The 91,835-nt window shown below is 45.8% G+C and carries 75 protein-coding genes, 3 tRNA genes, 1 other RNA gene, 2 pseudogenes and 1 riboswitch; of the genes and pseudogenes, 71 read left to right on the forward strand and 10 right to left on the reverse strand.

Annotated elements, in window-relative coordinates:
* Window positions 1-134: 134 nt before the first annotated feature.
* Window positions 135-4,103, reverse strand: a complete 3,969-nt coding sequence (locus GPK58_RS08795; RefSeq protein WP_215638521.1) for a fibronectin type III domain-containing protein — start codon at window positions 4,101-4,103, stop codon at window positions 135-137.
* A gap of 216 nt (window positions 4,104-4,319) precedes the next feature.
* Between GPK58_RS08795 and GPK58_RS08800 the strand changes: the two genes are divergently transcribed.
* The 11 genes from GPK58_RS08800 to rnpB all read left to right on the forward strand — a co-directional run bounded on the left by GPK58_RS08800 (window position 4,320) and on the right by rnpB (window position 15,816).
* Window positions 4,320-4,404: transfer RNA gene (locus GPK58_RS08800), tRNA-Leu, on the forward strand.
* A 27-nt stretch (window positions 4,405-4,431) separates the two neighbouring features.
* Window positions 4,432-4,516 (forward strand) — tRNA-Leu (locus tag GPK58_RS08805).
* A gap of 289 nt (window positions 4,517-4,805) precedes the next feature.
* Window positions 4,806-5,816, forward strand: coding sequence for a deoxyguanosinetriphosphate triphosphohydrolase (locus tag GPK58_RS08810; protein WP_015525757.1), 1,011 nt, complete (start codon window positions 4,806-4,808; stop codon window positions 5,814-5,816).
* 19 nt (window positions 5,817-5,835) lie between these two features.
* On the forward strand, window positions 5,836-7,629 hold the full coding sequence (gene dnaG / locus GPK58_RS08815) for a DNA primase (RefSeq protein WP_215638522.1): 1,794 nt from the start codon (window positions 5,836-5,838) through the stop codon (window positions 7,627-7,629).
* 39 nt (window positions 7,630-7,668) lie between these two features.
* Window positions 7,669-8,796: an RNA polymerase sigma factor RpoD gene (gene rpoD / locus GPK58_RS08820; RefSeq protein ID WP_021651146.1), complete on the forward strand. Its 1,128-nt coding sequence runs from the start codon at window positions 7,669-7,671 to the stop codon at window positions 8,794-8,796.
* Window positions 8,789-9,517 (forward strand): tRNA (adenine(22)-N(1))-methyltransferase, encoded by a 729-nt coding sequence (locus tag GPK58_RS08825; protein WP_330604059.1) that lies wholly within the window; start codon window positions 8,789-8,791, stop codon window positions 9,515-9,517. The genes rpoD and GPK58_RS08825 overlap by 8 nt, the downstream gene beginning before the upstream one ends.
* Window positions 9,504-10,286, forward strand: a complete 783-nt coding sequence (locus GPK58_RS08830) for a Nif3-like dinuclear metal center hexameric protein (protein WP_215638523.1) — start codon at window positions 9,504-9,506, stop codon at window positions 10,284-10,286. The genes GPK58_RS08825 and GPK58_RS08830 overlap by 14 nt, the downstream gene beginning before the upstream one ends.
* A 147-nt stretch (window positions 10,287-10,433) precedes the next feature.
* Window positions 10,434-12,101 (forward strand): nucleoside kinase, encoded by a 1,668-nt coding sequence (locus tag GPK58_RS08835; protein ID WP_215638524.1) that lies wholly within the window; start codon window positions 10,434-10,436, stop codon window positions 12,099-12,101.
* Window positions 12,102-12,316: 215 nt separating this feature from the next.
* Window positions 12,317-13,351 carry a selenide, water dikinase SelD gene (gene selD, locus GPK58_RS08840; protein ID WP_330627234.1) on the forward strand — a complete coding sequence of 345 codons (1,035 nt, stop codon included), beginning with the start codon at window positions 12,317-12,319 and terminating at the stop codon, window positions 13,349-13,351.
* 672 nt (window positions 13,352-14,023) lie between these two features.
* Window positions 14,024-15,397 carry a sodium-dependent transporter gene (locus tag GPK58_RS08845; protein WP_215638526.1) on the forward strand — a complete coding sequence of 458 codons (1,374 nt, stop codon included), beginning with the start codon at window positions 14,024-14,026 and terminating at the stop codon, window positions 15,395-15,397.
* A 68-nt stretch (window positions 15,398-15,465) separates the two neighbouring features.
* Window positions 15,466-15,816, forward strand: an RNA gene (gene rnpB / locus GPK58_RS08850) — RNase P RNA component class A.
* 174 nt (window positions 15,817-15,990) lie between these two features.
* On the opposite strand, the gene GPK58_RS08855 is transcribed toward rnpB, so the two are convergent.
* The 3 genes from GPK58_RS08855 to GPK58_RS08865 all read right to left on the reverse strand — a co-directional run bounded on the left by GPK58_RS08855 (window position 15,991) and on the right by GPK58_RS08865 (window position 17,816).
* A complete protein-coding gene (locus GPK58_RS08855) occupies window positions 15,991-16,428 on the reverse strand; it encodes an aspartate carbamoyltransferase regulatory subunit (protein ID WP_015525765.1) in 438 nt (145 codons plus the stop codon).
* Window positions 16,422-17,345, reverse strand: a complete 924-nt coding sequence (pyrB, locus tag GPK58_RS08860) for an aspartate carbamoyltransferase (RefSeq protein WP_215638527.1) — start codon at window positions 17,343-17,345, stop codon at window positions 16,422-16,424. The genes GPK58_RS08855 and pyrB overlap by 7 nt, the downstream gene beginning before the upstream one ends.
* Before the next feature lie 69 nt (window positions 17,346-17,414).
* Window positions 17,415-17,816: a putative ABC transporter permease gene (locus GPK58_RS08865; protein WP_044960605.1), complete on the reverse strand. Its 402-nt coding sequence runs from the start codon at window positions 17,814-17,816 to the stop codon at window positions 17,415-17,417.
* 253 nt (window positions 17,817-18,069) lie between these two features.
* Between GPK58_RS08865 and GPK58_RS08870 the strand changes: the two genes are divergently transcribed.
* From GPK58_RS08870 to GPK58_RS08890, 5 genes are read left to right on the forward strand one after another with little or no spacing between them, the layout of a single operon-like run.
* Entirely contained in the window at window positions 18,070-19,368 is a 1,299-nt protein-coding gene (locus GPK58_RS08870) for a bifunctional folylpolyglutamate synthase/dihydrofolate synthase (RefSeq protein WP_215638528.1), read from the forward strand.
* Window positions 19,365-20,495, forward strand: coding sequence for a prephenate dehydratase (pheA, locus tag GPK58_RS08875; RefSeq protein WP_021650329.1), 1,131 nt, complete (start codon window positions 19,365-19,367; stop codon window positions 20,493-20,495). The genes GPK58_RS08870 and pheA overlap by 4 nt, the downstream gene beginning before the upstream one ends.
* 25 nt (window positions 20,496-20,520) lie before the next feature.
* Complete coding sequence (locus GPK58_RS08880) at window positions 20,521-21,837, forward strand: ATP-binding protein (RefSeq protein WP_044960616.1); 1,317 nt, start codon at window positions 20,521-20,523, stop codon at window positions 21,835-21,837.
* 34 nt (window positions 21,838-21,871) lie between these two features.
* Complete coding sequence (locus tag GPK58_RS08885) at window positions 21,872-23,407, forward strand: Ppx/GppA phosphatase family protein (protein WP_215638529.1); 1,536 nt, start codon at window positions 21,872-21,874, stop codon at window positions 23,405-23,407.
* 16 nt (window positions 23,408-23,423) lie between these two features.
* Window positions 23,424-25,577: an RNA degradosome polyphosphate kinase gene (locus tag GPK58_RS08890; RefSeq protein WP_021650326.1), complete on the forward strand. Its 2,154-nt coding sequence runs from the start codon at window positions 23,424-23,426 to the stop codon at window positions 25,575-25,577.
* Between the two features lie 127 nt (window positions 25,578-25,704).
* Here GPK58_RS08890 and GPK58_RS08895 read toward each other — a convergent pair whose 3' ends face one another.
* Together GPK58_RS08895 and GPK58_RS08900 are read right to left on the reverse strand one after the other, a co-directional pair.
* Entirely contained in the window at window positions 25,705-26,868 is a 1,164-nt protein-coding gene (locus tag GPK58_RS08895) for a ComEC/Rec2 family competence protein (RefSeq protein ID WP_215638530.1), read from the reverse strand.
* 215 nt (window positions 26,869-27,083) lie between these two features.
* Window positions 27,084-27,155, reverse strand: a tRNA-Glu gene (locus GPK58_RS08900).
* A gap of 213 nt (window positions 27,156-27,368) precedes the next feature.
* Here GPK58_RS08900 and GPK58_RS08905 point away from each other — a divergent pair.
* The 23 genes and pseudogenes from GPK58_RS08905 (at window position 27,369) to GPK58_RS09010 (ending at window position 50,425) form a co-directional block, all read left to right on the forward strand.
* On the forward strand, window positions 27,369-29,048 hold the full coding sequence (locus tag GPK58_RS08905) for a GGDEF domain-containing protein (protein WP_215638531.1): 1,680 nt from the start codon (window positions 27,369-27,371) through the stop codon (window positions 29,046-29,048).
* Window positions 29,035-30,939 (forward strand): GGDEF domain-containing phosphodiesterase, encoded by a 1,905-nt coding sequence (locus GPK58_RS08910; protein WP_215638532.1) that lies wholly within the window; start codon window positions 29,035-29,037, stop codon window positions 30,937-30,939. Before GPK58_RS08905 ends, GPK58_RS08910 begins: the two co-directional genes overlap by 14 nt.
* Before the next feature lie 287 nt (window positions 30,940-31,226).
* Window positions 31,227-33,152 carry a DNA gyrase/topoisomerase IV subunit B gene (locus tag GPK58_RS08915; RefSeq protein WP_022426613.1) on the forward strand — a complete coding sequence of 642 codons (1,926 nt, stop codon included), beginning with the start codon at window positions 31,227-31,229 and terminating at the stop codon, window positions 33,150-33,152.
* Between the two features lie 15 nt (window positions 33,153-33,167).
* Window positions 33,168-35,414, forward strand: a complete 2,247-nt coding sequence (locus tag GPK58_RS08920; RefSeq protein WP_215638533.1) for a DNA gyrase/topoisomerase IV subunit A — start codon at window positions 33,168-33,170, stop codon at window positions 35,412-35,414.
* A 74-nt stretch (window positions 35,415-35,488) separates the two neighbouring features.
* Window positions 35,489-35,779 carry a nucleotidyltransferase family protein gene (locus GPK58_RS08925; protein ID WP_021650318.1) on the forward strand — a complete coding sequence of 97 codons (291 nt, stop codon included), beginning with the start codon at window positions 35,489-35,491 and terminating at the stop codon, window positions 35,777-35,779.
* Entirely contained in the window at window positions 35,766-36,176 is a 411-nt protein-coding gene (locus GPK58_RS08930) for an HI0074 family nucleotidyltransferase substrate-binding subunit (protein ID WP_022426615.1), read from the forward strand. The genes GPK58_RS08925 and GPK58_RS08930 overlap by 14 nt, the downstream gene beginning before the upstream one ends.
* A gap of 168 nt (window positions 36,177-36,344) precedes the next feature.
* Window positions 36,345-37,061, forward strand: a complete 717-nt coding sequence (locus GPK58_RS08935) for a metal-dependent transcriptional regulator (protein WP_173775694.1) — start codon at window positions 36,345-36,347, stop codon at window positions 37,059-37,061.
* Window positions 37,062-37,112: 51 nt separating this feature from the next.
* Window positions 37,113-37,283, forward strand: a pseudogene (locus GPK58_RS13350) (ABC transporter ATP-binding protein); the annotation flags it as partial.
* A gap of 106 nt (window positions 37,284-37,389) precedes the next feature.
* Window positions 37,390-37,857: a DUF3990 domain-containing protein gene (locus GPK58_RS08940; protein WP_021650314.1), complete on the forward strand. Its 468-nt coding sequence runs from the start codon at window positions 37,390-37,392 to the stop codon at window positions 37,855-37,857.
* The gene (locus GPK58_RS08945; protein ID WP_021650313.1) at window positions 37,841-38,281 is read left to right on the forward strand and encodes a hypothetical protein; all 441 of its coding nucleotides are present in this window, start codon (window positions 37,841-37,843) and stop codon (window positions 38,279-38,281) included. Before GPK58_RS08940 ends, GPK58_RS08945 begins: the two co-directional genes overlap by 17 nt.
* A 171-nt stretch (window positions 38,282-38,452) precedes the next feature.
* Complete coding sequence (rimP, locus tag GPK58_RS08950; RefSeq protein ID WP_021650312.1) at window positions 38,453-38,917, forward strand: ribosome maturation factor RimP; 465 nt, start codon at window positions 38,453-38,455, stop codon at window positions 38,915-38,917.
* Between the two features lie 41 nt (window positions 38,918-38,958).
* On the forward strand, window positions 38,959-40,152 hold the full coding sequence (gene nusA / locus GPK58_RS08955; RefSeq protein ID WP_015525794.1) for a transcription termination factor NusA: 1,194 nt from the start codon (window positions 38,959-38,961) through the stop codon (window positions 40,150-40,152).
* Complete coding sequence (rnpM, locus tag GPK58_RS08960) at window positions 40,152-40,430, forward strand: RNase P modulator RnpM (RefSeq protein ID WP_015525795.1); 279 nt, start codon at window positions 40,152-40,154, stop codon at window positions 40,428-40,430. The genes nusA and rnpM overlap by 1 nt, the downstream gene beginning before the upstream one ends.
* Complete coding sequence (locus GPK58_RS08965) at window positions 40,417-40,734, forward strand: L7Ae/L30e/S12e/Gadd45 family ribosomal protein (protein ID WP_021650310.1); 318 nt, start codon at window positions 40,417-40,419, stop codon at window positions 40,732-40,734. The genes rnpM and GPK58_RS08965 overlap by 14 nt, the downstream gene beginning before the upstream one ends.
* A gap of 42 nt (window positions 40,735-40,776) precedes the next feature.
* The gene (gene infB / locus GPK58_RS08970) at window positions 40,777-43,470 is read left to right on the forward strand and encodes a translation initiation factor IF-2 (protein WP_092069354.1); all 2,694 of its coding nucleotides are present in this window, start codon (window positions 40,777-40,779) and stop codon (window positions 43,468-43,470) included.
* A gap of 12 nt (window positions 43,471-43,482) precedes the next feature.
* Window positions 43,483-43,851, forward strand: coding sequence for a 30S ribosome-binding factor RbfA (rbfA, locus tag GPK58_RS08975; protein ID WP_015525797.1), 369 nt, complete (start codon window positions 43,483-43,485; stop codon window positions 43,849-43,851).
* A gap of 9 nt (window positions 43,852-43,860) precedes the next feature.
* Entirely contained in the window at window positions 43,861-44,817 is a 957-nt protein-coding gene (locus GPK58_RS08980; RefSeq protein ID WP_044961226.1) for a DHH family phosphoesterase, read from the forward strand.
* A gap of 7 nt (window positions 44,818-44,824) precedes the next feature.
* Window positions 44,825-45,715: a tRNA pseudouridine(55) synthase TruB gene (gene truB / locus GPK58_RS08985; protein WP_059085251.1), complete on the forward strand. Its 891-nt coding sequence runs from the start codon at window positions 44,825-44,827 to the stop codon at window positions 45,713-45,715.
* Window positions 45,716-45,749: 34 nt separating this feature from the next.
* A complete protein-coding gene (locus GPK58_RS08990) occupies window positions 45,750-46,649 on the forward strand; it encodes a bifunctional riboflavin kinase/FAD synthetase (protein WP_015525800.1) in 900 nt (299 codons plus the stop codon).
* Between the two features lie 155 nt (window positions 46,650-46,804).
* Window positions 46,805-47,071, forward strand: a complete 267-nt coding sequence (rpsO, locus tag GPK58_RS08995) for a 30S ribosomal protein S15 (RefSeq protein WP_015525801.1) — start codon at window positions 46,805-46,807, stop codon at window positions 47,069-47,071.
* A gap of 197 nt (window positions 47,072-47,268) precedes the next feature.
* A complete protein-coding gene (locus tag GPK58_RS09000; RefSeq protein WP_015525802.1) occupies window positions 47,269-49,362 on the forward strand; it encodes a polyribonucleotide nucleotidyltransferase in 2,094 nt (697 codons plus the stop codon).
* Between the two features lie 3 nt (window positions 49,363-49,365).
* Complete coding sequence (gene nrdG / locus GPK58_RS09005) at window positions 49,366-49,857, forward strand: anaerobic ribonucleoside-triphosphate reductase activating protein (RefSeq protein WP_044961222.1); 492 nt, start codon at window positions 49,366-49,368, stop codon at window positions 49,855-49,857.
* A gap of 43 nt (window positions 49,858-49,900) precedes the next feature.
* Window positions 49,901-50,425 (forward strand): deoxyuridine 5'-triphosphate nucleotidohydrolase, encoded by a 525-nt coding sequence (locus tag GPK58_RS09010; protein ID WP_215638534.1) that lies wholly within the window; start codon window positions 49,901-49,903, stop codon window positions 50,423-50,425.
* Between the two features lie 94 nt (window positions 50,426-50,519).
* Here GPK58_RS09010 and GPK58_RS09015 read toward each other — a convergent pair whose 3' ends face one another.
* On the reverse strand, window positions 50,520-50,894 hold the full coding sequence (locus GPK58_RS09015) for a DUF1292 domain-containing protein (protein WP_215638535.1): 375 nt from the start codon (window positions 50,892-50,894) through the stop codon (window positions 50,520-50,522).
* A gap of 200 nt (window positions 50,895-51,094) precedes the next feature.
* Here GPK58_RS09015 and GPK58_RS09020 point away from each other — a divergent pair, with 200 nt between their 5' ends.
* The 8 genes from GPK58_RS09020 to GPK58_RS09055 all read left to right on the forward strand — a co-directional run bounded on the left by GPK58_RS09020 (window position 51,095) and on the right by GPK58_RS09055 (window position 61,407).
* Window positions 51,095-51,850 (forward strand): exodeoxyribonuclease III, encoded by a 756-nt coding sequence (locus GPK58_RS09020; RefSeq protein ID WP_015525806.1) that lies wholly within the window; start codon window positions 51,095-51,097, stop codon window positions 51,848-51,850.
* A gap of 62 nt (window positions 51,851-51,912) precedes the next feature.
* Window positions 51,913-53,838 carry a Type II secretory pathway, pullulanase PulA and related glycosidase gene (locus GPK58_RS09025; protein ID WP_252195786.1) on the forward strand — a complete coding sequence of 642 codons (1,926 nt, stop codon included), beginning with the start codon at window positions 51,913-51,915 and terminating at the stop codon, window positions 53,836-53,838.
* Window positions 53,789-54,382 (forward strand): DUF5662 family protein, encoded by a 594-nt coding sequence (locus tag GPK58_RS09030; RefSeq protein WP_021977109.1) that lies wholly within the window; start codon window positions 53,789-53,791, stop codon window positions 54,380-54,382. The genes GPK58_RS09025 and GPK58_RS09030 overlap by 50 nt, the downstream gene beginning before the upstream one ends.
* 57 nt (window positions 54,383-54,439) lie before the next feature.
* Window positions 54,440-55,018 (forward strand): DUF6553 family protein, encoded by a 579-nt coding sequence (locus GPK58_RS09035; RefSeq protein ID WP_215638536.1) that lies wholly within the window; start codon window positions 54,440-54,442, stop codon window positions 55,016-55,018.
* Window positions 55,019-55,159: 141 nt separating this feature from the next.
* Entirely contained in the window at window positions 55,160-58,081 is a 2,922-nt protein-coding gene (locus GPK58_RS09040) for an insulinase family protein (RefSeq protein WP_215638537.1), read from the forward strand.
* A 68-nt stretch (window positions 58,082-58,149) separates the two neighbouring features.
* The gene (gene era, locus GPK58_RS09045; protein ID WP_015525809.1) at window positions 58,150-59,058 is read left to right on the forward strand and encodes a GTPase Era; all 909 of its coding nucleotides are present in this window, start codon (window positions 58,150-58,152) and stop codon (window positions 59,056-59,058) included.
* Window positions 59,059-59,060: 2 nt separating this feature from the next.
* Window positions 59,061-59,819: a DNA repair protein RecO gene (gene recO, locus GPK58_RS09050; protein ID WP_092069364.1), complete on the forward strand. Its 759-nt coding sequence runs from the start codon at window positions 59,061-59,063 to the stop codon at window positions 59,817-59,819.
* A gap of 193 nt (window positions 59,820-60,012) precedes the next feature.
* Complete coding sequence (locus GPK58_RS09055) at window positions 60,013-61,407, forward strand: glycine--tRNA ligase (RefSeq protein WP_092069375.1); 1,395 nt, start codon at window positions 60,013-60,015, stop codon at window positions 61,405-61,407.
* A gap of 31 nt (window positions 61,408-61,438) precedes the next feature.
* On the opposite strand, the gene GPK58_RS09060 is transcribed toward GPK58_RS09055, so the two are convergent.
* Window positions 61,439-62,311 (reverse strand): AraC family transcriptional regulator, encoded by an 873-nt coding sequence (locus GPK58_RS09060; protein WP_022426301.1) that lies wholly within the window; start codon window positions 62,309-62,311, stop codon window positions 61,439-61,441.
* A 461-nt stretch (window positions 62,312-62,772) separates the two neighbouring features.
* Between GPK58_RS09060 and GPK58_RS09065 the strand changes: the two genes are divergently transcribed.
* Genes GPK58_RS09065 through GPK58_RS09080 form a run of 4 tightly spaced genes read left to right on the forward strand, consistent with a single transcriptional unit; the run spans window position 62,773 to window position 67,999 of the window.
* Window positions 62,773-64,068 (forward strand): ABC transporter substrate-binding protein, encoded by a 1,296-nt coding sequence (locus GPK58_RS09065; RefSeq protein ID WP_215638538.1) that lies wholly within the window; start codon window positions 62,773-62,775, stop codon window positions 64,066-64,068.
* 2 nt (window positions 64,069-64,070) lie between these two features.
* Window positions 64,071-64,949: a carbohydrate ABC transporter permease gene (locus tag GPK58_RS09070; protein WP_015525815.1), complete on the forward strand. Its 879-nt coding sequence runs from the start codon at window positions 64,071-64,073 to the stop codon at window positions 64,947-64,949.
* Window positions 64,949-65,791 carry a carbohydrate ABC transporter permease gene (locus GPK58_RS09075; RefSeq protein WP_015525816.1) on the forward strand — a complete coding sequence of 281 codons (843 nt, stop codon included), beginning with the start codon at window positions 64,949-64,951 and terminating at the stop codon, window positions 65,789-65,791. Before GPK58_RS09070 ends, GPK58_RS09075 begins: the two co-directional genes overlap by 1 nt.
* A gap of 27 nt (window positions 65,792-65,818) precedes the next feature.
* Window positions 65,819-67,999 (forward strand): alpha-galactosidase, encoded by a 2,181-nt coding sequence (locus GPK58_RS09080; RefSeq protein WP_215638539.1) that lies wholly within the window; start codon window positions 65,819-65,821, stop codon window positions 67,997-67,999.
* Window positions 68,000-68,088: 89 nt separating this feature from the next.
* On the opposite strand, the gene GPK58_RS09085 is transcribed toward GPK58_RS09080, so the two are convergent.
* Entirely contained in the window at window positions 68,089-68,967 is an 879-nt protein-coding gene (locus GPK58_RS09085) for an aldose 1-epimerase family protein (RefSeq protein WP_215638540.1), read from the reverse strand.
* A gap of 271 nt (window positions 68,968-69,238) precedes the next feature.
* Here GPK58_RS09085 and ppdK point away from each other — a divergent pair, with 271 nt between their 5' ends.
* The 12 genes and pseudogenes from ppdK (at window position 69,239) to GPK58_RS09145 (ending at window position 82,203) form a co-directional block, all read left to right on the forward strand.
* Window positions 69,239-71,869 carry a pyruvate, phosphate dikinase gene (gene ppdK, locus GPK58_RS09090; protein ID WP_015525819.1) on the forward strand — a complete coding sequence of 877 codons (2,631 nt, stop codon included), beginning with the start codon at window positions 69,239-69,241 and terminating at the stop codon, window positions 71,867-71,869.
* 195 nt (window positions 71,870-72,064) lie between these two features.
* On the forward strand, window positions 72,065-73,117 hold the full coding sequence (gene rsmH, locus GPK58_RS09095; RefSeq protein WP_092069475.1) for a 16S rRNA (cytosine(1402)-N(4))-methyltransferase RsmH: 1,053 nt from the start codon (window positions 72,065-72,067) through the stop codon (window positions 73,115-73,117).
* A 141-nt stretch (window positions 73,118-73,258) separates the two neighbouring features.
* On the forward strand, window positions 73,259-73,723 hold the full coding sequence (locus GPK58_RS09100) for a GtrA family protein (RefSeq protein ID WP_015525821.1): 465 nt from the start codon (window positions 73,259-73,261) through the stop codon (window positions 73,721-73,723).
* A 62-nt stretch (window positions 73,724-73,785) separates the two neighbouring features.
* Window positions 73,786-75,123, forward strand: a complete 1,338-nt coding sequence (locus tag GPK58_RS09105; RefSeq protein ID WP_173733058.1) for an MATE family efflux transporter — start codon at window positions 73,786-73,788, stop codon at window positions 75,121-75,123.
* Between the two features lie 144 nt (window positions 75,124-75,267).
* Window positions 75,268-75,477: a DUF1858 domain-containing protein gene (locus tag GPK58_RS09110; protein WP_021650997.1), complete on the forward strand. Its 210-nt coding sequence runs from the start codon at window positions 75,268-75,270 to the stop codon at window positions 75,475-75,477.
* 153 nt (window positions 75,478-75,630) lie between these two features.
* A complete protein-coding gene (locus tag GPK58_RS09115) occupies window positions 75,631-76,218 on the forward strand; it encodes an anthranilate synthase component II (RefSeq protein WP_092069392.1) in 588 nt (195 codons plus the stop codon).
* A gap of 4 nt (window positions 76,219-76,222) precedes the next feature.
* Window positions 76,223-77,644, forward strand: coding sequence for an aminodeoxychorismate synthase component I (pabB, locus tag GPK58_RS09120; protein WP_215638541.1), 1,422 nt, complete (start codon window positions 76,223-76,225; stop codon window positions 77,642-77,644).
* An 86-nt stretch (window positions 77,645-77,730) separates the two neighbouring features.
* Window positions 77,731-78,525, forward strand: coding sequence for an aminotransferase class IV (locus GPK58_RS09125; RefSeq protein ID WP_092069397.1), 795 nt, complete (start codon window positions 77,731-77,733; stop codon window positions 78,523-78,525).
* 352 nt (window positions 78,526-78,877) lie between these two features.
* Entirely contained in the window at window positions 78,878-79,789 is a 912-nt protein-coding gene (pfkB, locus tag GPK58_RS09130) for a 1-phosphofructokinase (protein WP_022426093.1), read from the forward strand.
* 13 nt (window positions 79,790-79,802) lie between these two features.
* Window positions 79,803-81,091 (forward strand): annotated as a pseudogene (locus tag GPK58_RS13355) (fructose-specific PTS transporter subunit EIIC); the annotation flags it as partial.
* Window positions 81,092-81,130: 39 nt separating this feature from the next.
* The gene (locus GPK58_RS09140) at window positions 81,131-81,388 is read left to right on the forward strand and encodes an HPr family phosphocarrier protein (RefSeq protein WP_015525831.1); all 258 of its coding nucleotides are present in this window, start codon (window positions 81,131-81,133) and stop codon (window positions 81,386-81,388) included.
* Between the two features lie 71 nt (window positions 81,389-81,459).
* Window positions 81,460-82,203 (forward strand): DeoR/GlpR family DNA-binding transcription regulator, encoded by a 744-nt coding sequence (locus GPK58_RS09145; protein ID WP_044961183.1) that lies wholly within the window; start codon window positions 81,460-81,462, stop codon window positions 82,201-82,203.
* A 73-nt stretch (window positions 82,204-82,276) separates the two neighbouring features.
* Here GPK58_RS09145 and GPK58_RS09150 read toward each other — a convergent pair whose 3' ends face one another.
* Window positions 82,277-82,531, reverse strand: coding sequence for a hypothetical protein (locus GPK58_RS09150; protein ID WP_092069400.1), 255 nt, complete (start codon window positions 82,529-82,531; stop codon window positions 82,277-82,279).
* Between the two features lie 135 nt (window positions 82,532-82,666).
* Between GPK58_RS09150 and GPK58_RS09155 the strand changes: the two genes are divergently transcribed.
* The 8 genes from GPK58_RS09155 (at window position 82,667) to GPK58_RS09190 (ending at window position 91,426) form a co-directional block, all read left to right on the forward strand.
* Entirely contained in the window at window positions 82,667-83,533 is an 867-nt protein-coding gene (locus GPK58_RS09155) for a GGDEF domain-containing protein (protein WP_175442944.1), read from the forward strand.
* Window positions 83,534-83,620: 87 nt separating this feature from the next.
* Window positions 83,621-84,310, forward strand: a complete 690-nt coding sequence (gene tsaA, locus GPK58_RS09160; protein WP_059085197.1) for a tRNA (N6-threonylcarbamoyladenosine(37)-N6)-methyltransferase TrmO — start codon at window positions 83,621-83,623, stop codon at window positions 84,308-84,310.
* A 143-nt stretch (window positions 84,311-84,453) separates the two neighbouring features.
* Window positions 84,454-84,735 carry a DUF2325 domain-containing protein gene (locus GPK58_RS09165; RefSeq protein ID WP_015525835.1) on the forward strand — a complete coding sequence of 94 codons (282 nt, stop codon included), beginning with the start codon at window positions 84,454-84,456 and terminating at the stop codon, window positions 84,733-84,735.
* A 182-nt stretch (window positions 84,736-84,917) separates the two neighbouring features.
* Window positions 84,918-86,237, forward strand: a complete 1,320-nt coding sequence (locus GPK58_RS09170; RefSeq protein WP_015525836.1) for an aspartate kinase — start codon at window positions 84,918-84,920, stop codon at window positions 86,235-86,237.
* A 363-nt stretch (window positions 86,238-86,600) separates the two neighbouring features.
* Window positions 86,601-86,822: an HPr family phosphocarrier protein gene (locus GPK58_RS09175; protein WP_092069405.1), complete on the forward strand. Its 222-nt coding sequence runs from the start codon at window positions 86,601-86,603 to the stop codon at window positions 86,820-86,822.
* 178 nt (window positions 86,823-87,000) lie between these two features.
* Window positions 87,001-89,367 (forward strand): ATP-dependent DNA helicase, encoded by a 2,367-nt coding sequence (locus GPK58_RS09180; protein WP_215638542.1) that lies wholly within the window; start codon window positions 87,001-87,003, stop codon window positions 89,365-89,367.
* 123 nt (window positions 89,368-89,490) lie between these two features.
* On the forward strand, window positions 89,491-90,957 hold the full coding sequence (locus tag GPK58_RS09185; RefSeq protein ID WP_244093171.1) for a serine hydrolase: 1,467 nt from the start codon (window positions 89,491-89,493) through the stop codon (window positions 90,955-90,957).
* Between the two features lie 94 nt (window positions 90,958-91,051).
* On the forward strand, window positions 91,052-91,426 hold the full coding sequence (locus GPK58_RS09190; protein WP_252195787.1) for a RidA family protein: 375 nt from the start codon (window positions 91,052-91,054) through the stop codon (window positions 91,424-91,426).
* A 200-nt stretch (window positions 91,427-91,626) separates the two neighbouring features.
* A riboswitch (cyclic di-GMP riboswitch) is annotated at window positions 91,627-91,702 on the forward strand.
* Window positions 91,703-91,835 lie beyond the last annotated feature (133 nt).

The following is a 91,835-nucleotide window of genomic DNA, read 5'->3' on the forward strand; positions in this document are numbered from 1 at the left end:
TTTTATTTTGTGAGGACTGTGAGAGATCATGGTTCTTTTTTTGTAAATAAAAGCAAGTGTAAAAAAGCTGAATCACAAAACCGGAAGATAAAGGAACCGGTTTGTGATTCAGCTTTTTTGTTAATGGATATTGTTTATTTTACTTTGACAGAAGAAGTTTTGCTCCAGGTGGAGTAGTAATTCTTTTTGCTGACCGTTTTGTATGTGCGGATACGGATGTAGTATTTTTTGCCACCGGACAATTTCTTCAGCACGGTAGATTTGGAACTGCTTTTGGCGGTAATTGTTTTGGCGCTTTTGAAGCTGCTTGAAGTGCTGTACTGAATCTGATAAGCGGTAACAGATTTTACCGGTTTCCAGGATATATTTGCCTGGCCTTTTGCAGTGGACTTCAGAGAAACACTGCTGACAGTCAGTGGACGTACTGTGATCAGGATCTTTGCAGATGCAGCTTTATAATTTACGCCCTGTGCAGCCTGAATGGTAACAGTGGCCTGTCCGGGGCTTACCGGAATGATACTGGTACCGGAAATTTTTACGATCTTGCTGTTGGAAGACTTGCAGGTGATCTTCCCGTCCGTCTTCTTGCTCTTGATGACCGCGGTTTTGCTGCTGCTCTGAGTCAGGGTAAGTGCTGTGGCTTTTGCTGTGAGTACGGCTTTTGCGCGGGCAATCTGGAAACTGGCAGTTTTTGTTCCTGTGTAACTGCCTTTTCCAGTGATCACGACGGAAGCAGTACCGGCATTTATGTTATTACGGTAGGAAACTGTGTAATCTGTGCCGGGAACCAGTTCTTTTCCGGAAGAAGTTACTGTGATCTTCGGCTTTTTTTCTGTACCGCTGTAGGTAAAGGATGAACTGGAAAGCTGAATCTCACATTTACTGAGATCTCTGGCAGTGATCTGGAAAGATTTTGTTACAGTACCGGAATAATTACCTTTTCCTGTGATGGTGACGGAAGCAGTACTGATGTTGGTGTTGTTATCATAAGAAACGGTGTAGTCAGTTCCTTTTTTTAACTGCTTTTTATTGACAGTTACTGTGACGTCCGGTTTCTTTTCGGTTCCATCGTAAGTAAATGAGGAAGCGGAAAGAGCAAGTTCGGCTTTCTCCAGGCTGGCGGCACTGATAGTGAAATTTTTCGTAACAGAACCGGAATAGTTACCTTTTCCTGTGACGGTAACCGTGGCAGAACCTGCGTTGGTATTGTTTACGAAGGAAACCGTATAATCGCTGTTGGCAGTCAGCTGTCTGTTTCCGGTTTTTACAGTAACGGATGGCTTTTTCTCAGTGCCGTCATAGGTGAAGGAATCGGCAGAAAGATCTACGCTGGATCTGCTCAGGTCAGCAGGCTGGATCTGGAAAGCTTTTTCAACAGAACCGGAGAATCTACCTTTTCCTGTGATGGTAACTGTAGCGGAACCTGCGTTGGTGTTGGCATGATAATACAAGGTGTAATCCTGCCCCTGTGTTAAAGTATTGCCGTTACATGTTACAGTGACGGCCGGTTTTTTCTCAGTGCCGTCAAAAACCAGCGATTCATTGGAAACGGTAATATCGCAGTTGCTGATCCGGCCATAGGTGATAGAAAAGGATGTTGTAAAATATCCGTAATAATTTCCGATGCCGCTGATACCGGCACGTGCATTTCCCAGAGTTGTATTATTTTGATATTCTACAGTGAAATCCCTGCCTTCAACCAAATCAACACCATTTTTAGAGATGGTTACTTTCGGTTCCTGAGGCTTACCGTCGTAGATACAGGAAGGAGGAGTAAGGGTACAGGTGGTGCCGTTTGAGTAGATAGGGGCTTTGTCAATGGTGTATTCCTTTGTTACACTGCCGGCGTATTTTCCGATTCCTGTGAAGGTCATGGTAAAAGTACCGGCGTTAACAGTATCTCCGCTGGTTGTAATGGTATAGTCAACGTCTTTTTGGAGAGTAAGGCCGGAACGGTATATGGTTATAGTCGGTGTTTTGTCTGTTCCGTTATAAGATCCGATATAGCCGCGGGAGATGGTGAATACATCCTCGCTTAACAGGTCTACATATAATTCAGAGGTAAATACAGCATCCGGATTATATTTGGACTGAACGGTAAGTGTGATCTTGCCTGACTTTTTGGGGGTGAGGACTGCAGTTTGATTGGAAGTCTGGTTTACAGAAATAACACTTTCATCTGAGCTGGAAATAATGCAGTCATACAGAAAGTCAGAATCACTGCCGAAATCATTAGGAAACCAGCTGGAAGCGGTGATCCTATAACTAAGTTCCTTAGTCAGAAATTCGCTCTTTTTCATAGCGGAGAAACTGGAATTGGAAGGAGCAATGCTTGCAGTGACCTGTGAGGGAACAACAGCTTTGGAAGAAGTACCGCAGACACGGCAGGTCTTGTCAACCTGATAGTTCTCAATGGTTGTGCCGTAAACATATTTATGTCCGTTTTCCACTCGCGTTGCATGGTTGGAAGAGAGATCCGACAGATTGATCTCATAAAAAGTATTATGGCTGTCTTTCCATGCGTACCAGATCAGTTTTCCGTTTATAACAGAAGGTGCACAGTCGGAAAGATTTCCGGCCATTTTGTATGTAGAGCCAGCCTGCTGGCCGGTTCCGTCAATGGCAGTATAATAAACATAACCCTGACTGGACCAGAGAAGCACGAAGCTGTTGCTGCCGGTTTTTACAAGATGCGGTGTAGCGGCGCTGTCAGAAGTGCCTGCATAGTCGGAAAAATACCGCACAACAGGTGTTCCTCCGGATTTTGAAACAGAGGAGACAAATACATTTCTGGAATGATTGTCAGCATCATAATTGCCTGCGACCAGATAGGAACTGTCGGAATATTCAAAACCGCCAAGGGATGCGCCGGTATAGTTGTTGCCGGATGATCCGGGGAAAGTCATAAGGTCAAATTCCTTGCAGGCATAGGAACTGGAACTCCAGGAATATTGCGGGACAAAAGATCCGCTGCTGATATCCGTGGGATACTGAAGAACCGTAATAGCACGGGGATAAGCATCACCGTGATCACAGCCCAGAAGAGTTCCGTTATCGATCTGGATGAACTGGTTAAAGGAATGGCTGACATATCCGAACTCAGAATTCTGGATTCCTGTAAGCTGATCCACAACAGACATGGTGGAGGTATCTACAGAAAAAGTTACGTTAGCCTGATGCCCTCCGTACATTTCATGGCAGGTGCGGATAAAAAGATAATTTCCGTAAGAAGCCATACGTGCGGAACCTGCGTCAAAGGGATAGGTGGTATTTGCACCGAAAAGGCTGCAGGAACCTTGGGATTTCCAGTCTTTGGAGTATTTGCTCACCCGGTAAACTTCTTTCGTATTATCTTTTTCGGTGTTGTTTGCGCCGGTAAGGATATAATAGTTGTCGTTGGTTTCGTAGAAAGCGCCGAATACAGGCAGTGGAAGATCGAGAGTCATCGTTTTCTTAAAGTTGTATCCGGAATCATAGTATTCAATCAGAAGCTTACCGTCAAGGGCACCACTTTGAACCCGCATGAGAGATCCGTCTGGGCTTGTTGTAAGATAGGATTCGACAGGAGAAGACCAGACACTGTAGTTCTGGTTTTCAAGGTTGCTTCCTTTATAAATGGTGCAGGTTGTATTTAATGAGTTCGATACCGGAATATCTGCTTCGATGACGGAACTGCTTTTTGCCATCTGGGCTTCTACGGAACCGTCCAGAATACCGGCTTGTACCCCACCTTCTTCTCCGGATGAAAAATCGTCTGTTCCATCGGAATCGGAAAAAGTCTCTTCTTCATTTCCGGCATTAAATTCCTCTTCCAAAGAAGAAGCATCGGAAGCGTCTGATGTGCTGCCGCTATTAGAATCTTTCGGTGATTGCAAAAGATCCTCAGAGGATTCCTCCTGTGTATCGATGCCGGTGGAATCGGCAGGATCAGAGTTTTCTTCGGAAGAGAGATCTTCGGAGATCTCAGAAGAAGGTTCTGCTTCCACGTTGTCATCCGCAGAAAAAGCGTCTGAATAAAAATCAGCTGCATTTACCGGAGCAGAAGTGCCCAGTATACATGCAGAAAGAAAAATGGATAGTAGTTGTGCTTTTTTGTTTTTCATAGGTACCTCCTTTTTATATGGTTTTACATATAAACCTGGCAATATTTTACTACAAAAAAAGAAAAAATGGTCAATTATTGTTGAAAAAAGAAGAAAAAGAGACAGAATCATAAGTTGAGAAAAAAATAAAAAAAGTGTTGACATATAGGAACCACTTTGTTATACTATCACTTGTCGCGAGGGAGAAAATAAAAAATCCCAAGGAAATGCGGTCATGCGGAAGTGTCGGAACTGGCAGACGAGCAAGACTAAGGATCTTGTGAGCATTGCGCTCGTGTGGGTTCAAGTCCCATCTTCCGCATTGGAAATTTCCAATGAAATGCGATATGCGGAAGTGTCGGAACTGGCAGACGAGCAAGACTAAGGATCTTGTAAGCATTGCGCTTGTGTGGGTTCAAGTCCCATCTTCCGCATGACTTTAAAACAGAGCTGTGAATTGCAGCTCTGTTTTTGGCTATATGAAAGTAAATTATTGCATGCCTGCACTGGTGAGAAGCTGAAATGGGAAGATCTGCGTGATATATTTGTATTCGTTTCATATACAATAGGATAATTTTGGACATCTTAAGGGCTGATCAGACCGTAACTCCAATATTTTTTGAATTATTTTTTCAGAAAAGAGGAATTTGTGGTTTTGTGTAGAATATAATTAACAGAGGGTATTTTGTCGCCGCTGTTTGTCAGACTGTGGAGGAAATGCTTATGAACATCAGAGAGAGCATGGAACAGAGAGAACGGGAGCTTTTGAGCCCTTATGCTTCTCACAGCGCAGATACCAGAGGCCGGGAGCACCCGGAAGAGGAATGCGATGTGCGGACAACGTATCAGAGAGACAGAGACAGGATCCTTCATTGTAAGGCTTTTCGCCGTATGAAGGATAAAACACAGGTGTTTCTGGCACCACAGGGAGATCATTACCGTACCAGGCTGACACATACACTGGAGGTATCGCAGATCGCCCGGACTATTGCCAAGGCACTTCGCTTAAATGAAGATCTGGTGGAAGCGATCGCTCTGGGACATGATCTGGGGCATACGCCTTTTGGACATGCAGGAGAGAGAGCGCTGGATCAGGTACATCCGGGTGGCTTTGCACACTATAGGCAGAGCGTCCGGGTTGTGGAAGTACTGGAGAAGAACGGAAACGGGCTGAACCTTACCTGGGAAGTCCGCAATGGGATCATGAATCACCGCACCAGCGGAAATCCTTTCACACTGGAAGGACAGGTGGTACGTTTTTCTGACAAGATCGCCTATATCCACCATGATATGGACGATGCCCAGCGGGCTGGGATCATCACAGAAGATGATATTCCTGTCACAATGAGAACTTTTCTGGGCTATACCACGAGAGAACGGCTGAATACTTTCGTACATAATATTATAGAGAACAGTATGGGGAAAGACAGCATCTCCATGTCGCCGGATGTTTTTGAGGCGATGATGGAGCTTCGGGCGCTGATGTTCCGGAATGTCTATGAGAATCCGGTTGCCAGGAAGGAAGAGGATAAAGTGATCCAGATGCTGAGTGAACTGTACGGATATTATACTGACCATCCGGAGGCAATGTCCCGGGAATACAGGGAATTGGTGGAATACCGGGGAGTACCTAAGGAACAGGCAGTATGTGATTATATTTCGGGAATGACGGATCAGTATTCCATGGAGAAATTCAGGGAGATCTATATACCGAGAGCCTGGGAGGTCTATTAAATGGAAAAGAGGGATAAGCATGCGTTATTCAGATGACATCATAGAAGAAGTCCGAATGAAAAATGACATTGTAGACGTGATATCCCAGTATGTGAAACTGACACGGAGGGGGAGTTCCTATTTTGGGCTGTGTCCCTTCCATAATGAGAAAACCCCTTCCTTTTCCGTAACACCATCCAAGCAGATGTATTACTGCTTTGGTTGCGGGGCAGGAGGAAACGTATACAATTTTATCATGGAATATGAGAATTACTCGTTTGGTGAGGCGCTGTCACATCTGGCTGACCGGGCAGGGGTAGAGCTTCCGAAGATCGAGTATTCCAGAGAAGCCAGAGAAAAAGCAGAACAGAGAGCAAATCTTCTGGAGATCAACAAGCTGGCAGCACAGTACTTTTATTATCAGCTCCGGAGAGAAGGCGGAAAGACGGCTTACGGATATCTGACAGGAAGAGGTCTTTCCGAGGAAACCATCCGTAAATTCGGTCTTGGATATTCGGATAAGTATAGTGATGATCTGTACAAATATCTTAAGGGTAAGGGCTACAGTGATGAACTTCTCCGGGAATCCGGCCTGTTCAATGTAGATGAGCGGCGAGGCATGTATGATAAGTTCTGGAACCGTGTGATCTTCCCGATCATGGATGTAAACAACCGGGTCATTGGTTTCGGAGGTCGTGTCATGGGAGATGGCAAGCCCAAGTACCTGAATTCACCGGAGACGAAGATATTTGATAAGAGCCGGAATCTTTACGGGCTGAATGTGGCCAGGACCACCAGGAAGAATTATCTGATCCTCTGTGAGGGATATATGGATGTGATCGCCATGCATCAGGCAGGCTTTACCAATGCAGTGGCGTCGCTTGGAACTGCACTGACCTCCGGACATGCAAGTCTTGTGAAACGTTACACCAAGGAAGTCCTGCTTCTTTATGACAGTGACGGTGCAGGGATCCGGGCGGCCCTTCGTGCGATCCCGATCCTGCGGGAGGCGGGAGTCACGTCCAGGGTAGTAAGCCTGAAGCCCTGGAAGGATCCGGACGAGTTCATCAAGAATGAAGGAGCGGAGGCCTTTGAGGAACGTCTGGACCGGGCCATGGACAGCTTTATGTTCCGTGTACATATTGCGGAACAGGAATTTGCCATGGATGCACCCCAGGGACAGAATCAGTTTTTTGAGCGGTGTGCCGGGATGCTTCTGGAGCTTTCCGATGAACTGGAGAGGAATCTTTATATAGAAGCCATTGTAAAGGAATACGGCCGCTATGGAGTGGGCACGGAGGATATCCGGAAAAGGGTCAACACGCTGGCTCTGAAGGGAACGCCTGCAGAGAAACGGATCCAGCCAAAGTCCGGGACTCCGGAAACAAAGAAAAAGGAATCCGCCGCAGACAAAGCACAGAAGCTGATGCTGACCTGGCTTGTAAATTATCCGGGTATTTTTGAACAGGTGGAAAAATACATTTCCCCTTCCGATTTTGTGGTACCGCTGTATAAAGAGGTAGCCCAAATGCTGTTTGAACAGCATAAGGAGGGAGAGACCAATCCGGGGAAGCTTCTCAACGCCTTTACAGACAGTGAGGAGCAGCGGGAGGTGGCATCTCTTTTTAACGCCACCATCCATCTGGAAAACGAAGGAGAACAGCAGAGGGCTTTTTCCGATGCGCTGCTGCGGATCAAGGAAGAAAGCCTCAAAGAAAAAAACCGTACCTGGAACCCGTCAGACATGGCCGGGCTTCAGGAACTGATAAAAGCAAAAAAAGAACTGGAAGACCTTGGAAGAAAGAGGCAGCAGCTGCATATTTCTTTCAATTAAGGATAAAATATAAACACTATATGGAGGTATAGAGCACCTATGGAAATGAATATGGCAAAATTCAGCGAGAAACTTGTAGAGCTTCTTGAACTTGCAAAAAAGAAAAAGAATGTGCTGGAATATCAGGAGATCAGTGACTTTTTCAAGGACTCTCCACTGGAAGTGGATCAGATGGAGAAGGTTTTTGACTTCCTGGAGGCCAGCGGTGTGGACGTTCTCCGTATCACAGAAAACAGCGGTGACGAACTCCTCCTTGATAACGATATGGATATGGATGGGATGGAAGATGAAGAAGAGGTAGAGCTTGATAAGATTGACCTCTCTGTACCGGAAGGTGTCAGCATCGAGGATCCGGTCCGTATGTACCTGAAAGAGATCGGTAAAGTCAGTCTGTTAAGTGCAGATGAGGAGATCGAGCTTGCCAAGAGAATGGAAAAGGGGGATGAAGCTGCCAAGAAACGTCTGGCAGAGGCCAATCTCCGTCTTGTTGTCAGCATTGCAAAGCGTTATGTTGGACGTGGAATGCTGTTCCTCGACCTGATCCAGGAGGGAAATCTTGGCCTTATCAAAGCTGTTGAAAAATTTGATTACAGAAAAGGCTACAAGTTCAGTACCTATGCAACCTGGTGGATCCGTCAGGCTATCACAAGAGCCATTGCAGATCAGGCACGTACCATCCGTATCCCTGTGCATATGGTTGAGACCATCAACAAGCTGATCCGTGTTTCCCGTCAGCTGCTCCAGGAGCTTGGACGTGAACCTACGCCGGAGGAAATCGCTGAGGAGATGGACATGCCGGTAGACCGTGTACGTGAGATTCTTAAGATCTCTCAGGAGCCGGTATCTCTGGAAACTCCTATCGGTGAGGAGGAAGACAGTCATCTTGGCGATTTCATTCAGGATGATAATGTTCCGGTACCTGCAGATGCAGCTGCATTTACACTTCTGAAGGAGCAGCTGGTAGAAGTCTTAAGTACGCTTACTGACCGTGAACAGAAGGTTCTCCGCCTCCGTTTCGGACTGGACGACGGACGTGCCAGAACTCTGGAGGAAGTTGGTAAAGAGTTCAATGTCACAAGAGAGCGTATCCGTCAGATCGAGGCAAAAGCTCTGCGCAAGCTGCGTCATCCCAGCCGTAGCCGCAAGCTGAAGGATTATCTTGACTGATAAAAATATATCCGTACAGCTTTCCATGCGTCTTCGTGCCATTGCCGGTATGGTAACAAAAGGAAACCGGCTGGCAGACGTAGGATGTGACCATGGCTATCTGTCGATCTGGCTTGTCAGTGAAAAAACAGTTCCGTCAGCCATTGCCATGGATGTACGTCCGGGACCGCTTTCAAGAGCCAGGGAGAATATTACCCGTTATGGCCTTGAAGATTACATAGAGACCCGTTTGAGCGACGGGCTTGCGAAGCTTGAGCCGGGGGAAGGTGATACCCTGGTGATCGCGGGAATGGGTGGTCCTCTGATGGAAAGGATATTAAAGGATGGAGCGAAGGTCCGGGAGGGGTTTCAGGAACTGATCCTGCAGCCTCAGTCGGACCTTCCTCATTTCCGGCATTTTCTTTCTGAGATCGGCTGGGAGATCGTAAGGGAAGAAATGATAAAAGAAGACGGAAAATTTTATCCTATGATGAAAGCGGTACGTAACAATTCGGGAGAAAAGACTGTTTACACAGAGGAAGAGGCTTGGTTTGGACCTCTCCTTCTGAAAAAATGTCACCCGGTCCTTAAAGAGTATCTTCTACGGGAGGAAATGATCCGTAAGAAAATACTTGCTGGTCTTTCCGGGGCAGAGTCTGTTTCCGCAAAAACTCGTCTGGAAGAAGTAAAGGAGGAAATGGAGCTGATCCATACAGCTCTGAAACGATATGAAAGCATATGAACTGATCGAATGGCTGAATGAGCACCATCCGCAAAAATTTGCGGAGGACTGGGATAATGTGGGACTGCTGGTGGGAGATGACCAGAAAGAGATTTCCCATGTATTTCTCGCGCTGGATCTTACGGAACCGGTGTTGGATGAGGCGGTGGCTGCTGGTGCGGATATGATCCTTACCCATCACCCAATGATCTTTTCCGGGATCAAAAAGATCAACAATCATACCTTTACCGGAAGAAAGATCCTCCGTCTGATAAAGGAGGATATCCCGTATTTTGCCATGCATACCAATTATGATGTGATCGGAATGGCAGATTTAAGCGCAGATCATCTGAAGCTTCAGGATACAAGGGTGCTTACAGTTACCGATGAATCCGGGGAGCAGCCGGAGGGGTTCGGAAGAGTAGGAAAGCTTCCCCATGTTATGACTCTTGGTGAGTTTGGAAAATATGTAAAAGAATGCAATCATCTTCCGGATGTGCGGGTTTACGGTGATCTGGATCGGAAGATCGAGACTGTGGCGATCTGTACAGGAAGCGGAAAGAGTATGATCGGTGATGTAATGGCCGCCGGTGCGGATGTATATGTGACCGGAGATATTGATTATCATACTGCCATCGATACTATGGCAGATGGTCTGGCGATCGTAGATGCCGGACATTACGGTACGGAGTATATTTTTGCGGAAGCTATGGAGAAGGAACTGAATGAGACATTCTCTGCGCTTAAGACAACCTGCGCCAGTGTGAAAAATCCATATACTGTTTTGTAAAAGCGGATTGCAAAAAGTGCTTGTATTCATGAATATGTAGTGGGACGGAATACGATTATCCGTTTCGGAAAAATGAATTGTGCAACACATGGCTGTCCGAAAAATCGGGCAGCTGTATAAATATGTAAGCCTGTGGAGGGGATCGTTATGGAACAGACAATGATTAAAGTGACCATAAACGGAGAAACAAGGGAATACCCCAAAATGACACCGTATTCTGAGATCATAAGGGATTATGAGGGCAAAACAGAGTATCCGGTGATCCTTGTGACTGAGAACGGAAAGCTCCGTGAGCTTCACAAGAAGCTTCAGCATGACTGTACACTGGGATTTATAACCGCAAAGGACAGTGCCGGTCGAAAAACCTATCGGAGAAGTGCGATCTTTATTCTTTTGAAGGCAATTTTTGATGTAGCTGGAAAAGAGAATGTGGATCATGTTGTGATCCATTATTCTATTGGAAATGCTCTTTATTTTACCATGAAAGGCAGTGCTACCCTGGATCAGGAGCTTCTTGACCGGGTAAAAGTGCGGATGCGGGAACTGGTAGAACGGAAGCTTCCGATTTGCAAACGCAGTGTCAGCACGGATGATGCCGTTTCCATGTTCCACAGGCATCATATGTATGATAAAGAAAAGCTGTTCCGTTATCGACGGGTTTCCAGAGTGAATATTTACAGCCTGGAAAATTTTGAGGATTATTTTTACGGATTTATGGCACCGGATACCGGCTATGTGAAGTATTTTGATCTGCAGCTTTATGATGAAGGCTTTGTGCTGATCCTTCCGAGGCAGAAAAACCCGGATGTGCTGGAGCCTTTTGAACCCCAGGATAAGATCTTCCATGTGCAGAAGGAATCGGAAGAGTGGGGCGATAAGCTGGATGTTGCCACTGTAGGAGATCTCAATGACCGGATCACAAGAGAAGGTGTGCAGAGCCTGATGCTGATCCAGGAGGCACTCCATGAGGCCAAGATTTCTTCGATTGCCGAGGAGATCCGGAGAAGGGGCAATGTAAAGTTCGTAATGATCGCAGGCCCGTCTTCTTCCGGAAAGACCAGTTTTTCTCATAGATTATCTATTCAGCTTTCTGCTCATGGTCTGAAGCCGCATCCCATTGCTGTGGATAACTATTTTGTGGATCGTGAACATACGCCGTTGGATGAATTCGGAGAAAAGAATTATGAGTGTCTGGAAGCCATTGACACGAAGCAGTTTAATGAAGATATGCTGAATCTTCTTTCGGGAAAAACCGTGGATCTTCCTACATTTAATTTCAAGACCGGATGCAGGGAATACCGGGGAGACCAGCTTCAGCTTGGAAAAGATGATATCCTGGTCATCGAAGGCATTCACGGGCTTAATGACAAGCTGAGTTATGCCCTTCCAAAAGAGAGTAAGTTTAAGATCTATATCAGTGCGCTGACACAGCTGAATATTGATGAGCATAACCGGATCCCCACAACGGATGGAAGACTGATACGCCGAATTGTCCGTGATGCACGTACACGTGGAACTTCCGCAAAGGATACCATTGCAAGGTGGCCTTCTGTACGGAGAGGCGAGGAGCAGAATATTTTTCCGTTCCAGGAGGAAGCAGATGTGATGTTTAATTCTGCTCTTGTGTATGAGCTTGCCTGCCTGAAGGTTTATGCGGAACCGCTGCTTTTTGGAATTGACAAGAGTGAACCGGAGTATCAGGAGGCGAAGCGGCTTTTGAAGTTCCTGGATTATTTTGTGCCGGTGCCCAGTGAAGGCGTTCCGTTTAATTCGCTTCTGAGGGAGTTTATTGGCGGTAGTTGTTTTAATGTATAAATTAATTGTATGAATAAAAAAAGCTATGTGTAGATATAAGGCTCTATGCAGTGCAGATATCGGTTGGCGCAAAGATGAGAAGATTAGGATTTCTCTGTGCATAGGATCTGTGGTGTGTGGAGTCTTTTGAGTGTGAATTGGAAAAGTTAAAGTCTTCTGTGGTGCTGCGGATGGATAACGGGATTTACAGGGCTTAAAGGAAAGGGAAAATGATCATGAAAGAAAAAGTACAACTGACAAAACTGGCTCCAAACTGTGGCTGTGCAGCTAAGGTAGGACCGGGGACTCTGGCGGGAGTTCTTGGAGGGCTGCCAAAGTTCTGTGATCCGGATCTTCTGGTTGGAACGGACACTTCGGATGATGCTGCAGTTTACCGGGTGAGTGATGATCTGGCGCTGATCCAGACACTGGATTTTTTTACGCCTGTGGCAGATGATCCTTATGATTTCGGGCAGATCGCGGCGGCCAATGCGTTGAGTGATGTATATGCTATGGGTGGAACTCCAAAGACGGCTTTGAATATTGTGGCGTTTCCGAAGGATATGGATGTGGAGATTCTCGGGGAGATCCTGCGTGGTGGTGCAGATAAGGTGATGGAGGCTGGTGCGGTTCTTGCCGGTGGCCATACGATCCAGGATGATACACCAAAGTATGGGCTCAGTGTGACGGGTTTTGTAGATCCGAGGAAGTTCTGGAAGAATTTTGGAGCGCAGACCGGAGATAAGCTGATCCTGACGAAGGCGCTGGGTGCGGGGATCGTGAATACGGCGATCAAGGCGGATCTGGTGACGGAAGGTGCACGTAAGGCGATTTTGGCTTCCATGAAGAAACTGAACCGGGATGCCTGTGAGGTTTTTAAAGAGTTTGAGGTTCATGCCTGTACGGATGTGACGGGGTTTGGTCTTGGGGGACATGCTACGGAGATGGCTGTGGCCAGTGACCGGACGGTTGTGATCGATACGGAGAAGCTGCCGGTGCTTCCGGATGTGGAGGAGTTTGCTTCTATGGGATTGATTCCGGGTGGGGCTTACAGGAACCGGGAGTTTGCTGAGAAAACCGGAGTGAAAAGTGTGGCAGAGCTCTGGCGGGAGGATCTGGTGTTTGATCCGCAGACTTCTGGGGGATTGCTGGCGGCGGTTCCGGAGAGGGATGTGCCGGAGATCATGAAGCGGCTGGATGCGGCTGGTCTGCAGGCTGGGGTGATCGGTGAGGTTGTGGATCGGCGGGAGTGGACGTTGGTGCTCCGGTAGGAAATTAATTTACGAACGAATGTTTGGATGATGACGTCAGAGTGGATGGTTGCGTAGGGGGGATACTGCTGGGGAAAGTGGTGGAAGCAGAATGCCGGATGGCGGACGACGGACGCCTGGGGGAGAGGATATCGGTCCGGGCAGGGACTCCGTCGGGGGATACTACTAGGACTCCGTGAGTCGGCTAAAAGCATTGCGGCAGGGCCAGAACTCGCCGTTGGCTCAGACAGCTGACCCTGCCGCAATAACGCCGACTCCCGCAGCCCAAGTAGTTATCACCCCTCCTCCGCAGCAGCCCAAACCGATATCCTCTCCCCCAGGCTGGTGCATCTAGCTGGCAGGAAAAATATAAAATGTGCGGAGAGTATGGTTGTGGGATGCAGAACAGGAAAATTACTGTTTACTGGTAATATTCTGCGAGGTGTTTTTTGTGAGCGAAAGTCACAGAAAACCCGAGACATACTGCACGAATTTATGTGATTAGCATAAATTCTGAGCATCGCGAAGCGTGTTATTGAGAATGGAGTGAACAGTAATTCAGGAAATATAGGCTCTGCATTTTTTTAATATATTGTTTGCCTGAGGGATAAAAGCATGGTATTATCATATGAGCGGAAATTGAGAAGACATAAAGAATATGAAAAACAAATATGTGACGGGAAAGGAAGAATTATGGAGAAACATAAACATGAGAGGAGTACATTTTCCGGGAAGATTGGATTTGTACTGTCTGCAGCTGGTGCTTCGGTAGGGCTTGGGAATATATGGAGATTCCCTTATTTGGCGGCAAAGTACGGCGGTGGAATTTTTTTACTGATCTATATCATTCTGGCATTGACCTTTGGATATTCTATGATCGTGGCAGAGACAGCTCTGGGACGTATGACAAGGAAAAGTCCGGTAGGTGCGTTTGGAACTTTTGGTAAATCAAAGTGGCTGTCTTTGGGCGGTTGGATCAACGCAATCATACCGGTTCTGATCGTGCCGTATTATTCCGTGATCGGTGGCTGGGTAATTAAATACCTGGTGGAATATGTAAAGGGAGGCAGTCAGACTCTTGCTGAAGACGGATATTTTTCTGCCTTTATAGCGGATGGGTTTTCTACAGAAACCTGTTTCCTGTTTTTTACACTGCTTACGTTGGTGATCATTTATGCAGGTGTGCAGAATGGCGTGGAACGAGTTTCCAAATTAATGATGCCGATACTGGTATTCTTGTCTGTGGTCATTGTCATTTATTCGGTAACGAGGCCAGGAGCACTGGAAGGTGTGAAATATTTTCTGATACCAAATATCAAAAACTTTTCCTGGATGACAGTGGTTGCGGCAATGGGACAGATGTTTTATTCTCTGTCGATCGCGATGGGTATTCTGGTAACTTTTGGTTCCTATATGAAAAAGGATGTATCTATTGAAGGTTCTACACAAAATGTAGAAATTTTTGACACAGCGATCGCAATGATGGCAGGTCTGATGATCATTCCGGCAGTGTTTGCATTTTCCGGTGGAGATCCGGATACGTTACAGGCGGGACCGGCACTGATGTTTATTACGATTCCGAAGGTATTCGCAAGCATGGGATTTGGAACTCTGGTTGGAATCCTGTTTTTTGTACTGGTTCTCTGTGCAGCTCTGACCAGTTCTATTGCACTGACTGAGAGTGCAGTATCTACTTTTCAGGATGAACTGAAATGGGGGCGCAAGAAGGCGACAGTATTTGTCGGAATTATCATGGTTGTTCTCGGAAGTCTTTCTTCTCTTGGCTATGGTCCTCTGGCGTGTGTTAAGATCATTGGAATGCAGTTCCTTGATTTCTTTGATTTCCTGACGAACTCTGTCATGATGCCGATTGCAGCGATTGCTACCTGTCTTCTGATATCCAGAGTAGTTGGTACAAAGAAGATTGAAGAGGAAGTACTGCAGGAAGGTGGTACTTTCCGCAGAAAAAGAATCTTTAATTTTATGATCCAGTATCTTTGCCCAATCTTTGCGACGATCATTCTTTTCAGTTCTGTGGCAAATGCATTTGGATGGATTTCCATGTAAAAGACATAGGAGATCAAGAAAATTCCAACTTTACAAGTCTATACACCTGTGTTAAAATAGCAGGTGCGCAGCCAGGCCAGGTGATCGCGGCTGGACAGACGAAAGGGTCCAGACGAGGAAAGTCCGGGCTTCACAGGGCAGGATGCCGGATAACGTCCGGTGGAGGTAACTCCCAGACCAGTGCAACAGAAATAAACCGCCCCGTTTTACGGGGTAAGGGTGGAAAGGCAGTGTAAGAGACTACCGCCGCTGTGGTAACAGAGCGGGCACATGTAAACTCCATTCGAAGCAAGACCGAGAAGAAAGCCATACGGCGGCCCGTCGTGCTTTCAGGTAGGTCGCTGGAGCCTTCTGGCAACGGAAGGCCTAGATAGATGATCACCCAACGACATAACCCGGCTTATCGGTCTGACTGTGTATGATAATAAGCACATAATAAAAGCAACTGTATTTTGCAGATATGTTCTGTAAAATATCAGTTGCTTTTTTGTAAAAAACTTTTCTATGAAAACACAGCGCCCGGTTCCCGCTTCGATATTCAGGCCTTCGCAGGAGCCGGACGCGTCCGTTTGTTAATCATGCTCATATGAACTCTATTTATTCCGTTTACCTCTATATTTCTCCTCGCAATACTTACACCGGTAAACCTCATTCTCTTCGTCTGCAAGAACAAAAATCTGATCCAGTCCCTGCTCGATGGAAGTAATGCAGCGAGGATTCTTGCATTTGATCACGTTCACAACCTGCTTCGGCAGCTTCAGCTCTTTCTTTGCAACGATCTTTTCGTCCTTGATGATATTTACGGTAATATTATGATCGATAAAACCAAGGATATCCAGATCCAGATCCTCGATGGGGCATTCAACCTTGATGATATCCTTTTTTCCCATTTTCTGGCTGCGGGCATTTTTGATGATAGCAACCGTACAGTCCAGCTTATCCAGCTTCAGGTCATGATAGATCGTCATTGCCTTGCCGGCTTTGATATGATCCAGAACATAACCCTCACGAAGAGCACCTACGTTTAACATGGCAGTTCCACCTCCAGTAATGTAAGAATCAGGGCCATACGGACATACACACCATACTGGACCTGTTTGAAATAAGCGGCACGTGGATCAGAATCCACTTCAACAGAAATCTCGTTAACACGTGGGAGTGGGTGGAGGACATACATATCCTTCGGTGCAAGCTCCATTTTCTGTTTGTCCAGAACATAGAAATCTTTCATGCGGACATAATCCTCTTCGTTGAAGAAACGTTCCTTCTGAACACGGGTCATGTACAGGATATCCAGATCCGGAAGTGCATCCTCCAGACGTTCCTCCTCGACAAACTCGACATTGTTGCGTTTCAGAACATCCTCACGGATATAGCTTGGAATACGAAGCTCCTCCGGAGAAATCAGAACAAATTTCACATTTTCATAACGGACCAGAGCCTCGATCAGAGAGTGAACGGTACGGCCGAATTTCAGGTCACCGCAGAGGCCGATGGTAATATTGTCAAGTCTGCCCTTCAGGGAGCGGATAGTTAAAAGATCGGTTAATGTCTGGGTAGGATGCTGGTGGCCGCCATCACCGGCATTGATCACCGGAATATTGGATGACGTAGAAGCTACAAGCGGAGCACCCTCTTTCGGATGACGCATAGCACAGATATCTGCATAACAGGAAACAACGCGAATAGTATCGGCAACGCTTTCGCCTTTGGATGCGGAGCTGGAATCAGCAGAAGAAAAACCGAGAACCTTTCCTCCAAGATTCATCATGGCTGCTTCGAAACTTAAACGTGTACGTGTACTTGGTTCGTAAAACAATGTCGCAAGCCTTTTATCATCACAGGTATGCGCATACTTTTTTGGATTTTTCCCGATGTCGTCGGCGAGATTCAGAAGCTTATCAAGCTCTTCAACCGAGAAATCCAATGGACTCATTAAATGTCTCATGTTGTACCTCCAATTATTTACTGGAAATAAGATTCCTTCCAGTTATCATATAATATAACTGTGAGATTTTCAAGAGACTTTCCGAGGATTTTGTCGAAGAAGCCATTCGAAAAAGAGACCGGTAAAAAACCACAGAGGAGCATAGTCCAGCCGGATCACTCCTTTATACTGAAGCGGAACATGAGAATAATCCCAGGGACAGATGTGAAGCTTCTGAAAAAAAGATCCGCTTAAAAATTCCACGAAAAAAATCCCGCAGCTGTAAATGATCCCCCGTACCATAACCGGAAAGCGGGCAAGCTTGTAGTAAGCCGGACGGATCAGTGCTGCAAGTCCGTAAATAGGGAACATCAGAAGAGAGGTTTTGCCCATCATAGTAAAATGTCCGGTGACAAGAGAGTGCAGTCCTGTCCATAAGATCTCCAGACACCAGCCTGTAAAACCGCACAGAAAAAAATCCTTCTTTTGCATTTTAAAGCTCCTTCTCATCAGCAGAAATCCTGCGCTTTCCGGAAAAATGTCAGTTTAACTGAATTAAGAAAGTCCCCTGCGGGGCTGCGAATATCCGCCTGGACTTTAAATATATTTAACGTGGAAAAGCGTCTTTAATAGCCTTCCCTGCCTTGAAAAAAATATACACGTGGGTTATAATGAACAAAATTATTACTGCAAAGTGAAAAAGCAGTAATGGATCATCAACACATGCGGAAGGAGAAAACAGACGATGAATTATGAAGAAAGTCGTGCCTACATCAGAGCTGCGGAATTGAAAAAGGGAATTGTTCTGGGACTGGAAAATATGAGAGAACTGATGAGGCGGCTTGGAGATCCCCAGGATGAACTGAAGTATGTTCATGTAGCGGGAACTAACGGAAAGGGTTCTGTGATCGCATATCTGTATTCCGCTTTATCAGGTGCAGGTTACCGGGTCGGAAGATATATTTCCCCGGCGGTCTATTCCTACAGAGAGAGGATGGAGGTTAACGGAGAACCTGTCAGCAGAGAGAAATTTGCAGCATATGTGACAAGGATCGCGGAGGTGATCGATGAGATCGTAAAAGAGGGAAAACCGCATCCGTCAGTATTTGAAATTGAAACTGCAGCCGCATTTCTTTATTTTCGGGATGAGAAATGCGATCTGGTATTAATGGAAGTTGGTATGGGCGGTGATCTGGATGCCACCAACATTATAAGTACTACAGTTCTTTCCATTCTGGTATCCATCAGTATGGATCATACGGCATTTCTTGGAAATACCCTGGGCGAGATAGCAGAAAAAAAGGCCGGCATCATTAAACCGAACAGTCATATGGTAACTGTAAAGCAGCAGCCGGAGGCAGAGGCGGTCATACGAAGAATATGCACAGAACAGAATGTGCCATACGAGGCAGCAGACCAGGACAGCGCAGAGGTACTGGAAGCATCCATAACTGGCCAGACCTTTCTTTATAAAGGAGAAAAATATACAATATCCCTGGCAGGTGCCTATCAGAAGGAAAATGCGGTGGCAGCGCTCCGAGCACTGGAAATCCTGAATGAACAGGGATATCCCACAACACTGGTCCAGAGACAGGATGGATTGAAACGTACCACCTGGCCGGGAAGATTTGCACTTCTCGGGACAGAACCGGATTTTGTGGTTGATGGAGCTCATAACCCTGCAGCGGCAGACATGCTGGCTGCATCCATTGAACGGTATTTTAAGGGAAAAAGGATCATCTACATCATGGGAATGTTCCGTGACAAGGATTACCGCAAGGTTATCCGGAAAACAGAAAAATACGCAGATACCATCCTGACGATTGCAGCACCGGATAACCCCAGGGCTCTGACCCCGCAGGAGCTGGCAGATGCGGTGCGGGAATTTCATTCTGATGTAAGGCCCTTTGACAACATCGAAGCCGCAGTGGCAGAGGCCTATCAGCTGGCAGGAAAAGAGGATGTGATCATTGCTTTTGGTTCCCTGGCGTTCCTGGGGGATCTTACAGAAATTATCAGGAGACATAACGGAGGAAACCAATGACGGATTTGGAAAGATACAGAGACGAGATCGATGAGATCGACAGTGAGATCGTACGTCTCTTTGAAAAACGAATGAAGGTGAGTGAGGAAGTCGCTGAATATAAAATAAAAACCGGTAAGCAGGTACTGGATCCGGCACGTGAGAGCCAGAAGATCCATACGCTGAAAAACAAGGCCCACGGGGACTTTAACAGCCTCGGTGTGCAGGAGCTTTTCCGTCAGATCATGGCCATCAGCCGTAAGAGACAGTACCAGCTGTTGACAGAGCATGGGATTTACGGAGAGCGCAATTTCACAACTGTGAAGCATGTTCCCCTTGAAAACGCAACGGTTGTGTTCCAGGGTGTAGAGGGAGCCTACAGCTATGCGGCTATGCGGCAGTACTTTGGGAAAAATATCGAAAGCTACCATGTAAAAACATGGAGGACAGCTATGGAGGATGTAACCCATGGCAAGGCCGATTATGCGGTACTTCCTATTGAGAATTCTACTGCAGGTATCGTGGCTGATATCTATGACCTTCTTATGGAGTACAAGCTGTATATCGTAGGCGAGCAGATCATCCGTGTGGATCATGTGCTTCTGGGCATGCCGGATGCACAGATAGGGGATATCAGGGAAGTCTGCTCTCATCCTCAGGGGCTTGCCCAGTGCAAGGCATTTCTGGAGGAAAACCCTTCCTGGAAAAAGAAGGAAGTGGAAAACACCGCAGGCGCGGCTAAAAAGGTCAGTGAGGTGGGGGACAAAGGCGTGGCAGCTATCGCAAGCCGTGAGGCTGGTGAGGTATTCGGTCTGAAGGTCCTTGCAGAAAATATCTGCAGAGAAAAAGCAAACTCTACACGTTTTATTATTGTAAGCAGGAAACCGGAATACGAGGAAAAGGCCGGGAAGATCAGCATCTGTTTTGAGCTGCCTCATGAAAGCGGAACTCTTTACAACATGCTTTCCCATATTATCTACAACGGACTGAACATGACCAAAATTGAATCCCGTCCGATTCCGGGAAAATCCTGGGAATACCGTTTTTTCGTGGATTTCACAGGGAAACTTGGCGAAAGCGCTGTGGAGAATGCGTTAAGAGGAATCGAGGCGGAGGCGAATGTTCTCCGTGTTCTTGGAAATTATTAAGAGACAGAGGAGCTAAATTATTATGTTGGCAAGAATTCAGGAATGTATCCTTTACCGTGGATTTTCAAACGGTGAGATACTGGACGATATGACAGAACTTATTAATCTTTATGAAGCAGATGAAGAAGCACTCAAGGCAAGAGAAGACCAGTTTTTCAAAAGTGTCAACGGGCTGGTGGAGCTGGCAGGAATGTACGGTTTTTCCGGAAATATCTGGCATACATATCTTACCTTCCTTCTGGTAAATCATGAGAACGCTTTCAGTATGGCAAGCGAGATACGAGGAGCGATCAAGGGCAGCATTAACGACCTGGCAAAAAATGATTTCCAGATTTTCAAGGAATTGTATGATTTTGACATCACGGTCTTTGATAAAGTGTTCGGAACTGTATGCTGCAGGGTGATCTGTGATTACCAGACACCGGATGAGAACAGCAAGCTCTTTAATACCAGGATCCGTGACCGTATCTGCCAGATGAGCAAAACCCTGGCAGCAGCCACCACAACCGAAGAATTTATGGATGATATGGTATCCTTCTATAAAGATTTCGGTGTTGGCAAGCTTGGTCTCCATAAGGCATTCCGTATCGGCCACGATGAGGAGGGAAAGGTGGAGATCCAGCCTATCACAAGGATCGCACATGTGAAGATCGATGATCTGGTAGGATATGAGATCGCCAAGAAAAAGCTCATTGATAATACAGAGGCATTTGTACAGGGGAGAAAGGCGAACAACTGTCTGCTCTTTGGTGATGCGGGAACCGGTAAATCTTCCAGTATCAAGGGAATCTTGAACCAGTATTATGATCAGGGACTTCGTATCATTGAGGCCTATAAGCATCAGTTCCAGGATCTTAATGAAGTCATCGCCCAGATCAAAAACCGTAACTATCGTTTTATCATTTATATGGATGATCTTTCCTTTGAGGAATTTGAGATTGAATATAAATACCTGAAAGCCGTGATCGAGGGCGGTCTTGAGAAAAAACCGGACAATGTCCTGATCTATGCCACAAGTAACCGGCGTAATCTTGTCCGTGAGCGTGCCACAGACAAGCTGGAGATCGCAGATGACAATGATCTGCATTCCTCCGATACCGTGCAGGAGAAGCTTTCCCTGGTATATCGCTTTGGTGTCCGTATCTACTTTGGCAAACCGGACAAAAAACAGTTCCAGGAGATCGTCCGCACACTGGCAGCCCGTTATGGAGTTACCATGCCGGAGGAGGAGCTTCTTCTGAAAGCCAACCAGTGGGAGATCTCTCACGGCGGACTGACCGGACGTGCAGCGCAGCAGTTTATTGATTACATTGTGGGAACAGAGGAAGAAAAAAAGAAATAGTTTACCTGTGTATTGGGGGAAAGGATGAAAAACTATGGCGGTGACAACCTTTGCAGCAATTGATATAGGCTCCTATGAAGTCAGTATGAAGATCTTTGAAATGTCAAAGCGGATCGGCTTCCGGGAGATCAATGATGTCCGTTACCAGCTGGAGCTGGGCCGTGGAACTTATGCTGCAGGACGGCTAGAGATGGAGACTGTGGATGAGCTCTGCGAGACCCTTAATGATTTTAAACGCATGATGGCTGAATTTGGGGTAGAAAGCTGGCGTGCGTGTGCAACAAGCTCTCTCCGTGAGCTGAAAAATCCGGTGATCATCCTGGAGCAGATCTATCAGAGAACTGGTATCCGGGTAGAGATCCTGAGTAATGCGGAACAGCATTTTCTGGGATATAAATCCATTGCTGCCATTGAATCCGGCTTCAAAAAGGCTATTCAGAAGGGTACGGCGATCCTGGATATCGGAGGAGGAAATCTGCAGATCTCTCTCTTTGATAAAGATGCTCTGGTGCTGACCCAGAGTATCCGTATGGGAAGTCTTCGTATCCGCGAACGTCTGAAAGAACTGGAGAAAACAACTCCACATTATGACCGGCTGATAGAGGAATTTATCCGAAATGATCTGATAAGCTTTCAACGTCTTTATCTTAAGGACAAGGAAATCTCCAATCTGATCCTGATGGGAGATTTTCTCACAGATACGATTTTTCAGGACAGATCCGGAGAGAATATCATCACAAAGGAGGAATTCCTGAAGAAATACGAGACCATTGTAAACATGTCTGATCATGACCTTGCCGAATCCATGGAGTTGGAACCGGAATATGCGTCTCTGATCGTGCCGAACATGGTTATCATCCGAAATTTTATAGAAATCTTTCAGGCAGAAGCACTCTGGATCCCGGGTGTTTCTCTTCTGGACGGGATTGCCTATGACTATGCGGAAAAAAACAAATATCTGAAAAGTGTACACAATTTTGAAAATGATATCCTGGTGGCATCCAGGAACATTGCCAAAAGGTATTCCAGCGGAAAGAACCACATTGCAGGAACTACTGATGTGGCACTGGATATTTTTGACAGCACAAGGAAGATCCACGGCATGGGAAAACGTGAACGGCTTCTTCTGCAGATCGCAGTTCTTCTTCATGACTGCGGAAAATATATCAGTATGAGTGAGGTGGCAGAATGCTCTTACCGGATCATCATGGCTACGGAGATCATAGGTCTTTCCACAGAGGAGCGGCAGGTGATCGCCAGTGCGGTAAGGTACAATACCAGAGAATTCGGCTGCTACGAAGAGATCAACCGTGAAACATCCATGAGCAGGGAAAATTATCTCCTGACTGCGAAGCTGACCGCAATTCTCCGTCTGGCCAATGCTATGGACAGAAGCCATTACCAGAAGGTAAAAGCGCTTAATGTAACCTTAAAAGACAGGATTCTTTACCTGGTGGTGGATTCCGCAAGGGATGTTTCTCTGGAGCTGGGGCTTCTGAAAGATAAAAAAGAATTTTTTGAAGAGGTGTTTGGAATCCGGCTTGTAATGAGACGGAAGGGAAGAAGATAACGGAGGAGGTTTTTGTATGAAATTTAAGGAATTTGACAAACCGGAATATTTTGTAAACAGAGAACTGAGCTGGATCAAATTTGATGATCGTGTGCTCAGTGAAGCCAGAGACAAAAATCTACCTCTGTTTGAGAGACTGAAATTTTTGAGTATCACCTCATCCAATCTGGATGAATTTTATATGGTCCGTGTTGCATCCCTGAAGGATCAGGTTCATGCAGGGTACAAAAAAACAGATATTGCAGGAATGACAGCCAAGGAACAGCTGAAAGCCATCAGCCGGCAGACACATGATCTTGTTCACGTACAGTACAGTACATTAAACCGGTCTCTGGTCCCTGCACTTGAAAAAGCAGGACTTCATGTGATCTTTGAGCACGAGGCATTTTCCGAGAAGCAGAAAGAATTTGTGGATCAGTATTTTGAAGATAATGTATATCCGGTCCTGACACCAATGGCAATGGATTCTTCCAGACCGTTTCCTCTGATCCGTAATAAAACGTTGAATATCGGAGCACTTCTTTCCAAAAAAGATACCAAAAAAGGAAAAGAAGAGATTGATTTTGCCACTGTACAGGTGCCTTCTGTACTTCCGAGAGTAGTGATCATTCCATCTGAGAAAAAAGGCCATACAACCGTAACACTTCTGGAACAGATCATTGAGCGCAACATCGACAAGCTGTTCTTAAGCTATGATGTGATCTGTGCCCATCCGTACAGGATCATGCGTAATGCGGATCTTCCTATTGACGAGGATGAGGCAGAGGATCTTCTGGTTGAGATCCAGAAACAGCTGAAAAAGCGCCAGTGGGGCGAGGTGATCCGCCTGGAAGTGGAAGATAAGATGGATCCGCGGCTTCTGGATATTCTGAAAATGGAGTTTCAGGTTCATGGAGATGATATCTTTTTTATCAACGGACCGCTGGATCTGACCATGCTGATGAAGGTTTATGGTATTGACGGATACGATCAGTTCAAGGAACCGAAATACAAACCGGCAGCAGTGCCTGCATTTCAGAATGATAAAGATATTTTTCAGGTGATCAGGGAGGGTGATGTGTTCCTGCATCATCCGTATATGAGCTTTGATCCGGTGGTGGATTTCGTGCGTCAGGCGGCAAAGGACCCGGATGTACTGGCAATCAAGCAGACCCTGTATCGCGTCAGCGGCAATTCACCCATCATTGCGGCACTTGCTCAAGCCGCAGAAAACGGCAAGCAGGTTTCTGTTCTTGTAGAGCTGAAAGCGCGTTTTGATGAGGAAAACAATATCGTCTGGGCAAAAATGCTGGAAAAGGCAGGCTGTCATGTGATCTATGGTCTGGTGGGCCTGAAAACACACAGTAAGATCACTCTTGTTGTGAGAAGAGAAGAAAACGGGATCCGCAGATATGTGCATCTGGCAACCGGAAACTATAACGATTCCACAGCCAAGCTTTATACAGACTGTGGTATATTTACCTGTGACGAACGGTTTGGAGAGGATGCAACTGCTGTGTTCAACATGCTTTCCGGATATTCCGAGCCGAAGCGCTGGAATCGCCTGATCGTTGCACCAATCTGGATGAAGGACCGTTTTGTAAAAATGATCGAAAGAGAAGCGGAGCATGCGAAAAAGGGAGAAGAGGCTCACATTGCGGCAAAGATGAATTCTCTGTGTGACCCTGAGATCATTGCAGCGCTGTATTATGCTTCTTCCTGTGGTGTCAGGATCGATCTTCTGATCCGCGGCATCTGCTGCCTGAGGGTGGGCATTCCGGGTATCAGCGAAAATATCCACGTGCGTTCGATCGTCGGTAATTTCCTGGAGCACAGCCGTATTTTCTATTTCCGCAATGGCGGTTCCGATGAAATCTATATGGGAAGTGCGGACTGGATGCCACGTAACCTTGACCGTCGTGTGGAGATTGTTTTCCCTGTGGAAGATGAGCGGATCAAGGAAGAGATCATGCATGTGCTGGATCTGGAATTCCGTGACAATGTAAAAGCACATATCCTGCAGCCCTCCGGTTTGTATGAAAAGCAGGACAAACGTGGCAAAACGCTGATAAATTCCCAGATGGAATTCTGCAGGGAGGCTACCGAGCGGGCCAAGGCAGCAAAAAAGGAGAAAAAAGAAAAGAAGAGAGTTTTCGTACCGGCTGAACCGGCGGAGGATATTATAAAATAGTAAAAGAAAAGGACAGCCTGTCATATCAATTTATGATACAGCTGTCCTTAAATAATGTTCTCAAAGATTATCCATATTATGTCAATACTGCATGATATTCAGAAAACCTGACAGCATGCGGGCGTTTCTAATAACACTTCTTGCAGGCTTTATACCCTGCAGCTTCGGCCTGGGAGCGTGTCATTTCTGTGGCATTATCCGGATTCATATTTCCGCAGTTAGGGATCCGGTGGTACTTGCTTCCGGTAGCGGAGATCCAGACCATATCACCCACTGGCTCCGGATCGGCCTGCACTCCGGTCTGAGGATCTGCAGCAGCCGAATCAGAAGATCCATAGCCGGACGCACCGGAATCCTTATAAGCGGAGGAAGGCTGTGTGCCGGTATCCGATTCATCTCCAGCAGAATAATCATTACAGGGACTCTGGTTCCACTGGATATTGCTTCCGTCGCTGACTGCGATCACCGTACCCTGCTCATCAGTACGAAATACCTGTATTCCCATATCCGCAAGCTTATCCATGGTATCCTTATGAGGATGTCCGTAGGAATTACCGGCGCCGCAGCTGATCACTGCATATTCCGGAACAGTCTGCTGGAGCAGATCCCAGGTGGTGGCAGTGGCAGAACCGTGATGTCCCGGAACGATCACATCGCAGGAAAGATCAAGTCCCAGATCACAGATCGCTTCCTCCCCGGCAGATTCTGCATCCCCGGTAAAAAGAAAATGGTTATTTCCGTTTTCCAGCCGGATCGCAACAGAATTGTCGTTATCGTTGCTGCTGATCGATTGAGGAGAAAGCACCGTAAATTTCCCGCCTCCGAAAGTAAAATCCGTTCCGGGCTCCGGATGCTGCACAGTTAATCCCTGAGCGGCAACACTGTTTTCAAAAGATTGATAGATCTTTGTATCCTGTACATAATCTGCACCGATCACATTTTTTACGGAAAAGCTGTCTAGGCATCCTACAAGACCAGCCACATGGTCCTCGTCATAATGGGAGGAGATCATATAGTCAATGATGGAAATATTCTGTTTCTGCAGATAGGAAACCACGAAACTGGAATGTCCTCGGTCACCGCCGTCATACAGGAGATTCTGCCCCTGTGACTGGACCAGGATCGAAAGCCCCTGCCCTACATCCAGAAAGTGTACAGCCATTGTTGTGTCAGCAGAAGCAGCCTCGGCTGTGTAAGCAGCAGAGGGAACTCCTGCGACTGTTAGCAGAACAAGCAGCAGAGAAAGAAAAAATGTCTGCAGCTTTCTGCGAAAAGAACGTTTGTGATGCATGAGAAGTCGCCCCTTATCTTAAGTATTTTCAGGGAAATTATAAAACAGAAGAGAAAGAAATGCAAAATAATATATGTGAAAATACAGAAAACAGGAAGAACGAAATTTTTATATGCAATGTTCAGAGCAACGTTTGATAGCGATAACAGGAAAAAGTGAAGTATAACAATGACAAAAAAGCAGTCAGAATAAAAATCCTAACTGCTTTCAGTTGATAGCCAGTACGGGAATCGAACCCGTGTTTCCGCCGTGAGAGGGCGGCGTCTTAACCCCTTGACCAACTGGCCATATTCATTTGTGTCGTTTGCTCTTGAATTCTGTTGTTTCCCGCAACCGACTTCGTTAGTATATAATACTTTCTTACAAAATGCAAGCACTTTTTTGCTTTTTTTGAAAAAAATTTTCACCCTGTTTTTTGACAATTTTTTTGACGGAAAAATCGATTGATGATATGATAGATACAAAACGAAATGGAATAAAAAAATATAAAGAGGAAGAGTATGGATTACAGAAAAAAGAAAAATTTGATATGGAAGGGAGAATCCTTTCTTTTTGTTGTGGTACTGCTGGTTTTTGGCGCGATCTTTGCGGCAATCCACACAGGGGGGCTGATCCAGAAGCAGGACAGTGTACAGCTTCTTAACAAAGGATGGTACTACATTAAAGACGGAAAAAAACAGGAGATCACCCTGCCCGCGGAAATTCCGGCAAAAACAGGTGAAAAGCTGATCCTGTACAATGAAAGTCTGGGAGCGGAAAGCAGAGGAATGACCGTGGTTTCTACAGGAGCCCAGTACGATCTGGTGATACGCCTGAATGGAAAGATACTGTATGAATATAAGGAGGCCATGTTTTCCAAAAATGTGCAGATGCGTTCCAAGGTGCAGTGCATCGCCGCTCTGGGTAATGACACAGAGGGAAAAGTCCTGACGTTCAGCTATTCTGCGCCTCAGAGAGGAAAATATGTTATAGAGCCGGTATGCATAGGAACCGGAAGTGCAATAGCCTGGTATCAGATCAGAAAAGCAGCCATTCCTTTAGGGGCGGCAACGATCATGATCGTATTAAGTATGATCGCCCTGTGCATCTGCATCTATATGAGAATAAGGCAGATGCCGGACAGACGGTTCCGGGATGTGGCACTGTTCCTTATGATGTGCAGTATCTGGCTGGTGACGGACTCATCACTGGCACAAAGCTACAGCAGATGCCCCGAAGTATTATGTCTCATTTCTTTTTATATGTTCATGCTGCTGGCAGTTCCGATGCTGCGTTTTTTGCAGAATATCGGAAACATGAAAAAATACAGGCTCCTGGATCTTGGAATCTTTACATTTTATCTGAATGCTGTTTTACAGGGAGTTCTGGTGATCCTGGGAGCCTTTGAATTTAAGGATATGCTGTTTGTAACACATATCCTGCTGTTTGTGTGGGTCCTGATATCAGCGGTACTTCTGATCCGGGAGTACCGGAAGCATAAACAGCGTGAGATACATTTGCTTCTCATTGCATATATCATCGTGGGAGCAAGCGGTATCATAGCGCTGATCCTGTACTGGCTGTTCGAGATTTCCTACTATGGATCCATTTTTGAATTGGGAAATCTTGTGTTTCTTGTGCTGGTCATTGCAGACGCAGTCATGATGATGGCAGACAACGTCCGTTACCGTCTGGAATCCCAGGCTTACGAACGACTGTCCAGAGAGGATGGGATGACAGGACTTGAGACGAGAGCCAATTTTGAGAAAAAACTGGAAAGTATTTCCGCAGATATGGGCAGATACCGGGATATCCTTCTTATGTATATCGATATCGATCAGCTTCGCGTGATCAACGAAGAATACGGACGGGCTGCAGGAGACGAGATGGTGGTGATCTCGGCCAGATGTGTGGAGAACGTTTTCCGGGAAAAAGGAACCTGCTACCGCATCGGCGGGGATGAATTTGCGGTTCTGGTCTATGATCCGGAAGTACCGGACGAATTCTGGCCGGAACGCCTGAAAGAAGAACTCCGGAATATCGGGAGAGGATGCAGACATCGTTTTTCGTTGTCCCTGGGATGCAGCCATCTGCGAAATAAGGATGGCTCTCTGAAATCCATGGGAGAATGGAAATATGAGGCAGACAGGAAGCTTTATGAGAACAAAAAGAAGGGGGATTTGAAAAATGGAGTATATTAACTGTTTTCAGATCACATCCCTTGTTTTGGTGACGATGATCGCGATACATTATTTTTCTCATAAAAGACTGAACAATGCGGAAAACAGGAATTTTGTATGTTTTCTGGCTTTCAGCGGCGTTTACGTGCTGCTGGATATGCTGAGTGCGGTGATCGCGGGAGGCGGCAGCAGCGAAGGCTGCAGAATGTCAGCGCTGGTCCTGACGCTCTATTATTTCTGTGATGTCATACTTACCTATGGGCTTTTCTGCTACATTCGGATCATCACCGGAAGACAGAAGGAGAAGTATAAATGGCTGAAAACCGGCTGGATGGTCCTGCCGGCTGCAATGCTGCTGGCAGTTACAGCAAACTTACGGACGGGATGGCTTTTTTATTTTGACCAGGAAGGTAGATTTATCCGGGGAAGTTTTCATTTTCTGCTCTATGGATATGTATTCTTTTTTATGCTGGTAATCGTTGCATTTATGTTACTTTATGGAAAAACAGCAGAAAAAGAAATACGGCGCACCATATGGAGATTTTGGTTTATCGAAGCAGCCTGCCTGTTTCTCCAGATTGCCGCGGAAAGAATACTGCTTACCGGCTTCGGACTTTCTGTAGGACTTTGGCTGATCTATCTTACTATGAACAATCCAGGTGAATATACGGACAGTATGACAGGTTTATTTGACAAACAGTATTTTGACAAATGGATCGGAGAAAAGCTCTATCGAAAAGAAAGCTTTCATCTGCTTGCTGTGGATGCCCGCAATATGAAGCAGATCAACCGGATCTACGGTACCAGAGTGGGAGATCAGCTGCTGATCCGGGCGGCGAAGGGATTTCGGGAGATCACGGATTCAGTGCAGATCTTTCGTATCACAGGCAATTGCTTTCTGGCAGTGCTGGACTCGCTGACAGATTATGAAAAAGCCAGAGACGGCATAGAAGAATTTCTGAAAAAGCCGTTTTTTATCGAAAACGAAAAGGTGTCGTTCCATGCTGCGATCTGCGGGATCATGAATGCGGAAAAACTGGAAAAAGAGGATAGTATTCTTTCTTATATTGAATATATGATCTCTCTGATACAGAACCGTCAGGATACGGTCCTGATCCAGTCGGACAGCAAGATCCTGGAGGGCTTCCGCTATGAGCAGGAAGTGGAGCATTTTCTTCAGAAGGCTGTGAAAGAGGATCTGTTTGAAGTATATTATCAGCCGGTATATTCTATAAAAAACCAGGATTTTATTACTCTGGAGGCACTGAGCCGGCTGAAACATCCTGTTCTGGGAATGATCCCGCCGGATGTGTTTATCGGGATCGCGGAAAAACAGGGAATGATCTCTGCAGTGGGTTGTCTTCAGCTTCACAAGGTCTGCCGTTTTATAAAAGAACATGAATATATCATGAAGAAGATCCGGAATGTGAAATTCAATCTTTCTCCTTCCGAATTGATGAAACCCGGATACAGCCATGTGCTTATCGGGATCATACAGGGGTATGGATTAGATCCGGGATATTTTCAGTTTGAGATCACGGAAAACGTGGCAACCGAATACAGCGAAAGCTTCTGCACAGCCATTGATGATTTTGCAGAAGTGGGGATCCACATGTGCCTGGATGATTTCGGTTCCGGTTATGCAAATCTGAACGCAGTTCTTCGCATCCCGTTTTCAGCAGTAAAAATGGACCGTTCTCTTTTGTCCGGGGTCAGCAGCGATCCTCAGACGGCTACCTTTTATCGCAGCATTGTCATGATCCTGCAGCATATGGGATATAAGGTGATCGCAGAAGGCGCTGAGACCGAAAAGGAGGTAAAGCTTCTGGAAAAATGGGGTGTGGATATGATACAGGGATATTATTTTTCCAGGCCCCTGTGCGAGGAGAAGCTTCTGGAAAAAATTTCCTGAAATGATCAGAAACAGGCGGAAAACATGCTTTCATAAAAAGCAGGGTTTTCCGCCTGTTGTATTCAGACAGACACAAATTGCTTGAAGTTTACAGATACTTTTGATAGAATAGATAGGCTGTGGCGGCTGAAGAAAGCGATTTTTCAGAAGATCGGTTCCTTGAACTGCCACGCGTATCTTTTGGAAAAATTGCAGAAAAAAGATGATCATGTGGACTTTACAAGTACATATATTTTGAGTATAATACAAACAAATGTTCGAATATAAAAAAGAAAGGAATCAGTGGAATGGCAAAAAAAGACACTTATGATGCGGGCAGTATCTCTGTCCTGGAGGGCCTCGAGGCCGTGCGAAAGCGCCCCGGTATGTATATCGGAAGCGTATCCAGAAAGGGACTGAACCATCTGATATATGAGATCGTAGACAATGCGGTGGATGAGCACCTTGCAGGGTACTGCAGCCGTATCCATGTAGTTCTTGAGAAGGACGGTTCCTGTACAGTAGAGGATAATGGACGAGGGATCCCGGTGGATATGCATGCCAAGGGAATATCTGCGGAGCGTCTTGTTTTTACAACCCTTCATGCAGGCGGTAAGTTTGACAATTCCGCATATAAGACAAGCGGCGGACTTCATGGTGTAGGTTCTTCCGTAGTGAACGCATTATCTACGTATCTGGATATTAAGATCAGCCGTGATGGCTATATACATCATGACCACTATGAGAGAGGAATCCCTACCATTGAACTGGAAGCAGGACTTCTCCCCAAATTAGGGAAGACCAGAGGTACCGGAACCTGTGTGAATTTCCTTCCGGATCCGGAGATTTTTGAGAAAACAAGATTTGGAGCAGCGGATGTAAAGAGCCGTCTTCATGAGACTGCCTATCTGAATCCGGAGCTTACCATCCATTTTGAGGATCGAAGAGGGGACACTCCTGAGGATATCGAGTATCATGAGCCGGAGGGAATCGTAGGCTTTATCCGTGACCTTAACAAGAATGCACAGCCTCTCCATGATCCGGTTTATTTTAAAGGAGAGGCAGACGGGATCCAGGTGGAGGTTGCTTTTCAGTTTACCAATGAGTTCCGTGAGAACGTTCTCGGATTCTGCAATAATATCTACAATGCAGAGGGAGGAACTCATCTGACCGGATTTAAGACTACATTCACAACGGTAATGAACACCTACGCACGTGAGATCGGTGTACTGAAGGATAAAGACCCCAATTTTACAGGTGCAGATATCCGAAACGGAATGACTGCTGTAGTCTCCATCAAACATCCGGCACCCCGCTTTGAGGGACAGACCAAGACCAAGCTGGATAACCAGGACGCATCCAGAGCCACCGGCAAGGTAGCAGGAGAACAGCTGGTACTGTTTTTTGACCGAAATCTGGAAACACTGAAGATCGTCCTTTCCTGTGCGGAAAAGGCGGCCAAGATCCGTAAGACCGAGGAGCGTGCCAAGACAAACCTTCTCACCAAACAGAAATACTCTTTTGATTCCAACGGCAAGCTGGCCAACTGTGAGAAAAAGGATCCGTCACTGTGTGAGATCTTTATCGTAGAGGGAGATTCCGCCGGCGGTTCGGCCAAGACAGCCAGAGATCGTAACTATCAGGCGATCCTTCCAATCCGCGGTAAGATCCTCAACGTAGAGAAGGCTACCATCGACAAGGTGCTGGCCAACGCAGAGATCAAGACTATGATCAATGCCTTTGGCTGCGGCTTTTCCGAAGGCTACGGAAATGATTTTGATATCACGAAGCTTCGTTATGACAAGATCGTGATCATGGCCGATGCGGATGTGGATGGTGCTCATATCTCTACTCTGCTTCTGACCTTGTTTTACCGTTTTATGCCGGAGCTTATCTATGAGGGACATGTGTATATTGCCATGCCACCTCTTTATAAGGTAATGCCGAAGAAGGGGCAGGAGGAATATCTCTACGATGACAAGGCTCTTGAGAAATACCGTAAGAGCCATAAACCGGGAAGCTTCACGCTCCAGAGATACAAAGGTCTCGGTGAGATGGACGCCCAGCAGCTCTGGGAGACTACCCTGAACCCTGAGACAAGAATGATGAAGCGTGTGGAGATCGAAGATGCCCGCATGGCCTCCGATGTGACAGAGATCCTGATGGGAAGCGATGTTCCGCCACGTAAGGCCTTTATCTATGAGCATGCAACAGATGCAGAGCTGGATATTTGATTGGGAGAATAAACTATGAATACGAAACAGGACAATATCATCCGCACCGATTATGCGGAGATCATGCAGAAATCATATATCGATTACGCCATGAGCGTTATCATTTCCAGAGCACTGCCGGATGTACGTGACGGACTGAAGCCGGTACAGCGCCGTACCCTTTACGATATGTATGAGCTTGGCATCCGTTACGACCGCCCGTACCGTAAATGTGCCCGTATCGTAGGAGATACTATGGGTAAATATCATCCCCACGGTGACAGCTCCATTTATGATGCGCTTGTAGTCATGGCGCAGGAATTTAAAAAGGGTCGTACACTGGTGGACGGACATGGAAACTTTGGTTCCATTGAAGGCGACGGAGCCGCAGCCATGCGATACACAGAGGCCCGCCTGGAGAAGCTGACCCAGGAGGTTTTTCTGGAAGACCTTGATAAGAACGTTGTGGACTTCATGCCGAACTTTGATGAAACAGAGAAGGAGCCGGTAGTACTTCCGGTGCGTATCCCAAATCTCCTTGTAAACGGAGCAGACGGAATCGCCGTTGGTATGGCTACCAGTATCCCGCCGCATAACCTGGGCGAAGTGGTGGATGCTGTGAAGGCATACATGAAGAATAATGATATCAGCACCCGTGGGCTGATGCGTTATCTCAAGGGCCCGGATTTTCCGACAGGTGGTATCGTAGTAAATAAGGACGACCTTGTAAAGATCTATGAATCTGGAACAGGTAAGCTCCGTATCCGTGGACGGGTGGAAATAGAGAAGCTGAAGGGCGGTCGCCAGCAGCTGGTGATCACAGAGATTCCTTACACCATGATCGGTGCAAACATCGGAAAATTCCTTAATGATATCGCAACCCTGGTAGAGACCAAGAAGACCACAGATATCGTGGATATTTCCAACCAGTCCTCCAAAGAGGGGATCCGTATCGTTCTGGAACTGAAGCGCGATGCAGACGTGGAGAACCTTACCAACATGCTCTATAAGAAGACCCGACTGGAGGATACCTTCGGTGTCAACATGCTGGCAGTTGCAGACGGAAGACCGGAAACACTGGGACTGAAGCAGATCATTGCTCACCATGTGGACTTTGTATTTGAAGTAAATTCCAGAAAATATACAACCCTTCTTGCCAAGGAACAGGAGAAACGGGAGATCCAGGAAGGCCTTATCAAAGCCTGCGATGTCATTGATCTGATCATCGAGATCCTCCGTGGCAGCAAGAGCCGTGACCAGGTAAAGAAATGCCTGACCGATGGTATCACAGAAGGGATTAAATTCAAGACCAAGACCTCCGAAAAAGCGGCAAAAACCCTGAAATTCACAGAAAAACAGGCCGCAGCTATTCTGGACATGCGTCTTTACAAGCTGATCGGTCTGGAGATCGATGCTCTGATGAAGGAGCATGAGGAAACCATGAAGAACATTGCTGCTTATGAGGATATCCTGAATAATTATGACTCCATGGCAGCAGTGATCATGGGTGAACTGGATCAGATCAAGAAGGAATACGGCAGTAAGCGTAAGACTTCCATTGAAAACGCAGAGGAAGCTGTTTATGAGGAGAAGAAGATGGAAGAGACCGAAGTCTGCTTCCTGATGGATCGTTTCGGATATATGCGTCTCATTGACAAGAATGCCTACGAGCGTAATAAGGATGCCGCTCATGCAGAGAGCCGTTATGTCTTTACCTGCATGAATACGGACAAGATCTGTATCTTTACAGATACCGGCAAGCTCCACACCGTGAAGGCAGAGGATATCCCGCTGGTACGTTTCCGTGATAAAGGTGTTCCGGCAGATAATCTGGGTAATTATGACAGTACTTCCGAGCAGATTCTTTATGTGGCACCGCTGAGTCAGGTAGTAGCCTCCACAGTGCTCTTTGTTACAGAGAACGGCATGTGCAAGCTGGTAAAAGGAGAAGAGTTCCGTGCTTCCAAGCGTACCATTGTTTCCACCAAGCTTGCAGAGGATGACCGCCTGGTATTCGTAGGAGCAGCCGATGAGATGGATCAGGTTGTGTTCCAGTCTGAAAAGGGTTACTTTCTCCGTATCATGAAAACCGAGATCTCCGTCACTAAGAAAAACGCTATGGGTGTCCGCGGCATGAAGCTTACCGGTGAAGACCGGATCCACCACGCTTATCTCCTGGAAAGCCGCCAGGAATATGCCATTGAATATCATGATAAGCCGTATGTGCTGAATAAAGTTAAGCTGGCTAAGAGAGATACGAAGGGTGTGAAGCCGAGGGTATAAAAGACGCGAAGAGGATTGCGGATAACTGGCAGATAGGATATGATAGGGTTATATGAAAATGGGAGGCGTTAAAAATGCGATATGATCTTCCGGAAAGAGTTATAAGAGAACTATTTTCATTTGCCACAAAACATTCTGTCAGAAAGATCATCCTCTTTGGGTCCCGTGCAAGAGGAAACAATACAGAAAGAAGTGATGTAGATATTGCTGTATATGGAGGAGATTTTGATTCCTTTTACTGGGATATCAAAGAAAATATCCATTCACTTCTGATGTTTGATGTAATTAATGCAGATGCTTCAATTTCCGAAGAACTCAAAAAAGAAATTAAAAAGGATGGAGTTGTGATCTATGAAAAAGCTTGATAATTTTTCTAATTGTCTTACTATATTAAGAAATGCAGATTTCAAACTTGCGGATAACAACGATATTTACAGAACCGGCGTGATCGGACAGTTCAACCTGACTTTCGAGCTTGCCTGGAAAGCTCTTCAGGAGATCCTGCGACTCCACGGGGCAGAAGGAGCAGACACCGGTTCACCGAGAGAAATCCTGCAGCTTGGCTATAAGCTGGGCTTCGTAAACGATTCAGCAGTGTGGCTGCTCATGCTGAAAAAGCGTAACACATCTGTCCATATATATAATGAGCAGGAAGTAGATGAGATGATCCTGCTCATCCGCGACAGCTTTATTCCGGCTTTTGTGGCTCTTGAGAAAACATTGAGGGAGAAGCTGGCAGAAGCGGAGAGCGACTGGACGTAAATAAAGAGAATACAATTTTACAGAATATATACTTCCCACCGATCAGGTACAATTAACCCGACCGGTGGGGATTTTTTTGCCCTCTTGACAGAAATATGAGCCATCTTTTATAATGAGTTAGACTGAACTAACACAGCCGCAAATATAAAACAGGTTCAGAAAAAAACAATGACAAAAATAACATATGAATCCACAGAAGAGCTGGGCCACAGCATACCCTTATCCAAAAGAGAAATCGAGGAAGACATACTGGAGGAGCTTTGCTCTCTTGCAAAAAAGGACGCCCTGATCGGAATCTCCGAGATTTGCGGGCGGATGAAGATGAGCAGACGGGAGGTTCTGGCCTGTCTGAAACAGTTGACCGCCCAGGGCTACGTAAAAATCGAAGAAAAAAACATCTGCGTCTGCCCCACAGAGCTGGGACGGATCCGGGGCGAGGAATGCCGCCACCGCCATGAAACCTTCACCCAGCTTCTGGAATATGTAGGAGTAGAAAGCCGCATTGCAGAAGAAGATGCCTGCCGCATGGAGCACGTGGTAAGCGATGAGACCGTGCAGCAGATCTGCAATTTTGTAAATTACGGAAGCACCTTTGAGCATGCTCTTCGGAACACAGACCTCAGATACCGCTATGAGCCGGGGGAATACTCCTTTCTCATGAGAATCTACTACATGGAAATAACCTGTCCAAGAAGACTGGCCGGTGAATTTAAGAATTATAAAGAACAGATCCGCCTTCATGTAAAAAAAGAGGACAGCTATTTTGAACTGTTCTGCACAGCACCGGAGGAAAAAAACTGTTCTCTGGTATGTGGACCCAGAAACCGGCTGGGTAAAAGCCGAAGAAGAAAACGGAAATCCCCGGATCCCAACCGGCGTTTTTGAATACTTTATCCGGCATCAGGACCCCGTAGTGGAAGGAACCGCGCTGGTAGCCTTCTTCTGGACGAGCCAACCTCCAATCTGGATTCCCTGAACGAAGGCATCATCCTGAAATCCCTGAAGGAAGATAAAGCCAACCGTACCGTCGTGCTGGTGTCACACAGAACTTCTACGATGAAAGTAGCGGATGTGGTGTATGAGATGGAGAATGGGAGAGTGTCGTGATATAGATGCTCTTGTGAGAGTAAAATATATTGCGATTTTCGATACACATTTGTTATAATAGCTCCAGGAAACTATTGTGTTAAGTCCAATCTGAAAAGGAGTGCATATGACTTTATATCATGGAAGTAAAGATATAGTAGAGTATCCGGAAATCAGAAAAGCTCGATTTAACAAAGATTTCTACTTTGGCTTCTATTGTACGAACATCGAAAAACAGGCAGAACGGTGGGCGACAAGGTATGGAGAAAAGGGATACATTAACAGGTACGAGTATATAGAAAATACAGAATTAAAAATTCTTAGATTTGAGAAAATGACAGAAGAATGGCTGGACTTTATTATTTCCTGTCGAAGTGGACAAGCACATCAGTATGATATTGTGGAAGGACCGATGGCAGATGATACGATCTACAATTACCTGCAAAACTATCTGGATGGTAAGATCTCAAGATCTGCTTTCTGGGAACTGGTAAAATTTAAGTACCCCACACATCAGATCAGTTTTCATACAGTTTCGGCATTGGATACTTTGGAATTTGCAGGAAGTGAGGTCGTATATGGCGAAAAAAAATAATAACAATTTATTTTTTACCTGTAGCCTGATTGAGTATATAGGACGAAACAGAAAACAACATCGGCGGGAAATCACAGATTATCTTGGCAGAGAAAACATAAAGAGAATATACGATTATGCGGATGTATTTCACTGTGAGCCAATACAAAAAGTTGCAGCAGAGTTTATGGAGCAATGCAATATTCCAGAAGGAAAATTTGACAATGTATCCATGTGCAGATATACGGTTCCGGATTACTGGGATATTGGAGAAGTATATGAGCGATTAATAGAAGACATATATGATGATGCGGAAATCGAAAAAGGAATATGGGATATTTATCATTCCTGGATTGATGCACATATTTCGGACTATAATACAGATTTTTATTATCAGCCGAGAGATTATATAGCAGCATGCTATAAAGCGGGAGAAATCCTGTAAAAGATAAACAAAAATTCAAATCGCAATTAATACTTGCATTTAAAAGACATTGGTGTTACAATGAACGAAACTAAGAACTTGTTGGCATAGGAGTGGGCGAGAGCCCGCTCCTATTTGCTGAGAAGGAATTTGTTCAGAAATAGGCAGAAATAGGAAAGGCAGGTGGGAAGCATGAGCAGACGGGAAGAATATGAACAGAAGACAGAGGCGATCCTTACACCAATCGTGGAGTCCAGGGGCTTTGAGCTGGTAGACGTGGAGTATGTCAAGGAAGCCGGAACCTGGTATCTCAGAGGCTATATCGACAAGCCGGGCGGAATCACAGTCAATGACTGCGAGGACGTAAGCCGTGCATTCAGCGATATACTGGATGAGCAGGATTTCATCGAGGACAGCTACATTATGGAGATCAGTTCTCCGGGACTTGACCGGCCTCTTAAAAAAGAAAAAGACTTTAAGAGAAGCCTTGGCAAGCTGGTGGAGATCCGTACCTACCGGCCCATCGAGAAACAGAAAGAATTCTGCGGTATTTTAAATGCATATGATAGTAACAGTGTGACAATCGATGAAGACGGCACAGAACGTACCTTTGATAAAAAAGATATTGCCCTGATTCGTCTCGCGATCGAATTCTAAAAGAGAATCGAATCTGTAAAATTCAGGAGGAAAAAAGAAAAATGAGCAGAGATTTAAGAGATGCGCTGGACGTTCTCGAAAAAGAGAAAAACATCAGTAAGGATACACTGCTGGAGGCAATTGAGCAGTCACTGATCCAGGCATGTAAGAACCATTTCGGAAAGGCAGATAACGTTCACGTTATGATCGATCCGGAGACCTGTGACTTCAGTGTTTACGCTGACAGAACTGTTGTAGAGCATGTGGAGGATCCGGCGCTGGAGATTTCTCTGGTGGATGCACAGAAAACAAACACGAACGCAGAGATCGGTGATGTTATGAAGGTTGAGATCCAGTCCAAGGAATTCGGACGTATCGCAACCCAGAATGCAAAGAATGTCATTCTTCAGAAAATCCGTGAGGAAGAGCGTAAAGTTCTTTACGATCAGTACTATGGAATCGAAAAAGAAGTGGTAACCGGTATTGTTCAGAGAGTAATGGGCAAAAATGTCAGCATCAACCTTGGTAAGGCAGACGCAGTACTTACAGAGAACGAACAGGTAAAGGGTGAGACCTTCCAGCCAACTGAGCGAGTAAAAGTTTACATTCTTGAAGTTAAGGATACACCGAAGGGACCGCGTATCCTGGTTTCCAGAACACATCCCGGTCTTGTAAAGAGACTTTTCGAGTCCGAGGTTGCAGAGGTAAGAGACGGTACCGTTGAGATCAAGAGCATTGCCCGTGAGGCAGGCTCCCGTACCAAGATCGCTGTATGGAGCAACGATCCGGATGTAGATGCTGTGGGAGCATGCGTTGGTATGAACGGTGCACGTGTAGGGGCAGTTGTTAACGAGCTTCACGGTGAGAAGATCGATATCATCAACTGGGATGAGAACCCGGCGATCCTTATTGAGAATGCATTAAGCCCTGCAAAGGTTATCGCAGTTATGGCTGACCCGGATGAGAAGACCGCACTGGTCGTAGTTCCGGATTACCAGCTTTCCCTTGCTATCGGTAAGGAAGGACAGAACGCACGTCTTGCTGCAAGACTTACAGGCTTCAAGATCGACATCAAGAGCGAGACACAGGCAAGAGAGTCCGGTGACTTCTACGATGATTACGATGAGGAACACGAGGAAGCAGAGGAAGAAATGACAGAAGAGGCTGTTTCCGAAGAGCTTGAAGAAGTAGAGGAAGATACAGAAGAGACAGAAACAGAAGCTGAAGAAACAGCAGATGGAGATGCCGAAGAATAATGAAAACGAGAACCAAGATTCCCATGCGTCAGTGTACCGGCTGCAGGGAAATGAAAAGCAAAAAGGAAATGATACGAGTTCTCAGGACATCAGAGAATGAGATCATCCTGGACGCTACAGGTAAGAAAAACGGACGCGGCGCATACCTTTGTTTCTCAGAGGAATGCCTGGAAAAGGCTATCAAAAACCATGGCCTGGAGCGTTCCTTGAAAATGGCAGTTCCGGATGAAGTGTATCAGAACCTCAAAAAGGAGTTTGGATCAATTGAAAAACAATAAGGTTTTATCACTCATCGGACTTGCGACAAAAGCAGGAAAAACAGTGAGCGGAGAATTTTCCACAGAGAAATCCGTAAAAACAGGAAAAGGTTTCCTGGCACTGGTGGCAGATGATGCCTCCGAAAATACAAAAAAGAAATTTCGGAATATGTGTACCTATTATGAAGTTCCGTTATATTTCCTTTCAGACAAAGAGAGCCTGGGCAGAGCAATGGGCAAAGAATTCCGTGCCAGCCTTGCCGTGCAGGACGAAAATTTTGCAAAGGCGATCATGAAGGCGCTGGAAAAAGAATCCGGCAGATAACCTGCATGATACAGGCGTCTGTAAGGAGGTTTGACGATAGAAATGATAAAAGATAAATTCAACAGATCGGGAAAGGAGCAATATAGACAATTGGATACTCCAAAAACAGAAGAAAAGACAACAACGGTGAATACAGAGGGTAACAAATCTGAAGCACCGAAAAAGAAAAAAAATATCATCCGTGTATTTCATGCACAGAATGCCAGCGATGGCGGTAAAGGAAGAAGAAAACCGGCAGCAGGCGAGAGAAAGGGACCGGCACGTCCACAGAACGGCGGTCAGAGAAGCGCAGGAGCAAACACAAGAAATGGTGAGTCCGGTGAGCAGAGAAACGGTCAGAGTGGTCAGAATCGTACTCAGGGCGGAAGACCGCAGGGCAACCGTCCGGAAGGAAGAAGAGACGGAAATCGTGACGGAAGAACCTTCGAGGGAAGAAGAGACGGCGGAAATCGTTTTGGCGGAAACCGTTCCCAGAATGGTGAGGGACGTCCGGCAAGACAGGGCGAGGGAAACAGAGGCCCACGTCAGAATGACGGAAGAGGCGGAAGCCGTTTCGGCGGTGGAGCAAACCGTGGCCAGGGAGGTCAGGGCGGAAGCTTTGAAGGAAGAAGAGACGGAGGAAATCGTTTCGGCGGTGGAGCAAACCGTGGCCAGGGAGGCCAGGGCGGACGTTCCGAAGGCGGAAGAAGCGGAGACAACCGTTTCAGCGGAGCAAACCGTGGTGGCCAGGGCGGCGGACAGCGTCCGGGACAGAGAAGAAGCGGTGGCTCTTCAGATGCTGTATTCACTCCGGAGCTGACCAAGACATCCAAGGACAGCAAGCGTGAGCGTGACAGAGAGAATAAGAACAAGAAGAAAGAATTCGAGAAAGGTACCCAGGGCGGACGCAGACCAAATCAGGGCGGACGCAGACCGAATTCCAGAATCCCGAAAGCACTTCAGAAACCGAATCCACAGCCGAAGCAGGAAGAGAAGAAACCGGAGATCAAGGAGATCACCATTCCGGAGAAGCTTACTATCCGTGAGCTTGCGGACGCGATGAAGATGCAGCCGTCAGTGATCGTTAAGAAGCTTTTCATGGAAGGTGTCATGGTAACCGTAAACCAGGAGATCGATTTTGAAAAGGCAGAGGAGATCGCACTTGGCTTTGATATCATTGCTGAGAAGGAAGAAAAGGTGGATGTGATCGCAGAGCTCCTCAAAGAGGACGAAGAGGATGAGGATGATATGGTTCCGAGACCTCCGGTAGTCTGTGTTATGGGTCACGTTGACCATGGTAAAACATCTCTTCTGGATGCCATCCGTAATACAAACGTAACCAGAGGCGAGGCCGGCGGAATCACACAGCACATCGGTGCTTACGTGGTAAATATCAAAGGCCAGAAGATCACATTCCTGGATACACCGGGACATGAGGCGTTCACAGCTATGCGTATGCGTGGTGCCAACGCAACAGATATCGCAGTTCTGGTCGTTGCCGCAGACGATGGTGTAATGCCGCAGACAGTAGAGGCGATCAGCCATGCAAAGGCAGCCGGTGTTGAGATCATCGTTGCCATCAATAAGATCGATAAACCAAGTGCAAATGTAGAGCGTGTAAAACAGGAGCTTTCCGAGTATGAACTGATTCCTGAGGACTGGGGCGGAAGCACCATCTTTGTTCCGGTATCCGCACATACAGGAGAAGGAATTGAGAATCTTCTTGAGATGATCCTTCTTACTGCTGAGGTTTCCGAGCTCAAAGCCAATCCGAACCGTGAGGCAAGAGGTCTTGTTATTGAGGCTCAGCTTGATAAAGGTAAAGGACCGGTTGCTACCATCCTTGTTCAGAAGGGTACTCTTCATGTGGGAGACTTTATTGCCGCAGGTGCATGCAATGGTAAGGTACGTGCAATGATGGATGATAAGGGACGTCGTGTAAAAGAGGCAGGTCCGTCTACTCCGGTTGAGATCCTCGGACTTGGTGATGTTCCTAATGCAGGTGAGATCCTGATGTCCTTTGAGAGCGATAAAGAAGCCAAGAACTTTGCAGGCGCATTCGTTACAGAGAACAAGAGCCGTCTTCTCGAGGAGACCAAAGGCAAGCTTTCTCTGGATAACCTGTTTGACCAGATCCAGGCCAGCGATCTTAAGGAGCTTCCGATCATCGTCAAGGCCGATGTACAGGGATCTGTTGAGGCTGTTAAACAGAGCCTTACCAAGCTTTCCAACGAGGAAGTTATCGTTAAGGTGATCCATGGTGGTGTAGGTGCCATCAATGAGTCTGATGTCAGCCTTGCTGCAACATCCAATGCGATCATCATCGGCTTTAACGTACGTCCGGATACTACAGCAAAACAGCTTGCTGAGCAGGAGGGCGTTGACCTTCGACTTTATAAAGTCATTTATCAGGCGATCGAGGATGTAGAGGCAGCTATGAAGGGTATGCTGGATCCTGTATTCGAGGAGAAGGTTATCGGTCACGCAGAAGTTCGTCAGCTGTTCAAGGCATCCGGTGTCGGAACCATCGCAGGAAGCTATGTGCTGGATGGTACATTCCAGCGTAACTGTAAGGTTCGTATCACACGAGGTGAGGACCAGATCTTCGAGGGTGAGCTTGCATCCCTGAAGAGATTTAAGGATGATGTCAAGGAAGTTCGTGCCGGATATGAGTGTGGTCTTGTATTTAATGACTTTAATGATGTCAAAGAAGAAGATAAAGTCGAAGCATATATCATGGTAGAGGTACCAAGATAGGAGTGATTCGTAATGAGAAAAAACAGCATTAAAAATACACGTGTGAATGGTGCAGTTCAAAAAGAACTCAGCACCATCATACACAGCGAGATCAAGGACCCCAGAATTCATCCGATGACTTCTGTGACAGCTGTTGAGGTGGCACCGGATCTTAAGACCTGCAAAGCTTACATCAGTGTGCTGGGCGAGAAACAGGCCAAGGATTCCACCCTCCGGGGCTTAAAGAATGCAGAGGGCTATGTTCGGAGAGAACTGGCCAGAAGACTGAATCTCCGCAATACACCGGAGATCCGTTTTGTTCTGGATGAGTCTATTGAATATGGTGTAAATATGTCAAAGAAGATCAATGACGTAATGAGTGGGATGGAAACAGAGGAATAGGTGGAAAAAATGAAAAACATTTCAGAAATACTGGAAAATGTAAAAACCGTTGGCATTGGCGGTCACATCCGTCCGGATGGGGACTGCATTGGTTCCTGTATGGCTCTGTATCTCTATATCCGGAAATATTTTCCTGATATAAAAGCAGATGTTTATCTGGAAGACCGGAAACCTGTATTTGATTACATTGACAGAATGGATGAGGTTAAGACAGAAGCAGAAGAAGATAAGGTGTATGATCTTTTTATCACCTGTGATGTCAGCGCACTGGACAGGCTTGCTGTTGCCCGGAAATATTTCGATGCAGCAAAAAAAACAGCCTGCATTGATCATCATGTGAGCAATAACGGATTTGCGGATGTCAATCATGTAAGAGGCGAGATCAGCTCTGCCAGCGAAGTTCTTTACGGACTTCTGGATTCAGACAAGATCGATCGTTCCATTGCGGTTCCTATTTATACCGGAATGGCACATGATACCGGCGTGTTCCAGTATTCTTCCACAACACCGGAAACCATGAGGATCGCCGGAGAACTGATGAAAACAGGATTTGATTTCAGCAGGATCATCGATGAGTCCTTTTACCAGAAAACATATCTTCAGAATCAGGTCATGGGACGTGTCCTGGCAGAGAGTATTCTCCTTCAGGGCGGTAAGTGTGTGGTCGGATATCTGAAAAAACGGGAGATGGATTTCTACAGTGTGGAAGGAAAGGATCTGGAGGGAATCGTGAGCCAGCTCCGTCTGACTGCTGGTGTGGAGGTTGCGATCTTTATCTATGAGATGCAGACGCAACTCTTTAAAGTATCTCTCCGTTCCAATGGTAAGGTGGATGTAAGCAAGATTGCCGTATTTTTCGGAGGCGGCGGACATGTGCGTGCAGCCGGCTGTGATATGCAGGGCTCCATGTACGATGTGATCAACAACCTTACCGCTGAAATTGAAAAACAGCTTGCAGAGGAGTAAAGATAAGATCATGGACGGAATACTTGTGATCCGAAAGGAAAAAGGTTATACCTCTCATGATGTTGTTGCAAAGCTGCGTGGGATTCTCCACATGAAAAAGATCGGCCATACCGGGACTCTGGATCCGGCAGCAGAGGGAGTACTTCCTGTTGCACTGGGCAAGGGGACCCGGCTGGTGGAGCTTCTTACAGAAAAAGAAAAAACATATGAGGCGGTTTTAAGGCTGGGAGTTTCCACAGATACCCAGGACATGACCGGAGCTGTTCTTTCTGAGAAACCTGTGACCGTCACGGAAGAGGAAGTCCGTGAGGCAGTGGGATCCTTTGTGGGAGAACAGCTGCAGATCCCTCCTATGTATTCGGCTCTGAAGGTAAACGGAAAGAAGCTTTACGAACTGGCCAGAGAAGGAAAAACCATAGAGCGTAAGCCGCGCCCTGTGGTTTTTTATGAGATAAGGATACTGGATATGGAGCTTCCGCTGGTACGCATAAGCGTTACCTGTAGCAAGGGCACCTATATCCGTACACTTTGCAATGACATCGGAGAAAAATTAGGCTGCGGCGGAGCCATGGAAGAGCTGCTTCGGACCAGGTCCGGAAATTTCACTCTGGAAGAGAGCATGACACTTTCCCAGGTGGAGGAGGCGGTTGCCGATGGGACCATCGGGGAAAAGCTTGTTTCCATCGAGGATGTACTTTCCATGTATCCGGTCCTTACCTGTACACCGGAGGGAGACAGACTTCTCAATAACGGAAACCCGCTTCCGGAAGAACTGGTACAGGGAGGCAGCAGGGAAGAAAAAGTCCGGATGTATAAAAGCAGCGGAAATTTCACAGGAATATACGGCTGGGATGAAAGAAAACAGAAATACGTACCCATCCGCATGTTTTTTGTATGACATTTTATAAAAACTTGCAGGAGCAGCAGAAGATATGGAATACTTGAAGATCGACGGAGAATTTCCGCGCCTTTCAAAGAGTGCGGTGACACTTGGAAAATTTGACGGCATACACCGTGGACACCAGAAACTGGTGGAGAAGATCCTGGAACAGAAAGAAAAAGGTCTGCAGACAGTCCTTTTTTCTCTTGGCATCGGCAGTCAGATGATCTTTACAAAAGAGGAACGATGTCAGCTTCTTGAGAAAGCAGGCGTGGATGTGCTGATCGAATGTCCGCTGGATAACCGGATCCGTCATATGAAGGCAGAAACCTTTGTTAAAGAGATCCTGGTGGGAGATCTTCAGGCGGAGCATGTTGCAGTGGGAGAAGATTTCAGGTTCGGGTATGAACGCAAGGGAACACCACAGCTTCTGGAGACTATGGGAAGGAAGCTTGGCTTTACTGTGGATGTTGTTCCGAAAGAAATGGAAGGCCGCAGAAAGATCAGCAGTACATTTATCCGTGAGGAACTGAAAAAGGGAAATATGGAAAAGGTTAATGATCTGCTGGGAATCCCCTTTTTTGTGGACGGTGTGATCGAACATGGAAGAGGAATGGGACATAAGGTCCTTCTTCCCACTACTAATATCGTTCCTGCAAAAGAAAAGCTGATGCCGCCAAATGGCGTTTATGATACAGTGTCCCATTTTAAGGACAGAACCCTTTGCGGGATCACAAACGTAGGATATAAACCAACCATAGGAGAGAAATTCCTGGGTGTTGAGACCTATCTTTTTGACTGTGAAGAGGATCTGTACGGAGAGCCCTGCAGAGTGGAATTCTTTCATTATTCCAGACCGGAGAAGCGCTTTTCGTCCATAGAAGCACTGAAGCAGCAGCTCCTGAAGGATGCAGAAAAGGGAAAGGCTTATTTCCGCAGCCTCGAAAAATAAAAACTTTCGGGAAAAACTTTTCGAAAAAACAGTTTACAGGTCAGAAACCGTGTGCTATACTGTTCGAGGTGAAAAAAGCCAGTATTCAGAAGCCGGAGACTCCGACCACTTCTTAATACCCGGCGTTTAATTAAAATTTCAAGGAGGAAACAATAATGATTTCTAAAGAAAAGAAAACAGCGATCATGAAAGAGTATGCAAGAACAGAGGGTGACACAGGTTCACCGGAGGTTCAGGTTGCAGTTCTTACAGCAAGAATCCAGGAGCTCACAGAGCATCTTAAAACACACCACAAAGATCATCATTCCAGAAGAGGTCTTCTGAAAATGGTAGGTCAGAGACGTGGCCTTCTTGCTTATCTTAAGAAAACAGACATCGAAAGATACCGTGCACTGATTGAGAAATTAGGTTTAAGAAAATAATTGCTACGGGAGGGGCGGATGATTCCATCCGCCCCATTTTAACATGTGTGATAAACACAGACGGAATTACCGCAGGAGTGATTTCCGAGACTACTGAAAAGCCCATTTCCGGTCGAGATCTTTTTCAAAGGAAGTGGTCTTTTCAGTTGTTTCGGGCTCCTGTCAGATATTAATATAATAAGAAAAGGAGAACGAATATGTACAAAAGTTATTCCATGGAACTTGCAGGAAGAACACTGACTGTAGATATCGGACGTGTAGCGAAACAGGCCAATGGTGCTGCTCTTATGCACTATGGTGATACTACAGTCCTTGCTACTGCTACCGCATCCAAAGAGCCAAGAGAAGGAATCGATTTCTTCCCGTTAAGTGTTGAGTATGAGGAGAAGATGTATGCAGTAGGAAAGATCCCGGGAGGATTCAACAAGAGAGAGGGTAAGGCAAGCGAGCATGCAATCCTTACATCCCGTGTTATCGACCGTCCGATGCGTCCGCTGTTTCCAAAGGATTACAGAAATGACGTAACTCTGGTAGATATGGTTATGTCTGTTGATCCGGAATGCAATCCGGAGATCCCGGCTATGCTTGGTTCTTCCATTGCAACCTGTATTTCTGATATCCCATTTGACGGTCCATGCGCAACCACACAGGTTGGTATGATCGACGGCGAGTTTATCATCAACCCGACACTTGCACAGAAGGCAGTTTCTGATCTTCAGCTTACGGTTGCTTCTACAAGAGAGAAGGTTATCATGATTGAGGCCGGAGCTAATGAGATCCCGGAAGATAAGATGATCGAGGCTATCTACAAGGCTCATGAAGTGAACCAGGAGATCATCAAATTCATCGACCAGATCGTAGCAGAGTGCGGAAAAGAGAAACATTCCTACGAGTCCTGTGCAGTACCTCAGGAGCTTTTTGATGAGATCAAGAAGATCGTTCCTCCGGAAGAGATGGAGGTTGCCGTATTCTCTGATGACAAGCAGACACGTGAGAATAACATCAGCGAGATCACTGATAAGCTGAAAGAAGCTTTTGCAGACAATGAGGAATGGCTTGCCGTTCTCGGTGAGGCTGTATATCAGTACCAGAAGAAGACTGTCCGCAAGATGATCCTCAAAGATCATAAACGTCCGGATGGACGTGAGATCAGACAGATCCGTCCGCTGGCTGCAGAGACAGATATCATCCCGAGAGTTCATGGTTCTGCCATGTTCACAAGAGGACAGACTCAGATCTGTACCGTTACTACACTTGCTCCTCTTACAGAGGCACAGCGTCTTGACGGACTGGATGAGTTTGAGACATCCAAGAGATATATGCACCACTACAACTTCCCGTCCTACTCTGTAGGTGAGACCAAGCCTTCCAGAGGACCGGGACGTCGTGAGATCGGTCACGGAGCACTTGCTGAGAGAGCACTGGTACCGGTACTTCCTACAGAGGAAGAATTCCCATATGCAATCCGTACCGTATCTGAGACATTTGAGTCCAACGGCTCCACATCCCAGGCAAGTATCTGTGCATCTACCATGTCACTGATGGCTGCCGGTGTACCGATCAGAAAACCGGTTGCAGGTATTTCCTGCGGACTTGTTACAGGTGAAACAGACGATGATTACATCGTTCTTACAGATATCCAGGGCCTTGAGGACTTCTTCGGAGATATGGACTTCAAGGTAGCCGGAACACATGACGGAATCACAGCGATCCAGATGGATATTAAGATCCATGGTCTTACAAGACCGATCGTTGAGGAAGCGATCCGCAGAACAAAAGAGGCAAGAGAATATATCCTGACAGAAGTTATGGAGAAATGTATCGACAAGCCTCGTACAACTGTTGGGGAGTTTGCTCCGAAGATCATCCAGATCCAGATCGACCCGCAGAAGATCGGTGATGTAGTCGGACAGAGAGGAAAGACTATCAACACGATCATCGAGCGTACAGGTGTGAAGATCGACATCACAGACGACGGCGCAGTTTCTATTTGCGGAACAGACCAGAAGGGTATGGATGAAGCAAAACGTATGATCGAGATCATCACTACCGAGTTTGAGGCAGGACAGATCTTTACAGGACGCGTAGTCAGCATCAAAGAGTTTGGCGCATTCCTTGAGTTTGCACCGGGCAAGGAGGGAATGGTACACATTTCCAAGATCTCCAAACAGAGGATCAACCGTGTTGAGGATGTTCTCACACTTGGCGACAAAGTTAAGGTTATCTGCCTTGGCAAGGACAAGATGGGAAGAATCAGCTTCAGCATGAAGGATGTACCGGAAGAAGCATAAATGATGAGATACCACAATATTACCAAGGACGATATGTTAAACGGAGACGGACTTCGTGTAGTGCTCTGGGTAGCCGGCTGTTCACACGGCTGCCGGGAGTGCCAGAATCCCATTACTTGGGATCCGAATGGAGGCCTGCCCTTTACGGACAGCGAGCGAGCTGAGATATTTGCAGAGCTGGACAAGGATTATATCAGCGGGATCACCTTCTCGGGAGGCGATCCTCTGCATCCTTCCAATATCGCTGAGGTAACAGCTCTTGCAAGAGAGATCAGAGAGAAGTATCCGGATAAGACGATCTGGCTGTATACGGGTTCTCTCTGGGAAGAAATCCAGCAGTACGAGATCATCCATTATCTGGATGTATGCGTGGACGGGGAATTTCAGGTGGACAAGAAAGAGGTTCGTCTGAAATGGAAAGGCTCCTCAAATCAGAGGGTGATCGATGTACAGGCGTCACTTCGTGAGAACCGTGTGGTTCTGTACACGGAGTGATCAGAGGTTTTTTTGAAATTACCTATTGGGAGTGGAACGAAAAATGAAAAGAATTGCGAAATTTCACAAGGTAAGTTTTGAACAGTTTGCAAAGGACTGGAAGGATACCTTTGATAATTCATTTGAAGAAGTTTCAAAAGAGGAAATCAAGAATATCTACGACAGTCTGAAGCTTCCGAAGAGAGCTACGACCGGAAGTGCAGGATATGATTTTTATGCACCTGTGGATGTGACCATGAAGCCGGGTGAGATCGTAAAGATACCAACCGGTATCCGCGTAGAGATGGAAGAGGGCTGGGTTCTGAAATGTTATCCGAGAAGCGGACTGGGATTTAAATTCCGGCTGCAGTTGAATAACACAGTGGGAATCATTGACAGCGATTATTTCTTTTCCGACAACGAAGGGCATATCTTTGCCAAGCTGACTAACGATACAAGAGAAGATAAAACGATCCAGATCCCGGCAGGAACCGGTTTTATGCAGGGGATCTTTGTGGAATACGGAATCACTGTGGATGACGATGCAGATGCAGTAAGAAACGGTGGCTTCGGAAGTACCACAAAATAAAACAAAAGCCCGGAAGGCGGAGGTGTGAAGACCACATACATCCGATTTTCCGGGCTTGTTTTGTGTAGTTACTGTTTTCCGATAAATGCACTGTTTAGCTGAGAGGTGCGTCTGCCTCCTCGTCTGCACGTGCTTTTTCCACGACTGCGTTAAAGGCATTTGCGGCAGCGTCGTACTCTTCATCATCTTCAATGTTTGCCAGCATCGGATCGCCGTCTGCTGTGCGGGAGAAGCTGTAGAGATAAACCTCACCGGTCTCATTCTGGCCGTTCTCATCCAGTGGGAGAAGTGCGATATATTCTTTGTTCTCTACAGGGAAAATAGTAAGGATGGCACATTCTACCTCAGTATCATCATCCATAGTCAGGGTGATGGTATGATGTGCTTCATCTACCTTGCTTTCGCAGTTAGCTGTGCAGGAAGCGCAGTCGCTTGGTGTACATCCGCTTTTGTTAAATTCATCACTCATAAAAAAATCCTCCGTTCTGCTGCTGCCTGTAAATAAGAGGGCAGCTCTGCATGATATAGAGAACATTTTAACAGATATGACGTAGAACAGCAACAAAATATTTGAGAGCCTGAGAAAACTTTCAAAATATTTTTTGCTTAATCCGACAATGTGAGATATAATAAAAATATGACGAAAAAATGAGGAGAAAATATAAAAATATGAAATTTATTTCCTGGAATGTAAATGGGATCCGGGCCTGTATCACCAAGGGCTTTGAGGAACGCTTTCATGAGCTGGATGCGGATATTTTCTGTCTGCAGGAGACGAAATGCCAGCAGGGACAGGTGAAGCTGGAACTTCCCGGATATCATCAGTACTGGAACTACGCAAACCGCAGAGGCTATTCAGGTACAGCCATTTTTACAAAGAGGGAGCCATTGTCTGCGGCTTACGGGATCGGGATAGAGGAGCATGATAAAGAAGGACGTGTCATCACACTGGAATTCGATGAGTATTATTTTGTGACTGTATATACTCCCAACTCCCAGAGTGAGCTCCGCCGTCTGGAATACCGTATGAAATGGGAAGAGGATTTTCTGGCTTATCTTCTGAAACTGCAGGAGAAGAAACCGGTGATCTGCTGTGGCGACCTTAATGTGGCACATCAGGAGATTGATCTCAAGAACCCGAAGACCAACCGCAAAAATGCAGGCTTTACGGATGAAGAGAGAGCCTGCTTTACCAGAGCCCTCGAGAGCGGCTTTATTGATACATTTCGCTATTTTTATCCGGATAAAGAGGGTGTTTACTCCTGGTGGTCCTACCGTTTCCGTGCACGAGAGAAGAATGCCGGCTGGCGTATTGACTATTTCCTTGTTTCCCCTTCCCTGAAAGAAAAGCTTCAGGATGCGAAGATCCACGGAGAGATCATGGGATCCGATCATTGCCCGGTTGAACTGGATATTGATCTGTGACGGATCCGGCGAAAAGGATTTCCATGGATTTGAATAATAAAAAGAGAAAAGGAGGAGTTGCCTTGGCAAGCCGCAGATTAGGTCGAGTGGAGAAAGGTCAGCCGCTGATACTTGGAGCCAACAAAATGGAGGGCGGTTATAATTTTGCAGTGGAGGCATCGGAAGATTCCGAAGTGTCCCTGCTTTTATATAAAAAAAGAGGAGCTGCCTCACCGGTGGAGATCGTTTTTCCAAAGGATTTCCATACAGGACGTGTGTGGGCGCTGAAGCTGTGCAGTGCTTCTCTGAAGGAGTTTGAATATAATTATAAAATAGACGGTGAGATCGTGCAGGATCCGTATGCATATGGACTTCACGGGAGAGAGCATTTCGGAGTACCTTACGATCCGGAAAAGGAGGTCCGCTGTCGCTTCCTTAATGAGAATGTTTCCGGCTGGGAAAATGAAACTGCACCGGCAGTAGAATATGAAAATATGATCCTGTACAAGCTTCATGTCCGTGGTTATACGAAGCTTGCCAGAAAGATGGTTTCCCATAAGGGGACTTTTCTTGGCCTGACAGAGATGATCCCTTACTGGAAAGAACTTGGGATCAATGCCATTGAACTGATGCCTGCCTATGAATTCTGTGAGGTTCCGATCAATAAACCGAAGGAAGGCAGTGAACACATCAAGACCCGTCGAAAGGAAAATGTAGTGAATTACTGGGGCTATGCATCCGGCTTTTATTTCAGCCCGAAGAGTGCTTACTGCAGCACCAGAGAACCGGAGCAGGAATTTCGGTATCTGATCCGGGAACTGCACAAGAACGGCATTGCCTGTATCATGGAATTCTATTTTCCGGAGGAAACAGACAGCCTGATGGCTCTTCGAGCTTTGCAGTTCTGGAGAGATTTTTACCATGTAGATGGATTTCATGTGCTGGGAGAGGGCTTTAACCGGGAGATGCTTCTTCGGGATGGAATCCTTTCCGGAGCAAAACTGATCTTCCAGGGCTTTGATTTTGATCATTTTTACAGAGGAAAGCTCCCGGCCAGACGTTGCGGAGCGGAGAGCAATATGAATTTTCTCCAGGATATGCGCCGTTTCCTGAAAAGCGATGAAGGTATGGTGGAGGCTGCAGCATGGCATATCCGTCATAACAGCGAGAATCATGGAGTGATCAATTACATGGTCTGCCAGGACGGGTTTACCATGAATGACCTGGTGAGCTACAATTATAAACATAACGAGGCCAATGGCGAAGGCAATCAGGACGGAAGCAGCTATAATTATTCCTGGAACTGCGGTGTGGAAGGCCCTACCCGTAAGGTTTCCGTCCGTCAGATGAGGGAACGCCAGATCAAAAATGCCTTTCTGATGATGCTGCTGAGTCAGGGTGTTCCCATGATCTATCACGGCGATGAATTCGGCAATTCCCAGAGCGGAAACAATAATGCATACTGTCAGGATAATGCTACCGGCTGGACAGACTGGAAAGGTTTTTCCAGAAACCAGGGGCTGCTGGAATTTGTAAAAGACGCCATTGCTTTCCGAAAAGCCCATTCTGTTCTTCATATGCCAGTGGAACTGAAAGGCGTGGATTATCTTACCAAGGGGTTCCCGGATGTATCTCTTCACGGAGAACGTGCTTGGTACTTAAGTTATGAGAATACCAGCCGTCTTCTGGGGATGATGTACTATGGCGCCTATGCCAGGGAAGAAGAGGACGTGGAGGCAGCTGAGGACGATTTTATCTATATCGGTTATAATTTCCACTGGGAAAACCGGAGCCTTGCTCTGCCCAATCTCCCGGAAGGCATGTGCTGGAAAAAAATCGCAGATACATCTCTTCACGGAACAGGATTCTGTCTGGAGGAGGAAGAAGAATATAAAAAATCAATCGAAATAGGCCCCCGCGCCATTGTGGTATTGCTGGGCAGACAGGAGGCGGAGAAAGATGCGATCATGGCACCCGTGGCTGCACTTCAGGACCATCACGAGGCATAAGCTTCTGGTGATGAAATATTGTTTTCGTATCGGGTTATATAAGCAGGGGTTGCTTCATGACCTGTCCAAATATTCCCCGACGGAATTTCTGGTAGGCTGTAAATATTATCAGGGGACAAGAAGCCCCAACAACGCAGAACGTGAGGCAACCGGCGTATCTATGTCCTGGCTGCACCATAAGGGAAGAAACAGACACCATTTTGAACATTGGGTAGACTATTCCCTTGACGGTGAGCATGTGATCATGGGAGCCAGAATGCCCAGAAAATATGTGGCGGAAATGGTCATGGACCGGATCAGTGCATCCAGAAACTATCTGGGAGAGGAATATACCTATCATGAACCATTGCAGTATTTTCTGAAAAGCAAGGAGAAGCTGTGGTTTATCCACCCACAGACAAAGAAAGAGCTGGAGGGACTTCTCCGGATCCTGGATAAATACGGAGAGGATAAGACCCTGTGGTATATCCGCAATGTATATCTATGTGATAACCGCGGAAAAAAAGTGAAAAGCCCCGGGAAAAAGCTTCGAAATCACAGATAGGGGTGTATTTTTGGCAGGTTGTCTGATATAATATTCAGATATCAGGAGGAAGAATGAATGGATACACCAACAATTGCGAAATACTATAGAGAGAAAGATCCCATGGAGCGTCTGAAGCTTCTGGAGCAGTCCATTGCAGCAGGAGAAGAACCGGAAGAAAACAGGATCCGCAAGGAACTCTGGGAGATCCGTTACAGCGATAAAGCTGAGACTGGTGATACCAGGGCAGACGGTTATCTCGGTCTCTGGATGACCATGGAGTTTAACCGGAATTCCGCTTCCAGATTCTTTGGTACAAGAAGTGCGAAGAAAGAGATAGGCAAGTATCTTAAGAAGCTGAAATTTCAGGAGCTCCAGGAAAGGGGCGGCCTTTATGAGGAGCTTCTTTACCGGGAATGCTGTCATCTGGTTCTGGTCTACATGGATCTCTGTCAGACAGATAAATCCTATAACACAACGATTTTCGGCCTGATCCACATCAAGGAGGACAGTGCGAAGGCCAAGGTCCAGAGAGACATCAGGGAAACAGCTGTGGAGCTTCCGGTTAATCTTGGAATGGAAGCTGAGCTTGGAATCATCACAAGAGCTGCCAGAGAGATCTACAGGCAGTATTATCCCAACGAAGGAAACATTTAGGAGGCCGGAGCGCTTCCGTTTCAGGCTGTCTGACTACTCAGGCAGCCTTTTGTTGCCATGCATCCGGCAAAAGATCCCGGGATTTTTTGAAAAGGGATTTTTACCGGGTGTGAAGAGAAACATTCAGGAGGTTACTATTTTATGAATCCCAATCATCTGAACGCATATGAAGTCCTGAAGGAAGAGGAGCTTCAGGATATTCATTCAAAAGGATGGCTTCTGAGACACAAAAAAACAGGAGCCAGAGTGATGCTCATCGAGAATAGTGATGAGAATAAGGTTTTTAACATTGCATTCCGTACACCGCCGAAAAACAGCACAGGTGTTGCTCATATATTGGAACACAGCGTACTGTGCGGCTCCAGGGAATTTCCGCTTAAGGATCCTTTTGTGGAGCTGGTAAAAGGTTCTCTTAATACCTTCCTTAATGCCATGACCTATCCGGATAAGACTTGCTACCCGGTAGCAAGCTGTAATGACCGAGATTTCCAGAATCTGATGCATGTATATCTGGATGCGGTATTTTATCCGAATATTTATAAAAAAGAAGAGATCTTCCGTCAGGAAGGCTGGAACTACCATCTGGAGAAAAAAGAAGGCCCGCTGAAATACAACGGTGTCGTTTACAATGAAATGAAGGGTGCTTTTTCCTCACCGGATGATGTTCTGGAGAGAGAGATCATGAATTCGCTGTTCCCGGATACAACCTATGGCTGTGAGTCCGGCGGAGATCCTGTAAATATTCCGGATCTCAGCTATGAGGAATTTCTGGATTTCCACAGACAGTACTATCATCCGTCCAACAGCTTTATCTATCTCTACGGAAACATGGATATGGAGGAGAAGCTGGAATTTCTTGACAGCCATTATCTGTCTGCCTTTGATTCTCTTGTCATTGATTCCGAGATCCGGGATCAGGAAGCCTTTGCTCATGTAAAGGACATCCAGAAGTCTTATCCGGTATCAGAGGATGAGGGAGAAGAGGATAACACCTATCTTTCCTACAATATGGTTGTGGGTGAAGCGGCAGATATCAACTTGAGTCTTGCTTTCGAGGTTTTGGATTATGCTCTCTTAAGCGCACCGGGTGCACCGCTGAAACAGGCACTTCTGGATGCAAAGATTGGCAAGGATATCTATGGCTCCTTTGAGGATGGAATCAAACAGACCTATTTCTCCATCGTGGCAAAGGGAGCCAACTTAAGCCAGAAAGAGGAATTTGTCAAAGTGATCCGTGACACCCTCACAAAGATCATGGAGGAAGGTATCGACAAGAAGGCAGTAACAGCCGGAATCAACTACTACGAATTCCGTTTCCGTGAGGCAGATTTCTCTTCCTATCCGAAGGGACTGATGTATGGCCTGGATATTTTAAGCAGCTGGCTTTATGACGATACAAAGCCGTTCTGTGAAGTACAGCTTCTTGAGGGATTTGAGTTCCTCAAAAAAGCTCTGGAAGAGGGATATTTTGAGGATCTGATCCGTAAATATCTTCTGGATAATACCCATGGCGCGATCCTTTCCCTGGTACCGGAGAAAGGCCTTGCAGCAAAGAGGGATAAGGAACTGGAAGAAAAGCTGGAGAATTACAGAAAGAGCCTTTCTGATGAAGAGCTTACCCGGATGGTAGAGAATACCAAAGCGCTGGAGGCTTATCAGGAAGCGGAGGAAACTCCGGAAGCGCTGACCTGCATCCCCATGCTCTCCAGAGAAGACATCAAAAAAGAGATCACAGGACTGACAAACGAGGAGCACCATGTGGAGGACAGCTTGTTTCTGTATCATGATGTGTGCACCAATGGTATCGGTTATGCGGATCTTCTTTTTGAGATCCATGACTTTGATGTTGATACAGTCCATTATCTGGGACTTCTGAAATCCGCGCTTGGTGCAGTGGATACGGAGAATTACACTTATGGCGAGCTGTTTAATGAAGTGAATGCGAGAACCGGCGGTATTGCCTATGGGATAGAGGTTTTTGATGATGCCCAGGATACCGATGCGTTCCGTGCCATGTTTGCCGTAAGAGGAAAAGCGTTATATCCGGAGATGGATTTCATGTTTTCCATGATCCGGGAGGTTCTTACAACTTCGAAGCTGGATGACACCAAACGTCTCTACGAGATCATTGCCAGAGTGAGATCCAGAGCCCAGGCCAGCCTTGCAAGTGCAGGCCATTCCACCGCCGTTCTCCGTGGTGCCTCCTACGCATCTCCGATGGCGGCATTCCAGGATGAGATGGCAGGAATCGGATATTATCAGTTTATCGAAAAACTGGAAAAAGATTTTGACAGCTGCAAGGACGAGATCGTAAAAAATCTCCGCAAAGTGATGGAGGAGGTTCTTCGTCCGGAGAATTTCTGTGTAAGCTACACCGGAGAGAGAGAGTCCCTGGATGTAGTAAAAGCACAGGCTGCCGGGATCAAAAAAGTCTTGTTTAACGGACAGAAGCCGGAGTCTGTGAAGCAGGCCCCCTGCATAAAGAAAAACGAAGCCTTCAAGACCTCCGGCCAGGTCCAGTATGTGGCACAGAACGGAAACTTCCGCAAAAAAGGCCTGGAGTATACCGGTGCACTGGAGATCCTGAAAGTGATCTTAAGCTACGATTATCTCTGGATCAACCTTCGTGTAAAGGGTGGAGCGTATGGCTGCATGAGCGGCTTTAAGAGAAACGGAGAGAGCTTCCTGGTATCCTACCGTGATCCCCATCTAAAGAGAACCCTGGAAGTATACCAGGGAGTGCCGGATTATATCCGTGCCTTTGAGGCAGACGAGCGTGAGATGACAAAATATATCATCGGAACGATCAGCAACAAGGATGTGCCGAGAACTCCGCAGATGCAGGGAAGTATCTCAAAAACCGCATATTTCTCCAATGTTACAGAGGATATGCTCCAGAAGGAAAGAAATCAGATCCTCGGAGCGCAGAAGGAGGATATCCAGAAACTGGCAGCTCTTGTAGAAGCAGTACTTTCCGATGATCAGATCTGCGTAGTAGGAAGTGAGACTGCAATAGAGAAGGCGGAAGATGTATTCATGGAAGTGAAGCCACTGATCGGCTGAGGAGAAACAAAGCCTGCTGTCCGTTAAATGGGATAGCAGGCTGTGAAAGGATTATGAGAGGATAAAGAATGGATAACAATTTTAGATCAGGCTTTGTTGCGATCATCGGAAGACCGAATGTTGGAAAATCCACGCTGATGAACCATCTTATCGGACAGAAGATCGCCATCACATCAAACAAGCCACAGACAACCAGAAACAAGATACAGACCGTGTATACCTGTGATGAGGGACAGATTGTATTTTTGGACACACCGGGTATCCACAAGGCAAAAAACAAGCTTGGAGAATACATGGTACAGGTTGCGGAGAGAACCCTGAAGGAAGTAGATGCCATTATGTGGCTGGTGGAGCCATCCACATTCGTAGGTGCGGGAGAGCGCCACATTGCCGAGCAGCTGCAGAAGGTTGGAGTTCCTGTGATTCTCATCATCAACAAGATCGATACGGTAAAAAAAGAAGAGCTTCTTCCTGCGATCGATACCTACCGTAAGATCTGTGATTTTGCAGAGATCATTCCTTGCTCTGCCCTCCGCGGAAAAAACACACAGGATATCATTCCAAGTATTTTCAAATATCTTCCGTACGGACCGATGTTCTATGATGAGGATACAGTTACCGACCAGCCTCAGCGCCAGATCGCCGCAGAGATTATCCGTGAGAAGGCTCTGCATGCACTGGATGAGGAGATCCCTCACGGAATCGCCGTTGCCATCGACCGGATGAAGAAACGTCCGGGAAGAAGCAACATCATAGATATTGATGCGACCATCATCTGCGAGCGTAATTCCCACAAAGGCATCATCATCGGAAAACAGGGTGCCATGCTGAAAAAGATCGGAAGCAATGCCCGCTATGAGCTGGAGCGTATGCTGGAAGCAAAGGTAAACCTAAAGCTCTGGGTCAAGGTGACTAAGAACTGGAGAGACAGTGATTTCTTGATCAAGAACTTTGGATATGATAAGAAAGAAATCTGAAAATGAGTGATCTGATTACCGTACAGGGAGTGGTACTTTCTGCCATGCCGGTAGGGGATTATGACAAGCGGATCGTCCTTCTCACAAGAGAGAGGGGGAAGATCTCCGCTTTTGCCAAGGGAGCGAGACGGCAGAACAGTCCGTTCATGGCAGCAGCTAACCCGTTTGTATTCGGAAGCTTTACTCTTTATGAGGGAAGGACAAGCTATAATCTGAACCAGGTCAGCGTGCAGCATCATTTTGTGGAGCTGGCCACCCGGCAGCCGGGGGTTTACTATGGATATTATTTTCTGGAGCTGGCAGATTATTTTGGCAAAGAGGGAACGGATGAGAAGGAGATGATGAATCTTCTCTATGTGACCATCAAAGCCATTTTGAATCCTCATATAGAAGACCGGCTGGTGCGCTGTATCTATGAACTGCGGACTATGGTGATCCAGGGCGTGATGCCGCAGCTGTTCCAGTGTGCGGGCTGCGGGAGAGAGCTTATGGAGGAAGAAACCGGAGAACTTTTTTTCTCCCAGGACGAGCATGGGATCCTGTGTGCGGACTGCAGCAGGATGGCCATGGACAGGAAACGGATCTCAGCGGCTGCCCTGTATGCCATGCGCTACATAGCCGTGTCCCCCCTGGCAAAGCTGTATACGTTTACAGTACGGGATGATGTGCTGCGGGAACTGGAACGCCACATTTACCGGTATACGGAGCTGAATACAGACAAGCGGTTTAAAAGTCTGGAGATCCTGGAATTGATGAGATAGATCACTGCCGGCTGCGGAATAACCGTAACGATTTATTTTTCAAAAGCAGGACAGGAAGCAATGCAAATGGAAATATCCTTGAAAAATCATGAGGATACTAGTATAATAAGACCAAAAATGTAAAAAAGCAGCTTTTTCCGGAGCTTTCCGGACGCATTTGGCGGAACAGCTGCAAGTCAAGAGGAGAGAAATCATGGAAAAGACAATGGAAAAGATCGTAGCTCTTGCAAAAGCCAGAGGATTTGTTTACCCGGGTTCCGAGATCTACGGCGGCCTGGCAAACACGTGGGATTATGGAAATCTCGGTGTAGAGCTTAAAAATAACGTAAAACGTGCATGGTGGCAGAAATTCATTCAGGAGTCTCCGTACAATGTAGGTGTTGACTGTGCGATCCTTATGAACCCGCAGACATGGATCGCTTCCGGACATCTTGGCGGATTTTCTGATCCTCTTATGGACTGTAAAGAGTGCCACGAGCGTTTCCGTGCAGATAAACTCATTGAGGACTTTTGTGCAGAGCATGACATTGCCATTGAGGGAAGCGTAGATGCATGGTCCCAGGAGAAGATGATGGACTTCATCAAAGAACACGAGGTAGGATGTCCGAGCTGTGGTAAACACAACTTCACAGATATCCGTCAGTTCAACCTGATGTTCAAGACATTCCAGGGTGTTACCGAAGATGCCAAGAATACTGTATATTTAAGACCGGAGACTGCACAGGGTATTTTCGTAAACTTCAAGAACGTACAGAGAACATCCCGTAAAAAGATCCCGTTTGGTATCGGCCAGATCGGTAAATCCTTCCGTAACGAGATCACACCGGGTAACTTCACATTCCGTACCCGTGAGTTCGAGCAGATGGAGCTTGAGTTCTTCTGCGAGCCGGATACAGATCTTGAGTGGTTTGCATACTGGAAGAAGTTCTGCCTTGACTGGCTGAGTGCTCTCGGACTTAAGGATGATGAGGTTCGTTACCGTGACCATGATAAGGAAGAGCTGAGCTTCTACAGCAAGGCTACCACAGATGTGGAATTCCTTTTCCCATTCGGATGGGGTGAGCTCTGGGGAATCGCTGACAGAACAGATTATGACCTGACACAGCATCAGAATGTATCCGGCCAGGATCTCACATACTTTGATGATGAGAAGAAACAGAAATATATCCCATACGTTATCGAGCCATCACTTGGAGCAGACCGTATGGTACTTGCTTTCCTCTGCAGCGCTTACGATGAGGAAGTTCTGGATGAAGAGAAGAACGATGTTCGTACAGTCCTTCATTTCCATCCGGTACTTGCACCGGTTAAGATCGGTGTGCTTCCGCTTTCCAAGAAGCTTAACGAGGGTGCTGAGAAGATCTACCAGCAGCTTTCCAAGAAGTACAACTGTGAGTACGATGACCGTGGAAATATCGGTAAACGTTACCGCAGACAGGATGAGATCGGTACTCCGTTCTGTATCACTTATGACTTCGAGTCTGAGAATGACGGTGCAGTTACAGTCCGTGACCGTGACACTATGGAGCAGGTACGTGTGAAGATCGATGAGCTTGATGCATACTTTGCTGATAAATTTACATTTTAAGTAAATACATTTTTTAATAAAAAACCTCCGGCTATTTTCTGGCCGGAGGCTTTTTTTCAATAAGTCTGTTTTTCATCCGCCAGTTTCTTGGCGACATTCCGTATACATTTTTGAAAGCCCGGGAAAAATGCAGCTGATTGGGATATCCGACTGCATTTCCGATATCTGCGATAGACAGGGCTGTGATCTTAAGAAGTTCTGCAGCTTTGGTCATGCGATAGCTGATCAGGAATTCCTGGGGAGAACGTCCGATGGTGTCGTGGAAGATCTTACCGAAGTAGCTTCGGTTCAGGCCGCAGCAGGCTGCGATATCCTCAATGGAAATATCATTCTGGAAATTCTGTTCAATAAAAGAGAGCGCCTCCTTGATATAAAAATCACGGATACTTCCATCCTGTTTCATGCGGACAGTTTCCGTAGAGCGCATAAAGTAATCCAGAAAAAGCCAGGTATGTCCGATAAGATGAAAGGGTGATTCCTGGGAATTATGGCTGATATAAAGCATTTCCTCCATCATTTTCTGGCGGAGATCTGCAGAGTGGCTGTGATAGACCGGATGGTCCGGACTTAAGCCTGCAGTTTCCACGATCTCTTTTGCCCGGAGCCCGTCAAATTCCACCCAGGTGTACTCCCATGGAAAGTCGGTATCTGCAATGTAGGTGTTGATCTGACCGGGAAAAAGCATGAAACCCTGGCCGCTTTTTACCTGATAGGTGATGGTCTCTCCTGCGGAATTGTCTGCCATCAGAGTTCCTGTACCGGAGATTACATAATGAAAAATATAATGGTTTCGTGCGGCCGGGCCGAATGAATGTGCCGGAGCGCAGTGCTCCCAGCCATATTGGTATAGTCCGATATCAACAAAGTTTTCATTTGGAAAAACGGAGAAGAGAAGGTCATTCATATTTTTATCCTTTAGGTGTATGATTTTGTTTGGTTTCAGTAACATTATATATTAAAACAGCAGGGAACTTCAACATATGTATAAAAATGCAATTACAAAAACAGCCTGTAAAATATACTAAAAAGAGAAGGATAATCGATAAAACTTTGTGAGAAAATTAAGTTTCTCGAGAAACCTGCTGATTTTCGATAAATTCGGAATATACTAATTTTAGATAAAAGTAGTGATATAGGCGTAAAATATATCAAAATGCTAGATGACTTTAATGAAGACAGAGAAAAATTGCATTTTGGTATAAAACAAGAAAAACACTGCTATTTATGCAAGCATAAAGCTATGTTAAAATAGCTTTCAGAAAAAAGAAACCAGAGAATAAGTATTGGAGAACCCGGATAGCCATATCAGTTAAATGGGTGATATCCGACTTATCAAATAAAAGGAAAAGGAAGGAGAATTACAAGATGCGCAACAGAAGTAAATGGATCCTCTGTATGGGACTTGCCTTTACCATGGCAGCTTCCGTTACATTGAGCGGATGCGGCACAGGTAAAAAGGACAGCGGAAAGACAGAGATCGAACTTGTGCAGTATAAACCGGAAGCGGTTAAGGCATTTGAAAAACTGGAAGAAAAATTCAATGCCACTCATGATGATATCCATCTTACCATCGAATCACCAAACGATGCTATGACTGTATTGAAGACAAGATTTATCCGTGAGGATAATCCGGATATCATTGGAATCGGAGGCGATGTTAACTTTTCCAATTTTATTGATTCTGATATGCTGATGGATATTTCCGATTATCAGGGACTGGATTCGATCAAAGATGCATATAAAGAAATTGATAAAGCGCTGGAATTCGTTCCGGAAGACGGAGTCTATGCGGTTCCTTACGTGGCCAATGCCGCCGGAATCCTTTACAATCGTGAGCTTTTCAAGGAGCATGGCTGGCAGATCCCGACTACATGGGATGAATTTATGAGCCTTTGCCAGGAAATTCAGGATGCAGGTATCCAGCCGCTTTATTTCGGATTTAAAGATACCTGGACCTGTCTTGCACCGTGGAATTCTATTGCGGTAGATCTTGCACCAGCCGATGTATGCCGCCAGGTAAACCAGGGAAACACTACTTTTGCAAAAGAGTATAAGGAAGTAGCAGACCGTATGCTGGAGCTTATCCAGTATGGACCGGATGATCCCTTGGCCTATGATTACAATGGAGCCTGCACCGCTTTTGCAAAAGGGGAGGCTGCCATGTATCCCATCGGAAGCTATGCGATCCCGCAGATCCAGAGTGTAAATCCGGATATGGATATTGATTCTTTTGTAACACCGGCAAGCAATGATCCGTCAGAAAACAAACTGAATTCCGGAGTTGACCTTCAGTTCTGTGTGATGGATGACTGTGAGAATAAGGAAGCTGCATATGAAGTGCTGGATTTCCTTCTTGAGGATGAGAATATACAGACATATCTGGATGACCAGAAGGCAGTTCCCTGTAAAGAGGGTGATTTCACACTTCCCTCTACTCTGGATGGTATGAAGGAATACATAGAAGAGGGAAGGATGGCCGACTACCAGGATCATTATTATCCTACAGAGATGGCTGTGGATGCACAGATCCAGACCTTCCTGATGAAAAAGGATAAAGATGCATTCCTGAAAAAATTTGATACAGACTGGACAAGATATAACCGTGACATTATCCGTAAAGTACAGGACTATGAGGAAAAGAACGGGGAAGGAGAGAACTGATCATGGGAAAAAAATCTATGAGTGGAAGAAAGCTGACCTTTCTTCTGATCACCATTCCGATCGTGGCATTATTTTTCTGCTTTAACACACTGCCTCTGATCAAGGGTGTGATCTACAGCTTTACAAATTTTAAAGGCTATGGAAGCTATGACTGGGTAGGACTTCGAAACTATAAGGATCTTTTTACAGATAGCCGTGTTGGCGGTTCCTATCTGTTTACCTTTAAGCTGGCCATCGTGGCAACTATCGTAACGAATGTACTCAGCCTGATCCTGGCACTTGGACTGAACAGCAAGATCCGTTTCAAGAGTGCACTGCGTGGAGCTTATTTTATTCCTAATGTACTTGGCGCACTGGTCGTAGGATATATTTTCAATTATTTCTTTACATATATCCTGCCTGCATTCGGAAAGATGATCGGAAATAAAACATTGTCTTCCAGCATGCTTTCCAGTACGAGCCTGGCATGGGTTGCCATCGTGATCGTGTGTGCATGGCAGTCCATTGCAATGAATACGATCATCTACATTTCCGGTCTTCAGACAGTGCCGGAGGATGTATACGAAGCAGGCGCTATTGATGGTGCTACCGGATTCAGCAAGTTCCGTTACCTGACATTCCCGCTGATCGTTCCGTTTTTCAGTATCAACATGGTTCTCTGTGTGAAAAACTTCCTGATGGTATTTGATCAGATCATGGCTTTGACAAAGGGTGGTCCTGCACAGAGTACAGAATCCATTTCCTATCTGATCTATAACAATGGTATGAGTGGCGGTCAGTTTGGATTCCAGAGCGCCAATGCGGTTATATTCTTTATTGTGATCGTGATCATTTCTGCAGTGCAGTTGACTATCACAGGGAAAAAGGAGGAGCAGCTGTAATGAAAACGAAAGTAAGAGAAAAAGCGAACTGGCCGGTAACGATCCTTCTGATCCTTGGCCTTATTACAGTGGTATTTCCGCTTTATATGACAATTGTGATCGCATTCAAGCAGCCGACAGAGATGACCAACAGTGTAGCCGGGATCCTGTCTCTGCCAGAGAAATTCAGTCTTGCCAATTTCAGGGAAGCTATGGAGGTAACAGACTTCTGGCATTCTCTTGGAAACAGTGTATTGATCACTGTGATCACAGTGGTTCTTGCTATTGTAATTCATTCACTTTTAGGTTATGCTATAGCCAGAAACAAGAGAAGTAAATTTTATAAATTTATCTATCTCTATGTAGTGAGCGGTATGTTTGTTCCGTTTGCTATCCTGATGATGCCGCTTGTAAAGCAGACTGCTGAGATGGGCCTTGATAACAAAGTCGGTGTGATCATTCTTTATACGGTATTTTATATGCCTATGAACGTGCTTCTTTATTCCGGATATCTGACAAACATTCCAATGGCCCTTGAGGAGGCGGCCTGTGTGGATGGAGCCAGCACCTGGAAAACATATTGGAAGATCATCTTTCCGATCATGAAGCCGATGCATGCCACAGTGGCAGTTCTGACAGCACTTGGAACCTGGAATGACGTTATGACTCCACTGGTTATCATGTCCGGATCTACAGGTGGAACCACATTACCTCTGGCACAGCTGAATTTCCAGACTCAGTTCGGAACAAACTATAACCTTGCGTTTGCCTCTTATCTGCTGGCACTGCTTCCGATCCTTCTGTTTTATCTGATCTGCCAGAAGCACATTTTAAATGGTGTTGTAAACGGTGCCGTAAAATAAAAACACAAGAAAAAGGAGGATTCACATATGGGAATCATCTACTGCGAGAAAGACAGAACGTTTACCCTGCAGACAAAAGAAACTACATATCAGATGCAGGTGGATCAGTACGGATTTCTTCTTCATCTCTATTATGGTAAAAAGGCAGAAGGCTGCATGGATTATCTTCTGACCTACTATGACAGAGGATTTTCCGGAAATCCCTATGATGCGGGAACAGACAGAACCTATTCCATGGACTCTCTTCCACAGGAGCTTTCCTGCTACGGAAACGGAGATTTCCGCAGTGCATCACTGATGCTGGAAAACGGTGACGGAAGCATGAGCTGTGATATGCGTTACAAGAACTATACTATCCGTGACGGTAAATACAGCCTTCCGGGGCTTCCGGCGGTTTATGCGGATAATGATGAGGCACAGACTCTGGAGATCGTACTGGAGGATCCGGCTACCGGCGTGGAGGCCATGCTTCTTTACGGTGTACTTCCGGAACTGGATATCATTACAAGAAGCGTCTATATCCGCAATCAGAGCAGTGAGAAGATCTATGTGAACAAGGTGATGTCCGCAGAACTGGATTTTCTTTACGGAGATTATGACCTGCTTACTTTTTACGGAAGACATGCCATGGAGCGGAATCTGCAGAGAGTACCGGTGGCTCATGGAAGTCAGATGATCGGCAGTGTCCGTGGCACATCCAGCCATCAGTATAATCCGATGATGATCCTGGCAGAGAAGGACACAACAGAGGATCATGGAGGCTGCTATGCTATGTCCTTTGTATATAGTGGAAATTTCCAGGGTGAGGTTCTTAAAGATCAGTACAATCAGACAAGAATGCTCCTTGGTGTACAGGAGGAGTGCTTCCGGTATCCGCTGGAAGCCGGGGAGACCTTCTATGCACCTGAGGTGATCTTAAGCTACACAGATCAGGGAATGAATCGCCTTTCCCAGAATCTGCACAGTTGCATCCGTCATCATATCTGCCGTGGTAAATATAAGACAGAGGTCCGTCCGGTGCTGGTAAACAGCTGGGAGGCAGCATATTTTGATTTTACAGGAGAGACTTTATATAATCTGGCAAAAGAGGCAAGGAGCCTTGGTATCGATATGCTGGTTCTGGATGACGGCTGGTTTGGAAAACGTGACGATGACAACAGTGGTCTTGGGGACTGGTATGTCAATGAGAAGAAGCTTGGAGAGACTCTCGGCGGACTGGTAAAAAGAGTCAATGACCTTGGAGTGAAATTCGGTATCTGGATCGAGCCGGAGATGATCTCTGAGGACAGTGATCTTTACCGTGAGCATCCGGACTGGGCACTTACGATTCCGGGAAGAAAACCAGTGAGATCCAGAAATCAGCTGGTACTTGATTTTTCCAGAAAAGAAGTTGTAGACGGAATCTTTGGACAGATCAGTGCGGTATTGGATAATGCCAATATTGAGTACGTTAAATGGGACATGAATCGAAGCCTGATGGATGTATTTTCCGTAATGACCAAGGATCAGGGACGTGTAATGTATGATTATGTCCTGGGATTGTACGATTTTCTGGACCGTATGGTGAACCGTTATCCGGATCTTCTGATCGAGGGCTGCAGCGGCGGCGGCGGAAGATTTGACGCAGGTATGCTGTATTACACACCGCAGATCTGGTGCAGCGACAACTCTGATGCTATTGACAGGCTTCGGATCCAGTATGGCACTTCCTTCGGATATCCGGTATCGGCCATGGGAGCACATGTGTCTGCAGTGCCGAACCATCAGACAGGAAGGATCACCCCGTTACATACCAGAGGTGTGGTTGCCATGTCCGGAACCTTCGGCTACGAGCTGGATCTTCTGAAGCTGACTGAGGAAGAAAAAGATGAGGTCCGCAGCCAGATTGGGGAATTCCGTAAATATGCGCCACTGATCCAGAACGGACGGTACTATCGCCTGACAGATCCGTTTAAGAGTGAGGTCTGTGCATGGGAGATCGTTGGAAATTCTCAGGAAGAAGTTCTGCTCAATGTTGTCATGGAGGAGATCCATGGAAATATGACTGTGAATTATGTGCAGCTTCGCGGCCTTGATGAGAGTGCACTTTATAAGGAACAGGCTACCGGCAGGATCTATTCCGGAGCTGCTCTGATGCATGGTGGAATGCCGCTTCCTGCAGAGTTTGGGGAGTACAGAGCTTATCAGTATCATTTTGTGAGAGAATAAGAGCGTATTGAGACAGTAAGATAAATAAAAGGATCCGTCATACAGACAGCTGAAAAAGCCGATGTATGGCGGATCTTTTTTATCATAGCTCAGTGTACGGTGATCTGATAGCTCTTGATAAATTCCTCATCCGGTTTCAGCACATTGATATTTGCTTTTTCGGAAAGAGGCTTTTCAAAACCACAGTCATCACAGCGTCCCATCCACGGCTCCAGGCATACGAAGGGAGCACCGGGTACGGACCAGATACCGAAATTCGGGAAGCCCTCACTGGTAAGTGTCAGATATGGAGTTCCGTCCGGGAAGAGGATACCGGCCTTTTGGATCTGGCCGTTATCAAAAACAAGAGCGTCTTTATCAAACATATGAGGAGCAATGGAACAGGTTCCGTTTTCAAGGGAAAGTGTATGTGGCTCGTCAGAAAGGACTGTTCCTACAGACGTATCGATAAGGAGATAGGTAAGAGTGTCCAGGCCTTCAAAAGCAAGACGGTAATCACTCTGGGATTCGCCTTCACGTACCGGAACACGGAATGCCGGATGGCCGCCGATGGTAAAATACATAGTTTCAGAATCATTATTAACTACTTCCCAGCATACTTCTAGGTCGTGCTTCTTCAGAGTGTAGGTGATCTTCAGAGCGAAAGCAAACGGATAAACATTCAGGGTTTCTTCAGAGGACTTAAGGACAAAGGAAAGGGAAGTATCGGTGATATCCGTGCAGATAAAATCGCTGTCTCTTGCAAAGCCGTGCTGGCTGGAAGGATATTCCTTTCCGTTCAGACGCCAGATATCTTTGTAGTTACGTCCCACGTTGGGAAAAAGTACAGGCGCATGGCGTTTCCAGTAAGCCGGATCTGCCTGCCAGAGGATCTCTCTGTCATTAGTCTTGTCATAGATGCCGGTGAGTTCAGCACCGTGATCGGAAACGGAAATCTTAAGAAAGTTGTTTTCAATCGTTCGTGTCATGATAAACCTCCTGTATGACAGCATTCGGGTAATATTACCTCGGAATTGCTGCATGTTTTTTTCTATTTTAGCACATTTTTCAGATGATAACGAGAAAAATACAATCTGTGAAAAATATAACTGGAAAATCTGTCATATTTCACAAGAGAAATTGCTGTTTTTTGGAAGAATAACCTTGACTAATGGAGGATAAATCTATAAAATAATTATGTGCGTAGAAAACATACATTTTTTATGTTTTAAAGAACAATAATTAGGAGGAAAATGTAAAATGGCAAAATGGGTTTACATGTTTACAGAAGGTAATGCTACTATGAGAAATCTTCTGGGCGGCAAAGGTGCCAACCTTGCTGAGATGACAAACCTCGGTCTTCCTGTACCGCAGGGCTTCACAATCACAACAGAGGCCTGCACACAGTACTACGAGGATGGCAGATCCATCAACGATGAGATCATGGCTCAGATCATGGAAGCAATTACCAAGATGGAAGGAGTTACCGGTAAGAAATTCGGTGACAAAGAAAATCCTCTGCTTGTATCCGTTCGTTCTGGTGCGAGAGCATCTATGCCAGGTATGATGGACACAATCCTCAACCTTGGTTTAAATGAAGAAGTTGTTAACACTCTTGCTGAGAAATCCGGCAATGAGCGTTGGGCTTGGGACTGCTACAGAAGATTCATCCAGATGTACTCTGACGTAGTTATGGAAGTTGGTAAGAAATACTTCGAGGAGCTCATCGATGAGATGAAAGCTAAGAGAGGTGTTAAGCAGGACGTTGAGCTTACAGCTGCTGACCTGCATGAGCTTGCTGACCAGTTCAAAGCTGAGTATAAATCTAAAATCGGTTCTGATTTCCCAACTGATCCGAAGGAGCAGCTGGTAGGCGCAATCAAAGCCGTATTCCGTTCCTGGGACAACCCACGTGCGAACGTATATCGTCGTGACAACGATATCCCATATTCCTGGGGTACAGCTGTTAACGTACAGATGATGGCATTCGGTAACATGGGTGATGACTGTGGTACAGGTGTTGCCTTCACACGTGACCCTGCTACAGGTGCTAACGGTCTGTTCGGTGAGTTCCTTACCAATGCACAGGGCGAGGACGTAGTTGCTGGTGTTCGTACACCTATGCACATCTCCGAGATGGAGCAGAAGTTCCCGGAAGCATTCGTACAGTTCAAACAGGTTTGCGAGACTCTTGAGAAACATTACAGAGACATGCAGGATATGGAGTTTACTGTAGAGCATGGTAAACTGTATATGCTTCAGACACGTAATGGTAAGAGAACTGCACAGGCTGCTCTTAAGATCGCTTGTGACCTCGTTGATGAGGGAATGAGAACTGAGGAAGAGGCTGTTGCAATGATCGATCCTCGTAACCTTGATACACTTCTTCATCCGCAGTTCGATGCAGCTGCTCTTAAAGCTGCTACACCGATGGGTAAAGGTCTTGGTGCTTCTCCAGGAGCTGCTTGCGGTAAGATCGTATTCTCTGCAGAGGACGCTGTTGAGTGGGCTGCAAGAGGAGAGAAAGTTGTTCTTGTTCGTCTTGAGACATCCCCAGAGGATATCACAGGTATGAAAGCTGCTCAGGGTATCCTGACAGTTCGTGGTGGTATGACATCTCACGCAGCTGTAGTTGCTCGTGGTATGGGATCCTGCTGTGTATCCGGATGCGGCGATATCGCTATGGATGAGGAGAACAAGAAATTCACACTTGCTGGTAAAGAGTTCCATGAAGGAGATGCAATCTCCATTGATGGTACAACAGGTAACATCTATGACGGACTTATCCCGACTGTAGATGCTAAGATCGCTGGTGAGTTCGGACGTATCATGGGATGGGCTGACAAGTACAGAACAATGAAAGTTCGTACAAACGCTGATACTCCTGCTGATGCTAAGAAAGCTCGTGAGCTTGGTGCAGAGGGAATTGGTCTTTGCCGTACAGAGCATATGTTCTTTGAGGGCAACAGAATCGATGCATTCCGTGAGATGATCTGCTCTGAGACAGTAGAGGAGAGAGAAGCAGCACTTGCTAAGATCCTTCCGGAGCAGCAGGGAGACTTCGAGAAACTCTATGAGGCACTTGAAGGAAATCCTGTAACAATTCGTTTCCTTGATCCGCCACTTCATGAGTTCGTTCCTACAGAGGAAGAGGACATCAAGAAACTGGCTGATGCTCAGGGCAAGACTGTAGAGCAGATCAAGACAATCATCGCTTCCCTTCACGAGTTCAACCCGATGATGGGACATCGTGGATGCCGTCTTGCTGTTACTTATCCAGAGATTGCTAAGATGCAGACAAGCGCTGTTATCCGCGCAGCTATCAACGTTAAGAAGAATCATCCGGATTGGAACATCAAACCGGAGATCATGATTCCGCTTGTTGGTGACATCAAAGAGCTTAAATATGTTAAGAAATTCGTTGTAGAGACAGCAGATGCTGAGATCAAAGCAGCAGGTTCTGACCTTGAGTACGAGGTTGGTACTATGATCGAGATCCCGAGAGCAGCTCTTACAGCTGATGATATCGCTAAAGAGGCTGACTTCTTCTGCTTCGGTACAAACGACCTTACACAGATGACATACGGATTCTCCCGTGATGATGCTGGTAAGTTCCTTAACGCATACTATGATGCTAAGATCTTCGAGAACGATCCATTTGCTAAGCTTGACCAGACAGGTGTCGGCAAACTTATGAAGATGGCTATCGAGCTTGGAAAACCGGTTAACCCGAAACTTCACGTAGGTATCTGCGGTGAGCACGGTGGAGATCCGTCTTCCGTAGAGTTCTGCAACGAGATCGGACTTGACTATGTATCCTGCTCACCGTTCCGTGTACCGATCGCTCGTCTTGCAGCAGCACAGGCAGCAATCGCTAAGAAGAACGCATAAGTAAGAATACATTTCAGGCTGAAGTTTCAGTCTGAGCATATATAAAGCTTCTGGCAGTCTGTAGAAATACAGATTGTCAGAGGCTTTTTTTTCTTTATGATATTTTTTGAAGTATTCCGACGGTTTACGAAAAATAGGATTCATGGTATCATGAAAGAAACAGGGCAGATAAAGCCGGAGGATAAGGAGAATTTTATGAATCAGGAATCACAGACACCTCATAAGAGACGTGTACGATATAAAGGAAAATATCCGAAGAAATTCGAGGAGAAATATAAAGAGCTTCAGCCTGAAAAGTATAAGGATACCATTGAACATGTGATCAGCAAGGGAAACACACCGGCTGGAATGCATATTTCCATTATGGTAAAAGAGATCATTGATTTTTTGGAGATCAGGCCGGGACAGGTTGGATTTGATGCTACACTTGGTTACGGTGGGCATACAAAGGCCATGCTGGAATGTCTGAAAGGTCAGGGACACATGTACGCCACGGATGTGGACCCGGAAGAATCTGCCAAGACAAGAAAACGTCTGGCAGAGCAGGGATTCGGAGAAAATATCCTGACAATTAAACTCCAGAATTTCTGCACCATTGATGAGATCGCAGAGGAAGTTGGAGGCTTTGATTTTATCCTTGCGGATCTTGGGGTGTCTTCTATGCAGATCGACAATCCCAAGAGAGGCTTTTCCTTTAAGGTGGATGGTCCTCTGGATTTAAGGCTGAACCAGGAAACCGGGATCAGCGCAGCACAGCGTCTGGATACCATTTCAAGAGAAGAGCTTGCAGGAATGCTGGATGAGAATTCCGATGAGCCGTACTGTGAGGAGATCGCGAAGGCCATCACAGATGAGATCCGCAGAGGAAACCACATAGATACCACTACGAAGCTTCGAGAAGTCATTGAGAAGACATTGTCCTTCCTTCCTGAAAAAGAGAGGAAAGACACGGTGAAAAAAACATGCCAGAGAGTTTTCCAGGCACTGCGTATTGATGTGAACCGGGAATTCGAGGTCCTCTATGATTTTATGGAAAAACTTCCCGGAGCGCTGAAGCCAGGCGGCCGTGTAGCAATCCTTACCTTCCATTCCGGAGAGGACAAGCTGGTAAAGAAAGCCTTAAAGCAGGGATATAAAGACGGCATCTATTCCGACTATTCAAAAGATGTGATCCGTCCTTCCGCACAGGAATGTGCACAGAATGGGCGCGCCAGATCCACGAAGATGCGCTGGGCTGTGAAGGCCTGAGTGAAGAGTGAAAGAGCAGTTCTGATACAAATACAGAAACAGAAAAATCCTGGAATGCGTTGACATTCGGGATTTTTTTTGCTATGTTATATAAGTTTACATATGATAAAGCTACGGCTTAAACTGAATAGGAGAAAGGGTATGGATGTGGAGGAAAAGAAGGACATTTTTGATAAACTGATGCATCTTCCGGTGCTGAATATATTTGAACCTTTTTATAAGAAACATAAGGAAGTTCTGATGTATCTGTTCTTTGGAGGGCTCACATTTTTTCTGAACATTGCATTGTATGCATGGCTGGATAAGGGCCTGGGCATGAATGCGCTGATTGCCAATGTGATCTGCTGGGTGGTCTGCGTACTGTTCCAGTATTTTACAAACAGGACATGGGTATTCGATGGGCAGGTGGATTCCGCCGCCGGATTTTTAAAGCAGATGGCTTCGTTTTTCGGAGGACGGCTCTTTACTCTGATTGTGGAGGAAGCAATCCTTGCGGTATTTATCACCTGGCTTGGATTTAACAGCATGGCAGTGAAACTTGTTGCTCAGGTGGTTGTGATCGTATTGAATTATGTGATCAGTAAATTGATTGTTTTTAAAAAATAAAAGATAGTTATATTTGTGGAAAAGGAGTTGGACTGAAATTGACAAAGGACAAGACCAATGATATGACCGTGGGAAATCCGGTGAGCCTGATCATCCGCTTTATGATTCCCATGTGTCTCGGAAATATTTTTCAGCAGTTTTATAACATTGCGGATTCCATTGTTGCGGGGCAGTTCCTGGGAGTAGATGCGCTGGCTGCAATCGGAAGCACCGGTTCACTGATGTTTTTTGTTACCGGATGGCTTAACGGACTGAGCAGTGGCTTTGCCATTCTGGTATCCCAGTGGTTCGGGGCGAAGCAATATGATAAGATGCGTCATTACGTAGCTATGTCCATTTATCTGGCAGCAGCCTTTGCCATTGTGATGACCATTGGCTTTGAGGCTTTGAATGAACCGATTCTGCGGCTGATGAATTCACCGGAGGATCTGATGGGATCTGTGAAGGGATATATGGGAATTATTTATGCAGGCCTGATTGTAACAGCGGCATATAATTCACTGGCAGCGTTTCTCCGTGCACTTGGAGATTCAAAATCTCCGCTGTATTTTCTGATCATTTCGGCAGTGATCAATGTGTTCCTGGATATTCTGTTTATTGTAAAAATCGGGATGGGAGTGGAAGGCTGTGCCTATGCTACGGTTATCGCGCAGGCAATTTCCGCAGTCTGCTGCCTGATCTATATTATCAAAAAGTTCCCGATCCTGCATCTGAAGAAAGAAAACTTTGAAGTTTCTTTTACCAGCTTCCGTTATCTGCTGGCCCTTGGTATTCCCATGGGACTTCAGTTTTCCATCACAGCGATCGGAACCATTATTGTGCAGGGTGCGGTAAATATTTACGGTTCTGTATATATGGCAGGATTTTCCGCTGCGGGAAAAATACAGAATATCATTGCAACGGTATTTGTAGCTTTTGGTGCGACGATGGCAACCTATGTAGGACAGAACCGGGGCGCCGGAAAGATGGACCGTGTAAAAGCAGGAATGAAATATACCCAGATCATGGTCCTGATCTGGAGTGTGATCACTATGATCATAATGTTCTTTTTCGGAAAGTACATGACCTGGTTATTTATTGACAAGTCCCAGACGGATGTTATTAATGTTTCTGTTACTTATTTTCATACGGTATTCTGGGCATATCCGTTCCTTGGAAGTATCTTCCTCTACAGAAACGGACTTCAGGGACTGGGATATGGCTTGGTTCCCATGCTGGGCGGTGTGTTTGAACTGGCGGCAAGAAGTGCGATCGTTATGTTTATTGCAGGAAAAACAAGTTTTGCAGGTGTATGTCTGGCAGATCCTGCCGCATGGATCGCAGCGCTGATCCCTCTGATCCCGTATTATATTTATGTGATGAAAAAGTGGAGCAGGGGAAAAAAGGAAACTGCTGCCTGAGTGGGTATAATACAGAAAATGAAAAGAATAAATTTAGGCTTGCAATTATGGAAGATACAGTTATAATGATATTATAACTGCGGAAAAAACCAGGAAACCGGGATTCCGGGTAAGATTACAGATCCAGAAGGGAGAATATAGATCATGGAAATCACAAAGGAAACAACAATGGGCGAGATGCTTGCATACGATGAGAAGATTGCATACATTCTTATGCAGGAAGGAATGCACTGTATCGGCTGTCCGTCTTCTATCGGTGAGTCTCTTGAGGAGGCATGTATGGTACACGGACTTGATGTAAACGCTGTACTGGCAGACATCCATCATTATGAGGAAACCAAGAAACAGAAATAATCAGCAGTACAATTTATATTAGAACGTACAGATTACGGACCGCAAGGGGATAACGACTGTGCATGTCTTTTTGGCATGCCGTCGTTATCCCTTTTTTTGTGAGCAGACGATAAAGAGAGTCTTAAATATCTGCTTGATATGGAGGAAAAAAGCATGTATGTGATGATCGATAATTTCGATTCATTTGTTTATAATCTCAAGGCATATTTTCAGGAACTTGGAAGAGAGATCCTGGTCAGACGCTGCGATGAGATCACCCTGGAGGAGTTGGAAGAGCTGAACCCGGAAGGAATCATCCTTTCTCCGGGACCGAAGCGTCCCTGGGATGCGAAGTTCTGCGTAGATACCGTAAAAAGATTTCAGGGAAGGATTCCTGTTCTTGGTGTCTGTCTGGGACATCAGGTGATTGGCCACTGTGCGGGAGCAGTAGTGGAAAAGGGCGTGTGTCCCATGCACGGAAAAGTAACAGAGATCCACAACCACGGAACAGGAGTGTTTGCAGGCCTGCCGGAGAAATATAAGGTGACAAGATACCATTCCCTGATTGTTCGGGAAGACAGCATCCCGGAGGAGTATCAGGTGGATGCGCTTTCTGATGATGGTGCTGTTATGGGAATTTCCCATAAAGCATTGCCTATCTACGGTGTGCAATTCCATCCGGAAGCCGTTCGTACGGAATATGGACATGAGCTTCTTGAGAATTTTTGCAGGATCGCGGAGGATTTTCAGAAGGAGGAGTAAAAATATGTACAAAAATCAGCGAAGAATAAAAGAACTGACCCCATACATCCCTGCAGCGGACATTTTCCGGATCTACGAGAGGGAACCCGGAGCAGCATTTCTGGATTCCTCCCTTGTCAATGAGCTGGGACATTATTCTGTGATCGGAAGATGCCCGTATCTGAAGCTGGTAAAGGACGGAGAGACCTTTACCATCAACGGAAGGCCGGAAACAGAAACAACCTTTGAAGACTATATGCGGGAATATTTAAATACCCATGAGGACAAAAATAGCAGCGGACTTCCCATCGTATCCGGCGCAGTAGGATATTTTTCCTATGATTACGGAAGAAAACAGATGGGAGTATCATCCGGAGAAAAGGATCTTGTGACTGTTCCGGAGGCAGTTCTGACGTTTTATGACTGTTTTATCATAGAAGACTGTCAGGAAAAAAGAACCTATCTTGTGTCAAACGGAATCAGTGCAGACGCTACAACAGAAATCGGAGCGATGGAAAAAGCAATCCGGGAATTTACAGAGGCGGGGAAACAGGAAGGATCGGAAACAGGGGAAAAAAAGGAATCCGGAAACAGGATGGTCACGGAAAATTCTCACCGTGAGAAATTCAGGATCCAGGTTCATCCCAACTTTGAGAAAGAAGAATACAAACAGGCAGTAGACCGGATGATCCGCTATATTATAGAGGGCGATATCTATATTGCCAATATGACGCAGCAGTTGACCATTGAAAGCGAAAAACCACCTCTGGATGTTTTTTATGATCTTCGGAAAAATAATCCGTCTCCTTTCGGCGGATATCTGGATTTCGGAGATTATCAGATCGTCTGTGCATCTCCGGAACGTTTTCTGAAGATGAAAGACCGTCATGTAAATACCCGTCCTATAAAGGGAACAAGAAAACGTGGCGTAACATCTGAGGAAGATGAAATGCTCCATCGGGAGCTTCAGGATTCCGGAAAAGATAAGAGTGAACTTCTTATGATCGTAGACCTGGAGCGAAATGATCTGAACCGGGTGTGTACACCGGGAAGCGTGAAGGTAACCGAGCTTTTTACAGTGGAAGCATACGCTACGGTTTTTCATCTGGTATCGGATATTGAAGGAGAACTGGAAGACGGAAAAAATGTTATGGATCTTCTGGAGGCTGCATTCCCCGGCGGTTCTATTACCGGTGCGCCGAAATACCGTGCCATGGAGATCATTGACGAGCTGGAACACGGCAAGCGAAATCTTTATACAGGTTCTATCGGCTATCTGACACTGGACGGAAGCTGCGATTTCAACATCGTGATCCGTACAGCTCTTCATAAAAACGGAAAATATCACCTTGGCGTTGGCGGCGGGATCACAGCAGAGTCAGATCTGGAATTTGAGTACGAGGAGACTCTGCAGAAGGCGAAAGCGATCCTGGATGCGCTGCAGTAGAGAAACATACAGAACGGTAAAAGTGAAAGGCTCTGTGGACAGATCAGAGAATCTGACAGGGACACTTCATAAGGAGGTCAAAGGAAATGAACAACATAACCTTAGACGAATGTTTTCAGTTCGGTCTGGGAGCATTTGAGACCATCGGAATAGAAAAGGGAACCCCCATACTTCTGGAAAAGCATCTGAAAAGACTGGAACGAGCGGCAGATTTCCTGAAGCTGGGTGATCCGGCAGTACGTGGGATCACAGCCGAGAGGATCGAAGAATATCTGGAAGAACAAAAAAAACGCCCGGGGGTGCAGAAAGAATTTGGCGGACTGGAACACTGTGCGCTGAAGCTTATGCTTACAAAGGAAAATGCAGTGTATTCTCTTCGTGCCAATCATTATACGCCGGAGAATTATGAAAAAGGCTTTATCATGGATGTCAGCAAGGTAAAACGAAATGAAACATCACCTCTTGTATATCACAAAACCATGAATTACGGAGATTGTATTCTGGAAAAACGTAATGCTACAGCAGCAGGAATGGATGAACGGTTGTTTCTGAATACAAAGAAACAGATATCGGAAGGGACAGTAAGTAATGTATTCTTTGTGCGAAAAGGCGTGATCTATACACCAAAAGTCAGCTGCGGACTTCTTCCGGGAATCCTCCGTGAATATCTCTGTGACACGGAAGCGGTGGAAGAAACCTATATCTATGTTCAGGATCTTAAATGGTATCAGGAATGCTTTGTCACAAATTCCCTGATGGGAATCATGCCGGTGCGTCAGATCGGAGGAATCCGGTTTGAGGAAGACAAAGTGACAAGGGAGCTGATGAGAAGATATCAGAAGATGGTCAGAGATACTGCGAATAAGAAACAAATCAGATAAATGTTATTGCGAAACTATCACATTCAGGAAAGGTGATGGAATGTGAAGACCCGGCTTTCCGGGAAATGTACCTGAGGATGGAGGTAATATAAACAGGAATTTGGAATGGTACATAGATTTATAACGGAATTTGAATGAAAGTGACCAATACAGTCAGGGATAAACGTGCATTAACCAGGGAAAGCTAAGGTTGATGCACGTTTTTTGTGCAAACTCAACCAAAAACGTTCATGAATTTTGTGAAGTAATTTGATTGACTTTGAATGAATTTGGAAGTATACTGAGTTCAATAAATGAAAAACAACAAAAAGCGGTCAAAAACCGCAGGATAAAAGATATGGGAGGAGAAAAAATGATCTGCACAGTTACTTTTAATCCGTCTCTGGACTATATCGTTTCCGTGGAGGATTTTAAACTCGGACTTACCAACCGAACAAGCTCTGAGCTGATGCTTCCGGGCGGAAAGGGAATCAACGTTTCCACCGTGCTGATGAATCTTGGAATCGAGAATACAGCACTTGGTTTCATGGCAGGATTCGTCGGAGATGAGATTGTAAGAAAGCTTGAGGAGATGGGAGTGAGATCTGATTTTATCAGGATCCCGGAAGGCGTTTCAAGGATCAACCTGAAGCTGAAATCTATTGATGGAACTGAGATCAACGGAATGGGACCGGAGATCAGCGCTGAAAAGGTTCAGGAGCTGATGAAGAAGCTTGACACACTGAAAGAGGGAGATGTGCTTTTTCTGGCAGGAAGCATTCCTTCATCTATGCCGGATGATATGTATGAGAAGATCATGGCGAGACTGGACGGAAAAGGCGTGATGATCGTTGTGGATGCAACGAGAGATCTTCTTGTAAATGTCCTGAAGTATCATCCGTTCCTGGTGAAGCCCAATAACCATGAGCTTGGAGAAATCTTTGGCGTAGAGCTCAAGAACCGTCAGGATGTGATCCCTTACGGAAAGAAGCTCCAGGAAAAAGGAGCCAGAAACGTGCTGATCTCAATGGCCGGTGAGGGAGCTGTCCTGGTAGCGGAAAACGGTCAGGTGTTTGAGAAACCGGCGCCGAAAGGAACACTGGTAAATGGCGTAGGAGCCGGAGATTCCATGGTAGCAGGCTTTATGGCAGGCTGGATGGAAAAACAGGATCACGAATATGCATTCCATATGGGGATTTCCGCAGGAAGTGCAAGTGCATTTTCTGAAAATCTTGCCACAAGGGAAGAAGTTCAGGCAGTATATGAACAGGTAACAGAGGGGTAAAGAAGAAAGGAGAAGGGAAGCTTATCGGAAACAGGTGTATTTAAGAGAGGAAGAAAGTACGACAGGAATCGGTGAGGGAATCGCCATTCCTCATGGAAAATGTGATGCGGTAAAGAAACCGGGACTTGCTGCCATGGTAGTAAAAAACGGCGTGGAATTTGAGGCACTGGATGATGAGCCGGTTACCCTTCTTTTCCTGATCGCAGCACCGAATACAGAAGATAACATTCATCTGGATGTACTCAGCAAGCTTTCCGTAATGCTGATAGATGATAATTTTACAGAATCCTTACGCAACGCAGGTTCTGTAGATGAATTTATGGAGATCATCGACAAGGCCGATGAGGAGAAAAAAGATATTGATGAAAGACTGGCAGATACAGGAAGTTCCGAAGGAGCCAGAGCTAAACTGCTGGCAGTTACTTCCTGCCCCACAGGTATTGCCCACACCTACATGGCAGCAGAGGGACTGGAAAAAGCAGCGAAGGCGAAAGACTGTTTCATTAAAATAGAGACACGAGGCTCCGGTGGAGCAAAAAATGTACTTACGGATCAAGAGATCCGGGAGGCAGACTGCATCATTGTAGCTGCAGATGCCAAGGTTCCCATGGATCGTTTCGATGGAAAGAAAGTCATCGAATGTCAGGTTTCGGATGGAATCAGCAAAGCGGACCAATAGCGCCTGTACTGATCTATCCGGCTGCTGGTGTCCTTCTTATGGGACTCTGTATAACCTTCGTTGTAGAGACGATCATGGGCGGTATCAATACAGGATTAAATAATGCCTTGACAGGCATGGGAAATTCAAGTAAAGTAATTTTAGGGTTGGTTCTTGGTGGTATGATGGCCATTGATATGGGCGGCCCGTTCAACAAAGCAGCATATGTATTTGGTACAGCAGCTATTGCGGCAGGCAACTATGACATTATGGCAGCAGTTATGGTGGGAGGTATGACTCCTCCGTGTGCCATCGCACTCGCATCCCTGCTGTTTAAAGACAAATTTACAAAAGAAGAGCGTGAGGCAGGACCGACCAACTTTATTATGGGACTTGCATTTATCACAGAAGGTGCGATTCCTTTTGCGGCATCTGACCCGGTTCATGTACTTCCGTCCTGTATCGTCGGTTCCGCAGCAGCTGGAGCGATTTCCATGTTCTTCAACTGTACACTGATGGCACCACATGGCGGAATCTTCGTATTCCCGGTTGTAGGTAATGCAATGATGTATCTGGTCGCACTGGTTGTGGGAACTCTGATCTCAGCTGTACTTCTCGGGGTACTGAAGAAAAAAGTTGCTTAAATTTTTTAAAATTAAAATAAAAAACTGGAGGATAAAGAAATGAAAGAATTCAAGTATGTAGTAACAGATAACGAAGGAATCCATGCACGTCCGGCCGGAGAGCTTGTGAAGCTTGTAAAAGGTTTCGAGTCCAAGATCACTATCGAGAAGGACGGCAAGACTGTAGAGTGCAGAAAGCTTCTTGCACTTATGGGACTTGGCGTAAAGAAGGGACATGAGGTTACCTTTACATTCGATGGTGCAGATGAGGATGCAGCATACGAGGCAGTAAGCAAATTCATGCAGGAGAACCTGTAATCTCAGAATGAGTGAACAGAAGGCATCCCGGTCCGGTCGATCGGGATGTCTTTTTTGAAGGAGGAAAAGGAATGCTGACGGAGCAGAGATACGAGATCATACTCGGCCTTCTCAGAGAAAAAAACAGTGTTACGGTAACAGAACTGAAAGATATCCTAGATGCATCGGAATCTACGGTCCGCAGAGACATCACGGCGCTTTACAAGGCGGGGAAGCTGACCAGGGTTTTTGGCGGTGCGGTGGCGCTGGAACATACTGTCAATGCCTATGAGCCTACCGTAGCCCAGAAAGTTGAGCTGAATATTGAAGAAAAAAAGAAGATCGCAGCCTATGCGGCAGCTCTGATCCGTCCGGAAGATTTTGTGTATCTGGATGCGGGAACGACTACCGGATATATGCTGGAGCATCTGGAAGGCTCCGGGGCGACTTTTGTCACCAATGGTGTTTCCCATGCCAGGGCTCTGGCTCAGATGGGAGTCCGTGTGCTGCTGATCGGCGGAGAACTGAAGGGATCTACGGAAGCTGTGATCGGAAGTCAGGCCATGCAGATGTTGAAGAATTATCATTTTACAAAGGGCTTTTTCGGGACCAACGGGATGACTCAGAGAGAAGGCTTTACCACGCCGGAATCCAATGAGGCACTGGTAAAGCGAACCGCCATGGAGCAGTGTCTGGAAAAGTACGTAGTGTCTGACAGCTCCAAATTCGGACAGATCAGTGCGGTGACATTCTTTTCATTTGACGGAGCGGTGATCCTGACGGAAAGCTGTTCCAAAGAATATAAAGATTGCAGAAATATACAGATCGTATCATAGAAAGATCGCAAAAAAACCGGTTTGGAAGAAAAAATTCTTCGTAAACCGGTTTTTTATTTGTTGAGGTTCTGTCTCAGTCTTCCTTGGAGATCATGGATTCCAGATCTTCCACGGAAATGTCTTTTTTGTGCATCAGCTTGAGCAGACGTTTCAGCTCGGCAGCTTCCTTTGCTTTTTTCTCAGCTTTGTGGATCTCATCCAGCTGAGCTGCCAGTGCAGTTTTTTCATCCTCCAGCGCTGCTATCTTTTCAGTGCAGGCAGCAATCTTGGAATCTACTTTGGAAATTTTCTCATTGAGTACTTCTATCTTTGTACGTCTCTGTGCCATATGAAACCTCCTGATAAAAATATTGCTTCTTATACACTATACAATAGCATAAACGACGATGAAATACAATTGTGAATTGAGGTGCAATATGTTATCATGAATGTATATAATATTTCAGAAACGCAGGAAAATATTATGGATAAAGATAAGGGTGTATTTATGACTGCCCGGGAAGTAAATATGGAAATAGAAATGCTGAAGACGGTTTTTGACATTGTAAGACTGGTGGATGTCAGCCGTACAGCTCCGGTAAATATTGGCTCAGACGATTGTTCTTATGAAGCAGAACATAAATGCTTTGCAGTGTGGAATAAAGGCAGAAGATGTGAGAACTGTATTTCTGCCAAAGTTTTTGCCCGTAAAAACAAAATGACGAAATTTGAGTTCGTCAATGATGACATTTATCAGGTAATCGCCAAATATGTGGTTATAGACGGGACACCTCTTGTCATGGAAATGGTCTTTAAAATGACGGATAAGATCTTTCTGGGAGCTTATGGAAGCGGATCTCTGATCGATAAGATCAGCAGATTCAACCGGGAATTATATGAAGATCCGTTGACTGGTGCCAGAAACCGGAGATATTTTGAGGAACAGCTGAAATCCCTGGATAAGATGGGGGCTATAGCTATGATCGACGTGGACAATTTTAAACAGATCAATGACAGCTATGGCCATGTAGCTGGAGATGCGGCGCTTTGTACCATTGTCAGAATGATTTTTGAGCATGTGCGTGCAGATGACGTGGTACTGCGTTATGGAGGAGACGAATTTCTTCTGATGTTTGAAGAAATCCCGGAAAAGGTATTTCAGCAGAAGCTGGAAGATATCCGGGAAGAGATCGCAATGGCAGATGTGCCGGAATACAAAGAAATCCGGCTTTCCATGAGCGTGGGAGGTGTATATGGAAGCTGTAAGGTCAGAGATGGAGTGATGGAAGCGGACAGGCTTCTCTATCAGGCCAAGCGGCAAAAAAACTGTGTTGCCTACAAGAGGATCTGACGGAAATGACATGACAGTCATTGAAAGCAGAATTATGTAACAGGCGCATGAGGTGTATATCTGGCAAGTGAAAGGGAGAATAGGGATATGAAGATAATCGCAAGGATCAGAAGTGATTTTCCGACAAAATTCGGAATCCCGCGTCAGAGCGGTCGAGTGGAAGAACTGACAGCCTGTATTGTTTTTGAACCGGAATACCGGGTACGTGAAGCAGTAAAGGGACTGGAAGATTTTTCGCATATCTGGCTGCTGTGGGAGTTTTCACAGTCAATCCGTGAGAGCTGGTCCCCTACAGTACGTCCGCCACGCCTGGGCGGAAATGAAAGGATGGGCGTATTTGCCACCAGATCGCCCTTCCGTCCCAATCCTGTAGGCTTATCCTGTGTGAAGCTTGAAAAGATCGATCTGGAAAGCAAAGAAGCTCCTGTACTGATCGTATCCGGTGCGGACCTGATGGATGGAACCCCTATCTATGATATTAAGCCATATCTGCCTGCGGCAGACTGCCATCCGGAAGCGCTAGGCGGCTTTGCGACGAAGGTGGAGCAGCATTTTCTGCAGGTAGAGATCCCGGAAGAATGGAAGGCAAGGATTCCGGAGGATAAGCTTACTGCGTTGGAAGGCGTGCTCAGAGAGGATCCGAGGCCTGCCTACCAGAAAGATCCAGAGAGGATATACGGAATGCCTTTTGCAGGAATGGATGTTCATTTTCAGGTAAAAAACGGCATACTTACAGTATGTGAGATCACAGGATATAAAAAATCAGACAGAATTTAAAATTACCTTTGACAAACTTTTTGTGAGATGGTATTATAATAAATGAGTTAGCAAGTGCTAACTCAATATTTTAAAAGTAAAGTTAGTTTAAAATAACCTTGAAACAGTCATATAAAAGTTCAGAGATCAAAGGAGAGTGAATTATGAGCGTTGTAATTGTAGGCGGTAATGAAAGAATGGTATGTCAGTATGAGGATATCTGCAAAGGCTTCGGATGCAAGGCGAAAGTTTTTGCCAAGGAAAAAGGAGCCATGAAGAAAAAGATCGGGGTGCCGGATCTGATGATCCTGTTCACCAGTACCGTTTCCCACAAAATGGTAAACTGCGCAGTAGAAGAAGCAAAGAAAAAATCCATTCCGGTATGCCGCTGTCACACAAGCAGCGCTGCAGCTCTCGAGAACATTCTGAAGCAGTACTGTGCATAAGAAACAGGTCAGAAGATACTTTTCTCTTGTATAATTTGATTTTTTTTGCAGAAATGTTACGGAAAGGCTTGCAAAATTACAAATTATTCAATAAAATAGCCGTAGGTTTCTGTGGTAAAGCGTTGCAGTGAATGGTGAAAAGGCGGCGCTGGAAGTCGAAATTACAGGTGAGAGGTGTTATCATGAAAAAAGTTGTAAAATTCGGTGGAAGTTCTCTTGCAAATGCGGAGCAGTTCCAGAAAGTGGGCGATATCATCCGCAGTGATGAGAGCCGCCGTTATGTAGTTCCGTCAGCTCCGGGAAAGAGATTTGACGAGGATATCAAAGTGACGGATATGCTTTATGGATGTTATGACGCAGCATCCAAAGGGGAGGATATCACTGAGAAGATCAATGCGATCAAGGCGCGATATTATGAGATCATCAAGGGACTCGGACTGAGCCTTTCTCTTGAGGAGGAGTTCAAGAAGATCGATGAGGATTTCCGTGCACAGGCAGGAATCCAGTATGCGGCATCCAGAGGAGAGTTCCTCAATGGTAAGATCATGGCTGCATATCTTGGATATGATTTTGTGGATGCAGCTTCTGTGATCCGTTTTGATAAAGCTGGTAATCTGGAAGCGGAGGAGACCAATAAACTCCTTTCCAAAAAACTCAGCAAATCCCAGCATGCGGTTATTCCGGGATTTTACGGCGCATGTGCAGATGGCACAGTAAAGACATTTTCCAGAGGTGGTTCTGATGTGACAGGTTCCCTGGTTGCAAAGGCTATCCATGCAGATATTTATGAGAACTGGACGGACGTTTCGGGTTTTCTTGTAACAGATCCGCGTATCGTTCACAATCCGGAGCCTATCGAGGCAATCACATACAGAGAGCTTCGTGAGCTTTCCTACATGGGAGCTACTGTTCTTCATGAGGATGCCATTTTCCCGGTTCGTAAAGAGGGAATTCCAATCAATATCCGTAACACAAACAGCCCGGAGGATAAAGGTACTCTGATCGTAGAGAGCACCTGTAAGAAGCCGAAATTTACTATTACCGGTATCGCCGGAAAGAAAGGTTTCTGCTCTATTAATATCGAGAAATCCATGATGAACAGTGAGATCGGGTTCGGACGCAAGGTACTTCAGGTATTTGAAGATCAGGGGATCAGCTTTGAGCATGTACCATCCGGAATCGATACCATGACTGTATATGTTCATCAGGACGAATTTGAGGAGAAAGAGCAGCAGGTTATCGCAGGTATCCACCGTCTGGTGCAGCCTGATTTTGTGGAGATGGAATCTGACCTTGCACTGATCGCAGTTGTTGGTCGTGGAATGAAATCCCAGAGAGGCACTGCAGGAAGGATCTTCTCTGCTCTTGCCCATGCAAATGTAAACGTAAAAATGATCGACCAGGGTTCCAGTGAGCTGAATATCATCATCGGTGTAGAGAATCGTGATTTCGAAAAAGCAGTCAGAGCAATCTACGATATTTTTGTTCTGACACGGATATAAACAAAATCCGGAAACGGATTTTGTTTATGAGAAAGTAGCGAAGCGGATTTCGAATATCCGATTGATATAAATCCGGAAACGGATTTTGTTTATGAGGAAGTAGCGAAGCGGATTCCGAATATCCGATTTATTTAAAACCGCCGCAGTACGTGTAACATACCGTCCTGCGGCGGTTTTTTTTGGAAAAAATCCAAGATTTATCTAAAAATAATACAATCAAATTCAACAGGATTTCCAAAGGAAAGACAAAGATATTGTACATTGTGTCGAAAAAAGTTTGATATGAAATAAACAGTATTGACAAAAACTTAACTTTTGTGTAAAACTGAAATATGAAAAAATCAGAAAGGCAGGCGGTCAGCTATGGAGAAACAGATCAAACTGGATGAAAAAAGTGCACAGGAGTTTGTCAATGCAGCCAGCAGATGTAATTTTGATATTGATGTATTTTATAACCGTATTATCATTGATGCAAAGTCGATCCTCGGACTTTTGAGTCTGGATCTGACAAAGACTCTGACAGTAAAGTGTTACGGAGAGGATGAGGATTTTAATCGTGTTCTTTCCAAGTATGCAGTAGGTTGAGAAATATGAATAAAGAAAAACGGTGATAAAAGGGCGCAGTTCATGAGAAGAAAAGCAGAACATGCGTCCTTTTTATTATGGGAAGCTTTCGAATCATATTTTATGGTATAATTCTGGTATAGCATGGAAAAAGAATAGCTGCCGGACTGGAATTCCGGTAGCTGCCGGGAGTGAAAATATGGAAAAACCAAGAGTGCGGATTTCTGTCAGAAATCTTGTGGAATTTATACTGAGGAGCGGAGATCTGGATAACAGCAGTGGGACATCCGGAGATAAGGAAGCCATGTTAAAAGGCGGAAGGCTTCACCGCAAGATACAGCGGAGTATGAAGGGCGATTATCAGGCAGAGGTTTCTCTGAAAAAAGAAAGTGAATACGACGATGTGGTCATTCAGGTCGAGGGCCGTGCAGATGGGATCTTTACAGAGGACGGAGCCGTTTATATTGATGAGATCAAGGGGACTTACGGAAATGTCCAGGCAATGGACATGCCAATACCTGTCCACCGTGCCCAGGCCATGTGTTACGGAATGATCTGGGGAGAAAAAGAAGGGATTTCTGAAATCCACATTCAGATGACCTACGCTCATCTTGAGACGGAAGAAACCAGGAGATTTCGTGAGGATTTTTCCATAGAGGAGCTTAAAGGCTGGTATCAGAAACTTCTGGATGCCTATCACAAATGGATCGCATATTCTCTTAACTGGAAAAAAGAGAGAAATGCATCCATGAAGGATCTGCAGTTTCCGTTTCCATACAGAGAAGGGCAGCGGGATATCGTTAGTGGTGTGTACCATACGGTTTCCAGCGGGAAGACCTTATTTGTTCAGGCGCCTACCGGTGTGGGAAAAACCATGTCTGCCATTTTTCCGTCCGTGCGCGCCATCGGTGAGGGAAAAGGTGAAACACTTTTTTATCTTACCGCAAAAACCATCACAGGAACTGTGGCGCAGGAGGCATTTCACATCCTGCGGGAAAAAGGTCTGAAATTCAAGGTAACGGCGATCACGGCAAAGGAAAAGCTGTGTTTTCAGGATACTCCGGAATGTACACCGGAGAAATGTCCTTATGCAAAGGGGCATTTTGACCGGGTAAATGATGCGGTTTATGAGCTCTGGACCACTGAAGAGGTATATTCCAGAGAAGTGATCCGTGCTCATGCAGAAAAATGGCAGGTGTGCCCTTTTGAAATGTGTCTGGATCTTTCAATCTGGGTAGACGGGATCATCTGTGATTATAATTACGTGTTTGATCCCAATGTTCATCTGAAACGTTTTTTCGGGGAAAATATTTCCGGGGATCATATTTTTCTGATTGATGAGGCACATAATCTGGTAGAACGTGGCAGAGAGATGTACAGTGCCGGTATTTCCCGTCAGAGTCTGGTAGCACTTCGAAAGAAGATAAGAAAGAGGTTTTCAAAACTGGCCAGAACACTGGATAAAGCAAATCGCCAGATGATGGAACTGGAAGAGAATCTTGCGGAAACAGGAAAAGGGTATCAGGTGCTTCCCAATCCCGGAGTACTGCCGATCACATTTCTTACGATATCAGGTGAACTGGAAGAAATACTGGAGGAAAAAGAACTGGAAGAAGAACTACGCAGGAAAATACTGGAATTTTATTTTATAGTGCGTGATTTTTTAAATGTTTCAGAGCTGGTAGATGAAAATTATGTAGTATATACCGAAAACAGCGCAGAAGAAGGATTTCGTCTGAGGCTGTTCTGTGTGAACCCGGCAGAAAATCTGGGAGAATACCTGAAAAAAGGGAAAAGTGCTATTTTCTTTTCAGCTACAATGTTTCCCATGCTCTATTACCGGGAGCTTTTGACAACAGACCGTGATGCCTATGGGATTTATGTGCAGTCTCCTTTCCCAAAAGAAAACCGCAGGATTCTTATCGGCAGCGACGTAAGCAGCCGGTATACCCGGAGAAATCGTGCAGAATATCGGAAGATCGCCGGATATATTGCCAGATGTGTCTGGCAGAGGCAGGGAAATTATATGGTGTTTTTTCCGTCGTATCGTCTTATGGAAGACGTACTGCAAGTTTATGAGGAAGAATTTTCCGTAGACTGGGTGCGCTGCGTGTGTCAGACGCCGGATATGACAGAACAGGAACGGGAAGGATTTTTGGAGGAATTTCAGGAACGGGAAGGTACCCTGGTAGGGTTCTGTGTCCTTGGAGGAATTTTTTCTGAGGGTGTTGATCTGACAGGGGAAAGTCTGATCGGGGCAGTGATCGTAGGAACCGGACTTCCCCAGATCGGCAGTCAGCGTGAGATCTTGAAAGAGTATTACGATAAAAAGAATCACTGTGGTTTTGATTATGCATATCGCTACCCGGGTATGAACAAGGTGCTTCAGGCCGCCGGGCGCGTGATCCGCACAAAAGAGGACAAAGGCGTGATATTGCTTTTGGATGACCGCTTCTGGGATCGGGATTACCAGGAAATCTTTCCCAGGGAATGGCAGGACCGTACAGGCTGCAGGCTGGATACGGTAGAAGGTGCAGTGGAGACGTTCTGGAAGAGGTTTACTTGACAGAACGGAGAAATCCGATATACTTATAGAGTCTTTATCTGGAAAATCACTGGAGGAATGTGTGGATGCCGGATCAGGACAAGAAACTGTAAAATAGGATCATAAGAAAAGTGAAAGAAGTATATGAGACGAAAAAAAATATATAAAGCATTGGCATTTTGTCTGAGCACAGTGATGCTCGCACAGCCGGTTTTTGCGACAACAGTGCAGCAGACGGCACAGGGAAGCCTTGGTTCTGTTACGGAGGAGTCCCAGATACTTCCAATTCCCGGTGAAAGCGGGAAATATATTCTGAAAAGCAATGGCTTTTACTGCCTGAATGAAGATGGAACCAAAGAAAATACTCCGGCAGTGTATTATTTTGATCATTTTGAGATCGACGGAACGGTTTTTGATGGATATTATTATCACGACGAAAGCGGTAAATTTACAGCGGGAAACTCGCATATGGTCCAGATCACCGATCTGAAGGCTCCGGCAAAAGACGGTAGCGGTGAGGAAGTTTCTTTTGACGGCTGTTATATGGTAAACAATCTGGGAAAACTCAGCGCTTCTCCACAGGTACGTTATATGGATGAGCTGGTGGTGGACAAAACAACATACAACGGGCTGTATTATTTTGATGAATATGGAAAAATGGTTACAGATCCAGGTATCCATTATCTGGAAATGAATGCTGCAGGACAGATGTTTGACGGATATTATTATTTTGGCGGAGAAAACGGCGTTCTGCTCCAGGAAGAGGGAGAGACTCCGGAGGGATTTTCCGTGGATAAATCCGGAAAAGTCGAGACGAAAGATCTGGGAATGGATGGCCTTGAGAAACGGCTTGCGGATCTTCTTGGAACCTATGAGGGTACATGGAGCGTTTATGTAAAGGATCTAACCAGTGATCAGGAGTTTGAACAGAACAGTCAGTCACTGTACTCAGCCAGTCTGATCAAAGTGTTTGTCATGGCCCAGACCTATGCCAACATGGATGCAGTCCTTCAGAACGAAGCGGCAAAAATGAAAAAAGATGTTACAGATCCGTCCGTATCCACAAAGGTCAATGACCTTCTCTGGAATATGATCACAGTCAGTGACAATGAATCCTTTAATGAGCTGGTACGTCTGCAGACAGCATCGGGTGTTTTTAAGGACGGAGCACAGGCTGTAAATGGATTTCTTGCGGAACAGAAATTTGCAGATACTTCCGTACAGCACATCTTAAGCCCGTCCTCTTCAAAGGACGTCGGCCTCGGTGGCAGGAACACCACTTCCGTAAAAGACTGCGCAGAGCTTCTTTCCCGGATCTATAAAGGAGAATGTGTATCGAAAGAAGCTTCGGAGGCTATGCTGAACCTGCTTCTGAACCAGCAGGTTACTACTAAGATCCCCAGCGGGATATCTGTGTCCGTGGAAATTGCAAATAAGACTGGAGAAACGGATACGGACCAGCATGATATCGCCATTGTATATGGAGAAAAGACTACATATATCCTCTGTGTGATGTCAGAAGACTGTAAACCTGGGGACGCAGTTTCGCATATCCGGGATATTTCCGGTATTGTTTATAATTATCTGAATATGGACCTTGACCAGGGGTGATCTGTGAGTTAGAATAAAAAACAGCTGAGCAAGATCCTGATGGATATTTCCGCCAGAGAAGTATCCGAAATGTTCATGAAAGGGGAATTCTATTATGAAGACAGTACATACAGACAAAGCACCTGCAGCAATCGGACCATACTCCCAGGCTATCATCCATGGAGATACACTTTACACATCCGGTCAGATCCCGGTGGATCCGGCAACTGGAGAGGTAGTTGGCACAACCATCGAGGAGCAGGCTGACCGTGTTATGAAGAATCTCGGAGCAGTTCTGGAAGCTGCCGGTTCCAGCTATGAGAATGCAGTCAAGACAGTATGCTTCCTTACAGATATGAACGATTTTGCGGCATTTAATGAAGTATATGCCAAATATTTCGTAAATAAACCTGCACGTTCCTGTGTTGCAGTCAAGACACTGCCAAAGAACGTTCTCTGTGAGGTAGAAGTGATCGCAGCGATCGGATGATCTGATAAAAAATCCCTGTTGTCTGATTTCAGTCAGACAGCGGGGATTTCTTTTTGTGGGGATAAAGTATTTTTCTCTGTTTTGGAGCAATCTCTTTTTTTGTGTTTTCAAGCGTTAAAACGGTAATGTTTTTTCTTGTGTAAAGTAGAGCGCTGTAGTATAATAAAACCAGTTTTTTAGGATACGTATAAAAGCTTAATAAGGATGATCGGCAAACCAGATGAAAGTCTGGGACGCAAAGCTATAGGGCCTGTAAAATGGTAGCCAGTTGCATGAAATGAGGTGCACTGTCTGTGAGACGGTGTTTTTTTTATCCAATGCGTCTTATAAACCATAGTATAATATAAATATGAACACAACATATAAATCAAACAACAATGTCGTCTATTCCTGTAAATACCATGTAGTA

The sequence above is a fragment of the Blautia sp. MCC270 genome (assembly GCF_018785605.1).
In the GTDB taxonomy this organism is placed as follows: domain Bacteria; phylum Bacillota; class Clostridia; order Lachnospirales; family Lachnospiraceae; genus Blautia_A; species Blautia_A fusiformis.

Coding starts and splice junctions, on each gene's coding strand:
- GPK58_RS08795 (WP_215638521.1), bottom strand. CDS start 4,103: ATGAAAAACAAAAAAGCACAACTACTATCCATTTTTCTTTCTGCATGT.
- GPK58_RS08810 (WP_015525757.1), top strand. CDS start 4,806: ATGAACATCAGAGAGAGCATGGAACAGAGAGAACGGGAGCTTTTGAGC.
- dnaG (WP_215638522.1), top strand. CDS start 5,836: ATGCGTTATTCAGATGACATCATAGAAGAAGTCCGAATGAAAAATGAC.
- rpoD (WP_021651146.1), top strand. CDS start 7,669: ATGGAAATGAATATGGCAAAATTCAGCGAGAAACTTGTAGAGCTTCTT.
- GPK58_RS08830 (WP_215638523.1), top strand. CDS start 9,504: ATGAAAGCATATGAACTGATCGAATGGCTGAATGAGCACCATCCGCAA.
- GPK58_RS08835 (WP_215638524.1), top strand. CDS start 10,434: ATGGAACAGACAATGATTAAAGTGACCATAAACGGAGAAACAAGGGAA.
- selD (WP_330627234.1), top strand. CDS start 12,317: ATGAAAGAAAAAGTACAACTGACAAAACTGGCTCCAAACTGTGGCTGT.
- GPK58_RS08845 (WP_215638526.1), top strand. CDS start 14,024: ATGGAGAAACATAAACATGAGAGGAGTACATTTTCCGGGAAGATTGGA.
- GPK58_RS08855 (WP_015525765.1), bottom strand. CDS start 16,428: ATGTTAAACGTAGGTGCTCTTCGTGAGGGTTATGTTCTGGATCATATC.
- pyrB (WP_215638527.1), bottom strand. CDS start 17,345: ATGAGACATTTAATGAGTCCATTGGATTTCTCGGTTGAAGAGCTTGAT.
- GPK58_RS08865 (WP_044960605.1), bottom strand. CDS start 17,816: ATGCAAAAGAAGGATTTTTTTCTGTGCGGTTTTACAGGCTGGTGTCTG.
- GPK58_RS08870 (WP_215638528.1), top strand. CDS start 18,070: ATGAATTATGAAGAAAGTCGTGCCTACATCAGAGCTGCGGAATTGAAA.
- pheA (WP_021650329.1), top strand. CDS start 19,365: ATGACGGATTTGGAAAGATACAGAGACGAGATCGATGAGATCGACAGT.
- GPK58_RS08885 (WP_215638529.1), top strand. CDS start 21,872: ATGGCGGTGACAACCTTTGCAGCAATTGATATAGGCTCCTATGAAGTC.
- GPK58_RS08890 (WP_021650326.1), top strand. CDS start 23,424: ATGAAATTTAAGGAATTTGACAAACCGGAATATTTTGTAAACAGAGAA.
- GPK58_RS08895 (WP_215638530.1), bottom strand. CDS start 26,868: ATGCATCACAAACGTTCTTTTCGCAGAAAGCTGCAGACATTTTTTCTT.
- GPK58_RS08905 (WP_215638531.1), top strand. CDS start 27,369: ATGGATTACAGAAAAAAGAAAAATTTGATATGGAAGGGAGAATCCTTT.
- GPK58_RS08910 (WP_215638532.1), top strand. CDS start 29,035: ATGGAGTATATTAACTGTTTTCAGATCACATCCCTTGTTTTGGTGACG.
- GPK58_RS08915 (WP_022426613.1), top strand. CDS start 31,227: ATGGCAAAAAAAGACACTTATGATGCGGGCAGTATCTCTGTCCTGGAG.
- GPK58_RS08920 (WP_215638533.1), top strand. CDS start 33,168: ATGAATACGAAACAGGACAATATCATCCGCACCGATTATGCGGAGATC.
- GPK58_RS08925 (WP_021650318.1), top strand. CDS start 35,489: ATGCGATATGATCTTCCGGAAAGAGTTATAAGAGAACTATTTTCATTT.
- GPK58_RS08930 (WP_022426615.1), top strand. CDS start 35,766: ATGAAAAAGCTTGATAATTTTTCTAATTGTCTTACTATATTAAGAAAT.
- GPK58_RS08935 (WP_173775694.1), top strand. CDS start 36,345: ATGACAAAAATAACATATGAATCCACAGAAGAGCTGGGCCACAGCATA.
- GPK58_RS08940 (WP_021650314.1), top strand. CDS start 37,390: ATGACTTTATATCATGGAAGTAAAGATATAGTAGAGTATCCGGAAATC.
- GPK58_RS08945 (WP_021650313.1), top strand. CDS start 37,841: ATGGCGAAAAAAAATAATAACAATTTATTTTTTACCTGTAGCCTGATT.
- rimP (WP_021650312.1), top strand. CDS start 38,453: ATGAGCAGACGGGAAGAATATGAACAGAAGACAGAGGCGATCCTTACA.
- nusA (WP_015525794.1), top strand. CDS start 38,959: ATGAGCAGAGATTTAAGAGATGCGCTGGACGTTCTCGAAAAAGAGAAA.
- rnpM (WP_015525795.1), top strand. CDS start 40,152: ATGAAAACGAGAACCAAGATTCCCATGCGTCAGTGTACCGGCTGCAGG.
- infB (WP_092069354.1), top strand. CDS start 40,777: ATGATAAAAGATAAATTCAACAGATCGGGAAAGGAGCAATATAGACAA.
- rbfA (WP_015525797.1), top strand. CDS start 43,483: ATGAGAAAAAACAGCATTAAAAATACACGTGTGAATGGTGCAGTTCAA.
- GPK58_RS08980 (WP_044961226.1), top strand. CDS start 43,861: ATGAAAAACATTTCAGAAATACTGGAAAATGTAAAAACCGTTGGCATT.
- GPK58_RS08990 (WP_015525800.1), top strand. CDS start 45,750: ATGGAATACTTGAAGATCGACGGAGAATTTCCGCGCCTTTCAAAGAGT.
- rpsO (WP_015525801.1), top strand. CDS start 46,805: ATGATTTCTAAAGAAAAGAAAACAGCGATCATGAAAGAGTATGCAAGA.
- GPK58_RS09000 (WP_015525802.1), top strand. CDS start 47,269: ATGTACAAAAGTTATTCCATGGAACTTGCAGGAAGAACACTGACTGTA.
- nrdG (WP_044961222.1), top strand. CDS start 49,366: ATGAGATACCACAATATTACCAAGGACGATATGTTAAACGGAGACGGA.
- GPK58_RS09010 (WP_215638534.1), top strand. CDS start 49,901: ATGAAAAGAATTGCGAAATTTCACAAGGTAAGTTTTGAACAGTTTGCA.
- GPK58_RS09015 (WP_215638535.1), bottom strand. CDS start 50,894: ATGAGTGATGAATTTAACAAAAGCGGATGTACACCAAGCGACTGCGCT.
- GPK58_RS09020 (WP_015525806.1), top strand. CDS start 51,095: ATGAAATTTATTTCCTGGAATGTAAATGGGATCCGGGCCTGTATCACC.
- GPK58_RS09030 (WP_021977109.1), top strand. CDS start 53,789: ATGCGATCATGGCACCCGTGGCTGCACTTCAGGACCATCACGAGGCAT.
- GPK58_RS09035 (WP_215638536.1), top strand. CDS start 54,440: ATGGATACACCAACAATTGCGAAATACTATAGAGAGAAAGATCCCATG.
- GPK58_RS09040 (WP_215638537.1), top strand. CDS start 55,160: ATGAATCCCAATCATCTGAACGCATATGAAGTCCTGAAGGAAGAGGAG.
- era (WP_015525809.1), top strand. CDS start 58,150: ATGGATAACAATTTTAGATCAGGCTTTGTTGCGATCATCGGAAGACCG.
- recO (WP_092069364.1), top strand. CDS start 59,061: ATGAGTGATCTGATTACCGTACAGGGAGTGGTACTTTCTGCCATGCCG.
- GPK58_RS09055 (WP_092069375.1), top strand. CDS start 60,013: ATGGAAAAGACAATGGAAAAGATCGTAGCTCTTGCAAAAGCCAGAGGA.
- GPK58_RS09060 (WP_022426301.1), bottom strand. CDS start 62,311: ATGAATGACCTTCTCTTCTCCGTTTTTCCAAATGAAAACTTTGTTGAT.
- GPK58_RS09065 (WP_215638538.1), top strand. CDS start 62,773: ATGCGCAACAGAAGTAAATGGATCCTCTGTATGGGACTTGCCTTTACC.
- GPK58_RS09070 (WP_015525815.1), top strand. CDS start 64,071: ATGGGAAAAAAATCTATGAGTGGAAGAAAGCTGACCTTTCTTCTGATC.
- GPK58_RS09075 (WP_015525816.1), top strand. CDS start 64,949: ATGAAAACGAAAGTAAGAGAAAAAGCGAACTGGCCGGTAACGATCCTT.
- GPK58_RS09080 (WP_215638539.1), top strand. CDS start 65,819: ATGGGAATCATCTACTGCGAGAAAGACAGAACGTTTACCCTGCAGACA.
- GPK58_RS09085 (WP_215638540.1), bottom strand. CDS start 68,967: ATGACACGAACGATTGAAAACAACTTTCTTAAGATTTCCGTTTCCGAT.
- ppdK (WP_015525819.1), top strand. CDS start 69,239: ATGGCAAAATGGGTTTACATGTTTACAGAAGGTAATGCTACTATGAGA.
- rsmH (WP_092069475.1), top strand. CDS start 72,065: ATGAATCAGGAATCACAGACACCTCATAAGAGACGTGTACGATATAAA.
- GPK58_RS09100 (WP_015525821.1), top strand. CDS start 73,259: ATGGATGTGGAGGAAAAGAAGGACATTTTTGATAAACTGATGCATCTT.
- GPK58_RS09105 (WP_173733058.1), top strand. CDS start 73,786: ATGACCGTGGGAAATCCGGTGAGCCTGATCATCCGCTTTATGATTCCC.
- GPK58_RS09110 (WP_021650997.1), top strand. CDS start 75,268: ATGGAAATCACAAAGGAAACAACAATGGGCGAGATGCTTGCATACGAT.
- GPK58_RS09115 (WP_092069392.1), top strand. CDS start 75,631: ATGTATGTGATGATCGATAATTTCGATTCATTTGTTTATAATCTCAAG.
- pabB (WP_215638541.1), top strand. CDS start 76,223: ATGTACAAAAATCAGCGAAGAATAAAAGAACTGACCCCATACATCCCT.
- GPK58_RS09125 (WP_092069397.1), top strand. CDS start 77,731: ATGAACAACATAACCTTAGACGAATGTTTTCAGTTCGGTCTGGGAGCA.
- pfkB (WP_022426093.1), top strand. CDS start 78,878: ATGATCTGCACAGTTACTTTTAATCCGTCTCTGGACTATATCGTTTCC.
- GPK58_RS09140 (WP_015525831.1), top strand. CDS start 81,131: ATGAAAGAATTCAAGTATGTAGTAACAGATAACGAAGGAATCCATGCA.
- GPK58_RS09145 (WP_044961183.1), top strand. CDS start 81,460: ATGCTGACGGAGCAGAGATACGAGATCATACTCGGCCTTCTCAGAGAA.
- GPK58_RS09150 (WP_092069400.1), bottom strand. CDS start 82,531: ATGGCACAGAGACGTACAAAGATAGAAGTACTCAATGAGAAAATTTCC.
- GPK58_RS09155 (WP_175442944.1), top strand. CDS start 82,667: ATGGATAAAGATAAGGGTGTATTTATGACTGCCCGGGAAGTAAATATG.
- tsaA (WP_059085197.1), top strand. CDS start 83,621: ATGAAGATAATCGCAAGGATCAGAAGTGATTTTCCGACAAAATTCGGA.
- GPK58_RS09165 (WP_015525835.1), top strand. CDS start 84,454: ATGAGCGTTGTAATTGTAGGCGGTAATGAAAGAATGGTATGTCAGTAT.
- GPK58_RS09170 (WP_015525836.1), top strand. CDS start 84,918: ATGAAAAAAGTTGTAAAATTCGGTGGAAGTTCTCTTGCAAATGCGGAG.
- GPK58_RS09175 (WP_092069405.1), top strand. CDS start 86,601: ATGGAGAAACAGATCAAACTGGATGAAAAAAGTGCACAGGAGTTTGTC.
- GPK58_RS09180 (WP_215638542.1), top strand. CDS start 87,001: ATGGAAAAACCAAGAGTGCGGATTTCTGTCAGAAATCTTGTGGAATTT.
- GPK58_RS09185 (WP_244093171.1), top strand. CDS start 89,491: ATGAGACGAAAAAAAATATATAAAGCATTGGCATTTTGTCTGAGCACA.
- GPK58_RS09190 (WP_252195787.1), top strand. CDS start 91,052: ATGAAGACAGTACATACAGACAAAGCACCTGCAGCAATCGGACCATAC.